The organism is Streptomyces sp. CBMA123 (genome assembly GCF_014596465.1).
Lineage (GTDB): Bacteria > Actinomycetota > Actinomycetes > Streptomycetales > Streptomycetaceae > Kitasatospora.
The window spans coordinates 1-110140 of sequence record NZ_MECK01000632.1; the positions used below are offsets into that span (position 1 = coordinate 1).

The 110140-nt window shown below is 70.4% G+C and carries 101 protein-coding genes and 10 pseudogenes; 42 read left to right on the forward strand and 69 right to left on the reverse strand.

Annotated features, from left to right (window positions below; translation table 11 throughout):
- Window positions 1–1088 precede the first annotated feature (1088 nt).
- Window positions 1089–1457, reverse strand: coding sequence for a hypothetical protein (locus tag BG452_RS43125; protein WP_317621511.1), 369 nt, complete (start codon window positions 1455–1457; stop codon window positions 1089–1091).
- Window positions 1458–3153: 1696 nt separating this feature from the next.
- Window positions 3154–3564: a hypothetical protein gene (locus BG452_RS43130; protein ID WP_188309853.1), complete on the reverse strand. Its 411-nt coding sequence runs from the start codon at window positions 3562–3564 to the stop codon at window positions 3154–3156.
- A gap of 691 nt (window positions 3565–4255) precedes the next feature.
- Between BG452_RS43130 and BG452_RS43135 the strand changes: the two genes are divergently transcribed.
- The 3 genes from BG452_RS43135 (at window position 4256) to BG452_RS43145 (ending at window position 8368) form a co-directional block, all read left to right on the forward strand.
- Entirely contained in the window at window positions 4256–4657 is a 402-nt protein-coding gene (locus BG452_RS43135) for a DUF11 domain-containing protein (protein WP_188309854.1), read from the forward strand.
- A gap of 1338 nt (window positions 4658–5995) precedes the next feature.
- Window positions 5996–6784: a hypothetical protein gene (locus tag BG452_RS43140; RefSeq protein WP_188309855.1), complete on the forward strand. Its 789-nt coding sequence runs from the start codon at window positions 5996–5998 to the stop codon at window positions 6782–6784.
- Between the two features lie 138 nt (window positions 6785–6922).
- The gene (locus BG452_RS43145; protein WP_188309856.1) at window positions 6923–8368 is read left to right on the forward strand and encodes an NF041680 family putative transposase; all 1446 of its coding nucleotides are present in this window, start codon (window positions 6923–6925) and stop codon (window positions 8366–8368) included.
- Between the two features lie 9 nt (window positions 8369–8377).
- On the opposite strand, the gene BG452_RS43150 is transcribed toward BG452_RS43145, so the two are convergent.
- Window positions 8378–8563, reverse strand: coding sequence for a hypothetical protein (locus BG452_RS43150; protein ID WP_188309857.1), 186 nt, complete (start codon window positions 8561–8563; stop codon window positions 8378–8380).
- Between the two features lie 363 nt (window positions 8564–8926).
- Here BG452_RS43150 and BG452_RS43155 point away from each other — a divergent pair, with 363 nt between their 5' ends.
- Window positions 8927–9484, forward strand: coding sequence for a class I SAM-dependent methyltransferase (locus tag BG452_RS43155; protein WP_317621517.1), 558 nt, complete (start codon window positions 8927–8929; stop codon window positions 9482–9484).
- Window positions 9485–9625: 141 nt separating this feature from the next.
- Here the strand turns inward: BG452_RS43155 and BG452_RS43160 are convergent.
- From BG452_RS43160 to BG452_RS43170, 3 genes and pseudogenes are all read right to left on the reverse strand, one after another.
- Window positions 9626–10415, reverse strand: a pseudogene (locus tag BG452_RS43160) (IS5 family transposase); the annotation flags it as partial.
- A gap of 73 nt (window positions 10416–10488) precedes the next feature.
- Window positions 10489–10917 carry a RacP protein gene (locus BG452_RS43165; protein ID WP_188309858.1) on the reverse strand — a complete coding sequence of 143 codons (429 nt, stop codon included), beginning with the start codon at window positions 10915–10917 and terminating at the stop codon, window positions 10489–10491.
- 3 nt (window positions 10918–10920) lie between these two features.
- The gene (locus BG452_RS43170) at window positions 10921–11922 is read right to left on the reverse strand and encodes a DUF6192 family protein (protein WP_188309859.1); all 1002 of its coding nucleotides are present in this window, start codon (window positions 11920–11922) and stop codon (window positions 10921–10923) included.
- Window positions 11923–12530: 608 nt separating this feature from the next.
- Here BG452_RS43170 and BG452_RS43175 point away from each other — a divergent pair.
- Window positions 12531–14438: a phosphodiester glycosidase family protein gene (locus BG452_RS43175; protein ID WP_188309860.1), complete on the forward strand. Its 1908-nt coding sequence runs from the start codon at window positions 12531–12533 to the stop codon at window positions 14436–14438.
- 118 nt (window positions 14439–14556) lie between these two features.
- Complete coding sequence (locus BG452_RS43180; RefSeq protein WP_188309861.1) at window positions 14557–14784, forward strand: hypothetical protein; 228 nt, start codon at window positions 14557–14559, stop codon at window positions 14782–14784.
- A 288-nt stretch (window positions 14785–15072) separates the two neighbouring features.
- Here the strand turns inward: BG452_RS43180 and BG452_RS43185 are convergent, their stop codons facing one another.
- The 8 genes from BG452_RS43185 to BG452_RS43220 form a co-directional block, all read right to left on the reverse strand.
- Window positions 15073–16098, reverse strand: coding sequence for a hypothetical protein (locus BG452_RS43185; RefSeq protein ID WP_188309862.1), 1026 nt, complete (start codon window positions 16096–16098; stop codon window positions 15073–15075).
- Window positions 16099–16574: 476 nt separating this feature from the next.
- Window positions 16575–17276 (reverse strand): DsbA family oxidoreductase, encoded by a 702-nt coding sequence (locus BG452_RS43190; RefSeq protein ID WP_317621512.1) that lies wholly within the window; start codon window positions 17274–17276, stop codon window positions 16575–16577.
- 186 nt (window positions 17277–17462) lie between these two features.
- Window positions 17463–18209, reverse strand: a complete 747-nt coding sequence (locus BG452_RS43195) for a hypothetical protein (RefSeq protein WP_188309863.1) — start codon at window positions 18207–18209, stop codon at window positions 17463–17465.
- Between the two features lie 5 nt (window positions 18210–18214).
- Window positions 18215–19492 carry a CHAT domain-containing protein gene (locus tag BG452_RS43200; RefSeq protein WP_188309864.1) on the reverse strand — a complete coding sequence of 426 codons (1278 nt, stop codon included), beginning with the start codon at window positions 19490–19492 and terminating at the stop codon, window positions 18215–18217.
- Window positions 19489–19731: a hypothetical protein gene (locus tag BG452_RS43205; RefSeq protein WP_188309865.1), complete on the reverse strand. Its 243-nt coding sequence runs from the start codon at window positions 19729–19731 to the stop codon at window positions 19489–19491. Before BG452_RS43205 ends, BG452_RS43200 begins: the two co-directional genes overlap by 4 nt.
- 3 nt (window positions 19732–19734) lie before the next feature.
- Window positions 19735–21747 carry a hypothetical protein gene (locus BG452_RS43210; RefSeq protein WP_188309866.1) on the reverse strand — a complete coding sequence of 671 codons (2013 nt, stop codon included), beginning with the start codon at window positions 21745–21747 and terminating at the stop codon, window positions 19735–19737.
- A 27-nt stretch (window positions 21748–21774) separates the two neighbouring features.
- On the reverse strand, window positions 21775–23298 hold the full coding sequence (locus BG452_RS43215; RefSeq protein WP_188309867.1) for a hypothetical protein: 1524 nt from the start codon (window positions 23296–23298) through the stop codon (window positions 21775–21777).
- 489 nt (window positions 23299–23787) lie between these two features.
- Window positions 23788–24366, reverse strand: coding sequence for a phospholipase domain-containing protein (locus BG452_RS43220; protein ID WP_188309868.1), 579 nt, complete (start codon window positions 24364–24366; stop codon window positions 23788–23790).
- On the opposite strand from BG452_RS43220, the gene BG452_RS43225 reads away from it, so the two are divergent.
- Window positions 24365–24526 (forward strand): hypothetical protein, encoded by a 162-nt coding sequence (locus BG452_RS43225; protein ID WP_188309869.1) that lies wholly within the window; start codon window positions 24365–24367, stop codon window positions 24524–24526. The genes BG452_RS43220 and BG452_RS43225 overlap by 2 nt on opposite strands.
- 84 nt (window positions 24527–24610) lie before the next feature.
- Here BG452_RS43225 and BG452_RS43230 read toward each other — a convergent pair whose 3' ends face one another.
- Window positions 24611–25669, reverse strand: a complete 1059-nt coding sequence (locus BG452_RS43230; RefSeq protein ID WP_188309870.1) for a hypothetical protein — start codon at window positions 25667–25669, stop codon at window positions 24611–24613.
- A 227-nt stretch (window positions 25670–25896) separates the two neighbouring features.
- Between BG452_RS43230 and BG452_RS46750 the strand changes: the two genes are divergently transcribed.
- Window positions 25897–26397: a hypothetical protein gene (locus tag BG452_RS46750; protein ID WP_223243591.1), complete on the forward strand. Its 501-nt coding sequence runs from the start codon at window positions 25897–25899 to the stop codon at window positions 26395–26397.
- A 66-nt stretch (window positions 26398–26463) separates the two neighbouring features.
- Here the strand turns inward: BG452_RS46750 and BG452_RS43240 are convergent, their stop codons facing one another.
- A complete protein-coding gene (locus BG452_RS43240) occupies window positions 26464–26808 on the reverse strand; it encodes a hypothetical protein (RefSeq protein ID WP_188309871.1) in 345 nt (114 codons plus the stop codon).
- Window positions 26809–26880: 72 nt separating this feature from the next.
- Between BG452_RS43240 and BG452_RS43245 the strand changes: the two genes are divergently transcribed.
- Window positions 26881–27786, forward strand: coding sequence for an aminoglycoside phosphotransferase family protein (locus tag BG452_RS43245; protein WP_188309872.1), 906 nt, complete (start codon window positions 26881–26883; stop codon window positions 27784–27786).
- 66 nt (window positions 27787–27852) lie between these two features.
- Here the strand turns inward: BG452_RS43245 and BG452_RS43250 are convergent, their stop codons facing one another.
- Complete coding sequence (locus tag BG452_RS43250; RefSeq protein WP_188309873.1) at window positions 27853–28020, reverse strand: hypothetical protein; 168 nt, start codon at window positions 28018–28020, stop codon at window positions 27853–27855.
- Between the two features lie 200 nt (window positions 28021–28220).
- Here BG452_RS43250 and BG452_RS43255 point away from each other — a divergent pair, with 200 nt between their 5' ends.
- Both BG452_RS43255 and BG452_RS43260 read left to right on the forward strand, forming a co-directional pair.
- Complete coding sequence (locus tag BG452_RS43255; RefSeq protein ID WP_188309874.1) at window positions 28221–28925, forward strand: hypothetical protein; 705 nt, start codon at window positions 28221–28223, stop codon at window positions 28923–28925.
- Window positions 28926–28946: 21 nt separating this feature from the next.
- On the forward strand, window positions 28947–29597 hold the full coding sequence (locus BG452_RS43260) for a hypothetical protein (protein WP_188309875.1): 651 nt from the start codon (window positions 28947–28949) through the stop codon (window positions 29595–29597).
- A 206-nt stretch (window positions 29598–29803) separates the two neighbouring features.
- Here the strand turns inward: BG452_RS43260 and BG452_RS43265 are convergent, their stop codons facing one another.
- Together BG452_RS43265 and BG452_RS47500 are read right to left on the reverse strand one after the other, a co-directional pair.
- Window positions 29804–30802, reverse strand: a complete 999-nt coding sequence (locus BG452_RS43265; protein ID WP_188309876.1) for a hypothetical protein — start codon at window positions 30800–30802, stop codon at window positions 29804–29806.
- Between the two features lie 183 nt (window positions 30803–30985).
- Window positions 30986–31111: a hypothetical protein gene (locus BG452_RS47500; RefSeq protein WP_262986125.1), complete on the reverse strand. Its 126-nt coding sequence runs from the start codon at window positions 31109–31111 to the stop codon at window positions 30986–30988.
- Between the two features lie 437 nt (window positions 31112–31548).
- On the opposite strand from BG452_RS47500, the gene BG452_RS47955 reads away from it, so the two are divergent.
- A complete protein-coding gene (locus BG452_RS47955; protein WP_188309877.1) occupies window positions 31549–34245 on the forward strand; it encodes a LuxR C-terminal-related transcriptional regulator in 2697 nt (898 codons plus the stop codon).
- Between the two features lie 107 nt (window positions 34246–34352).
- Here the strand turns inward: BG452_RS47955 and BG452_RS43275 are convergent, their stop codons facing one another.
- Window positions 34353–35246, reverse strand: a complete 894-nt coding sequence (locus BG452_RS43275) for a C1 family peptidase (protein ID WP_188309878.1) — start codon at window positions 35244–35246, stop codon at window positions 34353–34355.
- Between the two features lie 771 nt (window positions 35247–36017).
- Here BG452_RS43275 and BG452_RS48335 point away from each other — a divergent pair.
- The gene (locus BG452_RS48335) at window positions 36018–36227 is read left to right on the forward strand and encodes a transposase (protein WP_411293106.1); all 210 of its coding nucleotides are present in this window, start codon (window positions 36018–36020) and stop codon (window positions 36225–36227) included.
- Between the two features lie 301 nt (window positions 36228–36528).
- On the opposite strand, the gene BG452_RS43285 is transcribed toward BG452_RS48335, so the two are convergent.
- A complete protein-coding gene (locus BG452_RS43285) occupies window positions 36529–37167 on the reverse strand; it encodes a DUF6042 family protein (protein WP_223243592.1) in 639 nt (212 codons plus the stop codon).
- Here BG452_RS43285 and BG452_RS47960 point away from each other — a divergent pair.
- On the forward strand, window positions 37057–37449 hold the full coding sequence (locus BG452_RS47960) for a helicase associated domain-containing protein (RefSeq protein ID WP_188309880.1): 393 nt from the start codon (window positions 37057–37059) through the stop codon (window positions 37447–37449). The two genes, BG452_RS43285 and BG452_RS47960, sit on opposite strands and share 111 nt — an antisense overlap.
- A 303-nt stretch (window positions 37450–37752) precedes the next feature.
- Here the strand turns inward: BG452_RS47960 and BG452_RS43295 are convergent, their stop codons facing one another.
- Together BG452_RS43295 and BG452_RS43300 are read right to left on the reverse strand one after the other, a co-directional pair.
- On the reverse strand, window positions 37753–38790 hold the full coding sequence (locus BG452_RS43295) for a hypothetical protein (RefSeq protein WP_188309881.1): 1038 nt from the start codon (window positions 38788–38790) through the stop codon (window positions 37753–37755).
- Window positions 38781–39128, reverse strand: a complete 348-nt coding sequence (locus BG452_RS43300) for a hypothetical protein (protein WP_188309882.1) — start codon at window positions 39126–39128, stop codon at window positions 38781–38783. The genes BG452_RS43295 and BG452_RS43300 overlap by 10 nt, the downstream gene beginning before the upstream one ends.
- Before the next feature lie 315 nt (window positions 39129–39443).
- Here BG452_RS43300 and BG452_RS46765 point away from each other — a divergent pair, with 315 nt between their 5' ends.
- Window positions 39444–39644: a helicase associated domain-containing protein gene (locus BG452_RS46765; protein WP_317621513.1), complete on the forward strand. Its 201-nt coding sequence runs from the start codon at window positions 39444–39446 to the stop codon at window positions 39642–39644.
- Between the two features lie 141 nt (window positions 39645–39785).
- Here the strand turns inward: BG452_RS46765 and BG452_RS43310 are convergent, their stop codons facing one another.
- On the reverse strand, window positions 39786–40214 hold the full coding sequence (locus BG452_RS43310; protein WP_188309883.1) for a hypothetical protein: 429 nt from the start codon (window positions 40212–40214) through the stop codon (window positions 39786–39788).
- A gap of 287 nt (window positions 40215–40501) precedes the next feature.
- A complete protein-coding gene (locus BG452_RS43315) occupies window positions 40502–40699 on the reverse strand; it encodes a hypothetical protein (protein ID WP_188309884.1) in 198 nt (65 codons plus the stop codon).
- 314 nt (window positions 40700–41013) lie between these two features.
- Here BG452_RS43315 and BG452_RS43320 point away from each other — a divergent pair, with 314 nt between their 5' ends.
- Window positions 41014–41319, forward strand: a complete 306-nt coding sequence (locus BG452_RS43320) for a DUF4193 domain-containing protein (protein WP_188309885.1) — start codon at window positions 41014–41016, stop codon at window positions 41317–41319.
- Between the two features lie 421 nt (window positions 41320–41740).
- Here the strand turns inward: BG452_RS43320 and BG452_RS43325 are convergent, their stop codons facing one another.
- Window positions 41741–42640, reverse strand: coding sequence for a LysR family transcriptional regulator (locus tag BG452_RS43325; RefSeq protein WP_188309886.1), 900 nt, complete (start codon window positions 42638–42640; stop codon window positions 41741–41743).
- Window positions 42641–42905: 265 nt separating this feature from the next.
- On the opposite strand from BG452_RS43325, the gene BG452_RS43330 reads away from it, so the two are divergent.
- Complete coding sequence (locus tag BG452_RS43330) at window positions 42906–44093, forward strand: MFS transporter (RefSeq protein WP_317621514.1); 1188 nt, start codon at window positions 42906–42908, stop codon at window positions 44091–44093.
- A 64-nt stretch (window positions 44094–44157) separates the two neighbouring features.
- Here the strand turns inward: BG452_RS43330 and BG452_RS43335 are convergent.
- The 4 genes and pseudogenes from BG452_RS43335 to BG452_RS43345 all read right to left on the reverse strand — a co-directional run.
- Window positions 44158–44253, reverse strand: a pseudogene (locus BG452_RS43335) (transposase); the annotation flags it as partial.
- 388 nt (window positions 44254–44641) lie between these two features.
- A pseudogene (locus BG452_RS43340) lies at window positions 44642–45199 on the reverse strand (PucR family transcriptional regulator); the annotation flags it as partial.
- Between the two features lie 215 nt (window positions 45200–45414).
- On the reverse strand, window positions 45415–45540 hold the full coding sequence (locus BG452_RS47505) for a hypothetical protein (protein ID WP_262986126.1): 126 nt from the start codon (window positions 45538–45540) through the stop codon (window positions 45415–45417).
- 32 nt (window positions 45541–45572) lie between these two features.
- Entirely contained in the window at window positions 45573–46178 is a 606-nt protein-coding gene (locus BG452_RS43345; protein WP_188309888.1) for a hypothetical protein, read from the reverse strand.
- A 268-nt stretch (window positions 46179–46446) separates the two neighbouring features.
- On the opposite strand from BG452_RS43345, the gene BG452_RS43350 reads away from it, so the two are divergent.
- The 3 genes from BG452_RS43350 to BG452_RS43360 all read left to right on the forward strand — a co-directional run bounded on the left by BG452_RS43350 (window position 46447) and on the right by BG452_RS43360 (window position 49902).
- Entirely contained in the window at window positions 46447–47439 is a 993-nt protein-coding gene (locus BG452_RS43350; RefSeq protein WP_188309889.1) for a replication-relaxation family protein, read from the forward strand.
- A gap of 42 nt (window positions 47440–47481) precedes the next feature.
- The gene (locus BG452_RS43355) at window positions 47482–48852 is read left to right on the forward strand and encodes a PQQ-binding-like beta-propeller repeat protein (protein WP_188309890.1); all 1371 of its coding nucleotides are present in this window, start codon (window positions 47482–47484) and stop codon (window positions 48850–48852) included.
- 459 nt (window positions 48853–49311) lie between these two features.
- On the forward strand, window positions 49312–49902 hold the full coding sequence (locus tag BG452_RS43360; protein WP_188309891.1) for a hypothetical protein: 591 nt from the start codon (window positions 49312–49314) through the stop codon (window positions 49900–49902).
- 107 nt (window positions 49903–50009) lie between these two features.
- Here the strand turns inward: BG452_RS43360 and BG452_RS43365 are convergent, their stop codons facing one another.
- The 5 genes from BG452_RS43365 to BG452_RS43385 all read right to left on the reverse strand — a co-directional run bounded on the left by BG452_RS43365 (window position 50010) and on the right by BG452_RS43385 (window position 55548).
- The gene (locus BG452_RS43365) at window positions 50010–50894 is read right to left on the reverse strand and encodes a hypothetical protein (RefSeq protein ID WP_188309892.1); all 885 of its coding nucleotides are present in this window, start codon (window positions 50892–50894) and stop codon (window positions 50010–50012) included.
- Between the two features lie 216 nt (window positions 50895–51110).
- On the reverse strand, window positions 51111–51416 hold the full coding sequence (locus BG452_RS43370; protein WP_188309893.1) for a helicase associated domain-containing protein: 306 nt from the start codon (window positions 51414–51416) through the stop codon (window positions 51111–51113).
- 93 nt (window positions 51417–51509) lie between these two features.
- Window positions 51510–53435 carry a ribosomal protein L7/L12 gene (locus BG452_RS43375; protein WP_317621515.1) on the reverse strand — a complete coding sequence of 642 codons (1926 nt, stop codon included), beginning with the start codon at window positions 53433–53435 and terminating at the stop codon, window positions 51510–51512.
- A complete protein-coding gene (locus BG452_RS43380) occupies window positions 53436–54479 on the reverse strand; it encodes a replication-relaxation family protein (RefSeq protein ID WP_188309895.1) in 1044 nt (347 codons plus the stop codon).
- A 40-nt stretch (window positions 54480–54519) separates the two neighbouring features.
- The gene (locus tag BG452_RS43385) at window positions 54520–55548 is read right to left on the reverse strand and encodes a DUF4238 domain-containing protein (protein ID WP_223243609.1); all 1029 of its coding nucleotides are present in this window, start codon (window positions 55546–55548) and stop codon (window positions 54520–54522) included.
- A 303-nt stretch (window positions 55549–55851) separates the two neighbouring features.
- On the opposite strand from BG452_RS43385, the gene BG452_RS43390 reads away from it, so the two are divergent.
- Window positions 55852–56457 carry a hypothetical protein gene (locus BG452_RS43390; RefSeq protein ID WP_188309897.1) on the forward strand — a complete coding sequence of 202 codons (606 nt, stop codon included), beginning with the start codon at window positions 55852–55854 and terminating at the stop codon, window positions 56455–56457.
- A 486-nt stretch (window positions 56458–56943) separates the two neighbouring features.
- Here the strand turns inward: BG452_RS43390 and BG452_RS43395 are convergent, their stop codons facing one another.
- Entirely contained in the window at window positions 56944–57651 is a 708-nt protein-coding gene (locus BG452_RS43395) for a hypothetical protein (RefSeq protein ID WP_188309898.1), read from the reverse strand.
- A gap of 457 nt (window positions 57652–58108) precedes the next feature.
- Window positions 58109–58651: a hypothetical protein gene (locus BG452_RS43400; protein ID WP_223243595.1), complete on the reverse strand. Its 543-nt coding sequence runs from the start codon at window positions 58649–58651 to the stop codon at window positions 58109–58111.
- A gap of 402 nt (window positions 58652–59053) precedes the next feature.
- Here BG452_RS43400 and BG452_RS43405 point away from each other — a divergent pair, with 402 nt between their 5' ends.
- Complete coding sequence (locus BG452_RS43405; RefSeq protein WP_188309899.1) at window positions 59054–59329, forward strand: hypothetical protein; 276 nt, start codon at window positions 59054–59056, stop codon at window positions 59327–59329.
- A gap of 28 nt (window positions 59330–59357) precedes the next feature.
- On the forward strand, window positions 59358–59621 hold the full coding sequence (locus BG452_RS43410) for a hypothetical protein (protein ID WP_188309900.1): 264 nt from the start codon (window positions 59358–59360) through the stop codon (window positions 59619–59621).
- Window positions 59622–60121: 500 nt separating this feature from the next.
- Here the strand turns inward: BG452_RS43410 and BG452_RS47965 are convergent, their stop codons facing one another.
- From BG452_RS47965 to BG452_RS43435, 5 genes are all read right to left on the reverse strand, one after another.
- Entirely contained in the window at window positions 60122–61555 is a 1434-nt protein-coding gene (locus BG452_RS47965; protein WP_317621516.1) for a transglycosylase family protein, read from the reverse strand.
- Window positions 61556–61735: 180 nt separating this feature from the next.
- Window positions 61736–63337, reverse strand: a complete 1602-nt coding sequence (locus BG452_RS43420) for a hypothetical protein (RefSeq protein WP_188309901.1) — start codon at window positions 63335–63337, stop codon at window positions 61736–61738.
- Window positions 63338–63391: 54 nt separating this feature from the next.
- Window positions 63392–64312: a hypothetical protein gene (locus tag BG452_RS43425; RefSeq protein WP_188309902.1), complete on the reverse strand. Its 921-nt coding sequence runs from the start codon at window positions 64310–64312 to the stop codon at window positions 63392–63394.
- A gap of 244 nt (window positions 64313–64556) precedes the next feature.
- Window positions 64557–64874 (reverse strand): hypothetical protein, encoded by a 318-nt coding sequence (locus BG452_RS43430; RefSeq protein ID WP_188309903.1) that lies wholly within the window; start codon window positions 64872–64874, stop codon window positions 64557–64559.
- A 7-nt stretch (window positions 64875–64881) separates the two neighbouring features.
- Window positions 64882–65028 carry a hypothetical protein gene (locus tag BG452_RS43435; protein ID WP_188309904.1) on the reverse strand — a complete coding sequence of 49 codons (147 nt, stop codon included), beginning with the start codon at window positions 65026–65028 and terminating at the stop codon, window positions 64882–64884.
- A gap of 352 nt (window positions 65029–65380) precedes the next feature.
- Between BG452_RS43435 and BG452_RS43440 the strand changes: the two genes are divergently transcribed.
- Window positions 65381–66352: a TrmB family transcriptional regulator gene (locus BG452_RS43440; RefSeq protein WP_188309905.1), complete on the forward strand. Its 972-nt coding sequence runs from the start codon at window positions 65381–65383 to the stop codon at window positions 66350–66352.
- Here the strand turns inward: BG452_RS43440 and BG452_RS43445 are convergent.
- From BG452_RS43445 to BG452_RS43460, 4 genes are all read right to left on the reverse strand, one after another.
- On the reverse strand, window positions 66324–66623 hold the full coding sequence (locus BG452_RS43445) for a hypothetical protein (protein WP_188309906.1): 300 nt from the start codon (window positions 66621–66623) through the stop codon (window positions 66324–66326). The genes BG452_RS43440 and BG452_RS43445 overlap by 29 nt on opposite strands.
- A gap of 90 nt (window positions 66624–66713) precedes the next feature.
- A complete protein-coding gene (locus tag BG452_RS43450; RefSeq protein ID WP_188309946.1) occupies window positions 66714–66872 on the reverse strand; it encodes a hypothetical protein in 159 nt (52 codons plus the stop codon).
- Between the two features lie 191 nt (window positions 66873–67063).
- On the reverse strand, window positions 67064–67438 hold the full coding sequence (locus BG452_RS43455) for a hypothetical protein (protein ID WP_188309907.1): 375 nt from the start codon (window positions 67436–67438) through the stop codon (window positions 67064–67066).
- A 44-nt stretch (window positions 67439–67482) separates the two neighbouring features.
- Window positions 67483–67665, reverse strand: coding sequence for a restriction endonuclease fold toxin-2 domain-containing protein (locus BG452_RS43460; protein ID WP_188309908.1), 183 nt, complete (start codon window positions 67663–67665; stop codon window positions 67483–67485).
- Between the two features lie 344 nt (window positions 67666–68009).
- Here BG452_RS43460 and BG452_RS43465 point away from each other — a divergent pair, with 344 nt between their 5' ends.
- Together BG452_RS43465 and BG452_RS43470 are read left to right on the forward strand one after the other, a co-directional pair.
- Window positions 68010–69659, forward strand: a complete 1650-nt coding sequence (locus BG452_RS43465; protein ID WP_188309909.1) for an Ig-like domain-containing protein — start codon at window positions 68010–68012, stop codon at window positions 69657–69659.
- A 600-nt stretch (window positions 69660–70259) separates the two neighbouring features.
- Window positions 70260–71411 (forward strand): ATP-binding protein, encoded by a 1152-nt coding sequence (locus tag BG452_RS43470; RefSeq protein WP_188309910.1) that lies wholly within the window; start codon window positions 70260–70262, stop codon window positions 71409–71411.
- A gap of 1762 nt (window positions 71412–73173) precedes the next feature.
- On the opposite strand, the gene BG452_RS43475 is transcribed toward BG452_RS43470, so the two are convergent.
- The 3 genes from BG452_RS43475 to BG452_RS43485 form a co-directional block, all read right to left on the reverse strand.
- A complete protein-coding gene (locus tag BG452_RS43475; protein ID WP_188309911.1) occupies window positions 73174–74163 on the reverse strand; it encodes a hypothetical protein in 990 nt (329 codons plus the stop codon).
- 307 nt (window positions 74164–74470) lie between these two features.
- On the reverse strand, window positions 74471–74863 hold the full coding sequence (locus BG452_RS43480; protein WP_188309912.1) for a hypothetical protein: 393 nt from the start codon (window positions 74861–74863) through the stop codon (window positions 74471–74473).
- Window positions 74860–75750 (reverse strand): hypothetical protein, encoded by an 891-nt coding sequence (locus BG452_RS43485; RefSeq protein WP_188309913.1) that lies wholly within the window; start codon window positions 75748–75750, stop codon window positions 74860–74862. The genes BG452_RS43480 and BG452_RS43485 overlap by 4 nt, the downstream gene beginning before the upstream one ends.
- Window positions 75751–76139: 389 nt before the next feature.
- On the opposite strand from BG452_RS43485, the pseudogene BG452_RS46770 reads away from it, so the two are divergent.
- Window positions 76140–76388 (forward strand): annotated as a pseudogene (locus BG452_RS46770) (hypothetical protein); the annotation flags it as partial.
- A 24-nt stretch (window positions 76389–76412) separates the two neighbouring features.
- Here BG452_RS46770 and BG452_RS43490 read toward each other — a convergent pair.
- Window positions 76413–77024, reverse strand: a complete 612-nt coding sequence (locus tag BG452_RS43490; RefSeq protein ID WP_188309914.1) for a TetR/AcrR family transcriptional regulator — start codon at window positions 77022–77024, stop codon at window positions 76413–76415.
- Window positions 77025–77168: 144 nt separating this feature from the next.
- Between BG452_RS43490 and BG452_RS43495 the strand changes: the two genes are divergently transcribed.
- Together BG452_RS43495 and BG452_RS43500 are read left to right on the forward strand one after the other, a co-directional pair.
- Complete coding sequence (locus tag BG452_RS43495) at window positions 77169–77903, forward strand: SDR family oxidoreductase (RefSeq protein ID WP_188309915.1); 735 nt, start codon at window positions 77169–77171, stop codon at window positions 77901–77903.
- 33 nt (window positions 77904–77936) lie between these two features.
- Window positions 77937–78560, forward strand: a complete 624-nt coding sequence (locus BG452_RS43500; RefSeq protein WP_188309916.1) for an NADPH-dependent F420 reductase — start codon at window positions 77937–77939, stop codon at window positions 78558–78560.
- A 110-nt stretch (window positions 78561–78670) separates the two neighbouring features.
- On the opposite strand, the pseudogene BG452_RS43505 reads toward BG452_RS43500, so the two are convergent.
- Window positions 78671–79656: pseudogene (locus tag BG452_RS43505) on the reverse strand (IS5 family transposase); the annotation flags it as partial.
- Window positions 79657–79920: 264 nt separating this feature from the next.
- A pseudogene (locus tag BG452_RS43510) lies at window positions 79921–81037 on the reverse strand (IS701 family transposase).
- 81 nt (window positions 81038–81118) lie between these two features.
- Here BG452_RS43510 and BG452_RS43515 point away from each other — a divergent pair.
- Window positions 81119–82533, forward strand: a pseudogene (locus tag BG452_RS43515) (ISL3 family transposase).
- An 88-nt stretch (window positions 82534–82621) separates the two neighbouring features.
- Here the strand turns inward: BG452_RS43515 and BG452_RS43520 are convergent.
- Together BG452_RS43520 and BG452_RS43525 are read right to left on the reverse strand one after the other, a co-directional pair.
- Window positions 82622–82804 carry a hypothetical protein gene (locus BG452_RS43520; RefSeq protein WP_188309917.1) on the reverse strand — a complete coding sequence of 61 codons (183 nt, stop codon included), beginning with the start codon at window positions 82802–82804 and terminating at the stop codon, window positions 82622–82624.
- Between the two features lie 71 nt (window positions 82805–82875).
- A complete protein-coding gene (locus BG452_RS43525) occupies window positions 82876–83634 on the reverse strand; it encodes a DeoR/GlpR family DNA-binding transcription regulator (protein WP_188309918.1) in 759 nt (252 codons plus the stop codon).
- Window positions 83635–83683: 49 nt separating this feature from the next.
- Between BG452_RS43525 and BG452_RS43530 the strand changes: the two genes are divergently transcribed.
- From BG452_RS43530 to BG452_RS43540, 3 genes and pseudogenes are all read left to right on the forward strand, one after another.
- The gene (locus BG452_RS43530; protein ID WP_188309919.1) at window positions 83684–84067 is read left to right on the forward strand and encodes a DUF4406 domain-containing protein; all 384 of its coding nucleotides are present in this window, start codon (window positions 83684–83686) and stop codon (window positions 84065–84067) included.
- Entirely contained in the window at window positions 84064–84741 is a 678-nt protein-coding gene (locus tag BG452_RS43535) for an NUDIX domain-containing protein (protein ID WP_188309920.1), read from the forward strand. Before BG452_RS43530 ends, BG452_RS43535 begins: the two co-directional genes overlap by 4 nt.
- Window positions 84742–84890: 149 nt before the next feature.
- Window positions 84891–85490 (forward strand): annotated as a pseudogene (locus BG452_RS43540) (transposase); the annotation flags it as partial.
- Here the strand turns inward: BG452_RS43540 and BG452_RS43545 are convergent.
- A pseudogene (locus BG452_RS43545) lies at window positions 85474–86043 on the reverse strand (transposase family protein); the annotation flags it as partial. The pseudogenes BG452_RS43540 and BG452_RS43545 sit on opposite strands and share 17 nt — an antisense overlap.
- Between BG452_RS43545 and BG452_RS43550 the strand changes: the two are divergent.
- Window positions 85945–86280, forward strand: a pseudogene (locus BG452_RS43550) (transposase); the annotation flags it as partial. The pseudogenes BG452_RS43545 and BG452_RS43550 overlap by 99 nt on opposite strands.
- 30 nt (window positions 86281–86310) lie before the next feature.
- Here the strand turns inward: BG452_RS43550 and BG452_RS43555 are convergent.
- Window positions 86311–86628, reverse strand: a complete 318-nt coding sequence (locus BG452_RS43555; protein WP_188309922.1) for an Imm51 family immunity protein — start codon at window positions 86626–86628, stop codon at window positions 86311–86313.
- Between the two features lie 970 nt (window positions 86629–87598).
- Here BG452_RS43555 and BG452_RS43560 point away from each other — a divergent pair.
- Complete coding sequence (locus tag BG452_RS43560; RefSeq protein ID WP_223243612.1) at window positions 87599–88195, forward strand: group II intron maturase-specific domain-containing protein; 597 nt, start codon at window positions 87599–87601, stop codon at window positions 88193–88195.
- 330 nt (window positions 88196–88525) lie between these two features.
- Here BG452_RS43560 and BG452_RS43565 read toward each other — a convergent pair whose 3' ends face one another.
- From BG452_RS43565 to BG452_RS43580, 4 genes are all read right to left on the reverse strand, one after another.
- A complete protein-coding gene (locus BG452_RS43565) occupies window positions 88526–92047 on the reverse strand; it encodes an indolepyruvate ferredoxin oxidoreductase family protein (protein ID WP_188309923.1) in 3522 nt (1173 codons plus the stop codon).
- Between the two features lie 185 nt (window positions 92048–92232).
- Entirely contained in the window at window positions 92233–93921 is a 1689-nt protein-coding gene (locus BG452_RS43570; protein WP_188309924.1) for an FAD-dependent monooxygenase, read from the reverse strand.
- Entirely contained in the window at window positions 93918–94433 is a 516-nt protein-coding gene (locus tag BG452_RS43575; RefSeq protein WP_188309925.1) for a VOC family protein, read from the reverse strand. Before BG452_RS43575 ends, BG452_RS43570 begins: the two co-directional genes overlap by 4 nt.
- A gap of 131 nt (window positions 94434–94564) precedes the next feature.
- The gene (locus tag BG452_RS43580; RefSeq protein ID WP_188309926.1) at window positions 94565–95131 is read right to left on the reverse strand and encodes a TetR/AcrR family transcriptional regulator; all 567 of its coding nucleotides are present in this window, start codon (window positions 95129–95131) and stop codon (window positions 94565–94567) included.
- Window positions 95132–95272: 141 nt separating this feature from the next.
- On the opposite strand from BG452_RS43580, the gene BG452_RS43585 reads away from it, so the two are divergent.
- On the forward strand, window positions 95273–96166 hold the full coding sequence (locus BG452_RS43585; RefSeq protein ID WP_188309927.1) for a fumarylacetoacetate hydrolase family protein: 894 nt from the start codon (window positions 95273–95275) through the stop codon (window positions 96164–96166).
- A gap of 153 nt (window positions 96167–96319) precedes the next feature.
- Window positions 96320–97054 carry a transposase gene (locus tag BG452_RS43590; RefSeq protein WP_188309928.1) on the forward strand — a complete coding sequence of 245 codons (735 nt, stop codon included), beginning with the start codon at window positions 96320–96322 and terminating at the stop codon, window positions 97052–97054.
- Window positions 97055–97522: 468 nt separating this feature from the next.
- Here the strand turns inward: BG452_RS43590 and BG452_RS43595 are convergent, their stop codons facing one another.
- Together BG452_RS43595 and BG452_RS47510 are read right to left on the reverse strand one after the other, a co-directional pair.
- Entirely contained in the window at window positions 97523–99034 is a 1512-nt protein-coding gene (locus BG452_RS43595; protein ID WP_188309929.1) for a helix-turn-helix domain-containing protein, read from the reverse strand.
- A gap of 167 nt (window positions 99035–99201) precedes the next feature.
- On the reverse strand, window positions 99202–99324 hold the full coding sequence (locus BG452_RS47510; RefSeq protein ID WP_262986127.1) for a hypothetical protein: 123 nt from the start codon (window positions 99322–99324) through the stop codon (window positions 99202–99204).
- A gap of 292 nt (window positions 99325–99616) precedes the next feature.
- Between BG452_RS47510 and BG452_RS43600 the strand changes: the two genes are divergently transcribed.
- From BG452_RS43600 to BG452_RS43610, 3 genes are all read left to right on the forward strand, one after another.
- Window positions 99617–99799, forward strand: coding sequence for a hypothetical protein (locus BG452_RS43600; protein ID WP_188309930.1), 183 nt, complete (start codon window positions 99617–99619; stop codon window positions 99797–99799).
- Between the two features lie 257 nt (window positions 99800–100056).
- Entirely contained in the window at window positions 100057–100392 is a 336-nt protein-coding gene (locus BG452_RS43605) for a hypothetical protein (protein ID WP_188309931.1), read from the forward strand.
- A gap of 57 nt (window positions 100393–100449) precedes the next feature.
- Complete coding sequence (locus tag BG452_RS43610; RefSeq protein ID WP_188309932.1) at window positions 100450–100971, forward strand: hypothetical protein; 522 nt, start codon at window positions 100450–100452, stop codon at window positions 100969–100971.
- A 108-nt stretch (window positions 100972–101079) separates the two neighbouring features.
- On the opposite strand, the gene BG452_RS43615 is transcribed toward BG452_RS43610, so the two are convergent.
- The 5 genes from BG452_RS43615 to BG452_RS43635 all read right to left on the reverse strand — a co-directional run bounded on the left by BG452_RS43615 (window position 101080) and on the right by BG452_RS43635 (window position 104960).
- Entirely contained in the window at window positions 101080–101157 is a 78-nt protein-coding gene (locus BG452_RS43615; protein ID WP_223243616.1) for an SHOCT domain-containing protein, read from the reverse strand.
- A gap of 204 nt (window positions 101158–101361) precedes the next feature.
- Window positions 101362–101961: a hypothetical protein gene (locus BG452_RS43620; RefSeq protein ID WP_188309933.1), complete on the reverse strand. Its 600-nt coding sequence runs from the start codon at window positions 101959–101961 to the stop codon at window positions 101362–101364.
- Window positions 101962–102013: 52 nt separating this feature from the next.
- Window positions 102014–102196: a hypothetical protein gene (locus tag BG452_RS43625; RefSeq protein ID WP_188309948.1), complete on the reverse strand. Its 183-nt coding sequence runs from the start codon at window positions 102194–102196 to the stop codon at window positions 102014–102016.
- A 617-nt stretch (window positions 102197–102813) separates the two neighbouring features.
- Complete coding sequence (locus BG452_RS43630) at window positions 102814–103020, reverse strand: hypothetical protein (protein ID WP_188309934.1); 207 nt, start codon at window positions 103018–103020, stop codon at window positions 102814–102816.
- A 635-nt stretch (window positions 103021–103655) separates the two neighbouring features.
- On the reverse strand, window positions 103656–104960 hold the full coding sequence (locus BG452_RS43635; RefSeq protein WP_188309935.1) for a hypothetical protein: 1305 nt from the start codon (window positions 104958–104960) through the stop codon (window positions 103656–103658).
- Window positions 104961–105251: 291 nt separating this feature from the next.
- Here BG452_RS43635 and BG452_RS43640 point away from each other — a divergent pair, with 291 nt between their 5' ends.
- Together BG452_RS43640 and BG452_RS43645 are read left to right on the forward strand one after the other, a co-directional pair.
- Window positions 105252–105497, forward strand: a complete 246-nt coding sequence (locus BG452_RS43640) for a hypothetical protein (protein ID WP_188309936.1) — start codon at window positions 105252–105254, stop codon at window positions 105495–105497.
- Window positions 105498–106115: 618 nt separating this feature from the next.
- Window positions 106116–107258: a HEAT repeat domain-containing protein gene (locus BG452_RS43645; RefSeq protein ID WP_188309937.1), complete on the forward strand. Its 1143-nt coding sequence runs from the start codon at window positions 106116–106118 to the stop codon at window positions 107256–107258.
- Window positions 107259–107528: 270 nt separating this feature from the next.
- Here the strand turns inward: BG452_RS43645 and BG452_RS43650 are convergent, their stop codons facing one another.
- Window positions 107529–108113, reverse strand: coding sequence for a SigE family RNA polymerase sigma factor (locus BG452_RS43650; protein ID WP_188309938.1), 585 nt, complete (start codon window positions 108111–108113; stop codon window positions 107529–107531).
- A gap of 1273 nt (window positions 108114–109386) precedes the next feature.
- Window positions 109387–109677 carry a hypothetical protein gene (locus BG452_RS43655; RefSeq protein ID WP_188309939.1) on the reverse strand — a complete coding sequence of 97 codons (291 nt, stop codon included), beginning with the start codon at window positions 109675–109677 and terminating at the stop codon, window positions 109387–109389.
- Window positions 109678–110140: the final 463 nt, after the last annotated feature.

The following is a 110140-nucleotide window of genomic DNA, read 5'->3' on the forward strand; positions in this document are numbered from 1 at the left end:
CCGGGGCGCGGCGGGACCAGGCCCATCGAAGATGCAAGAGCTGTCACCGACCCAGCCCCCGCACCGCCCCCGGAATCAGGGCGCAGGACAGGCCGTGAAAACATCCCACCAGCCGTCACAACCCACTCGGTCAAAAGCCCTCGGGCAGGGCGCAGCACGGGCGCAGCAGGGGGCCCTCGATGCGCACGGGATTGTCACCTGATCCCGGGCTTCGGACGTCACCTGGCACACGCGCGGGAATCAGTCTGTAATCCCGGCCCGGTATCCGGCAGGAAACCCGCCTAACCAGCCGCATGGAATCCCGCCTTGATGTCGCAGCATGAATTCACTCGGTGCCCGCGCCTATCGGCCGATAAAGAGGCCCTCCAGCGCCCTCCAGGACACCCGGTGCCCTACAGCGAACGGACGGCCCGGGAAGGGGATCAGAAAGAGGGCTGGTCTTTGGCGGTGGGCCGGGGCCTGGCGGCCCCTCGAAAGGGGTTGTGGGTGTCGCCTGCGGCGTCACCGGAAGAAGGGGTGGTGGGTTTTCGGTGTGGGGCCTGGCGGCCCCGGTGCCGGGGTCGTCCTGGTGGCGCCTGCGGCGCCCCCGGGCAGGTGCCGGCCAGGTCCGCGACGGGGGCACCGTATCCGGCGGTGCGGGTGCGCCGAGGTGGAGCAGCACCGGCGGAGCAGGGCCGGGTGCGGCCTCCCGCCGAGGCCCCCGGGAGCGGCTCACCGGCTCCTGGACGGCGGCCTGACGGCCACCCACACCACCGCCCTGGTGGCGGGACGGCGCCCTGGACGGCTCCGAGGCGGGCGGCCGCGGAGCACGGCCACCCGTCCCGGCTCCATGCGACGCGCGAGGTATCCCGCGAGGACGTCGGCCAGGCGCAGCGACCCAAGCGACCCGGACCGCCGACCCCCGCACCGGACGGCCGAGGCCGCGCCGAGGACATCGGCGGCGGCGAGAACGGCGCGCGGCGCCGCACCGGACGGCGGCCCGACGCAGCGGGACGCCAGCGAGGACGGGCGTCACCTTGATGACTCGCGCGGGTGACCCCTCTCAGCGGAGTTTGACGGGTCTCACCGAAGTTTGACTGGTGCTGAATCTAGTCCGCGGTACAGCCCCAGTAGGCGATCTCGGCTGGTTCGCCATCTTGGTACAGCACCGTGCACCGGCCGATTCCTCGGCCGACAGGGTTCAGGAGCTGCGGTAGCGCGGCCTCCCACTGTTCGCGCGTGGGCCGACCATTGGGAGCCCAGCTTCGGACTTCGCTCCCGGTCAGTGGGCGCATCATGGCGACGTCGTCGCCGCCCTCGGCGTCGATCAGCGCATAGAAGTCGAGCACTGTGCCGGTGCCTCCCGTCAGGATGTACTCCTGCCAGTCCTCGTCCCGCCACAGCTCACTGATGCTCTGCCCCGGAAAACCGTGATCGTCCTTCGCCAGCTCCCGCGCCTGAGCCTGACGGAATGCCACTCCCAGATCATCCTGGTACGGCCCGGTTTCCGCCCATCCACTGCCACCCACGCAAAACCCTCCCTGGTCACCCGTCCTGGCTACGCCGCAGGCTAGCGGTCGCCGCTGACAGGGCCGAACGTTCGACGACCCCTGTGTGATCAGGACTGGCCGGTCAAACTTCGGTGAGACCCGTCAAACTCCACGACGGCTCGATGACACGCGCGAGCCATCCCCATCAAGGCCGGCGAACAGCAGCGACACCGGGCAGGACCGGCCCGGCGCAGCAGGACGTCGACAGCGGCCGGAATGGCGGGCGGGGGCGAGGACGAGGACGAGGGAAAACCCGGGTACCCGCGCAGCGCTGCACCAGGGACGGAACCCACGCGGCGGCCGGGCCGCCCGCTCGGCGGCGAGGACGGCGCCCGGGCGGCGGCGAGGACGGCGCCCGGGCGGACAGCGGGCAGGACGCCGGCGCGCGGCCGGGGGCCCGGACAACGCCCGGACGGCCAGCGCAGGGGACGCCAGCGCGGGACCGGGGCCCGGACGACGCCCGGACGGGCAACGGACAGGAGCCCCGCGACAGGCCGCCCACCACCGCCCTGACAGGCCGGTGCGCGTCACACCCCATTGCCCGTGACGCGCACCCACCACCCCCCGGAAACCCCCCGGAAAAACCCGCCGGAAACCCGCGGAGGCCAGGCTCGTAAAAGAGCCCGGAAAAACAGCCTGAAAACCAGTCGGAACACGACCACGGAAACACGCCGGAGAACCCCGGAAAAAACACCCGTCAATTCCCCGCCCCTGACACCCCCAACCCCGTGCATGACATGCCCACGGTGAGGACGTACAGCAACCGAAACGGGCCCCGCCACAACCACCGCAACACCCCGGCACCACCCCGACACCCCCCGACAATTGGTCCAACCAACAACACCCAAACCCCCCAAAATACCCAAAAACACCCACCCACCCGGCGACAGGTCACACCCGACGGCCCCTCGCCGGGAAGGTCGCGTCGCAGCTCTGCCTCCCGCCACGGGTTATCCGGGGTGGAGACCAGCACGGCCACCAGCTCGCGCTTGGTCGGGACCGGCAGCATCAGCGGGCCCAAGTCCTTGACGGCGCGATCCTGTTCGCACTGCGGGCACTTCAGCCGATCCGGGCGGGCCTTCTCCCGCAGCTCCAGCTTCGAGCCCTCCTTCCCCCCTGGATCGAGCCCCGGCACGTCCAGCACGGGCGCAGCACGGCGTTCACCGTACGGGGGATCTGGGCGCGTGCTGTTGGTGACAGGGCGGGAAGAGCAGAAGGCTGGGCGCGGGAAGGAGGGAACTGCCTTCGGGTCCTGCTGTTCTCCGCGAGGCTGGGGCCATGGTTCCCGGGATCTTCCGTGTGTCTCCGTTCACCAGAGAGACGACCCACTCACTCCTTGGCCGAGTCATCGCCCGCTCACTACGGCCGGGACGACGCCGATGCCGGTTTCTCGTAGCCGCACGGCCCGCTGCGACACACGTGGTATCTCATCGCCTCGCTACCTCAAAGTGATCGGATCAGGGCATTTAATGATGTTTTGTCCTGTATTTTTTGTCAGGCGTCCTGTCATGCCCGCGCCTTGTAGCGTGAGGGCGCAGGGCGCTTCGCTGTGAGGAGAGGTGAACCCGCGGATGAGTGCTCGTACTCGCGGACAGGGCGATCTGCCGTGGTACCGGGTCAGCCGTCAGTGGCCCGTGGCTTTGTTCGACAGGACCCCGGTTGGTGCCGTCGTCGCGTCCGATCCGGTCGGCTCGGGTGGACGGCGTGGGGAGCGCGGCGTGGGGGCGGTATCGGTGGGGAGCGCGCTGCTGTCCGGTATGGCGCTGCTGGCGGCCACGGCTCCACCGGTGGCCGCCGCGCCAGTGGAGGCCATGCCAGTGCGGGCGCAGCGGGCTGATCCGTCGCAGACCTTCACCTTCACCGGCGCTGCGCAGACCTTGACGGTCCCGGCGGGGGCGGTGGTGACGATCACCGCGGACGGCGCCGGCGGCGCCGACAACACCGGCACCGCCTGTTCCGTCACGGGGACGGGCGGGACGGGCGCACAGGTCGTGACCACCCTGCCGCAGACCACCGCCCCGACGACCTTCACCATCAACGTCGGCGGCACCGGCGGCAAAGGTTGCAACGGCACCGGGACGGGGGGCGCAGGCGGGTTCAACGGCGGCGCCCCGGGCGGGAGCTTCCCGGCCAGTGGTTTTCGGGACGAAGGTCCGGGTGGGGGCGGGGCCTCCAGCGTCAGCGCGGGCGGCCCCTTGCTGGTGGTCGCCGGGGGCGGCGGTGCCGCCGGCGGCACCGGAGCGGGCTCTGCGGGGGGGGACGGGGGCAACGGCGGAACAGCGGATGCCACCGGCGGTACCGCGGGAAGTGCCACCGGCCCTGGGGCTTCGCCGGGGCAGGGCGGGGGCGGCGGCAGCACCAGCACCAGTACCGGGGGTGCCGGCGGGGCCGCCGGCACCGTTCCATCCTGTGGCGCTACGCAGGGTGGGCCAGGAGGCGGGTTCTCCGGTGCCACGGTCGGCACCGGCGGCACCGGCGGCAGCATCGGCGGCGGCTGCGCCCTCACCATCACCGGTGCCGGTGGGGGCGGTGGAGGTGGGTATTTCGCCGGCGGGGGCGGCGGCAGCGGCGCCGTCAACAACCTCGGCACCTCGGCAAGTGGGGGCGGGGGCGGTGGGGGCAGCAGCTTCGCCACCCCCACGGGTATCCCCACGTCCTACGCGCCGTCGACGATCGGAACGGCGAACCACAACGGCCAGGTGACCATCTCCTATACCCTCCCGTCCTTGACCGTCACCAAGACCCACACCAGGCACTTCACCCAGGGACGGGACGGCACCTACACCATCACCGCCGGCAACGCCGCCGGGGCCGCCCCGACCGACGGCACCACGGTCACCGTGTACGACACCCTCCCCGACGGACTCAGAGCCGACAGCATCAGTGGCACGGGATGGAACTGCACCCTGAACAACCTCACCTGCACCCGTAACGACGTCCTTGCCGCCGGGAGCAGCTACCCGCCCATCACCCTGAAGGTCGACGTCTCCTGCAGCGCCCGCGACCAGGTGACGAACACCGTCACCGCCATCGGCGGCGGCGACACCGCCAGCCACACCGCCACCGACCCCACCACGATCAAGCGCCACGAGCACGACGAGCGCTGCGAGCGCCACGACCACTGGTAACCCAGCCAACCTGCGCCTGACGGCGGGGCCGTCCTCATGGACGGCCCCGCCGTCAGGCATGCGCCACTGATCAGTGGCACCGGATGCGACAACCCGCCATTCCACGCCCCCGCGCGCCAACAGGTCACACTTAGCGGCCCTTGGCCGGGTGGAGCTTCGTGTGGAGTACCCGCGCCTCCCACCACGGATCGTCGGGAACGGAGACCAGCGCCGCCACCAACCCACGCTTGGCCGGGACCGGCAGCACCAGCGGGCCCAACGCCCGTGCGGCACGGTCCCGCACGCACCCCGGGCACTCCAACCGGTCCGGCCGGCCTTCCCCCGCCGCTCCAGCTCCGAGCCCTCCTTCCCCCCGATCGAGCCCCGGCACCTCCAGCACCGGCGCAGCACGGCGTTGGCCGTGCGGGCAGCCTCCAACTGTTCTTCGGCCTCCCGTTCCAGGCGCTCCTCGCGGTCCTGGTGACAGGGCCAACAGCGGCCACCCGCGCGGCGGGTCCACCCGACCCGTCCCCCGGGGCCGTACTCCCAGGTGCTCTCCTCCTCGGGAACCTCCCCGCAGTCGATGCAGACCAGGAAGTCCATCAGCTCCTGGCGGGCCTTGTCCTCCTCGTCCTCGCGGGCGGCCTGGCGCAGGTCGTAGGCGGCCCGGTTGTCCGGGTTCTCCAGCGCCTCGATGAGGGAGTACCGGCCCGAGCGGCCGAAGCGCCACCACACCGGCCCGAGCGGCCCGCAGGCAGCCAGCAGCTCCAGCGTGGTCGCGATGATGGGCACGGCGTCGTCGTACTCGCGCCAGCCGTCGTCGTTGTCGTCGCGGACCCCCCTGCACCACCGGCCGCGCCAGCAGTCGACGGACAGGTCCGCAACGACCTGCTGCCGGTTGGCCAGCGCGACCGGTCCAGCCCCGGTGAGCACCAGCGCGACCGGCGGGTACCCGGGCCGGGTATGGGGGCCGGGCCAGGAACGGCGCCACCAGTGCACCATGCGGAGCGGCTCGAGCAGCTCCCGGTCGGCCAGGGCCGGATCGTTGTCGCGGCCCCAGACGCGGTACCGCCCAGGACGAACGCGGCGATCGTCTCGTTGACCGCCATCGCGTGCCGGGCACCGGAGCAGCCGACACCTGGCAGGCCAGCACCCGCCCCGACCACCGAACGTCTTCCCCCCGCCCCGGCACACCTGCGCCGGGCGCTCCACGGGGACGTTTGTACTATCATCCGACGCGCCCAATGCCCAACAGTGTCACGGTCGCTCGCCGGAGGGCGGGCCACCGCGAAAGCGCTGGAACTGTGGTGACATCGGGTCGAACAGGACAGGCCGTGCCGTCGAACGTGGAGTGGTCGAATGCCATCACCGGGGCGCCGCAAGGCCCTCCTCGTCGTTGGCGCCGTCGTCGCCCTGGCTGCTCTGTCCGCAGTGGTGCGCTATGCGGACCGCGAACCCAGAGCTGACGCGGGGCTGTTCAGCCAGGTGCTCCTCAGCGCCGACGGCCGCACCCTCACAACACCGGTCATGTGGGCACCGTGTCAGGAGGCCGAACCGCGGCTGTTTGCGCGCGAGACGCCGCAGACGGTCGCCGCGGATCTGAAGACTGGGCGCACCGTGGACCAGACCCACGAGTGCCCCTCAGCCGGCCGTCTGGTCAGACTCACACTCCACGCCCCTCTGGGGACCAGAGAGCTGTCGGAGGCCAACACGGGAAAGCCCTTCGTCCCGTTCCCCGCCGCCCGGCTCGCCGACGTCGGCTACCTCCCCCCGGGCTTCACCGCGATATCGGACGTCCCACAGGTCTTCGGCTCCGTGGCCGGACCCTGGACTCCCAATCCGTACAACCGCAGCGACACCATGCCCTCCTGGACCCGCTACTACGCGACCGTCGGCAAACCCGCGCTGAGCATCACCCAAAACCTCCCCGCAGCCGGCACCCACGACCCGGCACCGGGCACCCATGCCGGTCCACCGATGTCCGTCAACGGCCACAGCGCATCCCTCGTGTGCGACACGGATTCCGAACGCGCCCTCACCTGGTCCGACGGCGTCAGCACCTTCACCGTGGTGAGCATCGACCCGCGCCACGCGGCGCTCTCGACCTCCGAGCTCCTCCGGGTGGCCAACGGCCTGCGGAACCCCTGAGCTTGTGCTTTATCCATCAGGCTCGAATGTCGGCTCGAACGTAATCACCCGGATGGGGATTCGCCGGACGTGAGGGCGGCCTTCGTCTGATCCTGTGCTCCGACCAAGGTGCACGTGATCTCGACGAAGGCCGTGAGGGTGAGTCTGCTGCCTGATGCTGTCTGCGGGGAGGCGTTTGCGGAGGCGTCACGCTTCCGGGGTGACTTCTACGCATGTCTGACCGGTCGGCGCGACGTGTTGTTCGAGCTGGCCGACGCGCTGTTGTGTGCGGACGGGCCGGTGACGTCGCCGGTTGACCTGACGCTGGTTGCCGAGCACCGACGTGGGCACGGGGCGCTGTACGACGCGCTCAACCGCGGCCGCCTCGACGTGGTGCGGCTGCGGCGGACGCTGGCCGCGCTGTCCCAGCCGAAGGCCGCCGATGACCGGCTGGTCCTGGCCGTGGACGTGAGCAACTGGTTGCGGCCGGACGCCGAATGCAGCGCGGACAGGCTGTTCTGCCATACCTTCGGCCGCGACCAGCACCTGATGATCCCCGGCTGGCCGTACTCGTTCGTCGCCGCACTGGAGGCGGGCCGCACGTCCTGGTGCCAGTTGCTGGACGCCGTGCGGCTCGGCCCCGAGGACGACGTCGCCGAGGTCACCGCCGTCCAGGTCCGCCGTGTCGTCGAGGACCTGATTACCGCCGGCCGTTGGCACAAAGGCGATCCGGACATCCTGGTCGTCTTCGACGCCGGCTACGACGCCCCGCGCATGGCCTACCTCCTCGACAGGCTGCCCGTCGAGGTCCTGGGACGGATGCGCTCGGACCGCGTCATGCGCCGGCCGACACCCACCCAGCTGGAGTACTCCCGGGCCTATCCCCGGGGCGGGCGGCCTCCCAAGCACGGCAAGGAGTTCCGCTTCGCCAAGCCCGAGACCTGGGGCGAGCCGCACACGGCGACCGTCCAGGTCACCGACCGCTACGGAACAGCCCGGGCGATGGCCTGGGACCGTCTCCACCCCCGGCTCACCACCCGCTCCGCCTGGATCGACCACGACGGTGAACTCCCCATCATCGAAGGGACATTGATCCGTCTCGAGGTGGACCGCCTGACCGGCGGCGGCGACCCGCTGCCGCTGTGGCTGTGGTCCTCCGCCACCGGCCTGACGGGCGCTGACATCGATCTGCGCTGGCAGGCGTTCCTGCGGCGCTTCGACCTGGAGCACACGTTCCGCATGATCAAGCAGACCCTCGGCTGGACCCGGCCGAAGCTCCGCACCCCGGCAGCGGCGGACCGGTGGACGTGGTTGATCATCGTCGCGCATACCCAGCTACGGCTTGCCCGTCCGCTCGCCGAGGACGTCCGCCGGCCCTGGGAGCGACCGATGGAACCGAACAGGCTCACCCCGGCCCGGGTCCGCCGGGGGTTCAGAAACCTCCGCCCGGCCTTGCACTGCCCGGCCCGTGCGCCGAAACCCTCACGTCCAGGCCCCGGTAGGCCACTCGGGTCGAAGAACCAGCGACCGGCCACCCGCTATGACGTGGGCAAAACCGTCCGCCGCCCGGAGAGCATTAGCGAACGCGACCGGATCAGACCGTGAGGGACAAGATCAGACAACCCTGACGACATCCGACAACGGGATATCTATCCTGGTCGCGTCGCCGAAAATGTCCACCGTCAACTCGACACGGCCCCGAACATGGTCAACAGCCACGACAGGGCTCGTGAAGTCCGTGAACGGCCCACCGGTAATCCGCACATCGGCCCCAACCTGGATGTCCATCTCGTGCGTCACACCAGCCCCCTTCACGCCACTACGTCAATCAGCCACCGCCGACAGAAGCCAACCTACCTTCGGCGGATGGGGCCGAACCGCCCGGGGCAGGCTGCGATGCGACCGTTGGTTAAAGCACAAGCTGAGTACCTGTTCCTAAAGCTCCCAGTGGCATTTGCCCAGGTCAAAAATCGAACGCCGGGGTCAGGGTCGGCTGGCGAGCCAGCCCGATGATCTGTTGGGCCGGTGATGGCCGCCAGAGGCAGCCGGAAAAGGTGTCGCTCCACCAGTCATTGACCGGTACGGTGCGCCGTTGTGGATGTTGGAGATCCGAAGGACTTGGTCCGGCGTGGGTACGACCTGCTGTCCGTGCACTACGAGCGAGTGTTCAACAGCGAGACGAAGTACGGATCGTGGATCGAAGAGCTGCTCGGGCGTCTCCCGGAGGCGGGCACCGTGCTGGACGTAGGGTGCGGGACCGGAGTCCCCGTGGTCCGGTCGCTCGCCGCAGCGGGGCACCGTGTCACTGGCGTCGACATCAGCGACGTCCAGGTCCAGCGGGCTCGGGAACTGGTGCCGGAGGCCGAGTTCATTCGAGCGGACGCCACGACCCTGGCGTTCCCGTCGGGAACCTTCGACGCTGTGATCTGCCTGTACGCGCTGATCCACATTCCTGTCGAAGAACAGCCGGCCCTGCTGAAACGGATCGCATCGTGGCTGCGGCCGGGAGGCTGGTTCCTGGTCACCACCGGGTATCGGGCCTGGACCGGGACCGACGAGAACTGGCTTGGAGGCGGAGCCGCGATGTGGTGGAGTCACGCGGACGCGGACACGAACCGGTCCTGGCTGTTGCAAGCCGGCTTGGAGGTGTCGCGCGAGGAGTTCGTCCCCGAGGGCGATGGCGGCCATATCCTGTTCTGGGCACAGCAGCCTGAAAGCTGACGGGTAGTCGGCGGCCGTGGGAGAGTGACTGCCGGACGGCGCCCCGGGCGGGATCGGGCCAGGGTGGTGGCGGTGACCGTGAGAACGATCAGTCCCGCTGGGCCTCGCGGAGGCAGGCTGTCCCGACCGCTTGGACTGCCGCTGGGTGATGCGCCTGGTCATCAAGGTGATCGCGGCCCAGGTGATCAGCGACTCGGAGTGCTGGACGAGGCGCTCGTAGTCCCGGGCGTGCCGACGCGCGTGCATCACTCAGGCGTGACTTCGCTCGACGACCCAGCGGCGGGGCAGGACCACGAACCCCTTCGCGTCCTTAGGCCGGCTGACCGTCTTGACCGTGAGGTTCAGGTACTTCTTCGCCCAGCCGACCAACTGCCCGGCGTAGGCGGAGGCGGCCCAGACGATCGTGATTTCCGAGTGCATCAGCCGCAGTCGGAACAGCACCTCCTTCGCCGCGTCGCGGTCGGTCATGTCGGCGGGGGTGACCATGACGAACAGCGGCAGGCCCTTGGTGTCCACCACCAGGTGCCGCTTCCTGCCGTTGATCTTTTTCGCCGCGTCGTAGCCGCGCGAGTCGCGGCCGACCGTCTCAGCGGCCTTCACCGACTGGGAGTCGATGACGGTGGCGACCGCGCCGGGGGCCCGGCCCATGTCGCGGCGGACCCGGGCGCGGAGCTGGCCGATCACCCCCGGCCGCCGCCCAGCGGGCCATGAACCCGAAGACGGTCCGCCAGGGAGGGAAGTCCTTCGGCAGCGCGCGCCACTTGCAGCCCGTGTCCACGATGTAGCGGATCGCATCCACGATCTCCCGGCGCGGATGCTTCTCCGGGCGCCCGCCGGCCTTCGTCTCGCAGGCCGGTGTCGGCAGTAGCGGCTCGATGAGCGCCCACTCGTCGTCGAAGGTGTCCGAGGGGTAGCAGCGGCGGCGCGTCACGAACTCCCCCTTCGTATCTCAGGGCAGGCAGTTGGCGGGCCCGGCCGCCTCCGGCGGCCGGGCCCGGGGTCGGTCAGGCGTCGATGTAGTCGGCGATCACGTCGAGCGTGGACTCCACCGAGCTGAGCTGGGTGTTCAGGTGCTTGATCCAGCGGCCCTTGGGCTGCAGGACGGCGTGCGGGGCGACGACGCCGGTGATGAACCGGCGGATCTCGGTGAGCTTCTCGCGGATCACCGCGACCTCGTATGCCTGGAGCTCGACGGGGTGGGAGCAGAACTTGTAGCCGTCCGCCCGGCTCCAGATCAGCGGCGGCCAGTTCCGCTCGGCGATGATGTCGCGCAGGCAGGCAAGCCCCGCTCTGACCTGGCTCTTGCTGAGCGCCGAGGCCCGGGTGAGCTGGTCGAAGGCCAGCCCGGCGGGGCGGGCCTCGAAGAGGACCTTGCGGACGGTGTCGGCGTGCCGCTCGGCCGCCGCCGACCTGCGCTCGGAGGCGCGAGGCATCGCCTACTCACCCTGGAGCAGGCGGGCCAGCTCGCCGTCCATGTCGACCTTCCCGGTGTCGACCGCGGTCTCGATCCAGTCGAGCGTCGCCCGCACCCGGGCGACGTTCTCGTGGACGATCACGCGCTCGTTGTCGCCGAGCTCGCGGTCGCGCAGGCTCGGAACGACCCGGCCGGCCGCGGCGACGAACGCGTGGCAGGCGGTCACCAGGTCCAGGAACTCCACCGTCCGGTCGATGTTGCGGACCGCCGGCGCGAGCGGGCTGTTCTCCTCGAAGTGCTCGCGGGCCTGGCGGCCCCGCTCGACCTGGGCGTGGTTGACCTGGTGGCGGGCGGTGTCGTCGGCCATCGCCCGGGCCGCGACATCCGGACGCCGCAGCAGGCCGGTGGTCACCTCCGCCGCCACGTGGTCGTCGCGGGTCAGTTCCTCCACCACCCGGACCTTGTCCTCCGGCTTGACCTGCGCGACCACGGTCGGGCGCCGCAGGAGATCGCCCGTCACGGTGGCGGCGACTTCCTCGTCCTGGGCGAGGGTGTGGATCGCGCTGACCTTCTCCTGCGGGGTCACCGGGACGTCGACCTGCCGGCCGACCCGCCGGTTCGCGCCGTCCGCCGTCCAGCGGGACTTGCCCTCCGGCGGCGTGAGGATCGCGGCGAACCGCTCGTTCTCATCGGCTATGCCCGCCAGGATGCGGTGGACCGTGAACGACACTTTCGGCTGCTGGCGCTCCTTCGGCCAGCGTGAGGCCGTCCACCGGGTGTCCTTGATCGACGCGTAGGACAGGCCGATGTCCTCCGCCAGCCGGACCAGCGAACCCTTCACCGAGAACATCTCATTCGCCGGCGCCGAGCCGCCCACCTCCCGCATCGGCTCGATCTCCAGCGCGTAGTCGCCGATCACGAACTGGCCCCTGGTCTGGCTCTCCACCACCTCGCGCAGCCTGGCCACGATCTCCTCGTAGCGGCTGACGCTAACACTTCCGACCTTCTCGGTCTCCTGAGCCATGTGGAATCTCACCACCAACTCGCCTACCGGGCACGGCAGTTGGCCGCGACGGGACCGGTCCGCTTCCGCGCAGCAGAGTCCGGCCCGGAATGTGGGGGGATTACAACAACTAGCTTGCGAATGAACGAAGTTGAACGAATCGCGACCGTCTCGGCGTTCGCTCAACGGTCACTGTGACCGTTGAGCGAACGGTTCGTTCCGGGCCCTCCAGGCCCTCATCACGCACCGCCGCGAGCAGTACCGGGCGTTCGAACGCCGGTCCACCCCGGCCGCCCACCACGCGTCACACTCCGGGCACTCCACTCGCCCGGCCCCGCTCAGCTCTGCCGCCACCCGCTTCCGCAGCCGCTGGTCCACCCGCCACTGCCTGGCACGACACGCCGTCGAGCAGAACCGCGCACCGGGCCGCGACTCCGGCCGGGGCGGCCGTAGCGCCACCAGACGGGGCCGAGGGGGCCGCGGGCGGCCGGCCGGATCGCCGTAGCGGCGACTTCAGCGAGGAGTGATCAAAAGGCGGTGAGTACGTGTCAGAGCGATGAGAAGATCTTGGACGAACACTGTGGCCCGGGCAGACCCGCCCGCTGCCGCTCAGATCGGGAAGAGTCGAGATGCGCAAGATCCGTCCCCTGCTGCCCGCCGTCCTGGCGCTCGGCCTGGTGCCCGTAGCAGCACCGTCCAGCTCCGCCGTGGCCAGCGCCTCGGACGTCCAGATACCCATCGGCCAGTACGCCACGGGAGGCCCGAGGACCCGGACCGTCGGGTCGGCCCCGCAGACCATCACCGACGGCATCACCTACCAGACGTACACCCAGGGCTTCCGCTCGCAGGCGCCGTTCGGCACAGCGAAGGGCGACCACTGGACGCTCGCGCTGTTCGCCGGGTCGACCCCGGGCGAGCGGGGACAACTGACGGACGCGCAGAGCATGCAGACGCAGTTCGGCAAGGACCTGTCCGGGCTGAAGGACCCGACCCACATCGACGAGATCGACGCACCGCCCGGCGGCACCAGGGCCGACGTCACTTTCGCCGGCCAAGGTGTGGCCTGGGCCCTCCGGCTCGGGACTTACAACACGAAGGACGAGGCCGACGCGGCCAAGAAGACGGCCGAGGCCGACGCGGCCAAGAAGGACGCCGCAGCCCATGTGGACTACCCGGCCGACACGCTGGGCTTCGTTCACAACGCCGACGGCACTCAGCACATCGACGAGGTCACCGGCAAGCCAGCTTCCTGGACGGCCGAGGTGATCTACGACGCCGTCAACGGCGCCCCGACGACCGGTCCGTGGTCGATCCGCGTGGTCACCGTCGACCCGGCCAAGTATGACCTCCAGAGCACCTTCGGCGGGACGATATCCAACCCGGACAAGCTACGGGACATGGTCGGCGTGACCGGGGCCACGGTCGCGATCAATGCGTCCGAGGGCGTGCCGGTCGGCAGGGAGCCAGGCGTGGTGGCCAAGGACGCGGCTGACGCCGGTTACACCGGTGACGTCCAAGGGGTCCAGGTGCGGAACGACGGCATCTTCAGCGAGGCCAACAACGGCCGCAGCGCCCTCATCCTGAACGGCAGGGACCCGGCGGACCCGAACGGCGCGATCACCGACGTCCGGATCGGTCAGGTCTCCACCCGGATCAAGGTGACCGCGACCGACCCTGCCACCCACCAGCCCGACCCGCGCACGATCCTCGGCGTCGACCGGCCGGCCGGCCACATCGTCGGCTGCGGGTACCAGGGCGACGGGCCGGACGAGTACGCCCCGGTTATGCGTTACGGAGACTGTCAGGACAAGAACGACCTCACGGCCTTCCGGTCGGAGTGGGGCCCAACGACGCCGACCGTCGACCCGAAGCTGAACGCGGACGCCTTCGAGCTCCTGCTGGACGCCAACTGGGTGGTCCAGGGCATCCATGCGTCCGGTGACGTCATCCCCCCGGGGCAGATCGTGCTCCAGGGCCTCGGCGCCAGCGCGACCTGGCTGAAGAAGTACGCGCAGCGCGGCACCGTACTCTCGCCCTCCGCCGACATCACCGACACCCCGACCGGGAAATCCATCACCAACGCCAACCTGGGCGTCCTCGCCGGCGGTTGCGGACCGTCCTTGCTCGACAAGGAAGGGGTCTACCTCAGCATGAAGGCGGACGGCATCCTCGGTGCGGACGAGCGGGGCTACAACCTGCCCGGCTTCATCAACAACGAGTCGGCCGAGCGCCACCCCCGGACGATGGTCGGCGTCACGGCCCCGGACCCGCAGACGGGCAAGCACAAGCTCATGCTGGTCACCGTGGACGGCCGCGACGCGGACACCAGCATCGGGATGTCCATCCTGGAGACGGCCCAGCTGATGAAGGCCCTGGGTGCGCAGGAGGCCCTGTCGATGGGCTGCGGCGGTGACACCGCGATGTTCATCAACGGGGTCCTCTACAACAACCCCATGAACGGCTGGGGCACCCCAGACCAGGACGCCCCTTACGAGCGGCACCTCCCCAACGCCCTGGTGGCGCTGCCCAAGAAGTAGCCCGGGGGCCCGCCTCCCGGCGGAAAAGCAGTGCCGGAGCAGCGGCCGAGGGCCGTAGGCTCGGCGCACTCGGGACAGGCAGAGCTGGGGGCGGGATGAGCAGAGGAGCAGCAGAGCAGTGGTCGGGGCCGTGAACGCGCTGGGCGGGAGGTGGGCCGAGACGGCCGAGGCAGCGGGGGCGAGCACGGTGTACTCCCCGGTCGGGGTGTGGCCGCTACTCGGGCTGCTGGCCGCCGGGGCGGCCGCCCGGCCAGGGGGCGCGCCACCGGACGGCCAGGGCGGGCACGGGCGCAGCGGCCGGGCGGCCTGGCGGCCAACCACGACGGCGGCCAAGGCGTCGGCGTAGCGGGTGGGGCCGGTGCTGACGAGCCGTCCTCAGGCCCCCGCCACCACCGCAATCCCAACCCGAATCCACACCACCGCCCGGAAGCCAATCCACCAAAAGAATCACACGGAATAACCAGCGGAATTCACCCCAAAAACAACCCACACCACCCCCCAACCCCACCCCGTCACCACACACAGTCACCAAGCCCGGACCACAACCACGACCCGCACCACTAACAGGCACGACCAAAGGTCCGGTCAACCCGCCATCCAGAGCCATTCCACCCCCACCACAACCAACAACAGGTCACACCCGACGGTCCCTCGCCGGGTAGAGCTTTGCGTGCAGTAGCCGGTCTTCCCACCAGGGGTCATCCGGGGTGGAGACCAGTGCGGCCATCTGCTCGCGTTTGGTCAAGGCGGGCAGCACCAGCGGGCCCAAGTCCTTGACGGCGCGGTCCTGTTCGCACTGTGGGCACTCCAGCCGGTCCGGGCCGGCCTTCTCCCGCAGCTCCAGCTTCGAGCCCTCCTTCCCGCCGATCGAGCCCCGGCACGTCCAGCACGGGCGCAGCGCGGCGTTGGCCGCGCGGGCCGCCTCCAGTTGCTCTTCGGTCTCCCGTTCCAGGCGCTCGGTGTGCTCCCGGTGGCAGGTCCAGCAGCGGCCACCCGGGCGGCGGGTCCACTCCACCTGTCGGCCGTCGGGGCCGTAGTGCCAGGTGCTCTCCTGCTTGGGGACGTTGCCGCAGTCGGCGCAGGCGAGGGTGCGCATCCACTCTCGGTGGTCCTGGCGGGCCTTCTTCTCCCGGGCCTTCTGGCGCTGGTCGTAGGCGGCGCGGTTGTTCGGGTTCTCCAACGCCTCGAGCAGACAGTGCCGGCCGGGGACGCCGTAGCGCCACCAGACGGGGCCGAGGGGGCCGCGGGCGGCCAGCAGCTCAAGGGTGGTCGCGAGGATGGGCACGGCGTCGTCGTACTCGCGCCAGCCGTCGCCGTCGTTGTCATCCTGGGGCACTGTCCACCACTGCCCGCGCCAGCACTCGGCCGACAGGTCCGCCACGGCCTCCCGGCGGCCTGCCAGGGCGACGGGCCCGGCGCCGGTGACGACCAGGGCGACGGGCGGGTACCCGGGCCGGGTGTGGCCGACCGCACGGCGCCACCAATGCACCGTGCGGTCGGCCGGGTCCTGCTCGGCCAGCGTGGGGTCGGTGCTCTTCACCCTGGTGCGGAACAGCTCGAGGTAGGCGGTGAACTTCACGGCGACCCGCTGCGGCGCCATGGTGGAACGGTCGACCTCGACCATCAGGACCGGCACCCCGATCTCCGAAGCCTGGAGCACCGCGTCCGGGCCTTGTTCGTCACCACGCCGGGGCGCCGGAGCTGGTCGGCGGCGGCGGCCTGGTCCGTCGCGGTTGTCGGGCTGGGCGGGGCGCTGAGGGGTGCTCGCGGGCTACTACCGGTGTCGTGGTCGCTGCTGCCACTTCGGGATATCCGGCGCTCCTAACAGCCGCCAAGCCCGTTCCGGATCCGCGCGCCGCTCCCTCTCCAACCACCACCCCGGCCCGCCTTTGAGCGGGCGTGCGGCCGGCCATGCCGGACGCAACGGGAAAGGGTCAAGCGGTCAGGGTGCTTCCGTCCGCGAAACCCGCGAACGAGCGCACCCGGACCGCAACCACAACGACCACAAACCGACAAAAGGCAGGGAGAAAGAGGGTTGTCGGAATCCAGCGACGGCCCGGATTCGGGCGCTGAACCGCGCGGATTCGCCTTTCGGGCGCGAGGTGGCCGGCGGGGGCGGCGGGCTGGCGTCGGGCCCTACCGCCGGGTCAGTTCGCAGCCGTCCGGTCCGCAGGCCTGCGCGTCGGCCCCGCCGACCGGGATGAGCGGTGCCGGGAGCCGGCTCTCCCAGGCCTGCTCCAGCGCGCGGGTGAACGTCTCCGCCGGCTGCGTGTCGGAGACCCCGAGTCGCCGGTCGAGGACGAAGAACGGCACGCCCGTCGCTCCCAGGGCGCTCGCCGTCGCCTCGTCCTCGCGCACCGCCTGCGCGTACGCCTGCGGATCGGCCAGCACGGCGGCGGCCGCCCCGCTGTCCAGCCCGGCCTCGGCGGCCAGCTCGACCAGCCGCTGCGCGTCGAACGCCGAGCGCTCCTCGGCGAAGTTGGCCCGGTACAGCGCGTCCAGCAGCTCGGCCTGCCGGCCGTGCTCCTTGGCGAAGTGCAGCAGCCGGTGCATGTCGAAGGAGTTCGCCGCGTCCCGTCCGCTGTCCAGGTACGGCAGCCCCTGCGCGTGCGCGTTCTCCGCGATCCGGGCCTCGGCCGCCTCGGCCTGTTCCAGGCTCATCCCGTACTTCGCGGCGAGCAGCGGGATCACGGGACGGGCCGTACGGGGCGCGTTCGGGTCCAGCTCGAACGAGCGGTGCACGACCTCCACCTCCGCGCGGTGCGGGAACACCGCCAGGGCCTGCTCGAACCGGGCCTTGCCGATGTAGCACCACGGGCAGTTGATATCGCTCCACACTTCGCCGCGGAGCCGCCAACACGCCGACCGTAGCCGAGCCTTGGGCGGCTGCCCACCGATTTGTTTCGGCGTCGCCCTGATCCTCCGCGACGGGGAGGACGGCGGATGGCGCGCCCGGTGGGAAGACCGTCGGGCCGCCGGCTGATCGGGTGGGGCGCGGTCGTTCCAGGCGCCCAGGTCCTCGTACTAGGCGCCCAGGTCCTCGTAGGTCAGTGTCGAGAAGTACCACTGCTCACCGGTGTGCTCCGCTGTGGCTGCCGGCTCGCCGCGGTGCTCGAAGTCGGGGTCGCCGAGCAGGCGGCGGCGGATGCCGCACACGCGGAACAGCGGGGTGAGCCCGCGCGGCTCGATGATCTTGACGCCGATGCCCTGGGTGCTGACGACCCTCAGTCCTGTTGCCGCGTCGGCCAGGGCCAGCGCGCCGGCCAGCGGGGCGGCGGCGTGTGCTCGCAGGCCGATCCGGGCCCCGCGCTGGTTCGAGACGAGGATCACCGTCGGTCCCGAGTGGACCACTTCGGTGACCACGACCGCGGCGGCGTCCCACTTGCCCTCGCGGTGGAGTGCCAGCACGGCGCGTCCCAGTGCCTGGAGGTCGGCGATGCGGGTGGTGCGGCACTTGCGGGCCTGGAACAGGACGCCGTGCTCGCGGCTGAAGGTGACTTCCGCGTCCTGTCCGCCGGGAAGGCCGCGCGCGGACTCCTCCAGGGTGACGGCGACGCTGCCGCGGGAGGCGTAGTCCAGGTCGGCCAGCGTGCGGCCGGGCTGGGTGGCCGCGTCGATCCCGAGTTCTGGCAGGCTGGTGTGCCGGTCGAAGCGGGCGCGGTCCAGGTATCCGACGTCGCCGACGTCGATCCGCGTCGTCGGGAGCCATGCCGACAGGTAGCCGAACTCCTTCCTCATCTCCTGGGTGTAGCGTTCGAAGATCGCGGCCACGTCGTTCACCTCTTGTTCGCTCGGATCCATAGCACCGGGACCAGGTGTTCGGCCGGCCTGGACGCGGTCATGGCGATCTGCACGCATCCGAGTTCGAAGGCCTCGGCGATCGTGCAGCCGGCCGCCAGGGCTTGGTAGAAGCCCACACTGAACGCGATCGCGGAGGACTCGCCGATCTCCTCCCGCATCCCGATGACGTGGCCGATGTGCTCCACGACGGCCTCGGCGGTCGCGTCCGAGCCGCAGGAGTTGAGGATGACGCATTCGGTGCCGTGGCCAGCGGCGGCGAACAGCCCTGCGAGGGAGGCGGGGGGCAGGGGGTGGACGCCGCCGTCGTCCGTTTCGACGAGGTAGTTCCCGTTCGGGTCGCCGTAACCGGAGAAGTGCACGATGCGGGGCCGTTCCCGCAGCAGCGCGCGCGTGATGTCCCGCGCGCGCACGGCCCGCTCGCTCTCGACCTCGATGGACTCGCGGTGGCCGGAGAGCCGGATCTCCTCGCGGATGGCGCGCACTTCGTGGTCGAGGCGCGAGGACTGGCGGTGGCGGTCAGGAAGGGCCTCCAGGTGGAGAATCTTCAGGCGCGGCGGTCGTGGCCGGTGCAGCGGTGCGCTGCTGACGCCGACCGCCACGGTGTGGGCGACGTGGAAGCTGCGGCCGTGGCGGTCCGCGTAGTCGAGTTCCACGTGGAGGGGGACCGCCGTCCCCCGGTCGAGGGCCTTGGCGTAGAACAGGAACTCGGTGGACGCGCCGGGCGGCAGCTCGCCCAGTGTGCCGGTCGAGCCCCGGGTTTCGACCCGGAAGGGCCCGCCGAGGGCCACTTCGAGGGTCTGCACCGCCACGGTCCCCCGGTTGGCCACCCGTCCCCGGATCACCGTCGCCTCGTTCCACGGCAGGTTCGTCGTCGTCACCTCGACTGCCAGCTTCGGCTTCTCGGGTTCCGGGAGCGCCGAGCTCGGCAGCACTTCCAGGGTGACGGCGAAGTCGGGGATCCGGACCGGGCGGGACGCGCGGTCGCGGTAGGAGAAGTTCCGGCTGGTCGCCGTCCAGGCGCCTGGCTTCGAGGAGCGCACCTGGATGCGGTGGTCGACGCCGGCCCCCGGCGCGAGCTCGGCCAGCTCCATCCGGGAGCCGCCGGCCAGCAGGCTCAGCTGCGGCGGCAGGCTGAGGACGAAGACGATGTCGGTGCAGACTCCCTCTCCGTCGTTGGTCAGGCGCACGACCAGCTCGGCGATGCGCCCTTCGGTCAGCCTGGTCGGGGTGATCTCAGCGTGGATGTCGCTCACCTGTTAGCCGCCGGGGGGTCGACCGCGGCGGCCCGCGGGTGGTGCGCCTGCTTGCAGGACTTGCAGTGGACGGCCGGCGGGAGCAGGAGGCCGTCCTCGGACGGGCTGAAGCCGGGGTCGTGGACGAGAACCTGGTCCTCGGCGCACAGCGGCTTGCCGCAGTGGTGGCAGATCCTGTCGATCCGGACCGATCCGTCGGGTTTCTCCTCCTGCGTGCAGTCCACGCACTTCCACGTCATCGCTCAGGGCTCCTCGTCGATCTCGGCGCGCAAGGTCAGGTAGATCGCCTCCGAGATCCGGCCGGCGAGCAGTGCGTCGGTCAGGTCCTGTCGGCGCTTCTTCTTGGCTTCGGCGGCGTCGGCGTCGGTGCCGGCGGCCGGCCGGTCCGCCGGTGGCCTGGGGCCGGGCACGCTCCCGGTGTCGAGGACGGCCTCCTCGCGCTGCGGCGGCTGCGCTACGGTGCGGGGCTGGGACGCCAGCGCGTGCTTCAGCGCCTCGCCGACCCGGTGGTTGAGGCCGTCCCAGGCCGACCCGATGGTCTCCTTCATCGCCTCGTTGGCGTAGGAGGCCGTGACCGTGACGCCCACCTCGGCGTCCCCCCGCTCCGCGCGGATCCCGCCCAGGCGGGTCTCCACGCCGGTGAGGATGATCTGGAAGTCGATGGGCAGCACCCCGTCGTAGAGCCGGCCGGCGATGTCCCAGTACCGGTTCACCGTGTTCGCCCGGCCGCTGCCCCGCGGCGGGTTCTCCAGGACCCGCTTGATGTAGTAGTGCTCGGCCAGCGCGTTCGTCAGGGCGATGACGGTCTCGTGGTCCGGGATGACCCCGCCGAAGGAGGTCTTCTCCTCCCGCGCGGAGTCGTCCTCCACCCTGCGGTCCGGCACCTTGCGCACGTCCTGGTAGCGGACGAGTGCGAGGTTCAGGGTGAACTCCGCCGCCACCTCGGTGCGGGCGGTCGTCTTCCGGCCGGGCTGTGCGTGCGCGCGCCGGTCGCCGGCCGGCTGCTGGACGCCGCCGCCCAGGGGGTGCGCCATCGACACCCCGGTGAGGCCGGAGAGCGTGCCGCCGAACCGGGCCTCGATCCTTCCCTTGACCGCGTCGGTGGTTTTGATCTGCTTCTCGAAGCGGACCGAGACGACCAGCCGCTTCTTCGTCCGCTCCTCCGTGCTGGTCGCGGCCTGGACCCATTCGATCGTCCGGTACGGGGGCCGGCCGTCCGGCATGATCACGTCCGAGATCGTGTAGTGGCGCATGGAGTTCCCGGCGGTCGGCGAGGAGACGCTTTCCACGTTCCCCCAGGCAGCCGGCACCTCCAGCCGCAGGAGGTGGACGGACTCCAGCCGCAGGTCCGCCTCGCCGCCGCTGCGGAACGGCACCCACTGCAGTTCCAGCTCCAAGGTGCGCCGGTCCTGCTCCGGCACCAGCGACGGCGTGAGCCAGAGCGGCAGGTGGTCCGGCTGGGAGGTGGCGTCCAGCGCGTACGGGAACGAGGCCTGCCACTGGGCGCCGGCGGAGGTTGCGGCCGTGTCGAGGAAGGGATGGTCGCTCACGCGCCCGACCAGCGGGATCACGCATCCGTTGAGCGCGGGGTCCTTGAAGCGCAGGCCGGCTTCTCCGGCGAGCAGGACGTATCCGGCCGAGAAGTCGGCCTCGGCGGCCGGGCCGAGCTGGTACTTCGCGCGGTAGCACTTCAGCCGGTCGCGGTCCTTCTGCCCGAAGGTGAGGCGCAGCTGTACGCCTCCGTCCACCGGGTCGACGGCCGAGGTGTAGACGCCCTCGGTGCTCAACAGCAGTTCGCCGGAGAGTCGTTCGGCGATCTCGACGGAGTCGAGGCCGGGGGTGAGCGGTAGTTTCGGCCGACTCTCCAGCATGCGCCGGATCCGGTGCTGTTCGCCGTAGTAGCCGTAGGCGGCCGTGCCGGCGCCTGCCAGGAACACCAGGAGCGTGAAGGGGTTGGCGTCGAGGATGACGAGGAGGAGTCCGAGCAGCGCGCCGCCCGCGCCGCCCCAGAGCCACTTCTTCAGCGGGCCCTTGACCACGTGGTGGTCGGCCGGGCAGTGGATGACGGGGGTGGTGTCGAGGTCCAGGTCGGCGTACTCGGAGGTGAGGTTGCGGCCTTCGGCGTCCGTGGACCGTACGGCGTGCTCGTCGCAGAGCGCGCCGCCGCAGTGGTGGCACACGTTTCTGATGTTCCGCAGTCCGCCGCAGTCCCGGCAGCGAAGCCGGGGGGCACGGTCCCTGATGTAGGTCTGCACGATGGGCTCCTGATGCTGCGGCGGGGTTCAGGTGAGCTGGCGGATGCGGGCGAACTGGTCCCGCAGCGCCTTCTGGAGGGCGTTCATCTCCAGCACGAGTTCCCGTCGGTGGCCGGCGAGTGTGCCGCGCACGTAGAGCCGCAGGTCGCCGCTCTTCAGCTGGGTGGTGTAGGTCGTCCCGCCGTCGACTTGGGACTGCCGCTCGGTGGTGAGGTGGCGGCCCTCGACGTAGATCCACAGCGCCATCTGGTCCGGCCCCTCGGTCCGGCAGGCGAGGACGAACGAGCGCAGGGCCGACCCGCCGGCCGAGCCGTCACCGCCGAGGTGGCAATGGAACACGTCGTAGCCGCGGGTCTCGAGCGCGGCCTGGATGTCGGTGATCCGCGCGCGGTCGGGGATCACCTCGTCGAAGTAGAGGTGCTGGCACGGGCTCTGCACGCGTTTGGTGAACGCGTCGCCGAGAACGAGCTTGAACTCCGATTCGATCTGGGTCTTCAGCCGGGGGCCGTGCGCCGCTTGCATGCCGGTCGCGGTGAAGAGGCGGGCGTCGGTGCCGGAGAGCAGCCGGTCCGGCACGTCCACCTCGACGCGTCCGTGAAGTTCGGGGGCGAGGTAGAGCTCGCCGGGCTGCTCGATGGTGAGGACCATGGTCGAGCTCTCGTACCCCTGCAGGCTCTTGTCTTCCGAGTCCATCGCGCTGGAGCGCAGCGGCATGTCGTGCCACTCCAGGCACTTGGTGACCGGGTTGTAGGTGATGACGGGGCTGGGGTCGGCCGAGGCGTCGAGCAGGTGCAGGTGTACCGCGCGCAGCGAGGTGATGGTCGGCCAGGCGACCGACACCCGGCGCAGCACCGGGGCGTCGGTGTGCTTGCCGTCGTCCTGTCTGGGGAGCACCAGGCGTACGCGCAGCCGCAGTTGCAGGTAGGAGCGGAAGCTGGCCTGCTGGGCGATGTTCTCGGCGGCGTAGGTGACCAGGCCGGCGATCCTCTGCTGTTCCTCGAAGGGCAGGGACGGGAGCCTTTTCAGCTTGTCGAGGAGGAGCCTGCCGGCTCCCTCGTCTCCGGTCGACAGGCCCGTCGCGCGCGATGTTTCGTCGGTCTGGCTGTCGAAGGGGAGCAGGGTGACCCCGTCCGGGTCGAACAGTTCGGCGAGTACCGTGATCGGTTCGGCGTGCAGGCAGTTCGGGTCCGGTGCGTACTCGTGTTCCAGTACGCACTCCTGGCGGTCGGCGGCGAGGCGTTTCCTGCCCCCGTGGATCGGCACTTCGATGCGGACGGCTCCGTAGCTGCCGTCCAGGCCGGATGCGGAGCCGAGGTCGGTCTTGTCGTAGTCGCTCAGCAGCAGGTGGCCGACCAGGGCGGTGGCGTCGGGGCCCGGGGCGGCTGCGGTCTTTTCGGTGTCGGCGATCGCCTCGCGGGTGAAGTACTGGCCGCCGTCGTACGGAATGGAGATCGTGATCTTTCCGGTGGGGACGCCTGCGTTCTCGTGGCCGCGATTGTTGGAGATCTCCTGTTTGTATTGGAAGCGTTCGACGATCTCGATGTTCTCCACGGTTGCCCGCGCGAAAGTCTGGCCGGATTCCCCGGTCCGAGGCCCAGCGATGGCTCGTATAGGCATGCCCGACTCCCAATGCCCCGAAGGCGCTCGGCCTCGGCGCGGAAACGATCGACTGTCCTGCCAGGGTGGCCGGCGGCGCATGCCCGGGCGCAGATGACGGCCCCTCATGTTTCTTACATGGAGGGCGTGTTCACGTTAGGGCATGCGGTCCTGTGGCGGAATCATTGGCTGGAATTCTTTGCTGACCCGTGATCGTGGCGGTATTTTCCTCGAACGCGCACGCGCGCGGGTGCGGGGATTCGGCCCGGGTGTCAGGTTCCTGCTGAATTTCGTTCCGCGGTGCGGCCGGCGAACATTATCTGCACGCGATGCGTCTGCATGCGATTGGTGCGATGGCGATGCGTGCGATGGGCGACGCGTGCCCGGCGCGGTGGGCCCGGCGGCCCGTCCCGTCCCGCCGGGGCGGGACAGGACGGGGGCCGGTCAGCGGGGGCCGGGGTCGCTGGTGCCGGGGCGGCCGCTCTCGAGGTGGCCGGCCCAGCGGCGGCGGAAGACGGGCGTGCCCGGGGCGGTGACCGAGACGTCGTACCAGCGGCTGCGGGGGTCGACGTCGAAGGTGAGCTGGACGGAGGCGCCCGGGCGCAGGGTACGGGTCCTCGCGGAGCCCTTGGCGTAGGCGTCGGCGACGCTCACCGTGCGGGGCGCGGGCCCGTTGTTGCGGACGTGGACGCTGGTGCCGCGGGGGTCGAAGCGGGCGACCAGTTCGGTGCCCGCCTCGCCCTCGAACTCCTGCAGGGAGCCGTTGGGGCCGTGCACGGCGAGGTGGTAGCGGCCGGAGCCGGGCAGGGTCCAGTAGTCGGTGAGGGTGTCGCCGCCGGAGACGGCGTAGCGGCGCGGGGCCGCCGCGGGTGCGGTGCGGTCGTAGACGTAGAGCCAGGCGCCGGCCTCGCCGCGGTTTTCGAGGTCGAGGTGGAGCTGGCCGCGGTTGTCGGTCTCCTCCTCGTTGACGACGAGGTCGTAGGGCAGGGCTCGGGCCGGGCGGGTGTCGGCTGCCACGGTCATGACCGCGGTCATGGTCGTCATGGGCGCGCTTGAGTCCGGCATCGCAACATGGGGCGGCTACCTGGGCGCCGACGTCAGCCAGGCGCTCGGTCAAATGGAAGACAAGCGTATGGCGTTCTTGCAGCACTCCCTCACGATGGCCTACCCAGCGGACCAGTAACCGCCTTGATCCTGCCCGCGGCGGGCGGCGAGCGCAGCCGGAACCATCGCCCTCGGCCTCGACAGTCGACACCGGCGGTGCCAGTCAGATCAGGTCCTGCAGTACTCCGAAGGCAGGGCACCCGCTCACTCCGGAGGCGAGGTGGGCAACGTGCTCCGGATCGGCGTAGGGGTTGATGGAGAAGGTGAGGGTGGGGGTGCGCTGGTTGGGGTCCGCGACCAGCGCGGCCAGGCCGAGGAAGGCGTCGTGCGGCTTCCAGATGCGTTCGAAGGTCTTTTCCCAGCAGCGCAGGTCGGGCAGGTCGGTCCGGGAGACGTCCACGACCAGGAGGGTGGGAAGCGCTTGGGACTGGCGGATCTTCCGCTTGTCGCGGAGCACGTTCGTCGCGACGGACTGGGCCAGGGCGGTCATGTGCGGGCTGTCGTACGGCGCCGAGTAGGAGGTGATTCCGGAGCCGCCACGGGTGACGGTCACCCACGATGCCGGGATACCGTCGTCGGGGCGGGACGGTGCCGCCATCGCCCGCAGCCGTCCCACGCCGGGGCTTCCGTCTGGTGGAAGGAACTGCTGCACGATGGCGTCCCGGACCTGACTGCGGATCTCCACTGGCGGGATGGGTTCGGCGGTGATCGTGAGGGTGTCGGGAAACCCGCGTGCCCGTAGGCCTTCGCCGAGGACCTGGTTGAGGTTGAACAGGCTCTTCGGGCTTCGCGAGCTGACCTCGATCGCGCAGGTGGGAGCCCCGTCCAACAGCAGGTCAGGACCCGCCGTTGTGTTGAAACGGAACGGCACCCCGGACTCGGCCAAGAGCGCGGCGACGACCAGCTCAGCACGGTGTTGCAGGAACTTCTCCATCCCGTCCCAGGAGGGATCGTCGAAGGCACGAAAGGTGCGCGCGATCGACTCAAGACCCACCGGATGGGCCTGTTCCAGGACGGTAAGTATCTCTTCGAGGACGACCAGCACTGGGTCACGCCACCAGGCGTAGACCACCTCCGGATCGGGGCTGGGCAGCTCCATGAGACGGCGCAGCGGATGACCTGGTGCGGATCCCATCCAGCGACGCAGCACCGGCAGTTGCTGGGATGGTATGTCCATCTGCCGAGAGTAGACGGCTTTGGCGATGCTGCCCGAGACGACCACCAAGTCGAGGCCGCCTTGTTCCAGTTCCGAAATGGCCACCGCGGCGCAGACCCGCCACAGCAGAGAAGGATGAGGCTCGTGTGTCGCCGCCGCTGGAGTCCTCGGCCGCAGCCTCGTGAGCGTCAGGTCAGGCGGAGCGCTCCGGCCGGGAGCGGCAGCCAGTTCTGCGGTCCGGCCGGTTCAGCGCCGGAAGGTTGCATCGAAGGCGCCCGGGCAAGGTGCAGCACATGGCATTAGAAGAGGATCTGCAGGCAGCCAGGAAACTCCTCTCCCAGATCGATGAGGTTGGCCGGGACTCCGGCCGCGAACCACTACGGGCGGCCCTGCGCTGGCTCACCCGAGGCCGGCTCGGGCGTCGGTATGGCCCCTATGCGGCTCCTGAGCTCGGCACGCCTTGGCAGGACACTCCCTCGCCCCTGCGCTCCACGTGGCGCTGCCGCAGCGCCTACCTCAACGGTGAACCTGTCTTCGAAGTCGACTACCGGATTTGCAGCCGCTGCCGCGTCGGCTGGGTGGAGGAGCCGCACACCCACGAGGCCTACCAACGACTCGGCCTGGCCGCCGCCGGCCTCGCCCGGCTGCGTACCGAACACCCAGACCTCGCCTGGCACACCCTCGGCGGCCACATGCACGCCGCCAAACCCTTCTGGACGGCCGTCGGAACCGGCGTCGCCGGCGCCTACCACCAACGCAGGCTATGTGATCACCTCAACCCCACACGCCGCTGAGAACTGCCCCGGGCCCTGCCAACCGGTCTCTTCGCGGACGTGAGCAGGGACGCGTAGGCGTGCCGTCTACAGGGTCCCCGGGCCCGGGTCGCAGGGCTTCATCCCTGACTCGATCATCAGCGACAGGATGTGGTCAGCGTCGGGTTCCGTCATTTGCAGGTTCGAGGAGCGTCTCTGCCCGGGGCATCTCACCTTGCACTCGTACCCGCCGCCGTCGATCTCGGTGACGGACACGCACATGTGCATCGGCCAGTCACAGTCACGAACGCCACGTTCGAGATGAAGATGGCGGCGCAGTGCGGCGAGCCGGTGGTGCGGTGGCAGGGTGCGGTGGGTACGGCAGCCGTTGCAGTTCAGGAGGTGCTGCACGCTGCCTTGGCGGGCGAGGAACTCCTTGCCTTGGCCTTCCATGGTGTTGCAGCTGCCGCACAGGGGCCCTTCTCCAAACTAACTCCGTCTGCCGCCTTACTACTATGACTTCGCATGACCGACACCGAGATCGAGATCACCGCAGACCTGGTCCGCGACCTGCTGCGGGAGCAACATCCAGACCTTGCAAGGCTGGCCATCCGCGAGGTGGCGGGCGGCTGGGGCAACCAAATGTGGCGCCTCGGGGACGAGTTGGCCGTGCGCATGCAGCGCATGGCCCCCACCCCGGAGCTCCAGCTCAAGGAGCGCCGATGGCTGCCTGTCTTGGCCCCGCGTCTGCCGCTCCCGGTGCCGACCCCGGTGCGGTCCGGTGAACCGTCTGCGCGCTTCCCCAAGCACTGGACCGTGATGACGTGGGTTCCCGGCGAGCCGCTGGACTGCACCTCGATCAGCCGCAGTGACCACGCGGCCGACACTCTGGCGGGTTTCCTCAGGGCGCTCCATGTGGAGGCGCCCGCCGAGGCGCCCACCATGTCGGACCGCGGCGCTCACCCTAAGGAGTGCACGGCCGACTTCGAGGAGTTCTTGCAGGGCATTGCCCCCGGCGGCATTGCCGCCGACGTTCGGGCTGTCCGGGACGTCTGGGACGATGCCGTTGCGGCCCCCGAGTGGGCGGGCCCGCCGGTATGGCTGCACGGTGACCTCCATCCCGCGAATGTCGTCGTCTCGGACGGGACGCTCTCGGGCGTGATCGATTTCGATGCCCTGTTCGCCGGGGATCCGGCGTGGGACCTCGCGGCCGCATGGGTGCTCCTTCCCTCGGGCGCCGCCTCTCGGTTCTTCGACGTGTACGCGCATGCGGACGAGGCGACGATCCGGCGTGCCCGCGGGCTGGCCGCCATGAAGAGCCTCTTCCTCATCCTTATGGGCCAGGCCGGAGATCGGAGCCTTCCGGGCGGCAAGCCGACGTGGGGGCCCGCTGGCCGGGCAGCGCTCGATCGTGTTCTGAAGGGCGTTTGATGCACGCTTCTTTGAATCGGTTCTCGATCTTGGTTGAGGACCATGCGGCAGTCCACCCTCGTGGATTCATCGATCACCACGCATGGTGGGGATGCCAAGGTCCACGGCCGTATGCTGCCCGTGACCCCGATCGAGCTGGCTGAGCTTCTCCTCGGCACCAGCCAGGCTGACCTGGAGACCCTGCTTGGCGAGGAAGGCAGCCTTCGCCTCCGGCGACATCCTGCGGTACTCCACGCCGACCTCCAGTGAGCATGGCATGACGATGCGTCACCACGATCGCAGCTGGCACCGACAGCGCGGCCAGTGCGCCGGCCAACCGCAGGGACGCCCGGTGTGCCGCTGCGCTCCGCATCGGATGGCTGACCACCTGGCCCGGTGGGTAGGGCTGGGGACTGGCCCGGATCGGCCGGGCATCACCAGGAGGGGAGCACTTCGTGAACTTCGGTCGCAACACCGCCGCGCAGCCTGAGCCGGATGGAGAGCCGCAGGGCTTGCTCACCACCGCCCCGCGTCCGGGTGCGGCCGCGGCCTTCCAGGGCGCCGAGCTGATCGGTCGCTTCGCCGTATTGTCCTGGGACACCGCGGTCGGCCGGGTCGCCATGGGCTACGCGCTCTCCCCGGCCTACTCCTCGCCCAGGGCGCTGCTCGCAGCCCGGTGGGAGAAGTACGGCCGAAAGGCTGCCGAGCACTACCAGGCGGTCGTCGTCAGCGACAGCGTGTGGGGATTGGACGCCCCGCACCTGGAAGCCTGCGACCTGCTGCCCGAGGACACCGGCAGGCCCTACAAGCCGTCCTGGGCGCAGCTGGCCAGGCTGTTCGGCACGGAGGTGCCGTACTGGCACGGCTCGCTGCGCGACGAGAAGGCGATCCTGGCCTGGAGGCCGGGCGCGGCGGCGGCGGTGGTTGCCGCGCAGTACCCGCAGACCCGGGCGGCGGAGGATGCGCTGCTGCGCCTGGCGGCGTACGAGCCGGACGGTTCCCCGGCCGGTCAGGTGTGCCTGTGGCTGGCCCGCGAGGTACACCGCCGCGACACCGCCGCGGCGTTGAGCATGCTGAAGTCCATCCACGAGGACAAGTCTCCGTTCGACGGGTGCAAGGGCCTGGTCGTGGCGGCCCGCCCGGCGCCGCTGGGGCGCTAGCGCGAGCCGGAGCCGGCGGAGGTGATCCGGCGAGCCGGCTGGGCGCAGATCACCGAGCGGACCGACCAGCTGGCATACCAGGCGGCGTTGTACGCCCAGCGGTGGGACGGCGGCGCCGACTGGCCCTCAGGAGAGATCTGCGAGCTGTACCCGCAGAGCAGTGCGCCGGCGGCCGAGTTCGCCAAGCGCCTGGAGCCGGCACCCGTCGATCGGCCGTTGACGGTGCTGCAACGCTGGGTACTCTCCGACCGGGACGAAGGTGAGCTGCTGCACGACCCGGCGACCGGCTTGCCGGTCGTGCGGACCGAAAGTGCCCGCGGCCGGGTCACGCTCTTTGCGCCCGCCTCCCAGCGGCTGCCCACCACGTCGCGTCTCAGCGAGGTGATCTTCTCTTACGGCACAGTGTGGGTGCGCACCGACGACGGCGGCCTCTGGCTGGCGCCGCAGGTCCCCGGTGAGGGCCTGGGCTACAGCCAGGGCGGCGGCACCGGCGGTACGTCGGCCCTGGCCCAGCTGCTCAACCGTCTCCTGGACGACATCACCGCCCCTGCCGTCCGGTACGACCAGGACACTCCGCCCAAAGGGCTGGTCAAGCTCGTCCGCAACGCGCCGGAGAACACGATGAGCGCCTTCTCTCGGGCCGACCTCGAGATGGCCCGCGCCGCAGGCTGACCTCTCCCGGCCGCCACGATCGAGGCCGTGCAACCGGTCGGCGCCGGTCGCGGCCCGATGTCCGACCTGTCCGGCGTCGGGCCGCGACTACGAGCGGCCTGGACCGCTTCCTGCTGCGCGGCGACGGGACGTCATCCCGGCGCAGCGCAGCAGGCGGTTATGGCTGACGCAGCCGGTCAGACGCCGCGATCCAGGCCAGGAGCCTTTCAGTCGTGGTACCGCTGGGCTTGTTCCGCCTCACGCTCAAAAATGACGAAGGCGCCGGTGAGGATCGCACGATCCTGCGCGTCGAACCGCTGATCAGCCCTGGCGAGGTCGTAGATCCGCTCGGCGGTCAGGTACACGACGTGCACAGTCCCGCGTGTCCAGTGGACGCCATCGGCCTGCCATGCCCGCTCGGTCAACTCCCGCAGTGCCTCGCTCACACCGGCCGGCGTGGCCAGGTCGAACCGCTTTCGCAGGCTCAGCACCAGTTCCTCATCGACGTCGCAGCACGCGATGTCTTCTTCCGGCTCGATGGCCAGGGTGCGGGCCAGCGTCCTCACCAGGCTGAAGGCCTCCTCCATAAGGGTGGCGCAGGCCAGCCAGTGTTCATCTGCGCCGGATGGCATCCGGGCGGCCTGGGCGAGCAAGGAGGCGGCGGCCCGGGCGGTGTTCGCGGCCGGGGTGTCGGGGCCTTCGGCGGCCGGTTCCGCCAGCGAACCTTTCAGATCGCGGATGGCGTCGGCGGCCATCTTCGGCTCGAAGCCGTTGAGAGCGCCGCTGATCGCGTCTGCGAAGTCGCTGCGCTCCGCCCCTTCGGCGATGACCGCCAGGAGCAGGGCCGCGGCCCGCAGAACCTCGCGGTCGTCGCGGAGATAGTCACCATCGATGTGCGCGTCGAGGGCGGCGCTGGTCTGATCCTCGATGCGCTGCAGCTGCCGCATCACGGCCGCCGGGATCCTCCGCCCGCAGTGGGATGCCTCGTTGGCGACGTTGGAGAAGCCGAGCAGGCGGGTGCGCTCTTCCGCCCATTCGGCGATGCCGATCAGCCGCCGGGCGTCGGCGGTGAGTCCGGCCGACCGCAGCGCGGCGGCGAGGGTCCGGATCTGCAGGTTCTGCTCGCCGGCCTGGGTCTGAGCGCGCAGGGCGGTGGTGTACTTCCCGCCGGTCGACGCCTGCAGGGCGCGGGCCTTCTTACCGGTGGTGGGCTGCTTCTTGGGCATCGCTCGTCTCTCTCCGGACAGCCCGCGCCTGTCCGCAGAGGATGCGTGCGGAAGGTGAGCGGGCCCCCGGAGACCTTGGCCGACGCAGCCGTCCCAGCGCGGGCAGGACGGCAACGGCGAACGGCGTGCGCTTCGTGCCGCTGACACCGTATCGGATCCTGCGGCGCGGCGGGTCAGCAGGCGTCATGATGCTCGGCCTCGGTGGCCCGGGGCGCGGTACTCGTGGCCGGGCTGCGGGCTGCGGGCCGGGGTCGGGATGTCGTGGTCGGCTCCGTAGACCCGGCCTCGCATCAGCGCCTCGTCGTCCATGACGCCAGCTTCCCAGTCGGCGCCGACAGTGAAGCGACATCCCGAGGCCTGGTAGCGCCGGTCGGCAACGGGCACGGCCAGCGGATCGATATGACGGTGGAGGAGCCGGACCGGGTCGTGGGCGTCACCGGCTCCGGCCGGGGGCCCGTTCTCTCGCAACAGGGAGCCTGCGGCTTGCAGACGGTGACGGCGGCCACCGTTCCACAGGCCTTGACCGTGACGCGTTTGGGCTGCCGCCGAGCGGACGGATGCGAGATCCGCGCAATTCCGGCCCAAGGTGCAGGAACAGTGACGAAACGTGGATCCAGAGCCTCGGGCCACGCCCCTGCCGTAGGTTCGTGATTCGCCTCGCGGCGGGCTGCGGCCCGGCCTGCGCGGACCTGTGCCACAACGTTCGCGGACCGTCTTCGGGCTCTGCACGGCGAAGGGAAGTCCATGTGCGCGAGGGTGTGAACGAGCGGCGGCTGCGGGAGCTGATGGCATCCGCCGCCGCGGGCCGCCGCGGGCTCGTGCTGGTCGAGGGGGAGGCCGGCATGGGCAGGACCACGTTCGTCCGCCGCCTGCTGAGCCTGCCGGAGGCCGCACGTACCGCTGCCGTGGTGCTACGGGTCTCCGCCGGCGGCGCCGCGGTCGCATGGGAGCCGGGCACGGCCACGCCGGCACCCGATCCCGGCCGATCGGCGCCGGCCGCGGTCGAGGAGTGGGGCGGGTTCCTCGCTGCCCGGCCCAGCGGACTGCTGGTCGTCGAGGACGTCCACCACGCGGATCCGTCCCAGCGCCGGGCACTGCGCCGGCTGCTGGAGCACCCGCCGGCGGACCTGTGCACCGTGCTGACCTACCGGCCGGAGGAACTCCCCGAACCCGGGCTGGCGTTGGGCGCCACGGTGGACTACCCGCCCGACCTGACCGTGGTCCGGGTCCGGCTCGAACCCTTGGACGTAAGCGAGATACGCCGCCTGGCCGAACAGGCCCTCGGTGGCCCCTGCCCGCCGCACCTCGCCGCCCGACTCCATCACTGCTCCGGCGGAACTCCCCAGGTCGTGGCCGACGTGCTGGCAGACCTCGCGCAGACGCCGGACCGTACCGCCGCCCCGGCACCCCCAGTTCGGTTAGCCGAGCTGGCCTTGGGCCGCACCGCGGCCCTGCCCCCCGCCCAGCGCCGCATCGTGTGGGCCGCGGCGGTCCTCGAAGACCCTGCCTGCGCCGCAGAGTTGTCCCAGATCGCCGGACTGCCTGGCGCCCGCGGACGGACTGCGCTGCTGGCCGCGGTGCGCACTGCCGCCCTGCACCAACTCGGCCCCGACCGCTACGGGTTCCGCGTCCCGCTGGCCGCGACAGCCGTCCGCTGCGCCATCCCCGGGCCGACACGGGAGGAGCTGCACTGCCGCGCCGCTGAGCTCCTGGCCCGTCGGCAGCCGGTTCCGTGGGCCCGGATGGCCGGCCACCACCACGCCGCCGGCCAGGCGGCCGACTGGCTGGACAGCCTGGCCAAGGCTGCGGAGGAGGCGGCCGGGACCGGCGCCCACCAGATTGCCATCGCCCTCGTCGAGGAGGCCCTCGCCGAGCCGAGCGCGCCCGGAGCGGTCCGGGCCCGACTCGGCGCGATCCTGGCCCGCAGCGCGGTGGCCGGACTCAGCTCGGAGCAGACAGCCGCGATGCTGCGCCAGGTGGTCGCCGACTGCGCGTTGCCCCGGATGATCCGCGGGGAGATCCGGCTCAGCCTCGGGCTGCTGCTGCTCAACCACCTCGACCGCAGCGCCGAAGCCCGCGGTGAACTCGTCCTGGCTAGCGACGAGTTGTCCGACCGTCCCGAGCAGGCGGCGCGCGCCCTCGCCGCCCTCGCCTCGCCCCACCTGCCGGGTAGTTCGGCCGAGGAGAACCGTGCCTGGCTGGACCAGGCCGAAGCCGCCGTCGTCCGGACCGGCGACCCGGCCGCCCGAACAGCCATCCTGGCCAGCCGGATCCCGCTCCTGATGTCCATGGGCGACCCGGACGTCTGGCGGCTCCTGGCGGACCTGCCACGGACCAGCGACGACCCACGGCACCTCTACCAGTGCGCCCGCGCCCTGTGCAACGCGGCCGACGGCGCGTTCTGGCAGGGCCGCTACGACCGGTCGGCCGACCTGCTAGGCGAGGCCCTGGATCTGGCGGCACAGAGCGGCGCACCGCACGTCGACAAGGTCGTACGGTTGGGCTCGGCGGTGCTGGACTGGGCCACCGGCCGCTGGTCCGGCCTGCCCGACCGGGTCCGGGCGCTGATGGCGGACGCCGACCGGATGCCGTGCATCGTCAACGAGGCCCAGCTGGTCCTGGGCGTCATCGCGCTCGCCAAGGGCGACTGGAAACAGTTCGGTGTCTCCTTCACCGGGCCGGAGCCGCCGGATCGCGAGATCCCGCATCGCGCGGTGTCCGCCGGGGCCCGGATCCGGCTCGCGCTGGCCCGCGACGAGACCGCCGAGGCCGCCGAACAGGCGGCCGCGATCTGGGCCACGCTGCGCACCAAAGGCGTGTGGGCGTGGGCGGCCCACGCGGCGCCGTGGGCGGTGGAGGCCACGATCCGCGCCGACCGGCCGCACCTGGCCCGCGCCATGGTGGCCGAACTGGCGGCCGGACTCGAGGGCCGCGACATCCCGTTCGCGCACGCGGCCCTCGAATGGTGCCAGGGCCTGCTCGCCGAATCGGACGGCGACCCGAGTACCACCGTGACCCACTACCGTCAGGCCAGAGCCGCCTATCGCGCCCTGCCCCGCCCACACGAGGCCGCACTGCTCGCCGAGTACGCCGGCCGCGCCGCCCTCGCAGCCGATCCCCTCTGCCCCGCCGGGGCCGACGAACTTCTCTCGGCGGCAGCGGAGTTGGACGAACTCGGCGCATCCTGGGACGCCGCCCGGGTGCGCGCGCTGCTGCGCCGCACGACGGCCGAGCGCCGCCCGCCGGGCCGCCCGTCCTACGGCGAGCAGCTCTCGCCCCGGGAGAAGGAGGTCGCGGCACTGGCCGCGACCGGCATGACGAACCGCGAGATCGCCACGCAGCTGCACCTGTCCCCGCGAACCGTCGAACACCACGTCGCCCGGGCCATGCGCAAACTGCGGATCGTCTCCCGGCTGGACCTCGCCGGCACCGGGCAGGACTGACACGTCGCCCCCGATCGGCGGCCCCAGGGCCGCTCGGGCCGTCGCCCCGACGCACGGACGCGGCCCCTTCCCGGTCGGTGAACGCCGGGAAGGGGCCGCGGTGTCGGTCAGCCCTGGACGAGCTTGCCCATGGCGTGGACCTCGTCGACGTCGCCGGTATCGAAGAAGCTCCACGGCACGGTGACAAAGCCGCCGGCGCCCCAGCCGGTGCCCCAGCTGTTCTCGATCTTCACGCCCTTGGCGTTGTAGCCGACGACGGTGACCTCGTGGCCGCCGACCACCGGATCACTGGCGGAATCGCCCGGAAGGTAGCTGTAGTTGGAGGCAGCTCGCGAGTTCAGGTCCATGAAACTCTGGCGCACGCTCATTCCGATCGGCACGGGCATGCCCTGGGATATCGCGCTCTCGATCGCGGCCTTGGCCGCGCTGCCCTGGGCGGGCAGCGACTTGTAGCCGGACAGCTTGAATTTCGCCGCGTTCGCGCGTTCCTTGGCGTCCGGCTGGGTGCGGTAGTCGAAATCGCCCTGCCAGTAGTCGCGCCTGGTGTCGATGCCCTGCTTCTTCTCCATCGACAGGACGTCGTCCGTGCCGGTGCCCTCGTCATGGCCCCCGGTGACCTGCGAGTAGATGTACATCGGTGCCATCGGTGCGCCGCCGATCCCCTGCTCGTGCATCAGGATGCCGTAACCGGTGTAGCCGGTGGCCCAGGTCACGCACGAGTTGACCTCGCCCTGGTCACCCGGCACCGGCGCGTACCGGGTCAGATCCGCGCTGGCCGGTACCGCAGCCAGCTGCGCGAGCGGCGCCTGGGCGCTGCTTCCGGCCTCCTGGTCGACGGCCGCCGGGTGCATCGCGGACGCGGGGATGAAGCCCAGGCCGTGCCGCTGGTGGTGCTGAGGTGCCTGCCCGGGGGCGGCATCGGCGGCACTGGCCGTGACTGCGGGAATCAGGCAGGACAATGCCAGTGCCGAGGCGATCCCGGCCGTCTTCTTGATGCGCACTATTTCTGCTCCTCGATCTCTGGAAACCGTCAGGACGGCGAATTCTTCCGGCCGCACCCGGATATCCGTTGGCCCGCCATGGCATCGGCAGACAACGAAGACTGAGTGGGAATCACCCGGATTCCCGGCTCGTTGAACCGGGCTGTCCGTCCCGAGCAGAAGCAAAGCAAGTGCCCGGATTCCAGGTCAACGAGGGGACCTACCTATTAATCGGGCGAATTCACGTGCCGCCGGGCCGGAAACCTTTGCCGCGCCAACCGGCCCACGCCGTTCTGCCAGCGCCTTTCCCCGAGCCGGCTACGACCCGGACGGAGCCGCATAGCTTCGCCCACGCGTCCCGCCGCCCGGCATCCGCCGGATTCCTGGGTATGGGTAGCGAACCGGAAGGCTCTCGCGAACCACCTGGCGAGTCCTCAGCTCGCCGCCGTGGCCTCGGTGAGCGACCGGTCGAAGGGCGGCAAGGGGCCGGAGGCCTGGCGGTCCCCGCCGTGCTCGGCCATGACGGGATCCTCCACACGGTCCCCCGGCCCCTGTTGCCGCTGTCTCAGGCCCCGTTGACGGATCTGGCGGTGAGCGCAACGTGAGGTGAGACCGCCCCGCTCGTGTCCGGCTTCGTCAGAGCGACCTGCCCGCGTCAACCTCTCGGATCCGAGAGCGTTTAGGAAGGCCAGAGCCTCGGCGTCAGGGGATCCCGGCGGCGCGCTGTAGAGCACGAGGTACTGGTCGCGGTCCGTGAGCGTGAGCGGGCAGCAGTCGAACTGCCAGGTGGGGGTGAGTCTGCATGCCGCCTCCGACACCGCGTCCGTGCCGGTCTCCTGGCGCCTGTTCGTTCCCGCCGAGTGGCAGAAGGCGAGCCATCTCCAGGCCTTCAGGCTCGCGGTGGCGACCGGCCCGGTGGCGGCAGCGGCACGGGACGCCAGCCCGCCGGAGGCGGATACTGCGGGACGGAGGGCAGGGGTCCTGGTCATGCGGCACCGGTGAGGGGCATCGGCTGGCGGGTCGGGCCCAGCGGGACGGCGCGGAGCGCTTTGTCGTGGAGGGCACGGCGTCGTCATCGTCGCGCGCCTGCGGCGCACCACCCACGCGCGCAGCCGCGTCGATGAGGCCTTCACGGTCTTCACCGCCGTCGTGTTCGGCGTCCTGATCGCCGCCACCGCCTGGGGCCACGCCATCCTCCAGCTCGTCGGCATCGCCGTCGACGCCACACACTGACCCCGCCAGGCACTCTTCCGGGCAAGCCGTCCTCGAACAGCGCCCGCGGCTCCGTCCGGCTCTGGGGTGATCAGTCCTCCGGAAGGGTCACCAGGATCTGGCCGTCCTCGTTGACGCCGTGGATGCCGATCCTGCCCCGGTCGAACTCCGCCCAGTCGCACCGTAGCCGGAACACCTTGTGCGGCGCGACTACCGCGACGTCGGCGCTGGCGGTGAAGTCGCCTGCTTCCAGGAGCAGCAGGACGGCCTGGCGGGCGTCGTGAGGGTCCCCGTCGATGACGCGGGCGAGGCGTTCGAGGCTGGTCGTGATCTCTTCTCGGCGCTGTCCCCGGGGCTCGAACAGGTTGATGATCTGGAAGGAATCGCCGGAGTAGGCCATGTCCATCCGCAACTTCCGCTGTACGGCGAGCTCTTCCTCGTCGAGGGGGAACACGTCGGCCGGCGCGGGCATGGGGAAAGCCGGGTGCAGGCGCAGTTGGCCTTCGGCGTCCTTGATCTCGTGGAGGACACCGGCGGCCACCAGCAGCGTGATCACGTCGTCGACCGTCTCCGCCGGTGGAAGACCGTAGTGGGCAGCGTAGCGGGCGGTGTCCGCCTTGTGACCCGGCAGCGCGGCCCGTTCGTCGTCGTCCAGGTCGTCGCCTTCGTCCCAGCACGAGTGCGCAAGGGCTCCGGACGGGTTGGAGGAGTTCCCCGCAAACGGGCGCAAGACCTCCTCGCGGCGATCGGCATCGAGCCGGACGCCGAGCTGGTGGCCGCGAAGGCCGCCGCCGCGGCGAAGCCGAAGCTGTCCCGTGCGGACCGGTTCCAGCTCCACTTGGCGGCGCTGGCCGAGTTCGTCGAGTGGGAGGGCCACGCCCGGGTTCCGCGCCCGTACAAGACCGGCGAAGGGCTGTCGCTGGGCGCCTGGCTCAACAACACCAAGGCCCGCCGGGACAAGCTGTCCGCCGAGCAGCTCGGGCAGCTGGAAGCCCTCGGAGTGGCCTGGTAGACGCGCCCTGGCCGGAGCCGGTGTCCCTTCCTTGCAAGCCCATCTGCGGCGCCCTGGACGCTGCGTGACCCTGACGCGTCAGAGCTGAATGAGGACGACGACGGCACCGTGGAGTGAGCAGTCGCCGGCATGGGATTGTCCGAACGTAGACGACCATCCCCGCTGTAGCCGATCCCGGCTCTCCCGCTCCCCGCCCCGCGGCAGGCAGCACAGGGTCGACGCCGAGGTTCGGTGGGTCGGCCCTGACATGGACGTGCGCGGTATGCCCTGCTCAGGCATACCGCGCACGTCCATGTCAGGGCTTCAGGCTTGGTCGTCGGCTGTGCGCTGTTCCGGGGCGGCCTTTGCGTGGAGTTCGGCCGGCGTGTCGTCCGGGGGCGCTGTGCGGGCCATTCGGTCTGCGGCGTCGGCCTCGGTGTCGGCGGCCTCCACGAGGTGGGTGACCCGGGAGCCGCTCGGGGGGTACTGCGTGACATAGGTGGAGTTCAGGTCGAAGGCCATGGCCTCCTCGGCTGCGACGATGCCGCCGTCGGCGCGCACGGACTCCAGCTCGTGGTGGGCGAACCACAGGGCGCCGGCCTTGTGCGGAGGCACCCTCAGCAAATGCCGCTTCGTCACCTCTTCGAAGGAGCTGACTTCCTGGCGGGACTCGTAGCCGAGCTCGATGGAAACGCTGACTGCGGTGCTGCCGCTGATGACTCCGAGATTGATGCCTCCACCTGTGGTGACTGAGACACCGGTGGTGATCTGGAAGGCTTCCGAGCGGGACTTCGAAACCCCGGTGGTGCGGTCCTCTCCCCACTCTTGCTCGGTGTCGGTCGTGTTGTTCAGGTGGTGGATCATCGCGAAGTTGTGCTTGCGGCGGAGCTTGTAGAACGGCGAGTTCGCGAACTGCCAGGCCGCGTTCCGGTCCTTGTCCGTGACCATCGTGTGCGGGACGGTGACCTCGTAGTCGATGACCTGCTGGGTGCTCACCGGCCTCGCGGGGGAGGTCATGACCGGGACGGCGGGCCCGGGCGCCTTCTTCACTTCCGCCGGCAGGTCCAGCACCCAGCACACCGGGGTCGGGGTGGGGCGGTCGTAGTGGGCGACGTAGGTGAAGCCGCCCACCGGGACGACCAGCCGTTCATCGGTGTCGCTGGAGGTCACGCGGGGAGGAACGATCGGCCACAGGGCGATGTCCTTGCCGGTGGAACCCGAGCCCCGGTCGTTCCACAGGTACTCCGGGCCGATCTCGGCCTGTCGAACGTAGGTGTGACCGTTGTACGTCTTGCGCACGCAGTAGATGATGTCGCGCGGCGGCTTCCCCTGGCCCTCGTAGAAGACATCGCTCAGCGCCACGTACCCCGCCGGGGGGATCGGGCGCCAGATCGTGCCGTAGTACGTCGACCCTGTTCCGCCCACAGCCACTCGAAGTCCACTGGCTCCTTCAGCATCTCGGCGCCGGCAACCGCGTCCTTCGCCACCAGCTGGTTGTACTGGGTGTCCGGGTTGCTGAAGTTGTGAATGACCAGCTGGCTGATCCGCCGGCGGTTAGTGTCGAAGCTCCCACCGATCAGGGCGTGGTGGAAGGCGATGTCCTTGCCTTTCGAATTGGTCTTGAGGTCGTTCCAGGCGAACCAGTACTGGTTCGAGAACGACAGCTGTAGTGCTCCGTAGCTCTTCGTACGGTCGACCATCGCTGTCTACCTCCCGTGTCCGCAGTGCACATGTACGTGCACATACTTGCCGCCCGGAGCCGTGCGCGTCCGACAACGGCCCACGAACGCTACGATCGACACACGATCGGCTCACCGAACTCGGAAGACAGCGGCGGAAAGCAGCCGCGAGGAGACCCAAAACCAGCACCTCCCCGCTCCCGGTCTCGACACGCCCGTGGCCTCGGCTCGCGCAACTGGCGCAAGGACATGCAGCTGAGCGTGATGCTCAAGGTGCCGCCGTCTGCTCGTCGTGGTCCCGGGACATGCGCATCACGGTGGTGGGCGAAGCCGAAGGTGTCGCGGGCGGACCGGTTCGGCGCCGGCCTGGCGGCGCTGGCGGCGTTCGTCGAACGGGAGGGTCATGCGCGCGTTCCGAGGTCCCACAAGGAGGACGGGACGTCGCTGGGCACCTGGTTGAACAACCAGAAGGCAAGGCGGGACAAGCTCAGCCCCGAGCAGCTCGGGCAGCTGGAGGCCCTGGGGGTGGCCTGGTAGGGCCGCCCCTGCCGAGGCCGGTGTCGGTGGTCGGCGCTAGGCTGCTGCGGCCCCGAGAAGGCACTGGAAGGCCGTCACCCTGCGGGGTGGCGGCCTTTCGGCGTTGCCGGTCGGCACCTTCGGCCGGGTGGCCGGTCGGGTCTACTCGGGCTCGCCAAGCGTCCAGCCGCTGACCGCTGAGATCGAGCCGCGCCAGGTCGGCAGGGTGTGGGTGGTGCGGCCGGAGCGGTAGGTGACGTCCCGCAGGTGAAGGAAGCGGCGATCAACCTCACGGCGGCGCCGGCCGTTCTCGGCGGCGTCGTCCAGGTGCCCGATCGCGTGACGTACTACCCGGCGCAGGGTGTCGTCGTGGTCGCCGAGCTGACGCAGGTGCAGGTACTCCCAGGTATCGGTGGAGACCAGCGTGCCGGTCACCAGCGCGCCGCCCAGGGCCAGGGTCACCACGATGTCCCTGGCCTCGATGTCCTCGTGCTCCGCGCCCAGGCGCAGCATCTCCAGGTGCGGGTCGAGCTGGGCGTCCGGCTGGAGCAGCATCCTCAAGGCCGGTTGGACCGCATCTTTCCACGACACCGCGCTGCTCCCCCGGCTCGCTGCATACCTGGGCCAAGTATGTCCTGCTGATGGGCCGGTGATGCTGAGATCAGCTGATCTGGCCACCCGCACCAGCGGGCTCGGGGTCCGTTGCCCGGCGGTACGCCGCCGGGGCCCTGAGAAAGCACTGGAAGGCCGTCACCGTGGGGTGGCGGCCTTCCGGCGTTTTGATCTATCTGGGCGGTCGGCGGTGGGCCGGCCGCCCAGGGCGGCACGCCGTTCGGGGTGGGGCCGCCATTTCCAGCGGATCGCTCAGGCTGGGTGGGTCACCCGGCAGGAACGGCCTGACGTTCGCTGTGCTTGTTGAGCAGGTCCAGCATCTTGTTGAACTCGTCAGTCGGCATCGTGTGGATCAGGTAGCGCGCCGCGGCGACACCATCCTCGTAGGGGAACAGCTTGGGCTGCTGTCCCCCTGTCGTTTCGGCCAGGTTGGCCTGTCCAGGAACGGCTGGTGCGCTCTCCAACGCTGCGTTGACAGGGAGTTCTCGCTCCGTGGAAGACGGTTCCGCCGACGCAGGCCGGGCCTGCTTCAGTCTGCGGCCGGCTTGGCATGCGGCAACGGCGTGTCGAGAGGTCGCTGAGAGCAGAGGACTATCAGAGTGATGACCGCGAGACTGAGCCGTCCCGCCCTCGGTGCGGGTCGTGGCCGCCGACACCGCGTCGCGACAGAGCGTCCGGGCTATCCGAGTGGACCCCCGCGCGGTGCCGACACCGCGCCGAAAAGGCAAGCTGGCGCTGATCCTCTCCCCCGCCCGTCCACTGACGAGAAGGCAGCATCTTGGCAACCGACTACGACGCTCCGCGCAACACCAGCGACGACTCCAGCGACGACAGCATCGAAGAACTGAAGAGCCGACGCGACGACAAGACAGGCTCTGCGGTCGACGTTGACGCCGAAGCCGTCGAAGGCATCGAGCTGCCCGGTGCCGACCTGTCAGGCGAAGAGCTCACCGTGCGGGTCGTACCTCCCCAACAGGACGAGTTCACCTGCATGACCTGCTTCCTGGTCCACCACCGCGCCCAGCTCGCCGGGGAGGACAAGAACGGGCAGCCCATCTGTCGCGACTGCGCCTCCAAGGCCTGAACAGCGACGGGTCGCCCCTGACTCACCGGTCCCTGGGCCCGTTTTCAAAGTCGGCGGTCTGGCCGGGGATCCGCGGTGGACCGCACATCGGCGTGGTCAGTGCGCGAGGCCATCGATCAGTTTGCCAAGCGTCGCGCTGATGGCCCGACCGTGGGAGGCGTCAGCCGGCCGGGGTCATGGCGCGGCTGCTCTGCTCGGCGGCCTGGTGGGGCTGTGGTGGGGCCGCCGTGGCGCAGGCCCTAGGCCTGCCCGTGGGCGGTGTGCGTTGGAAGCGCTGATGATGGCGGCCCCCGACTGGCTGCGTGCCTGCCGGGTGGTGGACGCGTCCTGGCAGGAGCGCTACGGGCCGCGAGCGGACGGCGGGCGCAGGGGCCCGGACAGACACCACCGGCGGGAGACGCCCGGGCCGCTGGCCCGGGCGTCACAGGGCGATGACGTGGAGGTCGACCAGGTCGAGCAGCGCCCGCAGGGCCGAGCTGGGCCGCCGGGTCGACGACGTGCCGAGATGCATGCTCCAGCGGAGCATGGTGCCGTGGACGTCCAGGACGTCCAAGACATGCAGGCCGGGGGTGCGGGCAACGACGAACGCGGGCAGGAAGGCGATGCCCAGACCGTGCCGGACCAGCGCCGCCCCCATGTCGATGTCGGGCACTTCCAGTGCCACCCGGCGTACGATGCCCGCCGCCGCGAACGCCCGGTCGACGACCTCGCGGTTGCCGTAGCCCGGCGGGAAGTCCACGAAGGGCTCCCGCGCGAGGTCCGCAAGTGCTACCGCCCCCCGCTGCGCGAGCGGATGGGCGGCGCTCACCACCAGGACGAGCGGCACGGTGGCCAGCTCCCGTGCGTCTATCCCGGCGGGCTTGTGCTCGGGGAGCGACAGGAAGGCCACGTCCAGGTCCCCGCCGAGCAGCGCGTGCGCCAGTCCCGCTGATCCGGTCGTCGCCAGCCGCAGCCGGACGTCGATCGCCGGATGCCGCGCGTGCAGCTGCCCGAGGAGCGCAGGCAGGTCCACCACCTCGACCGAGGCCATGGCGCCCACGTTCACCGTGCCTCGCAGCGTGTCCTGTGCGGCGCGCACGGCGTCCTGGGCCGCCTGGGCGGCGTGCAGGGTGGCCCGAGCCTCCGGCAGCAGCGCCGCGCCCGCCCCGGTGAGCCGGACCTGCTGCGACGTGCGCTCGAACAGCGCGCAGCCGAGCTCGCGCTCCAGGGAGCGGATCGCGGCGGACACCCCCGACTGCACCACGTGCAGCCGACGGGCGGCACGCGTGAAACTCAGCTCCTCGGCGACCGCGATGAAGTGCTCCAGCTGACGTAGCTCCATACGGGGAGTATCACTCGCATTGCTCGAGCCCAGCAAAAACATTCGTTGGCACTGATCCTGGCTGGTGAGGAGGATGAAAAACGCATCCACTGCCGCCCGAGGAGGGGTACCCCTGTCTGCCGTACCGACGCCGCTGAGCTGTCCCCCAGCCGACGCTCCCGGCGACCCGACCCGCCGGATCCCAGCACTTGCTCCCGCCGACCTGCCGCCCCGAGCCCCCGCCGGGCGCCGTGCCTCGCACGCGACCGGCTTCTGGTTCGTGGCGGTGGCCTTCACCGTGCTGATGGCCTTCGGCACCGCGCCGACCCCGCTGTGGCCGCTGTACGAGGCCCGGGACCACTTCGGCGCGACCACGGTCACGGTGGCGTACGCCTCGATGGTCGTGGGCGCAGCGGCCTCCTTCCTCGGACTGGGCCACCTGTCGGACCGGCTCGGCCGGCGGCGCATCATCGTCCCGGCACTGCTGGTCGGCATCGTCGCGTCGGTCGTACTGATCGTGTGGCGGGACCTGCCGGGGCTGATCACAGGCAGGATCCTGAACGGTGTCGGACTGGGGCTGATGGCCTCGACCGCGACGACGTACCTGCACGACCTCCACCACGAGGCCCGTCCGGAACGGACGGGTTCGGTGCTGCCCGGCATCGTGGCCACCGCCGCCAACCTCGGCGGCCTGGCCTCAGGGCCCCTGGTCGCGGGAGCCGCCGCGGAATGGCTTCCCACGCCCCTGATCACCACCCAGGCGATCTTCACGCTCGCCATGGCAGTGTGCCTGGCGCTGGTCTTGTCGACCCCGGAGACCGTGGACTTGGAGCTGCCCGCGGCCGAACCGCCCAGCAGGTTCGTCCTGCGCCCCGGCGGCCGGCGGACGTTCTGCGCGGCCGGCGCGTTGGGTGCCTTCGCCTTCGCGATCCTCGGCCTGATCTCCTCCCTCGGGGCGAGCGTGCTCCACGGCACCCTGCACACCGACTCGCACCTCGTGGTCGGCCTGGCGGCCTTCCTCATGTTCGGTTCCGCGGCGGCCGCCCAACTGGTGCTGGGCCGCCTCCCACTGCCCCGGGTCCTGACCGTGGGGGCGGTGGTCTTCCCGGTCGGCCTAGTCCTGTGCGCCGTCACCCTCTACCACCCGGCGCTCTGGCACTACCTGGTCGCCGTGTCCCTGTCCGGCGCCGGCTCCGGGCTGCTGTTCAAGGGAGGGGTCGAACGTGCCGTTTCAGTTGCCGCGCCCGCCTCACGCGCGGGGGTCCTCGCCATGTTCTTCGTCGTCGCGTACCTGGGAATGGGCCTGCCGTCCGTCCTATTCAGCATCGCTCTGCGGTACTTCGCCGTGCAGACCGCGATGATCGGCTTCGCGGCGGTTCTCTCCTGCGGCGCCGTGGTGTCGGTCGCCGTCGCGTTGCGCGAACGCGCACTCCGTCCTGGCGCGCTCTCGGCGCAGTCCACTCGCCCCTCCTGACCTCCCTGCGGCCACGGGAGCGGTCGCTACGGTGCACTCCACCATCTGGAACCTGGCCGAGTCCGTGGAGTTCGAAGAGGACGGCGGTGACCAGCCGCAGGAGCGCGTTGTCGTTCGGGAAGACCTGGACGACGTCGGTGCGGCGTTTGATCTCGCGGTCGGCCGGGGCTGGACGGCAGTGACCACGAGCACCCACGGCTTGACGCCTCCGTGCGCCGTGGTGTTGCAGGGCCTCGCCGGCCAGGTCGAGCTCGTCGTGCTGCACACAGGCGAAGAGCCACACCGTGAGAGCGCCGACGTAGCCGAAATCGGGTGGCGACTCTGCGCATTCGACGTGAACCACAGACGACCCGGGTGCCACGGCTTGCCGTGCATGGGGCGAATCAGCATGTGTGAGCGGGTCCGGGCGTGGAAACCCGAGGTGTCCCGACTCCAGGGAGGCGTCGCCGTCGGCCGTCCCGGCATCCGCAGAGCGGCCCAGCCTCCGCCGCCCGGCCCACCCACTGCGGCGCTGCTGACACCACTCCCACAGGAGTTCCAGCGAGGCGTCAGCCGGTCCCGCCCAGCACGATCCTCCACACTCGGGTCGCCACCTGGAGGTTCAGCCGGTCCTCGACGTTCGCGAGGTCATTGCCGCTGATGTCGCGGATGCGCTGGAGCCGGTAGCGCAGCGTGCTGCGGTGGATCGCGAGGGAGTCGGCGGTCTCGTCGTAGTTGCCGCCGCAGTCGAAGTACCGGGACAGGGTCTCCACCAAGGTCGCGTGGTGCCGGGAGTCGTACTCGATAAGCTGCCCGAGCCACTCCTGCACGAATGTCTCCAGTTCCCGGTAGTCGCTGCCAGGTCCCAGGATGCGGTAGAGGCCGAGTTCGTCGAAGAACGACGTGCCGTAGTGCTCGCGGCAGTGGCGGCGCACCTCCAGGGCGCGCTGCGCCTCCTCGTAGCGGCGGGGGATGTCACTCACGGAGTCGCAAGGGGTGCTCACTCCGATCGTCCCGGACCGTGTCCCGGTCTCGCGGGCGAGCGCCTCGTACAACGCGCGGGCGTGCGGCCTGTCGTCGGCGATAAGAACGACGTGGTCGGAACGTCGGGTCAGCAGCGAGCGCAGCGATTCCTTTCCTCCCTTTTTCTCGAGTTCTCCGGTCGGCTATTTCCGGTGTTCTGGCCGGGCCGGGGCTACAGCGGGGTCTCAGCCAGCCGTGTGCACCCACAGTCACCATCCGGCGCAGCGCCGCCGCCCGCCCGGTCCCGCGCGACTGTCATGGCAAGTGGTCCAGACAACACGGTATGAGAGGCCATTCCACGCCCACCACAACCAACAGGTCACACCCGACGGCCCTTCGCCGGGTAGAGCTTGGCGTGCAGTAGCCGGTCTTCCCACCAGGGGTCATCCGGGGTGGAGACCAGTGCGGCCACCAGCCCGCGCTTGGTCGGGACCGGCAACACCAACGGGCCCAGTCGCTTCTCCTGCGCTGGGATGGTCAGAAGGGCGGGTTGTCAGGATCGCCGTCGCCGAGAGGCCAGGCGGAGCTAGGGAGGTACGGGCTGCGGTCGTCGTCGCCAGGCCGGGCAAAGCCGGTGGTGTCGTGGCCCCACGCGGTCAGGGCATCAAGGGCCTGCCAACGACGCCACCGTGTGTCGCAGACGAGCAGGAGGCGTCGGGCGCGGTCGGCCAGGCTGTCACGGCGCTCGGCCAGGCCGGGGTGTTCCGCGAACACCAGAGCGGCACACAGCGCCTCCTCCGCGACGACGGTGTCGCGGTCGTCGAGGAACGGCTCGACGGCCTGGAACAGCACCGGCCTCAGGGCCCGCACGGCCACCATCGGCGGGTAGCCCTCCAGGAAGTCCTCCTCGGAGTACCGCTGATGGGCCGCCACGCAGGCGTCGTCGCTGTCGTAGGCGACACTGGCCAGCCAGCCCAGCAGCAGAGCACACACCCTGTCCGCCGCCCCGCGGTGGTGCTCGGCACGGCGGGCCAGGACCGCGGCGACACACAGCGCGACCGGCGCGGTCGCCTCGTAGATCGTGTTCTGGTGCTGCACCGGCTCCAGGGCGTTGAGGGCCTGCCGGGTTTCCTTCACGGTCACGTCCGGGCCCAATAGCGGGGCCAGTACCCGGGGAATCCATTCAGCGGTTCCATACGCGGTGCTCAACACGGGCCAAGCCGTGCCCCGCAACACCACCCACGAATCCGGCAGAACATCAGGGACAGGCCCGGCAGAACCGGCATACGCGCCAGAAGTCGTCGTCACCCGCCGACCCTAGAACCCAGCACCGACACCCGGCCCGGCCGAGCCGGCCGCCCACCCGACCGGCGACTCGCAGCACCGCGCTTCGGACTGAGGGAGCACATTCGTGCACGGGGATCTGGAGACCGACCACGACGTTCTGGTCACGCTTCACCGCTTCACGCTGGCGACCGCCGAGCAGCTCCACCAGCTGCACGGCGGCACCGCCCTGATCAAGCAGACCCAGAAGCGGCTGACTCGCCTGCACGCCGATGGCCTGGCCGAGTTCGTGACCCTGCCGCAGGCCGACCAGGCGAAGGCCTGGCACCTCACCGCCCAGGGCGCAGCGGTGGCGGCTACCTTCCCCGAGGCCCGTCGCCCGAGCGCCCAGGCGCTGGACGGCGAGCAGCTCGCCGTGCGGCACGGGCGCGAGCACCTGCTCGACGTCGGCCGGATCCACGCCGCCTTCGTCGCCGACGCCCGCACCCGCGGCGAGGGCTGCGGCCCGCTCGACCTCCTCCCCGCCCCGGAGCTGCCGGTCGAGGGCGGCAGTGTGTACCGGCCCGCCGCCGAACTCGTCCTCGTCTCGGGTGAAGGGGGTGGGGTGCTGGGCGAGGGCGGCGTGCAGCGTCGCGCCTGCCTGCCAGGCCTCGGCGTGGACGACAGGCTCCGGCAGGTCACCGCCCGGGCGGGCGCCGAGGACGACCCGGCCGTCGACCAGGGCCACCCAGCCGTCCAGGCCGTCGACGTCGCGCTCCGTCCAGCCGCGGGCAAGTCCGGCGCCCTGGTGGAGAGTGCGGATTCCGTCGTGCCCGCTCCAGCGCAGCCACACCGAACCACGCACCAGCGGGGAGTCGAGGATCGGACGGCCCAGATCCCGGTCGGCGGGCGCGGGGCGGCTGCTGCCCGAGGCCAGTCACAACCGGTCGGGCGCGGCGGCGGGATCCGGGTCGGGGCGGGTGGTGTCGGTGGTCATCGTGCGGTGCCTCCGGAAGTCGGCCGTCCTTGGCGCCAGGTCGTCGAAGCCGACGCGGTAAGCACTGGTGCGCTCACTCGGGTGATGGACTCAGCAGGGCTGCGGAATGCGAGCCAAACCAAGGAAACGCCCTCGGACAGGTGACATATCCCCACGACCGGCACGCGGGCCGGGCACTGTCGGACCATGCCCCGCCTGCCCGCCCTCGTCGCGCTCCTGGCCCTGCTCCCGGGCTGCACACCCGGCGAACACCCCGGGCCGGTGGCCCCCACCGTGCTGATCCCGTCGGGTACCGCCGGTACGCCCACCCAACTGCCCGACCGCGACTGGCCGATGTACCACCGTGACCCGCTGCACACCGGCGTCGCCCCCGGCGTACCGCCGGCCGGGCCGCTGGGCCGGGCCTGGTCGGCCCGGCTGGACGGCGCGGTGTACGGCCAGCCGCTGGTGGTCGGCGACCGGGTGCTGGCGGCCACCCAGAACAACACCGTGTACGCCCTCGCCCTGGCGACCGGCGCGGTGCTGTGGAGTCGTCACCTGGGCGAGCCCGCCCGGTCCGCCGAGCTGCCGTGCGGCAACATCGACCCGCTCGGCATCACCGGCACGCCCGTGTACGACCCCGCCACCGGCCTGCTCCTCGCCGTCGCCGAGCTCACCGGCGGCCGGCACCTCCTCGCCGGGCTGGACGCGGCGACCGGCGAGCTGCGGCTCCAACGGGAGGTCGAGCCGCCGCGCGGCGACCCGATCGCCCACCAGCAGCGCTCGGCCCTCGCGCTGCGGCAGGGCCGGGTGGTGATCGCGTACGGCGGTCTGTTCGGCGACTGCGGCAACTACGTCGGCAGCGTGCTGTCGGTCCCCGTCACGGGTGGTGGCCCGATCCTTTCCTACGCCGTGCCGACCACCCGCCAGGGCGGCAGCTGGGCCTCCGGCGGACCGGTGGTGGACGGGGAGCAGCTGTACGTCTCGGTGGGCAACGGCGCGGCCACCGGCGGCCCGTACGACGGCTCCGACTCGGTGCTCGCGCTCTCCCCGCAGCTGGAGCGCACCGACTTCTTCGCCCCCGCCGACTGGGCCGCCGACAACGCCGACGACCTCGACCTCGGCGCGCTCGCCCCGGTGCGGGTCGGCCGCTTCGTGCTCGCCGTCGGCAAGCGCGGCACGGCCTATGCCTTGGACGCCGAGCACCTCGGCGGTATCGGTGGCCGGCTCGCCGAGGCCCCGCTCTGCCCGGCGTACGGTGGCGCGGCCGTGGCCGGCAGCACGGTGTACGTCCCGTGTGACACAGCGCTCGCCCAGCTCACCGTCACCGACGACGGCTCGCTGCACTCCGGCTGGCGGGTACCCCTGGGCGCCGCCGGCTCGCCGGTCATCGGCGGCGGCGCGGTCTGGGTCGCCGACTACGGGCGCGGGCGGCTCTACGCCCTCGATCCGGCCACCGGCCGGATCCTCCAGCAGACCGCCACCGACCCGCTCCCGCACTTCGCCTCCCCGGTGCTGACCGGCAACCGGATCCTGCTCGGCACCACCACCGGCGTCACGGCCTTCGACGGAGCCTGACACGCCCGCCGCCGGCCAGGACGCTGACAACGTCGCGGCGCACGCTCGTCGTCGAGCCGTTCGGGTGGGCGGCACCAGTACGCCGTGCGATCGCCACTCGCGCCATCTCCACAGTTTTCAGTAGCCCGCTGCTCACAATGCTGCATAACGTCCCGGGCGTCGTCGGCCGGCCGCTCGCCCCTCGGCGGCCGCGACCGGCCTCCCAGCCGTCGCAAGGCGAGGAACGCCGCACCAGCGCCTGCCGACGGGTTTGGTGGTGGCGGTCGCGTGACCGGTCGCGTTGCCGATAGCCTGGCGCCGGCGAGCTGAGCGCCCATCCCGTTGTCGTGCGCCTATGCCGCGCGAGTCCCGGGAGAAGGTCCTACGGGATCCATGCCTCCGGACTTCATGAACCGTCGGATCCTCTTCTTCACCGGCCGATGGCGTGGGCACACAGTGCCGGTCTCCGAGGAGACGATCGTGACCAAGCGCAACACCGACCAGCAGCGCGCCCGGGAGCTCCAGCAGGCCGAGGGCATCAGCTATCACGCGGCGCTCAACCGAGTGCGGGAGACGCGGGAGAGCCAGCCGGCCGGGCCGGAGATCAACTCCAGCGTGGTGCTGACCGAGTCCACCCTCATCGCTCTCGCATCGGCCGGGGGCTCGCGGTGCATGGCCTGCCACAAGCCCATGGACTTCGACGGCTGGGCGCTGCGCCTGGCCGACGTGAGCGGTCGCGGCTACTTCGACCCCGTCCTGTGCCTCGGCTGCGCCACGGCGATCGGCAAGGCCGTCGCCCACCTTCCCGCGCACCCGGCTCCGGACCCCGACGACCTGGACACCCTCTTCATCCCGGCCGGCGCCGACGGGACCGTGGCGTACCTCTCGCCGGACCGCGTCCACCTGCTGTGCCTGCGCCACGCCCCCGCAGCCCCGGCCGGTGAAGAGGACCGGTACGAGCCCGTCACAGCGGAAGACCTCCAGGCCCTCGGCACCGGATTCCGCCCGGGCGGCGGCGGGCACCACTGCAGCATCTGCAACCTGCACGTCCTGGAGGTCTTGGACGCCTGACGGGCCCCGGGCCCGGACGCCAGGAGCGGGCCCGGCCTCCCGGCCCGGGGCCTGTCACACCCGTCCGGACGCACCTTCCGCCGCCCGCCCGGCAGGCCAAGGGTCTGTCAGAACTGCCTGCGGCGCACCCTGGTGCGGGCGGGCTGGGCCTGGTCAGTACCGCGCAGCGCGAAGGCCGCGGCGCGGGTGCGCTCCAGCCAGCTCATGACCTGGCGCAGCGTGGCGGGGTCGAGGTGCTGGGTGAGGTCGCGGACGGCCTGGTGGTCGTCGTCGGTCAGCGTGTAGAGGCCGGCGCGGTCGAGGGCGGTGTAGAGCGGCTGGGCAGTGGGGCCGGCGAGGCGGCGGTGGGCGGCGTCGGTGCTCTGGCGAGCCTGGCGGGCAGCCTCGCGGGCGCATTCGGCGACGTCCTGCTGGTGGCGCTCACGGCGCAGCGCCTGCTGGAGGGCGGTGTCGTGGTCGGGGTCGTAGCGCTCGGCCCGGGTTTCGGCGGTGTGGTCGCGGACGCGCTGCCACTCGGCGCAGGTGTCGGCCGCGGTGGCGAAGGCGGCCTCGTCTCCGGCGTCGGCGTGGCGGTCGGCGGCGCGCTCGTCGTCCCGGGCCCGGTGCAGGGCCTGCTGGAGGTTCTCCAGGGTCATCCCGGCCGCCCGGCGGCGGACCCGGCTGCGGACGCCGCCGAGCAGCCCGTGCTCCTGGTCGTCGGGCTCGTCCTCGCCCTCCTCGGCGAACGGGTCGTACTGGTCGGCGTTGGCGGGGTGCTGGGCGAGGGCGGCGTGCAGCGTCGCGCCGGCCTCCCATGCCTCGGCGTGCACGACGGGCTCCGGCACGGCGAGGCCCGGGCGGGCGCTGCGGACGATCCGGCCCTCGACCAGGGCCACCCAGCCGTCCAGGCCGTCGACGTCCTTCTCCACCCAGCCGCGGGCCAGGTCCGCGCCGTGGTGAAGGGTGCGGATGCCGTCATGCCGGGTCCAGCGCAGCCACATCGAGCCGCGCACCAACGGGGAGTCGAGGATCGGTCGGCCCAGGTCCCGGTCGGCGGGCGCGGGCCGGCTGCTGCACAGCGGCCAGCTCCAGCCGTTCGGGCGCGGCGGCGCGGGCCGGGTCGGGGCGGGTGGTGTCGGTCATCGCGCGGTGCCTCCGGAAGTCAGGAACGAGGTACGGGCGGCCGTCCCGGCCTGCTGGGCCGAGGCGGCGGGGTCTTGCGGGGAGGGTCAGCCGGTGACGGTCTCGGCATGCCGGGTGAGCGCGTCCAGGAGCGCGGTCTGGTGGTCGGTCAGCTTGCCGTCAGTGCGGGCCCCCGCCTGCTTGCGCAGCCAGGTGCCGGGCCGGAACGCGGGGTCGGCTTCGCCGCCGGTGCGGTTGGCCGGGCCGTCCAGGGTGCCGCCGGCGGCGAGGTAGGCAAGCAGGCGACGGTAGGAGCGGTTCCAGTCCGGCTCGAGGCGCCACAACTCGTCCAGGGCGTCGAGCTTCGCGACCTGGACGGTGGTGAGGCTGTCGGCCTTGCGCTGGCGGCGCATCCACGCGCCTCACCCAACTCGGCATGACTGGGAGTAACGGCCGATCTCCCCGGCGTGGATTCCGGGAAGTCCATACCCTGACGTTGCGGGGAGTCAACTGGTCTTGGCCGGCAGCGCGGGTGGCGGGGGCAGGTGCGGGAGGATCAGCGCCGCCAGCTGGCTGATGTCATTGGACGGCCCGCCTTGAAATCCCTTCAGCAGGACGGCCTTCACACGGACCCGATAGGGCCCGTCCACGATCTCCAGGTCTTCGTAGGTAAGGTCCGTCGTGGGGTGATAGGCCGAAGTAGCCATAGCGGTCATGCTGGATGGTGCCGTCAGTGCGTGGTACGAGGCTCCGAAGGGGACAATGGCGCGTTGATATTCAGTGATGTACGTTCTCGAGTTCAGGGATGCCTCGGCTGCCGAGCCGTAGTGGTAGACGTCCACGAGGATGGCCCAAGTGCCGCCACCCATGCCCAGTTGCTCCGGATTATCGCCCCACACATGCTCGGAATAGCCCTTGCCGCTCGACCCTTGCCAGTTGTGAGTGTCCGCGTAGTCCGACTCCGCGATCTCGTCGGTTCGCAGGCCAATGAACTGCGCGATGTCGATCTTCTGGAGCAGGTCCTTGGCTTGTGGGTCGGGCCGTGTGTGCTCGTCATTGATGACGATTCCGGTCGTCACGGTTGCCGCCACGGCAACAAGGCCCACGATGGCCTTCACCCACACCAAACGCCGCCGCTTCGGCTTGGACGCCGGGCTCCGAAGGATTCTGGTGGTCGGCTTTTCAGGGTCAGGGCGGCTTGTGTACTGCCTGACGCTCACCGTGGCGCCGAGTGCGACCAAGGCGTCCCTGGCAGCGACAGCGGTACCCCGATCGACCTTGCCCAGCACCTGCTGGGGTGCACTGGTGACGAGGGCCACGGCCTCCCTGGCACTCAGGGTAGTCAGGTCCATCACGACCCCGACGAGATCGAAGAGCTCGGCCGAGCCGACAGTCTTGAGGATGAGGTCGAACTCCGACGTGGGTTCGGTCCCCGGCGCCGTCATGGCGATCGCCTCGGCGACCGTGGGCCGTTCGCCGGGTTCCTTGCGCAGCAGTGCGGTGATCAGCGCCGCCAGGTAGCCGGCATGGGCAGGCGGCGGGGGCTCGTGGAAGGCGACAGCGCGCAGCGTGCCGGTGAGGGTGTCGCGTTGGAACGGGGAAGTGCCCTCAGTGGCCTGATAGAGCGTGACGCCCAACGAGAACAGGTCGCTGGCCTCGTCGCCCTGGTCACCCCCAGCGCGTTCGGGGGCGATATACGCCATCGACCCGACAATCCCGCCGTCCTGGGTGAGCTTGGTGTCGGCCTCGTTGATCGCGATGCCGAAGTCTGTGAGCAGGATGGCGCCGTCATCGGCGAGCATGATGTTGGCCGGCTTTACGTCGCGGTGGATGATCCCCGCCTCATGAGCTGCTCCCAGGGCGCTGAGAACAGCAGCGGCGATCTTCGCGGTCTCCTCGACCGACAATCGGCCCCAGTCCAGGCGGACTTCCAGCGAAGTGCCCTTGACCAGCCGCATCACCGTCCAGGGGATACCTCCCTCGATCACCACGTCAAAGACAGTGACGATGTTGGGGTGGTCCCGTAGCCGAGCGCCGTGGCGGGCCTCGCGCCCGGCGCGGACCAGGAATTCTTCCCAGTAGCCGTCGGGAATGCCCGGCCGCCGTAACGCCTCCTTGATGGCGACGTCGACGCCCAACTGCTGATCGTGGGCCCGCCAGACCCGCCCCATCCCACCCGAGCCGAGGAGCTCGAGCAGCCGGTAGCGATTCGCTATCACCCGTATTGGCGTCGTATCCGAGTCCAACGAAAGCCCCCCTGATGGTTGTTGACACAACGCCAATTGGCAGGAGCAGTGTAGTGAGCGATGGCGGCCCCGGAAGACGGTTCGGCTACGCCCACCCAGGTCATGGCACGCGACAGGTGGCGCGACAGCACCCCATGCGACAGGGGGTCGCGACAGCCCCCGCGACAGCTGCGAGGTGGCCGGCACTCAGGCGGCGCGGTCCTTCACCGGGTACAGCTTGGCGTGCAGCACCCGCACCTCCCACCACGGATCGTCCGGGGCGGAGAGCAGGGCAGCCATCTGCTCGCGCTTGGTCGGGGCGGGCAGCAGCAGCTGGCCCAACTTCTCCGTCTCCCGGTCGCTGGCGCACTGCGGGCACTCCAGCCGGGCGGGGCCGGCCTTCTCGGCCAGCTCCAGCTTCGAGCCCTCCTTCCCCCCGATCGAACCTCTGCACGTCCAGCACGGGCGCAGCGCGGCGTTCGCCGTGCGGGCTGCCTCCAGTTGCTCTTCGGCCTCCCGCTCCAGGCGCTCGGTGTGCTCCCGGTGGCAGGTCCAGCAGCGGCCACCCGGGCGGCGGGTCCACTCCACCTGTCGGCCGTCGGGGCCGTAGTGCCAGGTGCTCTCCTGCTTGGGGACGTCGCCGCAGTCGGCGCAGGCGAGGGTGCGCATCCACTCTCGGTGGTCCTGGCGGGCCTTCTTCTCCCGGGCCTTCTGGCGCTGGTCGTAGGCGGCGCGGTTGTTCGGGTTCTCCAACGCCTCGAGCAGGGAGTGCCGGCCGGGGACGCCGTAGCGCCACCAGACGGGGCCGAGGGGGCCGTGCTCGGCCAGCAGTTCCAGCGTGGTCGCGAGGATGGGCACGGCGTCGTCGTACTCGCGCCAGCCGTCGCCGTCGTTGTCGTCCTGCGGGACGGTCCACCACTGCCCGCGCCAGCACTCGGCTGACAGGTCCGCCACGGCCTCCTGGCGGCCTGCCAGGGGCGACGGGTCCGGCGCCGGTGACGACCAGGGCGACGGGGGGGTAGCCGGGTCGTGGTCGGCCAGCGTGGGGTCGGTGCTCTTCACCCTGGTGCGGAACAGCTCGAGGTAGGCGGTGAACTTCGCGGCGACCCGCTCCGGCGCCATGGTAGAGCGGTCGACCTCGACCATCAGCACCGGCACACCAATCTCCGAGGCCTGCCACACCGCGTCCGGCCGGACCTTGCGCCGACCGCCCGGCAGCAGGAACTCAACCTCGGTCGCCCAGTCGGTCACGGTCCAGCAGACCGAGTGCCCTGCGTGGGTGGGTGGGGGGTCAGACGGTGCGCGCGAATGTGGTGGGCACCTTCGTCTGACGGAGATCAGACGGAATCCTGTTGGGGTGCACCTCAGGCATCGAGGTTCGTACAAAGCTCTCCAGACCGCTGCCTGGGCGCATGTACACGTAGTCGGCCGAAGCGCGGATCTGGGCAGCGTTGATCCGATCCACGCTGGCCGCGTCCATGGTGCTGTAGCCGCGACCGGCACCGAGCACGGCCAGCAGCCTCGGGCTGAGCGGCAGCACGAGTTCGTCGCAATTTTCTATGCCGTGATTTTCCAGTGGGCCGGTGCCGAGAGAGCCCTCACGCAGGGCCAGTACGGGTACGTCGCTGATGAGCAGCTCGCCGTCGGTAAGCCTGCGGAGTTCGACGGGCTGTTTGGCGAGCATGCGCTTGTATCGACGGAAGCGCTCGACGACAGTGGCGTGGAAGTAGATCCCCCGGTCCATCTGCGCTGACAGTGAGGCAATGAGATCCTCCGCCATCACCCGTAGGCCGCTCTCATCGGGTGTCCACCCGAACCGTTCCCGGTGCAAGTGCACAAGAGCCTCGCGGCGTTCTGTCATCCACCGGGTGATGTGGCGGTCGTGATGCTCGCGCCAGGTCTGCTCGCTGATGATCAGCATGGGAATGCTGCGCACGGTGTGCAGGATTATGGCTTCGCGGACAACATCCTGGTGTCGGCTGGTTCGGAAGAAGTCGCCTGACTCTGCAGCGTCGATGGCGCTGTGCAGGAGGGTCTCGGTTTCGGCCCACACTTGTTCGCTCGCTTTGGAGGCGTAGCGGATGAAGTTCGTGAACTTGCCGCATCCGGCTGGGCCGCGGTCGATGGGCTTGGCGCTCGGCCGGGAGCGGTTGAGGTAACGCACTTTGCGCTCGCCCTTGGCACCCACGGCTTCTGCAAAGCGTTCCAGCAGGACTCGCGAGACGACGTGCTGGTCTGGGCGCAGCTCGCGGGGTTCCTGAAGAAGTTTCAGCACGAGCCGGTCGTACTCTGCAGGGGTAGGGGGGCGGAGGTAGCGCATGCTGATCACCGGATAAGACTCGCACGCTGCCGTCGTCTCGCACCGGCCCTTGTCGCGCGGCCGGGCTGGGCCCGTAGCCGCCGAGGCACACGGCCGTTGCCGTTCGGACACTCCGGGCCCGCCGGATCGGGCAGGATGTGATCGAACGTTTCGGGGGGCAAACAAGGTGACGGGGGTTGCGTGATGGGGCGTACGGCACGGCGCGGGGGCGCGGCGGTGACTGCTGTGGTGGCGCTGGCGCTGGGGGCAGCGGCATGCACCGGGCAGGGCAGCACAGGGGCAGCCGCATCCACAGCAACGGCGATGGCCGCCGCGACGGCAACCCCGACGGCGACCCCGACGGCGACGGCGCACCCTGTGGTGCTGCCCGAGCCCGCCCCGGCGGCGGCGCAGTGGATCGTGGACCAGCTGGCCAAGAACCCGCCACAGCCCTGCCCCGTCCCCACGCTGGCGAACCTGGTGATGCTCGACCGCAGCGAGGACGCCCACGACCGGGCGGACGTGGTGTGGTTGAGGGACGACTCCTACCTGTGCCTCGCCTCGATCAGCCGTGTCAACGGCAACCTGGCCACGGGGGTCTCCTACGGCTCGATCGCGTCCTACATCTCCGGGCAGAGCCCGTCGACGATCGGCGGCTCGCGGCAGCCCTCCTACTTCACAGTCTTCCCCGTCGACACCGGGCAGGTCGTGCTGCAGGGCGGGGGGAGCCGGTTCGGACCGCTGCACCAGCGGACGGTCGACCTCGGCGCGGGCAAGGCGATCACCGTCGTCCAGTACCGCTACGCCGTCGAGCCGACGCCCGACCCCGATTCGTCGGTGGTCGAGCTTCCGCCGAGGGAGGACCCGGACCACCCGGCCGAACTGTGCCCGTCCGTCCAGGAGCCGTGCCGCCTCGCGGACGTCTACTGAACCCCACGCGCCGACTCCGACAGAGGCAGTGACCGAACGCTTGAGCAGACCGGTTGTGCAGGGTCTCTGACCAGGGACGGGGCCCGCCCGTTGCTCCCAGAACCCAGGCTGCCCAGGCCCCGAGAAGGCACAGGAGACCGCCACCCACAGGTGGCGGCCTTCCGGTCGGGGGTGTCCCCCTGACGGTGGCCGTGCCGGTCGGGGTGGCGGACGGACATGATGGGAGTCGGTCAGCGGATCCCGCCGGTGAGCGGGGCGGCACTTCGGATCGGCCTCTTCCTCGGCTATCGCGAGGAAGAGGTGTCGCCTGGGCCGACCCGGTTGCCCACCGGCGCTGACCTGCGTAAACGATGTTCAGCTGAGAAGGCCGCCGCAACTCCCGGTGCAACGCCCGGTGCAACCCCCCGGCCCACTGTCCAGACAACGGTCCAGCACCCCATTGAAGCAACCGTCTGCAGGGCAGTCGCCGGCGCTGCAGCCTCGGCGCTACCGGCCGCCCAGATTCTGGGCGAGTTCCAGGCGCAGCAGGGTGATCGCGTCGTCGGGGTTGGCGGACAGCAGTACCTGGGTGTCGGCGGCGTCGGTGACGGGCCGGGTGTCGATGGGTGCGACCCAGGCGTTGTCGTCGCCGAAGGCGTCCAGTTCGCTCCAGCCCAGGAGTCGTCCGCTGTGCTGGAGGGCTTGGATGCCCGGGGAGTGGGGCCAGGTGAGGCGTACCAGGCCGTCGCCGACGGCGTAGGAGTGCTCTGGTCGGCCGAGGCCGCGTTCGGTGGGCGGTGTCCGGTCGGTGGCCGGCTCGGTTCGGCCGGCCGGCTCTCGGGGGTCCTCAATGCCGGTCGGCGGGGGCCCTGTTTCGCCCCGGGGTGCAATGGGAGCGGCTGTGCGCGAGACGGTCCGCTCGCCCTCGGCGGCGCCGGGCGGGGTCGCCGAAAGGGGCTCCGTCTCACCCCGGGGCGAAACAGCGGGGATGGGAGCGGCGGGATCGGCCCCGTCCTGCTGGGTCGGGTGGGCGGCCAGGAACCGTTCGGCGAGCTCGCGATGGCACATGGTCAGCGCGTAGGCGGCGTGGAGGACGTCATCCAGGGCCTGGCGGGCCAGGGCGGAGTCACTGTGGCGGGCGGCGCGGTCGAGCTGGAACAGGAACGCCTTGTCCTGGCAGAGCAGTTCCTCGCTGACGGCGAGGAGCTCGGCCACCCCCGGGCCGGCCGCAATGTCATCGGGCAGCGAGGTTCGCCCCGAGGTGATTCCGCGGCCGCAGCGAGCGCCTGCGCCTGCTTCTCCTTCTCCCGCTGCCGATCGGCCCTCGACGAACACGCCTTCGAGCAGTACTTCCGCGGGCGCCCGCTCTTGCCCTTGCCGCCCGGTTCCATCTCCGCGCCGCACACGACGCAGGTCGGTCCGCCGAACGCCATCTGCTCGGCGACCGCGTTTTGCCCCGGGGAGGAATTCATGGTCGGGGTGATCGCCCAACTACCAGGCTTTCTCCTCGGGGAGCAATGCCGTGCGGCGCAGCGGCCCCGTGGTCGTGCTTGGGGCCCGTGTGACTGCAACCGATACGTTGCGAGCCCATGACCCCGAAAGCCCCTCGCCGTCGATGAAACGGCAGGTCAGCGTGTGACTGAGCGGGCTATCTGTCACCAGGCTGGGTGCGTCACCTGGGGTGCAGCACCGTTCTGAGCTCGATAGTTGTCACCGTTTGGGCGTTCTTGTTGTCCCCAGCTACGGCTTTGCGGGCTTGTTGGCACCAACTCCGCTGCTCGGGACGCCACCGGAACCAGTAGTCCAGACCCTCCACCCGGTAGCGGGCCCCGACGTCGAACCGCAGCTCGCCCACCAGCCGCCCTGGGTCGTCCGGCGCCTGACGGTGCGGCGCCAGTAGCAGGGCCAGTTCGTCGTAGCGGACATCGATCCCGCCAAGGCCCGGATGGCTGTCCGACCCGACCGTCCCGGCCTGGTAGTGCTCGTTCCACCTTGCGAAGATCGCCCACTGCTCGCGCTCCAGCTCCACCGCGGCCTCGCTCGCGGGCCCGACACGGTACTCGTCGGCGTGGTCGTAGTCATCGTTCTGGAAGTAGTGCGGCTTCCCATCGATGTCAGCGAGGCCGGCGCGCGGCCCGTCGTACCACTCCAACTCGGCGTACACACGCTCGAAGCCGCCCTCGATCAACTGCTCTTCGTCCCAGGTCTCAGCCACACGGGCAGGCTACTGACGAGGGGCCTCCGCATCCATGATCACGATCTACGGCTGGAGCACCAGAGGCCACGAACCGAGCCAGGCACACCCTGCCCTCGGATCGGCTCTGTGGCAGATACAGCGCCCAGGTGACCACTACCACGCTCAATCACAGTCAGGGTGGGGTAACCCAGCGACTCCCAGGATGCGGCTCGGATTCGCAATGTAGCGATCGCAGTCACGCCCGGGGCATGCCCCGGGTTCGCGTGGGCAAGCGGGAGCTTGCCCACTGTCTGTGTGGCCCACCTGGCTTGCCCGGTCTGGTGGGCAAGCCTGTGGCCTGGGCTTTCCGGGGGCCGGGCAAGCCTGCGGGCATGCCGGTGTGAGGAGGGTTCATGGCATCGATCTGAACGGAGAGGTGCCATGACCACCCCTGTCTTTTCCCCCTTCGGGGTCTTTGCCCGCCTGGACGCCGAGTGGGCGCTGCTGTGCGCGGACCAGACCGTGCGGTCCGTCGTGACGGGCTGGCTGGAGGCCGATCGCCTGGCGCCCGCTGCCGCTGCGGCGGCCGGTGCGTGGGCGGCGGATCTGGGTCCCGATCAGGTCCTGGCCGCCCTGCGTCCGGCCGGCGAGCGCGGGCTCGGTGACGGCCAGTCCGACGCGATGCTGCGGGCTCTGCTGCGGCGCGTGCGGTGCTGACGCCTCGGCGGCGCTCGCGGCGCGGATCGTGCTGCAGGCGATGGTGCCGGCGGCTGTGCGGCTGGCCCGCGGGCAGGTGCGTCCCTTCGGCGGCCGGTCCTTCGAGGACGTCGCCCAGGTGGTCGTCGCCGCGCTGTACGAAACGGCGGTCTCGGGACGGGTCCACACGCGTCCGGGCCGGCCTGCGGCGAACCTCATGCTGGATGCACTTCGGCGCACGTGCCGTGAGGTCGGCGCCGACCGGGAAACGGGAGACACGGCGGCCGTAGCCCGGTGGCCGGTCAGGGGGTGATCGCGAAGCACGGCAGGGCTGTGGGCGACCCGATCAGGTCACAGCGCTGACCACCCGAATTTCGAGGCGATCGGGTCCAGGGCGGCCGGTATCGCGGCACATGCCGTGTCCCACAGCGATCATGTCTCATTGGGCGGCAGTCAGTTTGGCGAGACCCGAAGTGCGTGCCTTGCTGTGCATGTCGCATTCTAACGGCACGAGAAGGTTGTTGGGGTGACCGAGATCACGTGTCCGGTCGGGTGTTCCGCTGGAGGCTGGCGGGTCTGCATCGGCCTTCGGCCGATCCGGTAGTGCCGCGCCCGCTTCGCTGCGTCTGGCCGGACGGCGGCGTGAGTGCCCTTCCGCCTGGCGTGTTGGGCTTCCAGCCGCGCGGAAGCCCCGGCAGGGGCTCCTCCGGACCCCGCCCCCGCCGGATCCATTTCCATGGCTGATGCGCCTGGCCGCAATCACGAGGTACGCGGCGGGCTGTGTGCCCTGCCGCGTACCTCGGATCACGCTCGTCAGCTGGTCTTGAAGGTGTCGGAGTTGATGGTGTACCAGGTGCTCCACGGGCTGCCGTTGGTGCTGTAGGCGTGGGAGATGACGCCGTTGGTGCCGAGGGCGAAGACTTCGGCGGTGTTGGTGTTGGGCTCGTAGACGGCGGAGGGGGTGCCGGCGAACTTCCAGTTGCCCATGCTGTTCCAGGCGGACCAGGTGCCGTTGTTGTAGTACTTGTGGTTCATGGTGCCGTCGGTGCCGATGCCGAAGACCTCAACGGAGTTGACGCCCGCGTTGTAGACGGCGTTCGGAGTGCCGGTGAAGTGGTAGCCCGAGTCGAGGGTGGACCAGGTGCTCCACGGGGCGGCGTTGGTGCTGTAGGCGTGGGACATGACGCCGTCGGTGCCGTTGGCGAAGACCTCGGCGGTGTTGTTGCTCGTGTTGTAGACGGCGCTGGGGCTGGCGGTGAAGCGGTATCCGTTGTCGAGGGTGGTCCAGGCGGACCAGGGGCTGCCGTTGGTGCTGTAGGCGTGGTTCATGACGCCGTTGGTGCCGATGGCGAAGACCTCGGCGGTGTTGGTGCTCGGCTCGAAGATGACGGCCGGGGAGCCGGCGAAGGAGTAGGAGCCGTTGAGGGTGGTCCAGTCCGACCACGTGGAGCCATTGGTGTAGTAGGCGTGGTTCATACGCCCGTCGGCACCGATCCCGAACAGCTCGATCGACTTGGTGGCCGGGTTGTACACGGCGGAGGGGGAGTCGCTGAAGGTGTAGGTGCCGATGGCGTTCCACGCGCTCCACGGGGCGGCGTTGGTGCTGTAGGAGTGGTAGATCTTGCCGTCGGTGGCGACCGCGAAGACCTCCTCGGTCTTCGTGTCGGGGTTGTAGACGACCGCGGGCTTGGACTTGAAGGTCCCGCCCAGGGACGTCCAGGAGCTCCAGGCACCGCCGCTGGTGCTGTAGGCGTGGTAGATCGCGCCGTTGGTCCCGACCGTGAACGCCTCGGCGGTGGCGGTGTCCGGGTTGTACAGGCTCTGCGCCGCGAACTCCACCGGCGCAGGCGCCGGGGTCGGCGTCGTGGTCGGGTACGGGTTGGCGGTGTCGCTGCCCAGGCCGGCCTGCGGACCACAGGTGGGCCAGGCGCCCTGTCCCTGCCCCGCGAGCACCTTCTCGCCGATCAGGATCTGCTGCTGCTCGGTGGCCTGGTTCGGATAGGCGGCGTACTGGGTTCCGCCGTACGCCTGCCAGGTGCTCAGGGTGAACTGCAGGCCACCGTAGAAGCCGTTGCCCGTGTTGATCGACCAGTTCCCGCTGCTTTCGCACTGGGCCACCTTCTCCCAGGTCGAGACCGAGGCGGCGTGGGCTGGGGCCGTGTTCAGCGAGACCGACGCCAGAGCCGCGCCGAGGACACCGAGAGCGGCAGCGATCTTGATCTTGGCGGGAGAGGCGGTGCGTATCATCGTCGATCCTTCGAGGTGGCTGGACGTCGTCAGAGGGCCTGGTGGAGCTGTGGGCTGATGAGCGCCTAGGGGGCGCTGGCGTGCGCCGCTGGGGTTGATGCCGGGGATCCACCAGTGAGCACGGTCAGGGGGCGAGGGCGGGCGCCGGGTGGAGAGCCGGCGCCCTTCGCGGCTGGTGCGTCAGCTGGTCTTGAAGGTGTCGGAGTTGATGGTGTACCAGGTGCTCCACGGGCTGCCGTTGGTGCTGTAGGCGTGGGAGATGACGCCGTTGGTGCCGAGGGCGAAGACTTCGGCGGTGTTGGTGTTGGGCTCGTAGACCGCGGAGGGGGTGCCGGTGAACTTCCAGTTGCCCATGCTGTTCCAGGCGGACCAGGTGCCGTTGTTGTAGTACTTGTGGTTCAGGACACCGTCGGTGCCGACCCCGAAGACCTCGACGGAGTTGACGCCCGCGTTGTAGACGGCGTTCGGGGAGCCCTTGAAGTGGTAGCCCGAGTCGAGGGTGGACCAGGTGCTCCACGGGGCGGCGTTGGTGCTGTAGGCGTGGGACATGACGCCGTCGGTGCCGTTGGCGAAGACCTCGGCGGTGTTGTTGCTCGTGTTGTAGACGGCGCTGGGGCTGCCGGTGAAGCGGAAGCTGGTGTCGATCTGGGTCCAGGCGCTCCAGGGGCTGCCGTTGGTGCTGTAGGCGTGGTTCATGACGCCGTCGGTGCCGATGGCGAAGACCTCGGCGGTGTTGGTGCTCGGCTCGAAGATGACGGCCGGGGAGCCGGCGAAGGAGTAGGAGCCGTTGAGGGTGGTCCAGTCCGACCACGTGGTGCCGTTGGTGTAGTAGGCGTGGTTCAGGCGGCCGTCCGTGCCGGTCCCGAACAGCTCGATCGACTTGGTGGCGGGGTTGTACACGGCGGAGGGGGAGTCGCTGAAGGTGTAGGTGCCGATGGCGTTCCACGCGCTCCACGGGGCGGCGTTGGTGCTGTAGGAGTGGTAGATCTTGCCGTCGGTGGCGACCGCGAAGACCTCCTCGGTCTTCGTGTCGGGGTTGTAGACGACCGCGGGCTTGGACTTGAAGGTCCCGCCCAGGGACGTCCAGGAGCTCCAGGCACCGGAGTTGGTGCTGTAGGCGTGGTAGATCGCGCCGTTGGTCCCGACCGTGAACGCCTCGGCGGTGGCGGTGTCCGGGTTGTACAGGCTCTGCGCGGCGAACTCCACCGGTGCCGGAGCGGGCGCGGGGGCCGGGGTCGGCGCGGGGTCGTCGGTGATGTTGTTGTAGCGCAGGCCGATGTAGTTGCCGGTGGGCCAGCCCTCCAGCATGCTGTTGTTGATGTTGGCGCGGGTCGGGCCGTGCGTCGGGTTGTGGCTGTTGGACTCGGCGTAGTACGTGAAGTCGCCGGTCGACTGGTTGGTCCAGCCCGCGAACAGGAACGTGTGGTCAGCGGTGAAGTCGAGCGCGTCGCCGGGCTTCAGCTGGGAGAAGCTGATCTGGGTGGAGACGTTCGGCAGGGTCATCGTGTTCAGGCTGTCGGTCAGGTGCCAGGCCATGGACACGTAGCCGGAGCAGTCCTCGCGGTAGGTTCCGTTGGCGTCGGTCTTGTAACCCGACTGGTTGTAGGGGACGCCCTCGTCCACCCAGCTCTGGGCGCGGGCCAGCACCTCATTGCGGGTGATGGTGCCGCCCGCAGTCGAGGCCGCCTGTGCCGGTGCGGCGGCCGTGAACATGGTGGCGCTGACGCCGACGGCGACGAGGGTGGCGAGTGAGCGTGCGGCAGCGCGGGAGACGCGGGACATGGATGGGTTCCTTCTCGGTGTCAGGTTCGGGATGAAGTCGGGCGGTGAGCGCGGCTAGGGGCGCTGCTCGGCTGCCGCAGGCGCGGTGCTCAGCTGGGTGGCCAGGTTGCTCAAGGCGGTTTGGTCGTCGGCCGCCGTCAGCGCGCCAGCTCCGGGAATGTCTGCGGGGACGGCGAACTGGAGGGATGTCAGGACGTTTTGATGGCGAACCAGGTAAATGTGGCCGGTCTGCGGGCCGGGGGCGGACATCCCGGCGACGGCGGTCCACTGCCGCGAGTAGGCGGTGCCCTCGGCGGTCGTGGCGGTCGTGGCGACCTGGGCGTCCTGCGGCAGCTTCGCGGCGCTCTGCAGGGCGCGGGACTGCTGCTGGCAGGTGTTCATGGCGCTGAGGAGGTCCGTGTACGCCTGCTGGGCCGTCGCGGCGTCGGTGAAGGTGAAGGTGTCCTGGATAGCCGGGGTCTTGAAGCTGCTGACGTAGCCCTGCTGCTGCCAGGTCGTGGCGCCCTTGACGGCGGCGCACTCGTTGAGGCGCACGTCATGCGCGGTGGCCTGGGTCTTCGGCTGCGCGATCGGCTTCCAGGCGGCAGCGGCGTTGTCGGGCAGCTGCGCGGGCGGCAGGGGGGCGGGTGCGGCCGCCGGCGCACGGTCCGCCTGCTTGGAAGTGGCGGCCGCGCCCGGTGCGGGAGGAGCCGGCCGCGCTGCTGCCGCGGTGCCGGCGGCAGTCGGCTGGGAGGTGGGCGTCTGCGGGCCCTGTCCGGTCGCTCCGACCGGCGAGTCGGCCGGCGTCGTGACCGGAGTCGACGAGGCTGCCGGGGCGGATGGGGCTGCGGCGGACGCCGACGGAACCGGCGTGCTTGCGGGCGCTGCCGCCGAGGCCTGGGCGCCGGTGTCTAGGCCAGCCCAGGCGAAACCGCCGGCGGCGACGGCGCACACCGCGACGGCAGCGCGGACGAGAGTCGAAGTCTTGGTGGCCACAGGGGTTCTCCTGAGTTGGCGCGGAGTGGGTGTCTGGTATCAGGGCGGTGGCAGTAGAGGGCGGCCCGGAAGGCTCGCTCAGGGCACGCCGGCAGGACGCCCGGCGCGATCAGGGCTGCGGCAGGGCAGAAGGCGCCGGCGAAGGCTCAGGGAGTGGAAGGAGGGCGGCGAATCGAGCGCGGCCCGGGTTCGCGCCGCAGGCCCGGACGCCGGCCGGACGGAGCGGGCCGGGCGGGCGCGGTGCTCAAGCGGTGGTGATGCCCTCGCATGCCGTGAGCGGCTCGGGCGACAGGTAGCGCCGGTTGAGCCGGGGCGAGGTCCGGTGGCTTCGGGCGATCAGGGTGTGGGCGCGCTGGAGGGCGCTCGGCACGCCGGGGGAGTCCGGGGTCAGCAGGTAGATCAGGAGGTCGACCCGTCCGGGTTCGGCACGTGCGCTGACGTGCTGGAGCCCGTCGCCGGGCAGGCAGTGGGCCCACAGGGCGTCCACGACCTCGGCTTCGTGGCTCGACTGGACGCCGCCGTCGGACTGTCGGGGGATCAGGCTGACGTAGATGATCTCCATGACCGGCTCATCCGCCCCAGCCGGTGCTGTCCAGGGACACGGCCGGGGCCGGGGCGCCAACCGGGGCCGCCACGGCGGCGGAGGGCACGAGGGTGATTGCGGCGAGGGTGACGGTGGCGACCGCGGCGGCCTGGGCGATACGGGTGCGGAGCATGGTGGGAGTCCTTCACTGCTGATGGGTGTGGCTGTCCTGTGCCGGCAGGGCGCCCCGCGGTTGGCGCTTCGTCCGGTTGCCGCCCGGGGTCTCTCCCTGGCGGCGATGAACAGCTTTGCCGCTCGCCGGCGCCGCCGGAAGGTGTTCCGGCTGTCGCCTACCGGACTGTCCGGAGTCGGACATGTGCCGCATGTACATGACATAGCTTTTGCTGCAGTGACCTGCGACGCAATCCCCGCATGGATGGCGCAAGGCGGCGCAAACCGCCCGAGTGGATCTTGAGTGAAGTATCGAAAAGCTGCTTGGATGGCCCCGAACGTTTGATCGTCCGACAGGGCTACCGGGGGGAATCATGCTTGAGGTGCTGGGACTGACCGCTCCGGCCGCAGCGGTGTACCAGGCCATGCTCGACCATCCCGCTTTCAGCGTGGACGACATCGCCATCCACTGCGGCCTGACCCCCGTCCAGGTGCACGACCACCTCGACGAGCTGAGTCGGCTCACCCTCGTGCGTGCCTCCGCCGATCGGCCCGGACAGATGCGTGCCGTGAGCCCCGAGATCGGCCTGGCCGGCATCCTCGCCGGCCAGGAGGCCGAACTCGCCGCCCGCCAGGCCCAACTGGCGGCCTCACGCGCCGCCGTCACCCGCATGGTCGCCGAACGCGCCGAGCACCGCACCACCCACGGCGAACGCCTCCTCGGCATGGATGCCATCCGCAGCCGCCTCGAACGAATCGGTCACAGCGCCACCACCGAAATCCTCAGCAGCCAGCCCGCCAACCAGCGCCCCGAGGACCTCGCCGCCAGCCGCCCCACCGACGCCGAGGCGCTCGGGCGCGGCATCACGATGCGCACCCTCTACCAGGACGCCACCCGCAACCAGCGCCATGTCGCGGCCTACGCCCACTGGCTCCTCGGCCAGGGCAGCGAAGTCCGCACCGCCCCCACCATCCCCCAGCGCATGGTCGTCTTCGACCGCACCCAGGCACTGGTCCCCATCGACCCCGAGGACAACCGCAAGGGCGCCCTGTACGTCACCGAACCCGGCATCCTCGCCGCCCTGCTTGACTTCTTCGAACAGGCCTGGAATACGGCCGTCCCCCTCGGCGCCACCACGCCCGAAGATCCCCGGACCAGCCTCACTCCCACCGAACGCGAACTTCTGCGCCTGCTCAGCTCCGGCCTCACCGACGACGCCGCCGGCCAGCGCCTCGGCATCTCTTCACGCACCGTCGGCCGCCACATGTCCTCGGTCATGGAACGCCTCGGCGCCAGCAGCCGCTTTGAAGCAGGCATCAAAGCCGCCCACCAGGGCTGGCTCTGAACCGACCCCTCCCCGGCCGGACACCCAAGACGCCCTCTGCAGACCCCCGTTGCATGTTCACTCTTTCGAGTGAACATGCAACGGGGGTCTGTGCGCCATCCCACAACTGCCGCATCATCAGGCGCACCATCTCGATGCTGGCCTGCGGATCGGTGCCCTCGATCTCGAAGACGAGCAGGTTCGCGATCTTCGGCAGCTCACACAGCATCATGCCGAGCGTCGCCCGGGCGTGGTTGGGCTGCACGGTAGCGTGGGCCGCCGACTCCACCACCTTGATCGCCTCACCCCGTTGCCGTAGAGGTTCAGCCCGCTGTACAGCACCGGTATTTGACACCTCCCCGCGGAGCGGCGGCGCCGGGGATCAGCCGGCGGATTCCTGCTCGGCCTGCCACCGCTCGGCGAGCTCCTGCTTCCAGCCCTTGGGCGGCGGCCACGGCACGCCCCACGCAGCGAACTGCGCCCGGGTCCAACCGCCGGCAGGGGTGCGGGCGGCTTCGATCTCATCGGGAGAAGGAGTCACGGCACCGATGATGCCGGAGTTCCGCGGACACTGGGCGAGGTCGAGAGGACTGGGGCGCGGCTGCCGGAGAGCTTTGGCCTGCTGCCGGGCGGTAGGTGACAGGGCGCCGGGCCGCCGGAACTGCACCGCGACCGGCAGATCAGCCGTTCGGTACCGGACCTGGATTCCTCCCGGCGACGCCCTGCCTGGAGCTAGACGGGAAAGCTGTCGACGAACGCGTCCAGGCCGCCAGCCAGGTCGAGGGGTTGCAGGTCGGCGTCGTAGTCGATCCACCAGACCACCGGCACGGTGGGCGCGAGTTCGCGCAGCACGGCGTAGAGGACGGTGAGCGGGGCCGAGTGCGGTTCCCGGTCCTCGAACGAGAAGGCGCCGTGTCGCAGGTTGTACGACAGCTCCGCCCACTGGCCGGGCGCGGCTTCGACGTGGATCTCCAGGAAGTTCTCGAAGGCTCCGCTCACGGTCGCGTCCGGCCAGTGCCTGCGGACGCAGTCCTTGACCTGTTCGCCGGTGAAGGTCCAGGGCCCGGCGTGCTCGCGGTCGGCGCTGACGTAGAAGGTGGATCCCACGGGGCTGTTCTCGATTCTCTCGGTGCTGTGGCTCGTGTCCGTGGTCAGGGCTCGATGCGGACGCGTCCTTTGACGCCCTGGGCGGTCATCAGGCCCTGGAAGTAGGAGCTGGCCTTCGCGTCGTTGGTGATCAGTTCGAGGTGGTTGACCTTGTTGCGGGGGTCCTTCAGGGCGGAGGCGTACTTCTCCAGCTTCTTCGACTCGCCGTCCATCGTGTTCTCGTACACGAAGTCGAAGACACCGTCGGCGTTGTCGAGGCGGAACGGCGACTTGCAGCTCTTCTGCTGGCCGATGTGCCGGGTGGGCGGGGGGACCGCCGGGGTGATTCGGCGGTGTGTCGGATCGGTTGCCGGCCTGGGGCCGGGCTGTGTGATTCAGGGTGGCGGAAGACCATGCCCTGCCGGGCATTCCCTTTTCCGCCTTCTGGGAGTAGATCGTGACTTTCTCGCTGTCGGTTGCCGGTGGCCGGCCAGGGTCGGGTGTGAGCGGGTACCGCACCGGTTGGGCGGGCCGCCGTGGACGCGCGCTGGCCGTTGCGGCTGGCATGCTCTGTGCCGCCGGTATCACCCCGGTGGCGCTGCCCGGGACCGCCCAAGCCCAGGGCACCTGCACGACCTCCGGTAACACCACCACCTGCACGTTCGCCTTCACCGGCGCCGAGCAGACATTCACCGTCCCGGGCGGCGTCACCCAGGTCGACGTCACGGCGATCGGCGCGGCCGGCGGCCTGGAGGGACTCGGTCACGCCAGCGGGGGCCGTGGCGCTCAGGTGTCGGGCACTCTCACCGGACTGTCCGGCGGACAGACGCTCTACGTCGAAGTCGGCGGCACCGCCACCAACAACGGATCCTGTTACCCGACGTCGCTGTGCACCGGCGGCTTCAACGGCGGCGGCAACACCCACTTCGGCGGCGGCGGTGGCGGAGCCTCCGACATCCGCACCCAGTCCCGCACCGTCCCCCTCACCACCATCGACTCCCGTCTCGTCGTAGCCGCGGGCGGCGGTGGAGCCGGTGAGGCCGGTCAAAGCCCCTGCCCGGGAAGCCCGGGTGGGGATGCCGGCCAGCCGGGCGCGAACGGGGCGTGCAGCGGAGGAACCGGCGGCGGGGCGGGCACGGCCACCCAAGGCGGCGCCGGCGGCGCCGGGGGCGGCGGGACACCGTCCGGTACGCCCGGCACACTCGGCACCGGCGGCAACGGCGGCCTGAACACGGGCGGCGGAGGAGGAGGCGGCTTCTACGGCGGAGGCGGCGGCGGCAACATCAACCCCCTGATCACCCCGGCCGGAAGTGCGGGTGGCGGGGGAGGTGGCTCGTCCCTCGTCCCCGCCGGCGGCACCGGCCCCACGGTGACCAGCGCCGCCGCGAGCATCACCATCAGCTACACCACCCAGCCCACGGTGACGACCACGCTCACGACCTCGCCGAACCCGTCGCTGTTCGGGCACCCGGTCACGCTCACCGACACCGTCTGCCCCACCGGCGGCTCCACCGCGACCCCGACCGGCACCGTCACCTTCGCCGACGCCGGCGCCACCCTCGGCACCGCCCCACTGTCCCCCGGCGGAGGCGACCACTGTGCCCAGGCCCAGCTGACCTGGTCGAACCTGCTGCCCGGCAGCCACACCCTGACCGCCCAGTACAGCGGCGACACCACCTACCCGGCCCCCGCGCTGGAGAGCGCCACCCAGACGGTCAACTGCACCCGCACCGTCACCGGCTCGGTGGCCAGCGTCGTCGCCACCGGTGAGAGCACCTGCGTCCTCAACGCCACCGTCCACGGCAACGTCGCAGCCGGCCCGGGCACCGCCCTGTTCATGGGCAACTCCACCGTCCAAGGCGACATCGCCTCCTCCGGCTCCACCCTGATCGGCGTGTGCGGCACCACCGCCACCGGCTCCCTCGCCGTCTACGGCGCCAGCGGGTTCGTCGTCATCGGTGATCCCGGCGACGATTACTGCGCCGCCAACCAGATCAACCAGAAGGTGGCGCTCAGCAACAACACCGGCGGCCTGGAACTCGTCGGCAACCACATCGGCCAAAGCGTGGCGGTCTTCGGCAACAGCGGCACCGGCCCCTTCCCCGAGGACAACCGCCCCGAGATCGAAGGCAACACCATCGGCGGCTCCCTGGCCTGCTTCGGCAACACCCCGCCCCCCACCAACGACGGCCACCCCAACACCGTCACCGGCGCCCGCGCGGGCCAGTGCAGCACCCTCTAACCCACCTGGCCCGGAACCCCGCCCCCGGGTAAGCCCACAGAGCCCGCGCCCGCTGCCACACCCCACGCAGCGGACGCGGGCTCCTCGCGTCACCCGGCGCCGCTCCAGACCGCGGGTGCCGGAGTCATGGAAGAAGGGCCACGAGCACCGCACGCCGCCGGCGGGAACGCGGGTGACTCCCATTCACGCGAACAACGCCTATTCGAGCAGACGCGCGACTCCCAATCTCATGTCGAAACGACGGCACAACCCGCGTACATAGCCAGCAGCAGGAACTCCACCTCGGTCGCCCAGTCGGTCACGGTGCCGACCCCGCCCGCGGCTTCGGGCGCGCTGCCGCCCAGGACGAACGCGGTGATCGTCTCGTTGACATCCGAATTCTTGAAATTCGTGGCCCCGCAGCCACCCGAAACAGTGCCGCAGACGGTCCCCAAAGGGCCGCGGCGGGATTGCGGTGGCGGTGCGCATCTCTCCCGGCCGGGCGCTCCCGATTGCCCCTCAGGAGCCCGTCAGCAGCCTCACCAAACCGGCCCTGACCTGGTGTTTTCTCGGAAATACCCTAGGCTGGGGGCTCTGTCGGACACCCTCGGAGGGGGCATCATGAGCGAGGAATCCACGGCGTACGACGCCAGCACGATCGTGGTTCTGGAGGGCCTGGAGGCCGTCCGGAAGCGGCCGGGGATGTACATCGGATCGGTCGGTGAACGCGGCCTTCACCACCTGGTGTTCGAGGTCGCCGAGCGGGCACTGGACGAGATCCTCGGCGGCACCGCGAGCCGTGTCGAGATCACCCTCACCGCCGACGGCAGCGTCCGCGTCGCCGACGACGGCACGGGCCTCCCGGTCGAGCACGCCGGCCACAGCGACGGCCCTGCGCTGGAGAGCCGGCTGGCCGTGCTCTGCTGCGGGGCGCAGCCTGTCAGCCGGCGCTCGTTGTCCGGCGGCTACTTCGGTGTGGGACTGGCCGTCGTCAACGCGTTGTCGGGCCGTCTGACGGCCGAGGTGCGACGCGACGGCGCCCGCTGGGTGCTGGAGTACGAGCGAGGCGTAGCCGTCGCGCCGCCCGCCTGCACCGGACCGGCCGGCGGCGGCGGGACCGCGATCACCTTCCGGCCCGATGCCGAGATCTTCGAGACGCTGGAGTTCTCGTTCGACACACTGGCCGAGCGCTTCAGGGAACTGGCCTTCCTGAACCGTGAGTTGGACATCACCCTGACCGATGACCGCGAGCCCGCGGTGCCCCGGGCTGTCCGCTTCCGCTTCCCGGGCGGCCCGAGGGACCACATCGCAGAGCAGAGCGCCCCCCTCCATCCGGACGTGATCGGCCTCGAACGCGAGTACTCCGAAATGGAGGGAAGCGTCGAGGTGGCCCTGCGCTGGTGCGACTCCGCCGAGGAGCGGCTCGCAAGCTACGCCAACAGCCTGCCGACCACCGGCGGCGGCACGCACGAGCTCGGCTTCCGCGACGGCCTGGCGGCCGCGGTCAACGCCTACGCCCGCGAGCAGCAACTGCTCACCCCGTCCGACCCCGACTTCACCCCCACCCAGCTCGGCGCGGGCCTGACGGCCGTCGTGTCGGTGAAGCTCGACCACCCCAAGCTCAAGGGGGCCACCCGCGACCGACTCGGCAACGAACCCGCCCGCGCCTGCGTCGCCGAGGCCGTCCGAGAACACCTGACCGCCTGGCTCCACGCCGAGCCGGCGCAGGCTACGGCCATCCTCACCCGAATCTCGACGACCCGACCCCACTGACACCCGAGGCCCACCGGGGCGGATACCAGCACGGCCACCGGCACCCGCTTGGCCGAGGCAGGCAGCACCAGCGGGCCCAAGTCCTGCGCGACGCGGGCCTGCACGCACCCCGGCTCGCCGAGCACGGCGTCGACTGGGCGTGTTCTGGTAGGTCCGGGCCCTGACGGGCGGTGTCCGGGGCTGGCGATACGCTGCTGCCGCCCCGAGAAGGCACCGAGGGCCGTCACCTGGCAGGTGGCGGCCCTTGGGCGTTGCAGAGCCTTGTCGGTCTGGTGGCAGCGGACGGCGGAGCAGGGCCAGCGGCACAGACGAGTTCGCTGGCGCCGACGAGGAACCTGGCAAGGAGTCAGGCCTGGGTACCGTGCCGGTTCGGCGCACTGGCGGCACTGCCCGGTGTTGTGCTGGCCTCCTGGACTGCACCGGTCAGCCCGCCCGGCGCACCGCTATAGCGGACGTCCTCACGGTTTCACCGATCTGCGACAGCACTCTTCGGCGCGAAGGCGCCACCACTCTTCAGCGAGACCAAGCCCTGACCAGCACGAAACCGGAACCAATCACTGAAAACACGTGACGCCCGGACACTGCAACCCAAACGTCGTTCATCAATGCAAGAGCTGTCACCGGACCGGGCCCTCCGAGACGCGCGGGGGTGTCACCGGGAGATCCATCCCCTCGCCCGGCCAAAAACCCGCTCCGCCGATCCACGAAACGCCCCGTTACATGGACATCAGAAAACCTTCCACGACCGCCGAGATGCCGCCCATGACGAAATACCATCTGCCAACCCGCTGCCGGCATCAACTGACAAACAATGCCCGAACACCACCTTCCCGAAAAACCCGGGGCGCAGCACCGCACAGAAATGTCACAGGAACGGCAGAAGATGGTCCAGGACCGGGCAAAAGGCCGGGGCCTGGCGGCCCCTCAGAGGGGCTGTGGGGGTGTCGCCTACGGCGCCACCGAGAAAAGGGGTGCAGGGCACACGTGGGGCACGTGCGGGGCGCAGGAAAACCGGGCGGAGGGCAAGACGGAAGCTGGGGCCTGGCGGCCCCTCAGAGGGGCTGTGGGGTGTCGCCTGCGGCGCCACCAGACGGCGGGTACCCGGGCCGTCGCACGGGCCGGCGAGGCGCAGCGCGGGTGGGCGCGGTGGCCTGCGGCCCTTGGCCGGACGGCAGACACCTGGTCCGGGGCCACGGGGGACGTCAACCTCACCATCACCCCTCACTCCGACCAATCCCACCAAATTCAAACCATCACGGGCAACCAATTTCACAAAGACAGCCGGGCGGAATTCCTGGCCGAATATCCGGCGAAAACACCCCCGCCAACCCAATGAGCAACCAACCATCCCCCACCACCCTCAACCACCACACACAGTCACCGACCCGGCTAACCTGACCACTACGTCGAGCACTTCAGTCGCCCTGCCACAGAGGTATAGACAAGGTGGCGGCAGAGGCTATTTCACGCCTCTCGGCACCATCAGGTCACACCTGTGGCCCCTCGCCGGGTAGAGCTTCGTGTGGAGCACACGGTCCTCCCACCACGGATCGGCTGGAGCGGAGACCAGCGCGGCCACCAGCTCCCGCTTGGTCGGGGCGGGCAGCACCAGCGGGCCCAAGTCCCGTGCGACGACAGCCTGTTCGCACTCAGGCCACTCCAGCCGGTCCGGGCCGGCCTCCTCCCGTAACTCCAACACCGAGCAGCGCGATCCGCAGCGCCAGGCCCGGCCCGGGGTACCCCCGGCAAGAGGGCAGGCTGCCTACTGCATGACTTCCCGGCATGGGTGCTCGAAGGAGAGCGGGCAGTAGTAGAGCTGCATGTTGTAGCTCCGCCCGATCTGGATGCCGATGTCGCCGTTCGTATCTCGGTCCTCGACGGGGTCCCAGCCACTGCCGTCCAGAACGCCGGAATCGATCGTCAGCAGCGGCATCATGACGGATTCGCAAGCGGTGCACCGAATCACCGACGGATCGCGGAAGCTCCACGGCCCCCAGCCGCCGACCTTCCACCCAGGGGCGACCGACAGCTCGTACTGGTAGTAGGCACGGAACTCCTCGGCGTACAGGTACCTCGGATCGGTACCGGTGAACTCCCGCTCACACCAGTCCTCGATCCGCTCCACCAAGCCCGGTTCGAGCTCCAGCGGCGCCGGGTACTCCGTCACCACCTCCGGGTGCAGCACGCACGGCTCCGGCACGTAATCGCCGTAGTGTGACACGTCGGCTGGCAGCGGCGGATTCGTCAGTACAACGCCCACTTCTGCGTAGGAGCGCCACACCAGATGGGTGGCCGGCATCCACTCCGGATCGTGGTTCAGCGGACACCACAGCACCTGCAGCAGGTCTGCGCCCTCGGGACACGGCAGCGAGGGGATGTCCCGCGCGTAGAGCTGGACCACCGGAAGCAGGGCGTTCGGGCCTGTACTCCACGGATGTCCCTCCCGCGTCGCCTTGAGCGCCGCTCGCTCCTGTGCGGTCGGGCTCCCGTCGATCCAGCCTCGCTTGAGGATGCTGCGGCGCGCCCGCACGTCGGCCAGCGACACCGGCGGCCCGTCATCCTCTGGGTGCGATCCGGCGCACATCGGCCACGGCTCGTCGGCTGGCCACAGCAACGGGCCGCCGACCGAGCTGTCGTGGACGGTCGGCTCGCCCAGGCGCGGGTGCAGGCGCACCGTCTGCCGTGCCAGCGGCACCAGCTCCGGGAAGACCGCAGCGATATCCACCCGACGCGGCGGCGTGACACGAACCATCGAGACATCTCTTTCAGACGACGGACAGGCACACGGACCATAGCCGCCCACCACCGTCAAAGCAGCCACCCGGGAGCACATGGCTACGAGTGGAGGGCGGGTGCGTGGGATTCAGGTAGGGAGTGACACCGGAGTAGGACATGACGAGTGCCGCGGTCAGCAGTTCGATGTCGAGTTGGGCGGCGAGGGTCAGCAGACGGTGGAGCGCAGGACCCGCGGCAGCAGGCCCACGGGCGCGAGGCTGTCGCGGATGTGGGCGGCGCCGGCGGGGGCGCAGGTTGTGGCGGTAAGGCGGGTGGTGAGGATGTCATGGCGACAGCGCGCAGGGCGCCGTCGGCAAGCATCGGGTTCCGCTGTCCAGGCACCAGCACAGGGAATCGGTTGTGGCTTCGGGAGCGCTCAGCCGCACGATGGCGTCGCCGAGCGCGGTGTACACCATGGTCGCCTCGAAGGGGCGCTGAGCGGGATCCCGGAGCAGGCCGAGGGCGGGGCGGTGCCCGCACATCCCCAGTGCCATGACCATCTGGTACTGGGTCTCCCACGTACGGGGGTCGCGCACCTCCCGCTCAAGGGCATCCAGGAGCGGCGGACCCGCTACGGGATCGGCGAGCCGGCGAAGCCGCGTCGCGGCGAAACGCCGCTTCGGCGACAACCGGTGGCCGAGCTGCTCCACGGCTTCATCCAACGTCAACACCATCACGGTCCCTGTCTGCGCGGCTTCGTTCCGGGCGCAGCGTAGGGCCCCGTACCGACAGCGCCTGCCGGGTGGCTGGGAGAAGCGCGCGCTCCGGTGTTCTGGGCCGAGGAGGGGAACCGATCGATGAATGCGGCCGGACGGTTGGCGTGGGTGTATTCGTCCGCGATGTTGAAGACGCTGGCGCACAACGGGCATTGCGCCTCTCCGAAGAGGTGGGCGATCCCGTCGGCGAGCGCCTCCTGCCCGTCGCGGACCGCGATCCGGTGCATCCACCGGCCGGTCCCGGTGAGCGCCTCGGCAACGGCCGGTCGCAGTGCCCCTCGCAGTTCCTCGTCGCCGTCCCACACCTGTGAGTAGCATCCGAACCGGCCGACGGCGATCTTCATCGCCGCACCGCAGTGCGGGCATTCCAGCTCGTAGATGTCGTCCGTGAAGCCCTCCAGGGCGTTCGCCCAGTGGTACTCCTGCGCGACGGCGAGCAGGGCGCGGTAGGAGACGAGGTAGTCGGCCGGCCGCGACCGCAGGTGCCGGTCCAGCGTCTCGCCGAACTCCGTGATCGTGCCTGCGCAGTCCGCCAGCAGGTCGTCGCAGCCGTGCTGCACGGCCGCGCGTTCGAGGATCCGCCCCGCCAAGGCCCGCGCGTGCGCGCTGCGCGGCGCCAGGTGCACCAGCTGCGGCAGGGCGACGAAGCCGGCCGGAGAAACCAGGTCGTCCTCGAGGACGAGCCGCCAACCCAGCTCCCGCCACGCATCCGCGTCGTCCCGGCGTTCCAGCTGCGCCAGGAGCGCCGGGACGCGATCGACATCGAATCTGCTGTCGCGTATGCGTGCCCAGTCCACCACCCCGGTATTGAACCAGGGAGCCTCGCGGCCCTCGCGTTGAGAAAGCACCGGAGGCGAACACCCGGTGGGTGGCGGCCTCCGGTTCTCGGTTCCGCTCTCCAGTGGGTACCGGCAAGCAGAGCCCGGGCGGCAGGGACAGGCCCTCCAGGAGGCGGGCTGAATCATCGCCGACACAGCCGGGAGTGTAAGGCTGCCAGGCCGGACAACCGGACATCCAGGGCCCAGGCCCTGCCATGCTGGCGGCTGACATAGGGATCTGCATCAAGATGTCACCGGACGGCGTCTCCTGATGTCACCACACATCCGCACCCCGGTGACACCCAGCACTCCGCCACCCCCACGTCACCGCTAGAAGCCAGCCGGTGACACCCACTGCTCCCCCAGTGACACCAAACCGCAGATTCGCACCGGATCTCTGATCCGGTAGATCATCTTTCGTGACGCGAGGGCAACTGGCGGACGGGGAGTGGGAGTTCATCGGGCCGCACCTGCCGATCGGTGGGTACGGCCCGTATCCCGAGCGGCTTCGACAGCGGTTCGAGGGCGTGATCTGGCGCTTCAAGACCGGCGGGCAGTGGCGTGACACCGGTGTGTTCGAGGCCCTGTCGGAGGGGCTGATCACGGAGGCCGCGGAGCGGGGCGAGGTGGACCTGTCGCTGGTCAGCATCGCGCGACCGGCGGCGCGTCCAGCCCGGCTGTCGAGTGCCGAGTCAGCTTGGCAATTCCGGTCGTCGCCGGTGGTCGGCGGCTGTGGCAGGGATGGCGTTGTCGATGAGGACGGCGGCGATGGCGGCAGCGGTAGGGAAGGCGTCGGCGTTGAGGACCCGGGTCCGGGCAGCGGCGCCGTCGATGAGCAGCGCGAGCTGCTCGCCGAGCTGTTCGGGGTCGGCGGCGCCGGCTTCGCGGGCGGTGCCGGCGAGCCGGGCGGCGACGGCTTTCTTGTAGTCGCGCGCGTACTGGGATGCGGGGTGCTGGGGGTCGTGGAGTTCGACGGCGGCACCGATATAGGGGCACAAGGGCGTGCCGGCAGGGATATCGAAGGCGGCAAGGAGCCGTTCACGGGGCGTGAGGTCGGTGCGGTCGAACACGCTGGACAGAACGTCGGGGTCGAACCGGCGCAGGTACTCGGCGACGAGTTCGTCCTTGCCGTTGAAGTGCTGGTAGGCCGTGCGCTTGGACACCTCGGCCGCCGCGCAGAGCTGGTCCATGCCGGTGCGGTTGATGCCCTGCTCTCGGAACAGCTTCTGGGACGCGCTGAGGATGCGCTCGCGGGCGCCCCGGCCGCGGCGGCGCCCCGTTGGGCCCTTCTCCAACTCCGTCATGACCCCATGCTACCCCGGCATGGTAACGACCGGTGTACATAGCTTGCGCCGCGGCGGGGTGCCCCGTACCGTAAGTACACAAGACGGTATACATAAAGCCGTCGCCCCAGGTGCACACGGCACCACCGACCCAAGGGAACGACTATGGGAAAGCTCGACGGCAAAGTCGCGGTCATCACCGGCGGCACCGCTGGCATGGCGCTGGCCGGCGCGAAGCTCTTCGTCGACGAGGGAGCGCACGTCTTCATCACCGGCCGCCGCCAGGACACCCTGGACGAGGCCGTGAAGCAGATCGGCCGCAACGTCACCGGCGTGCAGGGCGACGCCGCCGACCTGGACGACCTGGACCGCCTGTACGACACCGTCAAGCGAGAGAAGGGCAGCCTCGACGTGCTGTGGGCCAGCGCCGGCGGCGGCGAGCCCGCCCCGCTCGGCGAGATCACCGAGGCCCAGTTCGACACCTGGTTCGGGCTCAACGCCCGCGGCACCCTGTTCACCGTCCAGAAGGCCCTCCCGCTCTTCAACGACGGCGGCTCGATCCTGATGACCGGCTCCAACGCCTCCCTCGGCGCTTTCCCCGGCTGGAGCGTCTACGCCGGCAGCAAGGCAGTCCAGCAGGCCTGGGCCCGCATCTGGCTCAACGAGCTCAAGGACCGCCGCATCCGTGTCAACGTTCTGACCCCGGGCCAGGTCGCCACCGCCAAGCAGGAAGAGCTCTTCGACGAGGCCACCAAGCGCCAGTTCGAGTCCCTCATCCCTCGCGGTCAGATGGGCATGCCTGACGAAATCGCCACCGCCGCCCTATTCCTCGCCTGCGACGACTCCAGCTACGTCAACGGCATGGAACTCGTCGCCGACGGCGGCACCACCGCCATCTGAACCGAACAACCCACACCCAGGACAGGAAATCTCATGAGCAGCGTCAGCATCATCGGGACCGGGAACATGGCCCGCACCATCGGCGCGCGGGCACTCGCGGGCGGCAACACCGTCGAGATCATGGGCCGCGATCAGTCCAAGGCCGCCGACCTGGCCAAGGCTCTCGGCGGCGGCGCCACGACGGGAGAATGGGGCACCACCCCGACCGGGGACATCGTCATCGTGGCCCTGTTGCACGACGGTGTCGTGCCGACCGTCGCCCAGTACGGAGACGCACTCGCGGGCAAGGTCATCGTCGACATCAGCAACCCCTTCAACTCCACCTTCGACGGGCTGGCCCACGGCGAGGAGACCTCGATCGCGCAGGAGGTCGCCAAGGCCGCCCCGGCCGGCGCCAGCGTGGTGAAGGCGTTCAACACCGTCTTCCGCCATGTGCTGGAGAAGGGCCGACCGGATGTCTTCATCGCCGGCGACAATGCCCAGGCCAAGGCAAGCGTGGAAGCGTTCGTCGAGAGCCTCGGGCTGCGCCCGCTGGACGTCGGCGACCTGAAAATGGCGCACTGGCTGGAAGGAGCGGGCGTGATCACGGTAGGTCTCGCCAACCACGGGGTGGGGAACCTGGACTTCGCCCTCAGCATCACCGAACTCACCACCTGAGCACACGGTCGACGGGCGCCCGCCGCCGCATCACGGCGACCAGCAGCGCCCAGACCATGCGAGGCAGGCCTGCGGCTAGAGCGTGCATTCAATCGTGATCGATGGGTTGCTCTGGTGAGGTCTTTGATCCAGATCATCGAGGCTCGGAGGTGGAGACCGGCGAGGTAGCTCTCCGGGGTCTTGTCGTACCTCGTGGCGATGCCTCGCCAGGCCTTCAGCTTGTTGATCAGCCGCTCCACGGTGTTTCTCTCCTTGTAGAGGTCGGCATCGTGACTGACGGGCCGGCCGCCTCTGGAGCCCTTCTTCCTCCGGTTGGCGGCCTGGTCAGCCTTCTCCGGGATGACGGCCTTGATGCGGCGTTTGCACAGATGGGCACGGTTGCCGCGGGACGAGTAGGCCTTGTCCCCGGCGACCGCGTCCGGCCGGGTGCGGGGACGTCCGACGGGCCCGCGCACGCGGATCTTCCCGAGCACGGGGATGAACTGCGGGCTGTCCGCAGCCTGGCCCGCAGTCAGGACGAATGCCAGCGGCCGGCACTTGCGGTCCGCAGCCAGGTGCACCTTGCTGGTCTGTCCGCCCCGCGACCGCCCGAGCAGGGCTTTCTTCAGTCGGATCTTCCGGCGTCTGCAGATGCGTCGCCGCTCGTTCCGCTCGGGCCCGGCGTGCTGTCCGCTTTGTTCCTCGACACCGCCCCCTTTGCCGCGGACTTTTCCTCCTCGGCGGCCGCCTTCTCCAGGGCGTCGAGCACCTCGGGATCCATGTGCATCCCGGCCGCGTCGTGGTGGGCGCGGGCCGTGGTCGAGTCGATACTGACCAGCGACAAGTCCACCTCGCCGCGCTTGGCTGCCTCCGCGATCAGACCCTCCAGCAGGGCCTCAAACACTCCGGCGTCCCTCCACTGCCGGAAGCGGTTACTCACCGTGGACCAAGCGCCGAACTCGCCCGGCATCTCCCGCCACTGCGCGCCGGTCTTGAACCGCCAGACCACGCCCTCGAACTGCAGCCGCAGTCGTTCGGGATACGGGCCGAAGGCGCCGACCGGCAGGTACGGCTCGATGAACTCCCACTCTGCACCACTCAGTTGCACGCGCGTCACCCACGATGATCTACCGAATCCACCTCGACAACAAAGGCAGATCCGGCAGATTGATCACAACCCGATACGCGCCCTAGTACTGCAATCACAGTTATGGGGTGTGGCCTCGGCGCTTGTAGTGGCTGAGGCGGGCCCGGGTCTGGCTGAGGCGTCTCCACCATGACCAACGCAGATGATGCGCGGGAGTGAGGCAATGGGGCTGGAGGACCAGGCCGATGAGACGGCGGATCTCCGCGACGGACAGGGGTATCAGGGTGGTTTGTCCTAATCGACAGCCCCCTTTTCCAGCTCCTCGGCACGGATCGCGGTCAGCGCCGCGAGGGCGGCCATAGCCAGGGTGATGTGCCGGTACCAGGCGTCATAGCGGCGGACCTGGTAGTGGTCCAGGCCGCACTTCGTTCTTCGCGACCTGGAACGACTCCTCGATCGCCCACCTGGCCGCAGCGACCTTGACCAGATCCTTCAGGCGGGTGGTGACGGGGCCGTAGCACACGTAGCGGGCGATCTCGGTCGGGTCGCTGACCGAGCGGCGGGCCAGCACCCAGTGCCCGACGCCGTCCTCCCACACAGGGCGGATCGCCACCCGGGCCCAGTCGTAGATCCGCTCGCCGTGGGAGCCCTTGCCGCCGGACAGGCGCTTCCAGGCCTGCCGCGGCAGGTCGGCGACCAGCTCGTCGACCCGGACCTCACGCCACCCGGTCGTGATCACCGTGTCGTTGACCCTGGTGGCCAGCACATACCCGACGCCGAGTTGCTCCAGCCACACGCGCAGGTGCTTGACCTGGCCATACGCCTCGTCCGCCGTCACCCACGCGAACGGCACCCCGGCGTCGATCGCACGCTGCAGCATCCACCGGAAGTGCTCGTTCTTCGTCGCGAACGGCACCTCGTCAGGCACACCAGCCGCCCGGCAGCGCTCACGGTCGTCCGTCCATGAGGCCGGCAGGTACAACTCCCGGTCGATCAACGCGCGGCCCTTGGCCGAGGCGTAAGCCAGGAACGTGCCGATCTGGGAGTTTTCCGTCCTGCCCGCCGTCCCGGTGTACTGCCGCTGCACACCCGCCGACCGCGAGCCCTTCTTCAGGAAGCCGGTGTCGTCGCCGATCAGGATGCCGTCCTCGGCGCCGATGGTCTCCACGACGAAGTCCCGCACGTCGTCGCGGACACCGTCCGCATCCCAGTCCGCCTCGCCCAGCAGCCGCTGCATCCCGATCGGATGCCCCTCACCCGCCCACTCCGCCAGCGTCCACCCGTTCTTCCGCTCCAGCGGCGCAATCAACCCCGCCATATACGTCAGGGCCCGCGCACGCGGCTCCGACCTGGAAAAACGCCCAGCGAACCGCTCATGCAGCCCAGACAGCGTCTCCTGCCAGGCCCCGATCTGCCCCACCCCAAGATCCACAGACACGACAGAACACAACCACAGTCACCGGCAGAACTCGCAACTTCCCCACCAGTAACTGTGATTGCAGTACTAGTCGTCGAGGGCGTGACGGACGGGGGTGAGGTCATTCGGGTGGTGGCGCGGACCCGGGAGGATCCGGTGCCGTGCCCGATGTGCGGGCAGCCGACGGGGCAGGTGCATGCCTTCCACGAGCGGGTGGTCACGGATGTGCCGGTCGACGGGCGGCAGGTTGTGGCGTCGGTGCGGGTCCGGCGCATGGTCTGCCCGGTTCTGGGCTGCCCGCGGCAGACGTTCCGCGAGCAGGTCCCCGGCCTGATCGAACGCTACCAGCGGCGTACGCGCCGTCTCACCGACCAACTCGGGAAGATCGTGAAGGAGTTAGCGGGCCGGGCGGGCGCCCGCCTGTCCCGCTTGCTGGCCTGCGCGATCGCCCGATCGACCGCCCTACGCCTACGCCACGGTGCTCATCGACGCCGAGACCGGCGAGCGGATCGAGGTCCTGCCCGACCGCACCGCCCGGACGCTGGTCGCATGGCTGCGCGAACACCCCGGGGCCGAGTACGTCTGCCGCGACGGCTCCGGGTCCTACGGCGAGGCGATCCGCCAGGCCCTGCCCGAAGCGGTGCAGGTCAGCGACAGATGGCACTTGTGGAGCAACCTGTGCGGGAAGGTCCCGGCCGAGGTCCGCTCCCACGCCGCCTGCTGGGCCACCGCCGTGAACCCGGTCCGGCCCGGGGGCACGCGCGAGCAGACCACCCGCGAGCGCTGGCAACAGGTCCACAATCTGCTCGACCAGGGCGTCGGCCTGCTCGAATGCGCCCGCCGCCTCGACGTCGCCTGAACACCGTCAAGCGGTACGCCCGCATGAAGGAGCCCACCGGCGACCGCCGCGCTCCCCGCTACAAGCCCACGCTCGTCGACCCCTACCCCGACCACCTGCGCCTACGCCGGGCCGAGGACCCAGCGGTGCCTGTCACCCACCTCCTGCGCGAGATCAGGAGCTGGGCTACACCGGCAGCGCGAACCTCCTGGTCCGCTACATCACCCAGGGCCGCGCCGAGGGCGACAAGCCCGTCACCACGCCACAGCGCTTCGCCCGCCTCCTCCTCACCCGCCCCGAGAACCTACGTGACAGGGACGCCGCGCTGCTGGGAGAACTCACCGCAGCCTGCCCCGAGATGACCGAACTCGCCCGTCTGACCGGAACGCCCGCGCAACTGCTGACGCCGGCCGAGGGCAACGACGCCAAGCTCACCGACTGGATCACGTCAGTTCGCTCCGTCGACCCGCCCCACCTGCACTCCTTCACGAACGGCCTGGAACTCGACCGTGCCGCCGTCGACGCCGGACTCACCACCCCGCACCACAACGGCCGCACCGAGGGAGTCAACACACGAACCAAGAAGATCATGAGACAGATGCACGGCCGAGCCGGGTTCCCCCTGCTCCGCCACCGCATCCTCCTCCAGTGATCACTACCCAGCGCTACCACCGATTACAGGACAGAGCCGTTCTTTTTACAGACCCCGGCCCGGTCCTTCTCAACCAACCCATAAACCCTCAGCCCGCCAACAAGACCCACCAGCGAACCACCAACCCGCCACAGCCGGCGACGGACTGGCGCACCCGCATGTCGTTGATGAAGTACTTGACGCGGCGGGGACTTCCCTGCAGCTTCTCGTAGAGAATGGGTGTCATCCGTGAGGTGAAGGCCAACTCCGCAGAGATGTCGCCGCCGCCCACCGCGTCAGCGAGATCACGCTGGCGGGGCAGTGCCCTGATTCTCCTGCGGTCCCCCGGTCGGTCCGTGGCTTTCAGTCGGCTGCCAGGACCTCCACGCCGCGCTCTGTGAGTTGCTCGACGACTGCGTGGTGGGGGTCGGCGTCGGTAATGAGTCCGCTGATCTCCTCCCAGGGCAGGACACGGAATCGGGAGGCTGTGCCGATCTTCTCGGAGGAGGCCAGGATGTAGGTGTCTGCGGCCCGTGCAGCCAGGGCGCGCTTCATCGCGGCCTCCTCGGCGTCGCCGGTAGTCAGTCCCGCCTCCGGGTGAACACCAGTGACGCCGAGCAGGCAAAGGTCGGCCGAGACGTTCTGGGCGGCCTCTGCCGCGGCGGCGCCACAGGCGACCGCCGAGTGCTTGAAGACGCGGCCGCCGATCAGGAAGACCTCAACCTGCGGATGCTCCAGCAGAGCGACCGCGATCGTTGGACTGTGGGTGATCACGGTGCACGCCAGGTCCGCCGGGAGCGCGTGGGCGACGGCGAGGGCAGTGGTGCCGCCGTCCAGGATCAGGGCGCTGCCGGGCCGCACGAGCGCGGCGGCCGCGGCGGCGACCTTCCGCTTGCCGTCGGGGGTGACGGCCTGGCGGGCCGTGTAGTCCACGACGGCCGGGGAGACGGGCAGCGCGCCGCCGTAAACCCGTTGGCACAGCCCCTCGGCGGCGAGGTCGCGCAGGTCGCGGCGCACGCTGTCCTCGGAGATGCCGACGTCGGCAGCGACGTCCTTGGCGACGATCTTGCCCTCGCGGGCGAGAAGGCCCAGCAGGTGGTCACGCCTCTCCGCAGCCAGCATCCGCATTCTCTCCTGTTCTTGCACGTTTCTGCGTGTACTGTAGCGCACCATGACCGACAAGCCGATGCTCATCCTCATCGCCGGGCCCTACCGCTCCGGCACCGATGGCGACCCGCAGGCTATGGCCGCCAACCTCGCCCGCCTCGAAGCGGCAGCATGGCCGGTGTTCGCCGCCGGCCACGTCCCCATGATCGGGGAGTGGGTCGCCCTGCCCGTCCTGCGTTCGGCTGGTGCGGGCCTCACCGATCCCCTTGCCGACCAGGTTCTCTACCCGACCGCGGAGCGCCTGCTGGCCCACTGCGACGCCGTGCTCCGGCTCCCCGGTGACTCCACCGGGGCCGATCAGGACGTCGCCATCGCCCGCCGCCGCGGCCTGCCCGTCTACCACGACGTGAACGAGATCCCGCACCGCACCCCGCAGGAGACCGCGTGAAGACCCGCCCCGGCATCGATACCCCCGACCACCGCGGCCGCACCGACCTCGACCGCGCCGGACGGGACCTGGCCCGCAACCCCGACGTCGTGATCCGCGATGTCGAACTCACCTCCCAGGGCTGGCATGTCCTGCGCCGCACCACCTTCGACTACCGCCGCCGCGACGGACGCACCGTCACCCAGCAGCGCGAGACCTACGATCGCGGCAACGGCGCGGCCGTCCTGCCCTACGACACCGAACGCCGCAAGGTCCTGCTCACCCGCCAGTTCCGCTTCCCGGCCTACGTCAACGACCACCCGGACGGCATGCTCATCGAAGCCGCCGCCGGACTCCTCGACGCGGACGACCCCCAGAGCGCCGTCCGACGCGAGAGCACAGAGGAACTCGGCGTCACCCTCGGCCCACTCACCCACGTCCTCGACACCTACATGAGCCCCGGCTCCGTCACCGAACGCCTCCACCTCTTCGCCGCCCCCTACACCCCGGCCGACCGAACCGGGACCGGCGGCGGACTCGAAGAAGACGGCGAAGACATCGAGGTCCTCGAACTACCCTTCACCAAAGCCCTCGCCATGACCCGCGACGGACGCATCACCGACGGCAAGACCATCCTGCTCTTGCAATGGGCAGCCCTGGACGGACCCTTCGCCCCCGTAACCGGCGACCGCTGACAGCGCACCCCGCCTCGCCCCGGTCAGCCCCGCTCCAGACACAAGGGCGACCCTGCCCGGACCCTCCGAAGGCGCGCGGCTCCGACCACCGTTGAACTTTCGACCGCAGGGGGAACGAAGAACAACCCCGGCCGAAATCCGAGAGCACGTCGGCGAACGGGCGGCCGAGTATGCCGCAGGTCCTGGCCGCGACGGTGGTGCTGCAGAGCCTGCACGGCCTGTCGGACTTCGTGACGGTCCAGGAACTGCGCTGCGACCTGCGGTGGAAGGCCGCCTGCGGTCTCGGCCTCAACGACACCGCATTCGACGCGTCCCTGCTGACCTACTTCCGGCGCCGCCTGCAACGATCCGGGGATCCGATGCGGCTGTTCGCCAAGGTCAAGGGGGTCGTGGCAGCCACCGGCGTACTCAAGGGCAAACGCCGGCGGGCACTGGACTCCACCGTGCCGGACGACGCGGTGGCAACCCAGGACACCGTCACCCAACTCGTCGCCGCAATCCGCCGCGTGATCCGCGATGCGCCCGGGGCCGAGCGCGTGGCCGCCACCTGGTGCACCGCGCACGACTACGCCGATGCGGGCAAGCCCCGCATCGCCTGGAACGACGAGCAGGCCCGCGCCGGCCTGGTCGACGCCCTGGCCACCGACGCGCTCAACCTGCTCGGCCGCCTGCCCGAGCGACAGCTTGATGAGAAGGCTGCCGACGCGGTCGGGCAGCTGGCACTGAGCCTTTTCAGCGATGCAGCTCCAGGGTGAGGACGGCCTTGGCTGCTGACGTCAACCAGTTCGGGCTGCAGCGTGCGCGGCGGAAGACCTTCCAGCGCTTGACGGTGGCCACGCCACGTTCGACGGGGTAGCGGAGGCGGGCGTGGGCCCGGTTCAGCGATCTCTGCCCGACAGTGAGTTCGTTCCGGGGCGGGCGTCTGGCCGGCATTGCGAACGTTCCGCCGGCACCGGTGTACGCCATGTCGGCCAGGACCGGGATCCGGAGTCGGACACAGGTCTTCACGATGCGGTGGGTGCGCGCGGCGGTCAGGTCGTGCGTGCGGCCGGGCAGAGCGCGGGAGATCCACACCAGCCCGCCGGCCGGACCGGTGATGACCTGCAGGTTCACGCCGTGGCGGCGGTGCTTGCCGGAGTAGTCGGCGCGTCCGTCGCCGACACGGTCGCACTCGGCGAGGGTTCCGTCGACCAGGACGTACTCGTCTACGTCATCCTGGACAACCCGTCGGCCCACAAGGGCCAACAGATCAGGCGCTGGGCGAAGAAGAACCGCGTCGAGCTGTGCTTCACCCCGACCTACGCGTCCTGGGCCAACCCGATCGAGGCCCACTTCGGGCCCTTGCGGCAGTTCACGATCGCGAACTCGAACCACCGCAACCACACCGTCCAGACCCGGGCCCTGCATGCCTACCTGCGCTGGCGCAACACCAACGCCCGCCACCCTGACGTCCTCGCCGCCCAACGGCGCGAGCGAGCCCGCATCCGCAGCGAGAAGGGCATCCGCTGGGGCGGGCGCCCAGTCACCGCAGCAGCCTGAACGAACCGGTGTTTCTGTCCGCTGGAGCTCCTAGTCGTCGAACTCGAAGCCCGAAGTCTCCGCCCGGGCGATGATGTCCCTGGCCGCCTCGGGGCTCGCGATGACCGGCTCAAGGGCCGTCTTGAGTTGCGCGAGGTCACTCGGACTCCCGACCGCGCAGAACATGCCGGCCTCGCTGTGGAAGTCGAGGCGCTCGGCAATGTCCGGCCAGGCGAACTGCACGAGACCTTCCCAGAAGTACCCGTTCGGCTCGTGCCCTGCATCGGCTACCGCCGTATCAGCAGCAAGGCCACCAACGTCCAACGTCAGCGAGTGTTCGCCAGCAAAGTCATGAAGCGAGATGGTCACGGCCGCGATCTTTTCACGCCCAGCTCCCACCCCGGTGATCCTTTCCGGTCACGGCACTAGGCGCGGACTCCCGCGGCTCGCTCCGCGCGAACCGATGGGCAAACCGCCCATGCAACCCGACCAGCCCGTCCGACCAAGCACGAGCATCGACCTCGGCTATCTCCCCACCCATGAACAGCCCAACGAGCGGACCCAACGTCCGTCACGGTAAGCACCGTTGCGGTACTAGGCGGTCTCGATTGGATCATCTGGCGAGCCAGAGGGAGATGCCTGCGATGTGGAGTCCGGCCCGGTAGACGCCGGCGGTCCTCTCGTAGCGGGTGGGTGCGCCGCGAAGCGCCGTGGAGTCGAGTGAGGTGAAAGACCTGCATCTCCGGGTTGTCGCAGCAATCCGGTTGAAGCTGAGGGCAGTTCGTCTCGGGGGATGCCGAGACGGGCGGTAAGCAGCCCTGACAACGCCGGGACGGGCTGGCACTGCCAGACGGTTCGGGTCCGGCAAGCGAGACGGGAAGGTGTACGCGAGGAACCAGTGGTTGACGCCCCGTAATTACGAGACCGGCTCCAACCTGGCGGATATGGGCCGGATGCAGTGCACGACCGTCTGCACTTTGACGGTCGACTCCGAAGCCGACTCTACTCATCGGTGGGGAGGCCACGCCGAAGGTCTGCGGCGTAGGTGTGGCGATGCTGCCGGGGTAGAGCTGGGCGCCTCACCCGTCGATCGATTCCGTGGTGAACGTGGGAACTGTCCGCGGTCTCCGTGCCGGGCATCCAGTCCGGCCGAGGGCAGGCCCATCGCCGGCTGATGGCCGCCGGACAGGGCGGAGGCTCCGTAGTACTCGGAGGCCGGGAGAGCCGGCCACAGGGGGAAGGGAGCCAGCAAGTCGGCAGTAAGGATGCTGGAATGCCAGGAGGTTGTCGCCGGTGAACACCGACGAGCCGGCGACGGCGAGGACTGCCCAACTACCGGCTGGTCCGGTACGCGGACGACTTCCTCGTACTCGTCTCCGGTAGCCGTGAGCACGCCGAGGACCTGCGGCGGGACGTCGCAGAAGCACTGAGACCGATGGGCCTGCGCCTGTCGGTCGAGAAGACGAGGATCACCCACATCGAGGAGGGCTTCGACTTCCTCGGGTGGCGCATCCAGCGCCACCGGAAGAAGGGCACTGATCAGCACTACGTCTACACCTACCCGGCGCGGAAGTCGTTGCGCTCGGTGATGGCGAAGACGAAGGAGCTGACCGGACGACAGAACGTCAGCCTGTCGCTGACAACCTTGCTGCAGCGATTGAATCCGGTGCTGCGAGGTTGGTGCGCGTACTTCCGTCCGGGGGTTTCGAACGTCACATTCTGCTACCTCAGCCACTATGCGTGGATGCGGGTCATACGGTGGATGCGACGCAAGCACCCCCGAACCACATGGAAGCAACTTCGCCGCCGCTACTGCGGCGGCGCCTGGTGGCCTACCACGGAGGAGACACAGCTGTTCAACCCGGCGAAGGTGAGCACGACCAGATACCGATACCGGGGAACAGTCATCCCGAGCCCGTGGCCCACTGCGGCATGAGGATCTGACCGCCCCCAACGGGGCTTGTGGAGAGCCCGGTGCCCGGAGAGGGGCACGCCGGGTTCGGGAGGCGGCTCGGGGAAACCCACTGGTGGAGACACCAGCAGGGCGCCCCGAGTCGACCTCACCGATGCATCGCCTCACCGCCCGCTCCCCCCGCCCCCCCGCCAAAGGCGACGGCGTAAGAGGCGGCGGAACGGCCTTGGCCACCCCGGCAGCGCGCGGTGGGGCGGCAGGCGGTGGACAGGGAAGCGGACCTGATGGCGGGCCGGTGAGAGTGGGCTGCTCGCGCCCGTCATGGCAGTCTCCGGCGCGCCGGCGCGCCAATGATCAGATTTTTTGCAGTCCGGTCAGGGAGTGCAAGCGGCCGACCAGTTCCTCGGAGCGGGCCCGGTACCGTGCGACCGAGGCCAGTTTGATCTCCTCGTAGCCACGCACGGTGTCGGGCAGTGAGGCGATCTCGACGGCCAGGCCGTGGACGTCCTCGCCGAGGAGCCGGCAGACCTCGGCCATGGTGGTTCGGTACTCGACCACCAGGGCGCGTTCGGTGCGGCGCACGCGGGCCGCTCCGAACGGGTCGAGGCGGGTGCCGCGGATGGCGCGCATGGCTGCGAGGGCGTGGAAGGCGGGTTTGAACCAGGGGCCGAGTTCGATCTTGCGGGTCATTCCTAGGGCCCGCAGCACGGGCGGGTGGAGACGGTAGGACATTCGCGCGCCGTCCCCGAAGCGGGCTCGCACCTCCCGCTCGACCTCGGGGTCAAGGGAGAGCCGGGCCACCTCGTACTCGTCCTTGTACGCCATCAGCTTGTACAGGTACGTGGCCACGGCCTCGGCGAGTGCGGTCGAGCCGGGCACGCGTTCGTTCTCGGTTCGCCGCACCTGTTCGACGAAGCGCAGGTACCTCGTTGCGTACGCGACGTTCTGGTAGGCGATGAGGTCCGGGACGCGGATTTCCAGGAGCCGGGCGAGTTCCGACCCGGGGGCGGCCCCGGCCGATGCGAGGACGTTACGGGCGGCGGCGGAGAGGCGCCGTTCGGGAGCGGCGTGCCCGGGCCGGGCGGCGGCGAAGGCTTCGGGGTCGGCGACGGCCTGGCGGCCGAGGCGGAACGCCTTGAGGTTGGCCTCGACCTTGACGCCGTTGAGGGTGATCGCCTCCTCGATGGCGTGCGCCGGAATTGGCAGCCCGCCGGCCTGGTAGGCCGCACCCGTCAGCAGGAGGTTGGCGAACTGGTCCTCGCCCAGCAGGTCGGCGGCGAGCCGCCGCGCGTCCAGGAAGACGCTGTCCCTCACCCCGGCCCGGATTCTTTCCTTGAGTGGTTCGGCGGGCGGGAAGGTCACGTTCGGGTCGATCACCATCCGTCCGGTCGGGACCTCTGTGGTGGAGACGACCGCCACCGTTCTCGCCGGGGCGGTCGCTGACAGGTTTCCGGGTTCCGCGGCCACGAGCAAGTCGCAGCCGAGGTAGAGGTCGCACTCCTCAAGGGCCGCCTTGCCAGCCTGGTCGGTCCGGTCCGTGGTGATCTTGATGTCGGAGACCACCGCACCGCCCTTCTGGGCCAGGCCGGTCTGGTCGAGGGTCCGGACGTGCAGGCCCACGAGCGAGGCCGCGGTGCTGAGGATCTGCGCGAGAGTGACCACGCCGGAACCGCCGATGCCGGTGATCCGGACGGTGTGGGACGCCGGCACGACAGGTGCCGGATCGGGCAGGGCGGCGGTGTCCGGCATGGCGGTGGCGGTGAAGGCGTGCTTCCCGCCGGCGGGCACGACCGTGAGGAAGGAGGGGCAGTCCCCTGCCAGGCAGGCGTAGTCCTTGTTGCAGGAGGACTGATCGATCCGGGTCTTGCGCCCGAACTCGGTGTCGACGGGTTGCACGGAGAGGCAGTTCGACTGCTGTCCGCAGTCGCCGCATCCCTCGCACACCCGCTCGTTGATCACCACCTGCTCGGCGGGCTCGGGCGCAAGGCCGCGCTTGCGCTTGCGTCGCAGTTCCGTCGCGCACTCCTGGTCGTGGATGAGCACGGTGACCCCGGGGGTCCGGGCGAGCACGTCCTGGGCCTCGGGCAGCCGGTCGCGGTGCCAGACGACGACGCCCTTCGGAAGCGCGACCCGCCGGTAGCGCTTGACGTCCTCGGTCGTGACGATGACGCGTCCGACGCCCTCCGCCAACAGCTCCTGTGCGATCGCGGGCACGGGCATGACGCCGATCGGCTGCTGCCCGCCGGTCATCGCCACCGCCGAGTTGTAGAGCAGTTTGTAGGTGACGTTCACCCCGGCCGCGACCGCCGCCCTGATGGCGAGGCTGCCGGAGTGGTGGAAGGTGCCGTCGCCGAGGTTCTGGATCAGGTGGTCGCGGGCGAGGAACGGCTGCATCCCGATCCACTGGGCGCCCTCGCCGCCCATCTGTGTCATGCCGATCACGTCCCCGGCCTGGGCGGGGTCCATGAGCGTGACCATGGCGTGGCAGCCGATCCCGGCTCCGACGGCGGCGCCCTCGGGCGCCTTGGTCGAGAGGTTGTGCGGGCAGCCGGAACAGAAGTAGGGGGTGCGGGTCGCCATGGGCAGGAGCGGAAGCGCCCGGCGCCCGGCCACCGTCGGCCGCCGGACGTCCGACCAGGCGCGCACGGTGGGGAAGTCGCCCAGGCTGTTCAGCCGGTGGGCGAGCCGTGCGGCTACGGTGTCGGGATCGAGTTCTCCGTCGAACGGGAAGAGGACCGAACCGTCGGGTGCGCGCTTGCCGGAGACGGCCGGCCGGTTCCCGTGCCCGTAGAGCAGTTCCTTGAGGGCGGTCTCGATCAGCGGCCGCTTCTCCTCCACGACCACGATGTGGCTCAGTCCTCGCGCGAACCGTTCGACGACCGTGGGTTCCAGCGGGTGGATCATGCCGAGGTGGAGCAGGCGCACACCCCGCCGGTTCAGTTCGGCGTCGTCGAGTCCGAGGATGCGCAGGGCCTGACGGACGTCGAGGAAGGTCTTGCCCGCCGCGACGATGCCGACGCGGTCCTCGGACCCCGAGACGGTGATCCGGTTGAGGCCGTTGGCGGCGGCGTAGCGGCGGGCGATCTCCAGACGGGCGCCCTCCCGGGTGCGTTCCAGGTCGCCGAGCGCCGGCTGCACCATCCGGGAGCCGACGGTGTGGCGGTACGGCACTCCGTCGATGACGAGGTCCGGTTCGACCGGCGAGATCCGGCCGGCGCTCACGTCGACGGTGCCGGAGCCGTCGGCGACCGCCGTGACGATCTTCAGCGCCACCCACAGACCGGACGCCCGGGACATCGCCACGCCGTGCAGTCCGAAGTCGAGCGCCTCCTGCGGGTCGGACGGGTAGAGGGTGGGCAGACCGAGGTCGGCGAGGAGCAGTTCGGAGGCGCCGGGGACGGTGGACGACTTGGCGGCGGGGTCGTCACCGACCAGGGCGAGCGCGCCGCCGACCGGGTGGGTGCCCATCAGGTTGTTGTGCCGGATGGCGTCCGAGGCACGGTCCAGGCCCGGGGACTTGCCGTACCAGACGGCCGTGATGCCGTCGACGCGCTTGTCCGGCTGCCCGGCCGCGAGCTGGGTGCCCTGGACCGCCGTCGCCGCCAACTCCTCGTTGACGCCGGGGCGGAAGACGATGTCGTACTCCTCGAGGAGGGGGCGGCAACGCGCGAGTTCCATGTCGTATCCGGCGAGCGGCGAACCCTCGTACCCGGAGACGAATCCGGCGGTGCTGCGGCCCGCGCGGCGGTCGGCGCGGCGGATGTCGAGGGGCAGCCGGGCGAGCGCCTGGATGCCGGTGAGGTGGACGCTGCCTTCTTCGAGGGTGTACCGGTCCTGGAGCGAGGGCCGTGGCTCGGTCGGGTTCTGAGAGGTCACCACTGTGTTCCTCCGGGTGGGGCATCGGTTGGCGGGGCGGGTACGGGCCCGCGGGCCCGCGGGCCCGCTTGCCGGTCCGCCGGGCTTTGCCCGGTGGGGGCGGGCGGCCGGGCGGTGGGGAGGGAGCGCCGGGTGGGAGCCGCGGTCGCGGCCGCCGCCCGGCGGGGACAGGATCTGACGGAGCGTTACCGGGCGGGCCGTTCGGCTCCGCGGAGCAGGCCGGTGAGAGCCGACACGGGAGCCGATCCCTCGGCGCTGTGCCACGCGATGTGACCGTCCGGCCGGACCAGCAGGGCTCCGTCCGCGCCGATCCCGAGCAGGTCTAGGCAGGCGCCGTCCGCGCTGGCGACGTCGCCGACGACGACGGTCCGCTGCGCCATGCCGCCCCCGGGCCCCTCGGGGAAAAGCTCCTCGAAGGCGACCGCGAACGCGTCCGCCCAGGCGGCTCCTCCCGGCCCGGCGAAGAGGGTGAAGCCCGGCACCAGGAGGTCGTGGGTGGACACCAGCTCCCCACCGCGCTCGACCCAGGCGTGCGGAAGTCGCGCCCCGCGGACGGCGGTCGGCGTGCGGTCGCCGTCCGAGGACAGGGCGCCGTCGGCCCACCGGGCCGCTCCGTAGACGTACCCGATCTCCTGGCTCAGCGCGTCGAAGTGCGGGCGCTGCAGAGGGACGGCTTCCGCGATCCGTCGGCGTTCCGCCGCGGCGACCTGCGGGTCCGGGCTCTCCAGGCGCGCGGCGACGACGGCCGTGCCGGTCCCGATGCCGACGTCGGCCATCTTGATGGCGTTCATCATGCTGTGGCGGGCGTTGTCGACGGCGATGGGGCGGCGTTCCCGCTCGTAGCTGTCGAGCAGGGCCTCGGGGGCGTGACCGTTCAGTACGGCGGCGAGCTTCCAGCCGAGGTTGTCCGCGTCGGCGAGGCCGCTGTTCATGCCGAGGCCGCCGGTCGGCGGGAACTGGTGCGCCGCGTCGCCGGCGAGCAGGACCCGGCCGCGGCGGTAGGTCGCGGCGGTCCGGGCCGTCATGGTCCACGACCCCACGGAGCGGATGTCCACGTCGAGTTCGGTGGTTCCGACGGCGTCCCGGATGATCTGGGCGCAGCGCTCGGGTGGGTAGTCCTGCGGCGATTCGACGGCCGGGTCGAAGGTCCGCTGGAAGGTCCACCGGCGGGCACCGTCCATGCCGATGAGCACGCCCGGGGAGACGCTGTTGATCAGCCAGACCAGCAGGGCGGGGTCCTGGTGCGTCCACGGCGAGAGGTCGGCGTGGAAGTAGATGTTCAGCTGGTGGCCGAGGACCGGGGCGCCGTCCATCGAGATGCCGAGCCGGTCGCGCATGCCGCCCGTCGCCCCGTCCGCAGCCACGACCCAGCGGGTGCGCAGGGTCTGCCGCCCGTCCGCCCCCTCCACGGTGACGTCGACGGCGTCACCGTGGTCGGTCACCTCCTTGACGGTGGTGTTGTAGCGGAGGGTGGCCGTTCCCTGGGCGACGACCGCGTCCAGCAGGTGCCGCTGCACCCGGTCCTGTGCACAGGAGGCGAGTTGCTCGGCCGAGGCGTGTATCCGCTCCAGGATCCGGGGGCCTTCGGCGAAGTCGATCCGGCCCAGGGACTCCCCGGCGAGGGTCTGCTTCCACAGGATGGTGCCGGCCTGCGCCGGGTCCACCGAGTCCGCCCGGACGGCGTCCGCGATGCCCCAGGCCCGGAACAGTTCCATGGACCGGGTGTTGACGACGTGGGCCCTGGGGTGGGGGTTGATCCCGCCGAACTGTTCGCAGACGACGCTGCGGACGCCGTGCCGGCCGAGGACGAGCGCGGTAGCCAGGCCCACGGGGCCGGCGCCGATGATGACGACGGGCGTGTCGAAGTCGTTCATGCGCGCCGGACCAGGTCGGCGGGGGACTCGCCGGACTCGAAGCGTCGCAGCAGGTCGTCGGGGTCGAAGTCGACCCCGATCGGATTGGCCTCGAAGGCTCCGGAGCGGAACCACTCGTCGAGTTCCTCCGCAGTGGCGAAGTTGTCGATCTGGAGCTCGATGTGGTTGCCGTCGGGGTCCTCGAAGTACATCGAGGTGGTCGGCCCGTGGTTGATGCACCAGAAGGGGTGGATGCCCTCGCCCTTCAGCCGCCGATAGGTGTCGAGCAGGTCCTTGAGCGTCGCGTAGGTGAACGCCATGTGGTGGAGGCCGGTGTGTGCCTCGGTCGGACGCTCGGACGCCCCGGTGGCGATCAGCGCGACCCGGTGGTGCTCGTCGTCGTAGGTCAGGAAGGCGAGGAGCTCGTTGGCGAAGGCGACCCGGCCTTCAAGGACGTTCGCGTACCAGTCGGTCATGACCGGCAGGCGGCCGGTGCGCAGGACGACATGGGCGAGCTTGTCGGGAGAAGCCATGGGGTGGCGACCTCCTTCTCGGGAGCACGGCAGCCCTCTTGGCTGCCATACAAGAGAAACTTAGGAGTTCTCTTGTATGGCAGTCAAGAGGTAGCTCGGCACGCCGCCGCGGCAGCCCTCAAGGGCCCGGCTCAGCGTGCCGCCGCGGCAGCCACCAGCGCCTCCATGAGCAGGTCGACGAGCTCCCCGGTCGTCCGGTCCAGCATTCGCGTACTGACCAGCAGCCCTTCGAACAGCACGTGCGCCAGATCCGCTACCGGCGCGACGTCCGCCCCCTCGGGCAGCCGGTCCGCGACTGCCGCGAGCAGGCGACCCTCCAGCCACTCCTGCATGCGGGCGTAGGTGTCGGTCAGCGCCGGCGACTCGCTCATGCGGTCATACGCCTCCCGGTGCAGCCCGCGGTAGGCCTCCAGGCCGACGAGGCATGCCACCAGCTGTCGGCGCGGATCGCCCCCGATGGCGGGGTCCGCCTCGACGTGTTCCCGCTCGCGCAGGAACCTGCGGTCCAGTGCGGCGGCGAACAGGTCGTCCTTAGTGGGGAAGTACCAGCGCACGGCGTTTGCCGCGACGCCCGCCGCCCGGCCGATCTCGGCCAGGCTGGTCCCCTTGTACCCCTGGTCGGCGAAGAGTTCCCAGGCGCTCTCGACCAGGACGGCCTCGCGCTCGGCTTTCGGGATCTGCTGACGGTTCCTCGGCATGACAGCAAAGCCTAGGCGGCGCCGCCGCACCATCCGTCCGCGGCTCCGGGGGGGGCGATGAACTAGCTCTTGACTCCGAAACAAGAAGGCTCTTGACTCTGATCCAAGAGAAGTCCCACCCCCGACCTGCGGGAGTCTTTGATGCGCCTGTACAGCACGGCCCTGGGTATCGCCCGAGAGGACAGCCCCGGCGAGCTCTCCCTGCTCGATCTCCCCTTCGCCGACCTGGGCGCCCTCCTGCGCGGCCCGGGGATCGCGGCGGCCCGCACGGCGGCGGTCGTCCGGCAGGTCGCGCTCGACGAGGTCCACGTGCACGCACCCGTTCCCCAGCCCGGGAAAATCCTGATCGTCGGACTGAACTACCACAGTCACGCGGAGGAGGCCCTGGAGATGTTCGCCGCGATGGGCCGGGCCGACATCACCCTGCCCACCGAGCCGAACTTCCAGGTCGTCGCCGGTTCCGCGGTCATCGCCCCCGGCGACGACATCCACCTCCCGGCAGTCGCGTCCCGGCAGGTCGACTACGAGGGCGAAGTGGCCGCCGTCATCGGCAGCTCCGCAACCTCTGTCGACACCGCGGACGCGATGCGCCACCTCGCCGGCCTGACCATCGCCAACGACGTCTCGGCCCGCGACATCCAGCACCGGGCGATGACGGGCGACCCGACCGCCTCCATCGGCGTCTCCAAGAGCTTCGATACCTTCAAACCGCTCGGCCCCTGCCTGGTCACCCCCGACGAATTCCACCAGCCGCTCGACCTGCGGCTGCGCACCCTGGTCAACGGCGAACTGCGCCAGGACGACCGCACCGCGGGCTTCATCCACGACGTGGCCGAGCTGATCTCCTTCCTCTCGCGCTACCAGACCCTCGAACCCGGCGACGTGATCCTCACCGGGACACCGCGCGGCGCCGGCGTGTTCTCCGGCCGCCATCTGCAACCCGGCGACGTCGTCGAGGTCGATGTCGAACGCATCGGCACGCTCCGCAACCGCGTGGCCGCCCTCGAGGATGCAAGCGCGAACGCGCGACGGTAGCGGACGCCTGGCGCAGGCGGTTCAGGGAGTGTCATGAATCAGGGGACACCCTGATCAAGGGAGACACTGATGAGCTCGATGACGGATCACCGGATCGGGTCGGTTTCTGACGGTTCGGTTTCGGCGGAGTCCGGAGACGCCGATGCCTTGGACATGGGTCCGAGGAAGAACACCGGCGGGTCGGATGTGGTGGCGTCGGTCGCCGAGCTGGCGGCCGAGCAGGCCAGGGCCGGCGGGATGCGGCTGCTCGGTGAGGGCGGGCTGCTGCAGCAGCTGACCCGGCACCTGCTCCAGGAGGCCCTGGAAGCCGAGATGGACGAGCACCTGGCCTCGACCGCGGAGCCGGGCCGCTCAGCCCGCAAAGGCGGCAACGCGCGCAACGGCTACCGGATGAAGACCGTGATGACCGAGGCCGGGCCGGTCACGCTCGAGGTCCCCCGGGACCGGGCCGGCACGTTCGAACCGAAGGCCGTGCCCCGGCACGCGCGCCGAACCGAAGGCCTGGACAACCTCGTGGTCTCGCTGACCGCGAAGGGCCTGACCAGCGGGGAGATCGTCGCCCACCTGGCCGAGGTCTACGGCATGACCACCAGCAAGGAGACCGTCTCCACCATCACCGACCGGGTCCTGGAGGGCATGGCCGAGCGGCGCACGCGCCCCCTCGACCCGGTCTACCCGGTCCTATTCGTGGACGCCGTGGACATCAAGGTCCGCGACGGGCAGGTCGCCAACCGGCGCCAGGGCCGAGGGCTCGCCGGGTGGACGACGGGTTGCTCACGGCGGTTCAACGAGTCCGGTGGCGGGCAGCTGCTCGCCGGGCAGTGCGGCCGGGACCCCCGGACGCACCAACACCCAACAGCCCTGTCGAATGACGCGGGAGTGTCGTGATCTGCGACACGAAGTCCGTCAGCGCCCCACCCGCCCGGCCACGCGGCGGCAATCTTGTGCGCCTGCTCCGCGATCAGGGACACAACGGTGTCATCGACCACTGACACCTCGTGTCGTCTCCCGCTGACGTTCTCACGTCGCCCGACAGTTCGCCGGGCGCTCACCAACCATCACGGCCCCGCAGGGCACAGGGCCCTGCCGGCCGAACCGCCACCCACCACCGCCCCTCCGCCTACCAGCAAGCCGGGGAAAGGGATGGACAGAAGGGGTTCTCGGATTTACCGGCCACCCGAAAGTAGCCTCTGACCTACGGAAACGCGCGGACGCGGGAAGGAGCGGCGGGATACCTACGGTGGTACCCCCGGTGCTGCATGCGGTGGCACCTGCGGTGGTGCCTACGGGGAACTCTGCGACCCTGCCCTGGAACGCGCGGACTGCCTTCAGCTGGCAGAAGTGGCAGATGCCGGGTTACCGGCCACGGATGGACGCGGCGATCCGGCGCAGAAGGGCGAGGACGGCGATGCCGAGGATGATCAACGGGGCCAGGGAAGTGAAGCGGGTGATCAGCTGTCCCGCGTTGCGGCTGAGTTCGCCCCACAGGACGCCCGTCGGGACGGCCGCGGCACCGGCCGCTTTGATGCTGTTGAAGACGCGGCTCGGGGTGGGGCCCCTGGAGAATGATCTCGTGACGAACAAGGTGAGCCATAGGCGCAGTCGCTCACCCGCGCTTGCCGAGTCCGGTTTTTGGATGAAGTAGTAGGACCCGAACAGATCCCACTCCTTGTCCTTCCATGTGAGGGGAGCGAGGGCCGCTTCGGTCATGAGGACGAGGAACGGAGCCATGGAGGTGCCCAGGAGAAATATGGCAAATGCTGTGTGTCCGACGTGGGCTGGCAGGGAGTGGGTTGAGTCCCAATGGGATGCCACCCACCGGTAGGTGCCGAGCTGTGCGGCTATGGCCGTGGCGGCGAGCACCCCCATGACCGTTTCCGCGGCCCGTCCCATCCGCTGCGGGGTATCGGAGACGGAGGGGCGCCGGGGCTTGCGGAAAGGGCCGGGGCCGCCTCGCGCGCGCCCGCGCGGGGGCACGGGGCGGGTGGTCTGCCGGCCTGCGCCGGCGTGGCGCTGCTGCGAAGAGTGGACTCGGGCCTGTGCGGTCGCCAGCATTTCCGGGTCGGGAACGACGCCGGCCGGTGCCGGTTCGGCCTGGAGCCGCTCCACCTGGCGGCGAAGCGTGCGCAGTTCCCGCCGTACGGTGACGAGCTGGGCTTCGGCGGTTGTGGCGCGTCCGTCGGCGTGCTCGAGGTCGGTGTGCAGCCCGTGTACGAGCGTGGCGGCGGCGTCGAGCTGGCCGCGCTGCTCGGCCAGCTGCTTCTCCAGGGCGGTCCGGGTGGCCTCGGAGCGCTCGATGCCGGCGGTGAGGGCCTGGGTTTCGGCGGCCGCGGCGTGCCGCTCGTTGGCACGTTCGGTCCGCTCGCGCTCCAGGAGCCGGTACAGCCGCTCGGCCTCGGCTTGGTGGGCGGTGATCCTGGTCTGCAGGTCGGCGGCTGCCGCGCGGCGTTCCTCAGCGTGTTCCGCCCGTTCGTCCCGGAGGAGGGACTTCAGGTCCTGGACCCTGGACCGCGCCTGATCGAGGAACTCCTGCAAGACGAGGACCTGCTCGGAGGCCGACCCCGCCGCCTGGGCCGCGCGGCGCAGGTCGCGCAGGTCATCTCGGCGTTTGTCGTCGACCGGAGCGTCATGGGCCTTCAGGAAGTTCAGGAAGCCGTCCAGGAACTGCTCCGGGGCGGTTCTCTGGCCGGACAGGTAGCGCGAGACCGTCGCCGGTGCGTACCCCACTGCTCTGGCTAACTGATCCTGCGTGACACCACCGGCTTTGACGCACCGGTCGAAAGCAGCCCTCAGCGCGGACGCGTACTTGCGACCTGCCTCGGTGGTCGCCTTGTTCCTGTCCTCGCCGCTGCTCGCTTGGCCTTCCACCCGTTCCCCGCCTGGCAGTTGACATCCGTTCCGGGAATTGTGCCACTCCGTCGCGATGCAGAAAATTGCCAGTGCCCGGGAACAGGAGGCTTTCCACTTCCGCAAGACCCGACCACGGTCGAGCGTGAAGCCATGGATCAACGATCAAACCGACCGAAGACCGCGGCTCACCGCCGAACGGCCGCGGCGTCCATGCTGCCGGGCCTGGGCACCATCATGTCCGCGACCGCCGGCGCGCCCTGGTGGCTGGTCGGGCTCAGCTCAGTCCTGGCGTTCCTTGCCATCGCCATGCAGCTGATCCTCCCGCAGGACTCCGCCGACCGGCTCGCCTGGTGGAAAGCCCGCTGGTCCCGCCCGACCTCGCCCCGCACACGGACCAACCACACACGTCACCCGCCGTGCGAACCGCCGGGCGCCTCAGCGCCGCAAACAGGCGCTGGATTTCAATGACGGTCAGTGGGATCACCGGCTACCAGGAAAGGGCTACTGACCTGCGGAAACTCGCGGAGCCCGCTGGAAGCGGCGGGGCTCCCACGGTGGTCGCTACGGGCGTACCCCCGGTGGCGCCTACGGGGAACCGGCGTGGTGCCGGGGACCGCCGTGGCCGGCTGGTCGACGCGGACGGCTTCGCCGGACGCGCAGAAGAACCACCGGCCCGCCGCAGGCGCGAGGCCCGAACCGAACCGACCGGCCTACCTCCACCACCTCCCCGGCACCAGCGGCGTGCTGCCCGGCTACGGCCACCGCCGCCCGCGTGCCGGGTGAGCGCGTCCAGGAGCGCGGCCTGGTGGTCGGTCAGCTTCCCTTCGGTGCGGGCCTTGTCCTGCTTGCGCAACCAGGCGCCAGGACACGCGGGGTCGGCTTCACCGCTGGTGCGGTTCGCCGGGCCGTCGAGGGTGCCGCCGGCGGTGAGGTAGGCGAGCAGGGTCGCCGCCCGTCAGGCCTGTCCCGCACAGGCATGTGGGCATGCTGGCGTGCATGCGGGAAGATGCCGCACAGGCAGGAAGCGGGAGGGGACCCACATGATCATCTTCGACACGAACGCCGTCAACCGCATCGATCCGAGGAACCCGCGGGCCGACATCGTGCGTGCCCTGCGCGCTTCGGGACAGCACAGGGTCGGCGTCACTGGAACGATCCTAGAAGAACTGGTCGCCCACAAAGCGAAGGACTACATGGCGCAGCGCGACACCGCCGCGTCCGCGCTCAACTCGTTGCGGGAGACGGATCACCCGGTCGGGGTGAGCGGGCAACGCCGGACCGCAGGGCTCCGCGCGGGCCGTGGGCGGCGTTGCGGCGGGCGGCGACGGGGCCCGCTCACCTGCCGGAGGGGAGGCGGCGCGCCGGGGAGCGGGTGAGCATGGGCTGAGCGGGTTCAACGTTGGTCCCCGGCCGGGGACGGGAGGAGGCGCATCGTGTCCACGCCCCGCAGCCGTCCGCCCACCGCGCGCGGGCCGGGCCCGGGGGGAACCGCCGACCGGACGGACTACGCCGGAGCGGTCTACGGTTCGATGCTGGCCGCCTCCGTGATCGCGGCCTCCGGAGTGCACGAAACCCGTCCGCGGCTGTCGCTCATCGTGCTGCTGGTGGTCACCGGGCTGGTCTTCTGGGTCGCCCACGTCTACGCCCACCTGGCGGGAGAGCGCGAGGTCGGCCGCCGGGTCCGGTGGCACCGGGTGCGGGAGGTCGGCCGGGCGGAGTGGTCGCTCGTCGAGGCGTCGGCGCTCCCGGCCCTGGCGGTGTTGGTCAGCCCCTGGCTCGGGACGGGAGACAGCGCCTGGCTGGCCCTCGGCGTCGCCGTGGCGCAGCAGGTGGGCTGGGCGATCCTGGGCGCCCGTCGGGCCGGCGCCTCCACCGGCCAGGCGGCCGTCGAGGGCGTGGTGAACCTCGTTCTGGGCCTGTTCATCGTGGCGGCCAAGGTGGCGGTCGGGCACTGAGCCGGCCGACGGGTCCCGGGGGATCCGATCCGGATGCGGTGGTGCCCCGTCCCGACGCCGGACCGGGACGGGGCACCACCACGCGGACGGCGGCCGGCGCCGGCGGCGTCAGCCGGCGAGGAGCCGCTGCTTCTGCGTGGCGAACTCCTCCTCGGTGAGGACTCCCTGGTCCTTCAGCTGCGCCAACTGCTGCAGCCCTGCACGGGCGCAGCGCGGCGTTCGCCGCCCGGGCGGCCTCCAGCTGCTCTTCGGCCTCCCGTTCCAGGCACTGTGCCAGGCCGGCCGGCGGCTCCGGTACCAGGCCCGCTACCTGCGGGACGACGCGCGGCTGGTCGCGTCCCGCGTGGAGCCCGCCGGGCAGTCGAGGACGCCCTGACCCGGCGGGCGGGCTCACGACGCAGTGAACAGGAGGGCGACCAGTCGGCCGTCGGCGTTGCGACCCTCGTAGCAGCCGGCCGAGTCGGCGATGACCGGGAACGCCAGCACATTGGATCCGGTGCGCTCGTCCACCGTGACGTCCACCCAGGCGCGCGCCCGGCCGTCGGCGTCGAGGGTGGCGAGTTCCGCCTCGATGTGGGCAACGAAGGCGTCGAGGTCCGGGAAGGCCGCCGGGCGCGGGCCTTTGAAGCGCAGCGCGTTCATCGCGACGCTGTCCCAGAGGAAGCCGAGGTACGGCCCGAGCGGCTGGTAGTCGTCGACGGCGTCCTCGAACTCGGCCTCGGCGATGGCCCGGGGCTCGGCGAAGGGCACCAGCGCCATGGTGACCTCCACGCGCTCCCGTCCGGTCTCCCGGTCCTGCCACCGCTCCACGGCGACGTGCACGGGGTGCGTGCCGTGCGGCATGTTGCCGCAGGAGGTCCACTCCGCCGGGTCGGGGCTGCTGAAGACCAGGTTCGCGGCGACGGTCAGGTCTCCGGCATGGTGGAACTCCTGGGGACGGTGAAGGCCCTGCTCGTCCGCCAGCTTGCGCATCAACGTCTCGATGTCCATGTCGAGCATGATGGCAGCCCCCGCCGACAATCCGGCGGGGGCTGCCGTCGGTTCACCTGTGGTTGGGGAACTGCACCACCTGCTGGTACGTCGGCCGGTTCTGCCAGGTGGTCTTGGCGTCCGTCACGCCGCCCAGCGGGCGCTGGATGACGGTGTCGGCGCACCACTGGTCGCCGGCCGCGCAGTCAGCCTCGCCCGGGTAGACCTGGGCCGGGGTCTGGGCGGCAGAGCCCATGCTCTGGTGCCGCTGGCTACGCCTTGCGGTTCGAGTAGTCGCGGGCGTGCTGCTGCCGGATCCCCATCACAGATCGCTCGGCGGGGTCATCCCCCGATCAGCTCGCACTTGAGGGGCTTGAGCTGGATCAACGACCCAAGGTCCTTCCCGCTTGTCCTCACAGGCCAGGCACTCCAGTCGGTCCAGGCCGGCCTTCGACTTCGTCCTCGTCGGGCATGAGCCACAGCAGCGCTCGCCACCACTCGCGGTCGCGTACCCGTCCTGACCTGCGCGATCAATCTTCGCTGTCACGAACTGCGTTCGGTCCAACTTCGCTGGCAATCGGTAAAAGTTCAGTGGCACAGGACACGGGCGGCGGGAACCCGCCGAGACCGGCGGAACAGGCAGCGGGTGCAACACGGCACCGCAACACGCCCACCCGCCACGCCCCCAGCCACATAACGCCTGGCCAGACCCGCAACACGGCCCCGTGTTGCACCCCAGCGCAACACCGCGTCGCACCCCCGTGTTGCACCCGACGTCGACAGCCGAGCCACGCGGCGCTGTCCCGTCTCAGCGAAGTTTGCCGGTCTCACCGAAGTTTGACCGTATGACGGTTCTTGCCCCTCGACGGTGGTTCAGAGGTACGACTGCTGGTCGTCGCGGTGGGCAGTGCTGCTGCCTTCGGACCGCCAGGAGCGACTGTGCCGGGACAGGGTCCAGGTTTCCGGCGCGTGCCGGGCGGCACTGATCCAGGCTGCGAGTTCGGGAAGTGCGCTCTGCCGCAGGATGTGTCGGGCCGCTGCCCGTTCGGCGGCCGGGAGCGGGGCGACACGGATCCGCACCGTGGACCACCACCGTACGGGGAGCCGTCCACCGGCGGCGTGCTGATGCCGAGGTACTCGTCCACCTCGCCGCCGCCGTAGAGCGTGACGAAGTCGCGGTAGTCGGCGGGCAGGCGCAGGCCCGTGGTCTGTGCGAGTCCGTCCCAGTCGATGGTGTCGCCCGGGGTGCGGGGCTCCCCGAGCAGGGCCGAGAGGCGGGTGATGGCCGGGTGGACCAAGGCGGTGTCTCCTCCGTGGGGTGGCGGTTCGATCAGTCACCGTATTGCCCGCCATCCCCGCCCGCGTCGCTGTCCCGGCCGCCGACGTCGACCAGGAGTCCGTCGTCCCCCGTGGCTGCTGCGCCCCGCCCCGGCCGTCTCGGTCGCTGCTGCCCCCCCGGCTGCCGGGGTCGGTGCCGGCTACGACCGGCGTGGCGGGTCGCGTGGCCTGTCGCGTCCTGCTGTCGCGAGCGGCGCTGTTCCGAACTTCGGTGACAACCGTCGACTCGCCGCACTGCGCGAGGCCGAACCCGCACCGGCACGACGGAACAGTCCCTCCTCGACCTGCCGCACGCGCCGATCCGGCAACCGGACGCGACGTGGCCCCGCCCCCGCCGGGGCCCGCGCCGCTGGTGCGCGGCGCGGGCCGTTGGCGGCTCAGGACTGGCGGCGCAGGCGGCGGGCGAGCAGGAGCGCGCCAGCGCCGAGGGCGGCGATTGCTGCGGCGGCGGTGCCAGCCTTGACGGTGTCGAACTCGCTCCCGGTGGCGGCGAGTTCGGCGCCCGTGGCGACAGGGGCCGGGGCGGCGGGGACGGCGACCGGGGCAGCCGCAGCGGGGGCCGCAGGCTTGGTGTCGGCGGCGGGCTGCACCTGTGCGGTCGTGGTGTCGGCGGCGGGCTTGGCGTTCTTGTCGGCGGTGTTCCCGGGGATCTGGGCGGGGGTGCTCCCGGGAGCCTGGGTGGGGGCCTGGGTGGGGTCGGCGACGACCTTGACGGTACTGCCCTGGCTGCAGGTGGTGGTGCCGCGGAACGGGGTGGCGCCCTCGTTGACGAACAGGCACGGGTCGATCGAGGTCGCGCCCAGGGGCGTGGTCGCGTCGTAGGACACCCGCACCCGGGTCACCATGGTCTTACCCGCGTCGATGGAGGAGTCGCGGCCCTGCAGGTAGACGCCGGGCTTGTCGTCCGGGATCCCGTTGGAGACCTTCTCCGGCGTGGTCCAGCTGCCGTCCGCCTGACGGACCTGGACGGTGGCGTGGGGATCGACGAACAGGACGTTGCCGAGGTTGGTGTAGGTGGACGGGGTGGGGTTGGCCAGCACCGCGTCGAACTCGATCGGCGCCCCGCCGGCGATCGCCGTGGCGGGCACGTGGGCCAACGAGCTGCCGATGGAGTCGACCGTGATCGCGCTGACCTGCTCGCCCAGGTTGTCCCCCGTTCCCGGCACGGTCAGGCGCGAGGCCAGGGTGATGGAGTGAAAGCCGCCGTTGCTCGCGCCGTCGTGCGGCAGGCCCATCGGGGCGCCGATGCGCATGTCCAGCTTCACGCTCTTGCCGGCCGCGACCACGATGGCGCCGGTCATGCCGTTGTAGGTGGCCTCGTGACTGCCGGGGTAGAAGTCCAGCGGGACCGACTTCCAGATGCCGTCCGCCGGGTCCTTGTAGTCGATCGTGATTGCGTGCGGCGGCGTGCCCGCCTCGGTGGTGGTCTGCAGCAGGAGCGTGTACGAGGTGTCCTCGGTGCCGGTGTTGGTGATGGTCTCGGTGAACGCGACCGCCTGCCCGGCGAAGCCGACCGCCGCCGGCGCCTGGACGCTCAGCGCCCCGTGGTACGCGTCGTGCAGGGCCCCGGCGAAGGCCGTCTGCGCCGGGAGGGCGAGCGAGCCGCCGAGCGCGAGGACACCGAGCGTGGCAGCGGCCACGACGGCACGACGGGAACGGCGGATACGGGTGGTGCTGGACATGGTGGTTCCCCCCTGGAAACACTGAACGGATGCGTGAGCGAGTCGGCGAGCGGCCGGAAAGCGCGCCCATGGACCCTTGCGGTCCACAGGCGGAACATCACCCTGCCGTCGGAAGGTGTCCCCCTTCCGAGCCTCTCACTTAACTAGACGCGCAGCCCCCGCCACGGTTGCAGACGGATCCGAAAAATCTTTTCGGGCCCTCGAACGCGGCGCGGCGCCGCTTTGTTCAACGGTCGTCGGGGACCAGGACGGCGGCGGACAGTGGCCCGGCAGCCCCGTACGGCGGCCCGAATGCGGGGCGGAGCCGGGAAGGTCGGCGGACGCGCACCGGAGCTGACCGAGAAGGCCAGCCCGGACCGGCTGGAGTGCCCGCAGTGCGAACAGGACCGCGTCGTAGAGGACTTGGGTCCGCTGGTGCTGCCCGCCCTGACCAAGCGCGAGCTGGCGGCCGCGCTGGTCTCCACCCCGGATGACCCGTGGTGGGAGGACCGCGTGCTGCACGCGAGGCTCTACCCGGCGAGGGGCCGCCGGATGTGACCTGTTGGTGTTGTTGGGCGTCAAATGGCCTTGAATGCTGGGTTGTCTGGACCTTTGGTTGGCCCGCTCGGGGCTGGCTTGGTGTTGCGGGCTGCTTTCGGGTGTGAATTCCGCCGGTAATTCCAGTGGGTTGTTTTGGCGGATTGGCCGCCGGTGGTGGTCTGAATTCGGGCGGTATTGAATTGGCCGGGGTGGTGATGGGGTTGGTGCTCGGCTTGGCGGAGCCGGGCTGGGAGGTGGTCGGTGGTCGTCGCTGTCCGGGTGCCGCCGCCCTGCTGCGTCCCTGGCCGCCGTCCGGGGTGGCCGGTCCGCCGGCCCCGGTGGCTTCCCGCCTCCCTGCCTGCTGCTGTGCCCGCCGTGGCCGTCGTCCTGGTCGGCCGCCAGGCCGTTCTGTCGCGTGGGGTGATGGGCGGCGTGTGGGTTGCAGTGGTGTTGTGCCGCCAGTTTCAGTGGCTGGATGGTGGTCGCTGCTGGTCAGTGCCTTGTGTCGCTGAACGATGATGCCGTGTTCGTGCTGACGAGCGGCGTCGCAGGCCAGCGAAGTTTCGACGTCGCCTGTGACAGGGGTGGTGGTTCGGGCGGCGCGGGTTGTCCGAGGCCGGGTGCAGGATACGGATCATGTCCTCACACGAGATCTCCGCTACGGCGGGCCTGGACCCGGCCATGGTGCTTCGCAGCACCGATTGGGCGGCGCTTGCCCATGCCTACGGCCCGGCCGCGACCACTGCGGACGATCTGCGCGGGTTGCTGGAGGAGGATCCTGAGGTTCAGGCCGAGTCGCTGGGCCGGTTGGAGATGTCGGTTCTTCACCAGGGCTCGCTCTACTCGGCGACCGCGCCTGCGGCCCTTTTCATCGCCGGGGTTCTCCCGTATCCGGGCACGTCGGCCGTCCACGAGAGCTTCTTCCCGTGGGACGACCGCAGGCGGCCGCTCAGGGCTGCGCTGCTGGAATGGCTCGGTCAGTTCGCCGAGTCCGCGGCCTGGGACGACGAGGCTCTCTCCGACCCACAGGACGCAGAGGAAGCCGACGCTTTGGAGGCCGTGCTGGCGTGCCGGGCTGTCCGGCCGCAGATCTTCGACGCTGTCGCGCCGTTTCTCGACGACCAGGACGAGACCGTCCGGGAGGCGGCACTCGGCGCCGTGGCGCATCTGTTGGCGGCGGATGACCTCGCCGATCGGATACCCGTTGCCGCCGACCGTTTGGAGCGCATCGCCTGTGGCAGGGGAGGACGCCGTGAGCGTGCGGGTGCGCAGCTCACCCTGGCCCACTGGGGACGGGACACCGCGATGCTGCTCACCGACGAGGACCCAGCCGTGCGCACATGCGCCGCGCTCGGCACTGCGGACCCGTCGGCAGTAGATGTTCTGCTGGCCGCGCTTGCCGACCCCGTCGCGGTGGACAGCTGGTTCGACGAGCCGCTGCCCCAGGTCGACGGCTGGTTCCGTTTCACTGTGCTGCGGGGGTTGCTCGAGTGTGCCGAGAGTTTCGAGCAGGTCCTGCCCGTCGCGCTCGCGATCATCCCGTTGTGCAGCCAGTACAGCGTCGACCGGGACTGGGGGCCGTTGCTTGCTTTCGCCTTTCCCAAGCCCCACCCGGCGGGAGCCGCCCTGACACGGGTGCAGAACGCCTTCCTGGCGGCTTTGGTGGAACAGGACTCCTGCTGGGGGCCGATTGCCAACCGGGATGCCTGGCTGCGTACAGCGGGGCTGCCCGTGGATCGCGGGGAGCTTCGGCTCCTTGTGCAGACCGCGGGGGCGTAGACCATGGCGCGCGCTGATGAGGCGCGGCCCGGCGTGCGTGTCCCAGGGACAACTGCACGAGCATCACTTCGGAGGTTCGGCGTCTTCGGCCTCGCCGCGGCTGCCGCCTTCGGACGCCCGTGAGGTAGCCGACCACGAAGATGGGTTGGGCCGGGCAACCCGGTGCGGCGGGAGCGTGGTCTGGAGGGTTGAGGGGGTGCTGATGCACACAGACGAAGAGGCCGACTTCCAGGCCTTCGCCCGGACCCTCGAAATCCGGTTGGGTCATCGTCAGCCTCCAGGTGCGGTCGTGGTGAGTTCGTCGAGTGTGGAACGGCCCTGCGAGGCTCGCGGCTCGGCGGGCACGACGGCCAGCCCCGGGTGCGCCCGCAGCTTGGCCAGCCCCTTGGCGGCCTGGCTCTTGACCGTGCCGAGCGAGCAGCCCATCGCCTGGGCGACCTCCGCCTCCGTCCGGTCGTCCCAGTAGCGCAGCACCACGACGGCCCGCTGCCGTGTCGGCAGCGTGGCCAGGGCGCCCATCAGCGTCCGCCGCTGGTCGACCTGGCCGGCCGCGTCGCCGGACGCGGCGACCTCGGGCAGCACCTCGGTGAGCCGTTCGGCGACCCGCCGCTTGCGGAACCGGTCGCTGTTGCAGGACACCAGCATCCGGCGCACGTAGGCGTCCGGGCTGTCGGCCCGGCTGACCCGCCGCCAGGACTGGTAGGCCTTGGCCAGAACGGTCTGGGTCAGGTCCTCGGCGTGGTGCCAGTCGCCCGTGAGCAGATAGGCGGTCCGGACCAGGTGCGCCCACCTGGGCGACCTCGTCGACGGACTGGACTTCGACCCGCGGGAAGAGCCGGCCGCCCCTACCGGCACCGCCCCGGAGGACCTGGAAGAGAGGAGGCTTCTCCCCTTCGCGAAGAGCTCCAACGGCGACGTGGCCTTCTGGCTCTGCGACACCCGGGACCCGGACAGCTGGGACGTCGTCGTCTTCAAGCGCCAGCCCCTCTACGGGAGGAACGCTGGATCCGCTTCGATGCGGGCTTCGGCGACTTCCTCCTCGGCACCCTCGGCGGCATGCTGCCGAACCCCTTCAGCGACAGCGGCTTCGCCAGGCTCCTGCACGCCTACCGCAACTGGCGGCAGCCGCTGTGACTCGCACGGCGTTCACGCGCGGCTGCCAGCGCAGGTCGGCCGGTCGTCGGGCACAGGGTGGTTCTCCGATCCGAACACCGGCCCTCCAACGGTATTTCTGACATGGATTGATGAGATTGCACGGCTGCGATTCCTCTCCTCCCTTTTTCTCGAGTTCTCCGGTCGGCTATTTCCGGTGTTCTGGCCGGGCCGGGGCTCCAGCGGGGTCTCAGCCAGCCGTGTGCACCCACAGTCACCATCCGGCGCAGCGTCGCCGCCCGCCCGGTCCCGCGCGACGGTCAGGGCAAGTGGTCCAGACAAATCGGTGATCAAGGCCATTTTGCGTTCTCGATCAGAAGCAGGTCATGCCCCCGCAGGAGGCCTACGCGCTGCGGTTGGGGAGCTCGCCGGCGGGCCGGTGTCGGCCACGCGAGAGCTGCGGATCGCGTGCGCTCCAGCCGACTGCCTGGAGCAGCGTGGCCGCATTGAGGTGACGGGGGATCTGGGCGCGTGCTGTTGGTCGACAGGGCGGGACGAGCAGAAGGCAGGGCGCGGGAAGGAGGGAACTGCCTTCGGGTCCTGCTGTTCTCCGCGAGGCTGGGGCCAGGGTTCCCGGGATCTTCCGTGTGTCTCCTTTCACCGGGGAGACGACCTACTCGCTCGTTGGCCGGGTCGCTGCCCGCTACGGGCTGGACGACGACGCCCTGTTGACGTCCTGGCGGTGGCACGGCCACCGCCCGCGGCATGAGAGCGGTGCGCTGCGGGCGGATGCCGAGGTGCTGCTGGATGGGGCCGGGCGGCGGGTGCTGGCCGGGTTGTGCGGGGTTGGCGAGGAGGTGTTGGGGCGGGCGTTGCCGGTGTGGAGGGGTGGGCGGTGCGGTGGTCGGGCCGGTGGCGTTCGGGTGCCGGCACGAACTCCCCCGGCGTGAGACCGACGGCCCGGGGGGCAAGGGACGGGGACGGCTGGCGGGTACCCGGGGTCCACCCCGCCGGACGTTCGACCTGGCCGTGGCGGTCAGTCCACACGGCGCAACCAGCCGGCCGCAATGTGGCCGATGAGCAGGTAGGCGAGCGCCGGGATGCCGTAGTTCAGCAGGGTGCGCAGCCAGTCCTGCGAGGGGGTGAAGAGGTCGCGTGCCCAGGTGGACAGCCAGTCGGCGGCCTCGTGGACGGCGTGGGCCAGGTCGTTGGACGGGTTGGCGCCCAGGAGGGAAAGGGCGATCCAGAGCCCCAGGACGCCCGCGAGGACGTCGGCGACGAGCATGACTGCGCGGGCCGCGCCCGCTCCTCGGTATCTGCCGCTCATGTCCGCCGTATAGCCCGCATCGGCCACGACAAACCAGTGGGACGCCAACTCGACTTGTGTTCAGGTGAGTTGATGACGTGGTGGCGCAGTGGCGGCGACACGGGCGGGCAGAGCGCCGGGGCGATGCCGTCCCGGCGTCCCGGGCCCGGCCTCTTCAGCAGTGGCAGGCGTGATCGCGAGTTCACTGAGAACCTCGCCAGGCTGAACGGCTACCGGGCATCGGTCCAGGCGGCCGGGCAGGCCCACCCGGGCCTCAGCCCCCGGGGGCTGAGGCCCGGGTGGGCCTGCCGCGGCTGCCCGGATCAAGGACCCCGTCCGGCGCGGACCGGCCGGGCCGATCCGGCACCCGCTCGGTGCGCGGGGCGGGCGTGGGGGTGGGCGGAGCTGTTGGAGGCGGCTGGGTGGCCGGTCGTTCGGTCGAGGCCGGCGGACGGCGGGCACGGCCGCGGCGCGCGTGCCGTAG

Excerpts from the sequence above, each read along its gene's own strand:
- BG452_RS43130 (WP_188309853.1), bottom strand. The coding sequence starts at position 3,564 with ATGGTGAAGGTCGTCGGGGCGGTGGTCTGCGGCAGGGTGGTCACGACC.
- BG452_RS43140 (WP_188309855.1), top strand. The coding sequence starts at position 5,996 with ATGCCATCACCGGGGCGCCGCAAGGCCCTCCTCGTCGTTGGCGCCGTC.
- BG452_RS43165 (WP_188309858.1), bottom strand. The coding sequence starts at position 10,917 with ATGCCTCGCGCCTCCGAGCGCAGGTCGGCGGCGGCCGAGCGGCACGCC.
- BG452_RS43170 (WP_188309859.1), bottom strand. The coding sequence starts at position 11,922 with ATGGCTCAGGAGACCGAGAAGGTCGGAAGTGTTAGCGTCAGCCGCTAC.
- BG452_RS43175 (WP_188309860.1), top strand. The coding sequence starts at position 12,531 with ATGCGCAAGATCCGTCCCCTGCTGCCCGCCGTCCTGGCGCTCGGCCTG.
- BG452_RS43205 (WP_188309865.1), bottom strand. The coding sequence starts at position 19,731 with ATGACGTGGAAGTGCGTGGACTGCACGCAGGAGGAGAAACCCGACGGA.
- BG452_RS43225 (WP_188309869.1), top strand. The coding sequence starts at position 24,365 with ATGACCGCGGTCATGGTCGTCATGGGCGCGCTTGAGTCCGGCATCGCA.
- BG452_RS43220 (WP_188309868.1), bottom strand. The coding sequence starts at position 24,366 with ATGACCGTGGCAGCCGACACCCGCCCGGCCCGAGCCCTGCCCTACGAC.
- BG452_RS46750 (WP_223243591.1), top strand. The coding sequence starts at position 25,897 with ATGGCATTAGAAGAGGATCTGCAGGCAGCCAGGAAACTCCTCTCCCAG.
- BG452_RS43240 (WP_188309871.1), bottom strand. The coding sequence starts at position 26,808 with ATGGAAGGCCAAGGCAAGGAGTTCCTCGCCCGCCAAGGCAGCGTGCAG.
- BG452_RS43245 (WP_188309872.1), top strand. The coding sequence starts at position 26,881 with ATGACCGACACCGAGATCGAGATCACCGCAGACCTGGTCCGCGACCTG.
- BG452_RS43265 (WP_188309876.1), bottom strand. The coding sequence starts at position 30,802 with ATGCCCAAGAAGCAGCCCACCACCGGTAAGAAGGCCCGCGCCCTGCAG.
- BG452_RS47500 (WP_262986125.1), bottom strand. The coding sequence starts at position 31,111 with ATGGACGACGAGGCGCTGATGCGAGGCCGGGTCTACGGAGCCGACCAC.
- BG452_RS43300 (WP_188309882.1), bottom strand. The coding sequence starts at position 39,128 with ATGGTCGACCGTACGAAGAGCTACGGAGCACTACAGCTGTCGTTCTCG.
- BG452_RS43325 (WP_188309886.1), bottom strand. The coding sequence starts at position 42,640 with ATGGAGCTACGTCAGCTGGAGCACTTCATCGCGGTCGCCGAGGAGCTG.
- BG452_RS43355 (WP_188309890.1), top strand. The coding sequence starts at position 47,482 with ATGCCCCGCCTGCCCGCCCTCGTCGCGCTCCTGGCCCTGCTCCCGGGC.
- BG452_RS43370 (WP_188309893.1), bottom strand. The coding sequence starts at position 51,416 with ATGCGCCGCCAGCGCAAGGCCGACAGCCTCACCACCGTCCAGGTCGCG.
- BG452_RS43385 (WP_223243609.1), bottom strand. The coding sequence starts at position 55,548 with ATGCGCTACCTCCGCCCCCCTACCCCTGCAGAGTACGACCGGCTCGTG.
- BG452_RS43390 (WP_188309897.1), top strand. The coding sequence starts at position 55,852 with ATGGCCGCCGCGACGGCAACCCCGACGGCGACCCCGACGGCGACGGCG.
- BG452_RS43405 (WP_188309899.1), top strand. The coding sequence starts at position 59,054 with ATGACCACCCCTGTCTTTTCCCCCTTCGGGGTCTTTGCCCGCCTGGAC.
- BG452_RS47965 (WP_317621516.1), bottom strand. The coding sequence starts at position 61,555 with ATGATACGCACCGCCTCTCCCGCCAAGATCAAGATCGCTGCCGCTCTC.
- BG452_RS43420 (WP_188309901.1), bottom strand. The coding sequence starts at position 63,337 with ATGTCCCGCGTCTCCCGCGCTGCCGCACGCTCACTCGCCACCCTCGTC.
- BG452_RS43430 (WP_188309903.1), bottom strand. The coding sequence starts at position 64,874 with ATGGAGATCATCTACGTCAGCCTGATCCCCCGACAGTCCGACGGCGGC.
- BG452_RS43435 (WP_188309904.1), bottom strand. The coding sequence starts at position 65,028 with ATGCTCCGCACCCGTATCGCCCAGGCCGCCGCGGTCGCCACCGTCACC.
- BG452_RS43440 (WP_188309905.1), top strand. The coding sequence starts at position 65,381 with ATGCTTGAGGTGCTGGGACTGACCGCTCCGGCCGCAGCGGTGTACCAG.
- BG452_RS43470 (WP_188309910.1), top strand. The coding sequence starts at position 70,260 with ATGAGCGAGGAATCCACGGCGTACGACGCCAGCACGATCGTGGTTCTG.
- BG452_RS43475 (WP_188309911.1), bottom strand. The coding sequence starts at position 74,163 with ATGGTTCGTGTCACGCCGCCGCGTCGGGTGGATATCGCTGCGGTCTTC.
- BG452_RS43490 (WP_188309914.1), bottom strand. The coding sequence starts at position 77,024 with ATGACGGAGTTGGAGAAGGGCCCAACGGGGCGCCGCCGCGGCCGGGGC.
- BG452_RS43495 (WP_188309915.1), top strand. The coding sequence starts at position 77,169 with ATGGGAAAGCTCGACGGCAAAGTCGCGGTCATCACCGGCGGCACCGCT.
- BG452_RS43500 (WP_188309916.1), top strand. The coding sequence starts at position 77,937 with ATGAGCAGCGTCAGCATCATCGGGACCGGGAACATGGCCCGCACCATC.
- BG452_RS43525 (WP_188309918.1), bottom strand. The coding sequence starts at position 83,634 with ATGCTGGCTGCGGAGAGGCGTGACCACCTGCTGGGCCTTCTCGCCCGC.
- BG452_RS43530 (WP_188309919.1), top strand. The coding sequence starts at position 83,684 with ATGACCGACAAGCCGATGCTCATCCTCATCGCCGGGCCCTACCGCTCC.
- BG452_RS43570 (WP_188309924.1), bottom strand. The coding sequence starts at position 93,921 with ATGAACGACTTCGACACGCCCGTCGTCATCATCGGCGCCGGCCCCGTG.
- BG452_RS43575 (WP_188309925.1), bottom strand. The coding sequence starts at position 94,433 with ATGGCTTCTCCCGACAAGCTCGCCCATGTCGTCCTGCGCACCGGCCGC.
- BG452_RS43580 (WP_188309926.1), bottom strand. The coding sequence starts at position 95,131 with ATGCCGAGGAACCGTCAGCAGATCCCGAAAGCCGAGCGCGAGGCCGTC.
- BG452_RS43585 (WP_188309927.1), top strand. The coding sequence starts at position 95,273 with ATGCGCCTGTACAGCACGGCCCTGGGTATCGCCCGAGAGGACAGCCCC.
- BG452_RS43590 (WP_188309928.1), top strand. The coding sequence starts at position 96,320 with ATGGGTCCGAGGAAGAACACCGGCGGGTCGGATGTGGTGGCGTCGGTC.
- BG452_RS47510 (WP_262986127.1), bottom strand. The coding sequence starts at position 99,324 with ATGGCGATGGCAAGGAACGCCAGGACTGAGCTGAGCCCGACCAGCCAC.
- BG452_RS43605 (WP_188309931.1), top strand. The coding sequence starts at position 100,057 with ATGATCATCTTCGACACGAACGCCGTCAACCGCATCGATCCGAGGAAC.
- BG452_RS43620 (WP_188309933.1), bottom strand. The coding sequence starts at position 101,961 with ATGGACATCGAGACGTTGATGCGCAAGCTGGCGGACGAGCAGGGCCTT.
- BG452_RS43625 (WP_188309948.1), bottom strand. The coding sequence starts at position 102,196 with ATGGGCTCTGCCGCCCAGACCCCGGCCCAGGTCTACCCGGGCGAGGCT.
- BG452_RS43635 (WP_188309935.1), bottom strand. The coding sequence starts at position 104,960 with ATGTCCAGCACCACCCGTATCCGCCGTTCCCGTCGTGCCGTCGTGGCC.
- BG452_RS43640 (WP_188309936.1), top strand. The coding sequence starts at position 105,252 with ATGCGGGGCGGAGCCGGGAAGGTCGGCGGACGCGCACCGGAGCTGACC.
- BG452_RS43645 (WP_188309937.1), top strand. The coding sequence starts at position 106,116 with ATGTCCTCACACGAGATCTCCGCTACGGCGGGCCTGGACCCGGCCATG.
- BG452_RS43655 (WP_188309939.1), bottom strand. The coding sequence starts at position 109,677 with ATGAGCGGCAGATACCGAGGAGCGGGCGCGGCCCGCGCAGTCATGCTC.